We start from the raw sequence: 95,534 nt of genomic DNA, 5'->3' as shown, positions 1-95,534 counted from the left end.
GGACCCGCCCCCACAGCGGGTCCCGGCCACACCCACGGAGAAGCAGATGCCTACGAACACCACCGCCATCGCATTCGATGACGCACACGCCATAGAGCAGTACGGCCACCCGCTCGCCGAACTCGTCAGCGAGCGGTACGCAGTTCGGGAAGTCCTCAAGGACCGCCACCGCAGGGCGCCGAACGCACACCGGCCGCCGGCCCGCGAACCGCAGCCCGACCCGCACGCCGCCGAGCACTACGCAGTCCTGGAAGCGGCCATCTCGACCTGGACCTACCGGCCCGGCAAGTGATGAACGAGGAGCAGTTCCGCCGCCACGTACGGCAGCTCGCCCAGCTCCGCGGCTGGACCCTCGCCTACCACACGCACAACTCCAGGCGCAGTGACGCGGGATGGCCCGACGAGGTCTACGGCCACCCTGCCGCTGGGCGCACGGTCTTCATCGAGCTGAAGACCGACACCGGCCTCATACGCCCCGCACAGAAGCAGTGGCTTCGCCACCTGGCCGGGTGCGGCCTCGAGGTCGCCTTGTGGAGGCTCCGAGACCTCGCCCTTATCGTCGCCACCCTCGCCCCTGGCGGCCCGCGCGCCACCCTCCCCGACACGCTCTGAACAGGAACACCGTCATGTCCCACACCCCCGACAAGCCCCCCATGCCGGGAGCGGTCTGGTGCACCTCGTGCGACAGCTGGTTCAACCCGATCACCAACACCTGCCGCTGCAATAACCGCTGAAGACCCGCCATGACCGCCACAGCCCCGGCCGGCCGCTGCAACTCAACCTCAACGCCTACGGCCAAGGAAGCTCTCGCCGAAATCGCGAAACTCTCCAATGCGCTCTGTGAAGACCTCACCGACCGCCAGTGGCAGCTCGCCGCCCGAATCCGCCGCCTCGCAGAGACGCCACACGCGAACGGAGTCACCCTCTGATGCACGCCCGCTTCGAGCCCGTCCCCTCCCGCAGCTCGGACGCCGACACCACCGCGCGCGCCCTTCGCGAGAGGCCCGGCGACTGGGCCCTCATTTCGGAGCACCCCGTGATCGGTCAGGCCTCGAACCTGGCGTACCGCATCCGAACCGGCCGCCACTCATCCTTCCGCCCCGCCGGAGCCTACGAGGCGAAGTCCCGCAGCACCGCTGACACCGGCGCCGGGGTCTGGGCGCGGTACGTCGGCGACGCGGCAGTACCGGCGTAGACCTTCGTCTCCCTACACGCCCACCTGACCCGATGGCAGAGGTGCGCGGTACCGGCCCGTCCAGGGATATCGGCCGCAGAGTTCCAGGTTCGACCCCCAGGGTGGGCACTCACCCCATCACGTAGTCCTCCGCGGAGGGCGACCCAAGCTAGCCGCCCTCCGCCGCGCTTCACTCCACATCCGCCTGAACAGTGACCTGGACGCCGTCCTCCCCCGGGATCCTCCGGGGCGGAGTCGAGCTAAGACCTCGCCAATCCGCACCACCGCCACAGTGACTACGTCGCTCCTCCGCCGAAGCGTCGAGTGCCGTCAAGTGGGGTTAATGTCCATCTGATGATCCTGTCCACGAAGAGGGCAAGCCAACCACTGTATGGCACTACTCAGCTACTTTATAGGCCTAAGGCACATCGACACCCATTCGCCGTTGTTTGCCTGGAATCCGGTTACCTGCACATCAGTGATCGACGTCCAGTCTGCCACCACAGCAGGGCAGCCGCCGGGGCTGAAATAGGCCTTCGTTGCATACAGAACAAGATAGTTTTTGCCCCAAGGTGACGGCATGGAGCAAGACGCGTCGTAGCTCCAATCCCCGCCGAAGTAATTGACGCAGTCTCCCTGCGCGGCGAAGGTGACTGAGCGCAACCAAAGGGCCGTAACTCCGACTAGCAACAAAAACCCTGTGATGAGCGCACCAATCCCGACACCCTTGATCAGACGACTTGAGCGGGCCTTTGGTCGCCTGTCCCGCGTCGCAGGCAAGCCGGAGGGGGGCGCGGGATCGGCCGGGAATTCCTTGGTATTGGCGGGTGGCAGGGGCGAAGTAGCAGTCGTGTCACCTGCCCAGAACGCAGTCTTGTCTCGATGGTCCCAGGCCGTCGCCAGTATGCTCAGAGCCGTGTCGATGCTAGGCCGATCGGCCGGATCCTTGGCGGTCAGTGCCTTGATTAGCGGCGCCAGATGGCCGGCCTTCTGCATTATCGGAAGCGGCTCATTGACCACTGCCATCATCGAGTCCATCGGGTCGTCGCGCTGGAACGGCGAGTAGCCCTCCACTGCCTCGAATAAAACCACCCCGAGAGAGAATAGGTCCCCCGGGGGAAGGTTGCCGATAGCTGATTTTCTCCTCTCGGGGGCAGCGTAAGCCCAGGAGCCGAAGACCTCACCAGATCTAGTTAAGGCCGGCACGTCGGAGACGAAGCTCTTAGCGAGGCCAAAGTCTGCCAGTACGCTCCGGATGAACCTTCCCTGGCCGTCGGCCATGATCATAATGTTCTGTGGTTTGACGTCCCGGTGAACCAGCCCGACGGCGTGCGCGGCTTTCAAGGCCAGGAGCATATGCTCGGCTATTTGTGCGGCCAACTGCTCCGTCAACCCGGCGGGGTGTTCTCTGAGGACACCAGCCAAAGAGGCACCCCGTATCAGCTGCATCACGATCCAGGGGACACCGTTCTCGTTGACTAGGTCGTACACGGAGACGATGTTGGGGTGGTCGGACAAGGCAGCAGAGTTGGACGCTTCGCGATGGGCACGCTTGATGAAGCCGGCAAGGTCGGCAGCCGGGATCCGGTCGGTGAACACCTCCTTGATTGCCACGGTGCGGTCGAGGTGGGTGTCCTGGGCCATCCATACCCGGCCAAAGCCGCCGGAACCGAGCTCCCGCACAAGACCGTACCGCCCACCGCCGATCCACTTGGCGACTGGTAGTTCCGACACGAAGCCCCCCGGATCGCCGGATTGAGAACAGACGGTAGGGCATACAGCCTAAGTCGGACTGCCAGAGTTGGGCAGGTAGATGTAAGCCACCAGACCGGAGGCCCCTTTCCACCCTTAGTCGTCACGTCAACGGTGCCCGGTAAGCCTCCTGCCCTGGTACCCGAATGAAGCAGAACCCCTGCGTTGTGGATCAGCGAGCTCCGTCAGACCGTGCACGCCTGCGTCCATGCGGTCGAGCGAGTCCATACCCGCGACCCAGACCACCATCTGATGCTTCAGCTGCGGCCACTGGCAACATGATGCACCCGCCCCTGCTGATACAGCTGGGCAATCGGCTCGACCCTAAGGGCTTGCAGGACAATAAGTTACGTGCCTCAGCTCTTGACACCGCAGCTCAGGCAAGGTGTTCGCAAGCAAGTTAATTCCCTGCAAGCCCTTAGGGTGCGTATCCGGTTGTGATCAATCTGCGGGATTCGGGCCTCGCGGCGAGTCTGGACTGGTAGTTCCTCGTGTGTGACTCGAGTGCAACTCACTGATGTCGGCTGGGAGTTCGTCCGGCCGTACCTGTCGGCCGGCGAGTACGGCCCGTACCCTGAGCGGCTGCGGCAGCACTTCGAAGGGGTGATCTGGCTTCGCGCGCCGCCACGACGCCGCCGGAGTACACCTGGGCCAGGACGTCAGCACCGCTTTGGAGAAGGCCATGCTGAGGGCGCCCCACCTTCACAGGCGCGCCGGGATAGCCGACCCCGGCGGATGGCCGACCTGCCCAGACGAAGCCGTCGTACGCGAGAGGGCAACCGCACTCCTCTCCCGTGGACTTCGGGTCGAACGGCGGCTGCGTCGCAGAGCCCGACAGCATAGAACTCGGCCACAGAGCGCGGGGCTACGCCTGCCGAACCGCTACGGCGTGAGCTTGGCGCGCCGCCGGGTGGCGACCTCGCGGTAAACGTAAGTCGAGAGTGCTACGGGGAACATCGTCCACTCGTACCACCCCTCGCCATCCGTGTAAGCCCACCCCAAGGAGGAGGTCATAGTGTGGAAAGCCGTAGCGGTGATGACGGCCACGAATGCTCCGACCACGTAACCCACCGCGCGGAGCACGATTCCAGAACGTGGCGTGAGGGCCGCTGCGCATCCCAGAAGGGCCGTCAACGGGATGAAGACGCTGGCGAAAGAGTCGCTCGCACTGAGCAAGGTGAATCCGTCACTGCCGGAAGTGAACGTCAGCAGGAGCACGACCGCCGGGAGACCGAACCGCATCGGCGCATCGCGCCAGGCTGCGGGGACGGGCGGGGCCGGATCCGGATCCGCGACCGTGAGCGGGGCAGTGAGGACCGGGACCGGAGGGGCGGGCGCCGCGTGCGCGGGAGGGAGGTCCAGCTGCCGCAGGGCGCATGCGAGGGCGCCGGCGTCCGGGTAGCGCCGGGCGGGTTCCTTGCGCAGCAGGGTCAGGACGATCTCGTCCCAGGCCGCAGGGATGTCAGAAGAGACGGAGCTGGGTGGCGGGGGTTGTTCGGTGAGGTGCGCCGAGAGGTAGCCGACCGTGTCGGGGGCCTGGAACGGCAGGCGGCCCGTGAGCAGTTCGAAGATCAGGCAGCCGAGCGCGTACAGGTCACTGCTGGGCTCCGGGAAGCCGCGCGCCTGTTCGGGGGCCATATAGGCGGGCGTGCCGACGATGAAGCCGGTCTGGGTCAGACGGTCGCCGGTCACCGCGGGGTCGGCGGCCCGGGCGATGCCTAAGTCGAGGACCTTGACGGTGCCGGACGGGGTGAGGAGGACATTGGACGGCTTGATGTCCCGATGCATGATCCCGGCGTCGTGCGCGGCGGCCAACGCGTCGCATATCTGGACGCTCCAGCGAGCCACCAGGGGTGGAGAAACGGGTCCGCGGCGCAGTACCTCGTCCAGGCCTTCGCCGCGGACCAGCTCCATGACCAGGAACGGGGCCTTGCCCTCGGCTTCGCCCAGTTCGCCGAGGTCGTGAATCGTCACGACGTTGGCGTGCTGGAGGCGGGCCGTAATGCGTGCCTCGCGCAGGAACCTGGCGCGCACGTCCTGCCCGCGGGTGCCGCCGCCGGCGAGCAGGGAGATGACCTTGACCGCAACGGGCCGATCCAGGCTCTCATCGACGGCCTCCCACACCTGACCCATGCCACCCTCGCCGAGCTGGCGCCCCAGCCGGTACCGGCCGCCGAGAAATTGACCCTCCATCACTGCGTCTCCCCCTGCCCCGCCCAGACCTGCCCAGCCCCACGCCCGAACCCGTCCAGGGAGGATCATCACCCGAAGGGCGCCACCAGCGCATCCCCCCAGCCCCATCTCCGGCCTGTCCCGGCCACAGGCAGATAGCTTTCCCCAGGGCCACTCCGTAAGGCACGCCCCACCCGTCATACGGTCGTTCCCAAAAGTGCTGGGCTGGCGCCCGCACGACCGAGTCGCGAGCTAGAGAGCGGATTCAACGGGTGGTTCGGGTGAGGTCCTTGGGCCAGATCATCGAGGCGCTTAGGTAAAGTCCGGCGAGGTAGCTGTCCGGGGTCTTGTCGTACCGGGTGCGATGCCTCGCCAGGCTTTCAGCTTGTTGATCAGGCGCTCGACGATGTTCCGCCTCTTTGTAGAGGTCCGGGTCGTGGCTGACGGGCCGACCGCCCCTGGAGGCCTTTCTCTTCCGGTTCTTCTGCTGACCCAGATCCGAGTGATCCAGACCTACGCGGCTCTCGCCCAGCAGCCTTCGACCTGCGGCACCGCCGCGCTCCGGTGCCAGCTCATCCAGGGGCTCCGCGACCTGTACGCCCACCCCTACTGGACCGCTCCAGGCCACTCCCTACGCTGCCCTCGTCGAGCTACGACGGGAGGCCCGCGCCCTGGCATGGGTGGTCACGGCGTGAGCGGCGGCGCCTACACACAGACCCGCCTCCTCGCCCCCAGCTGAAATCCCTGATCCACAACCTCGAAGAGCTACTGTCTCAACAGGACCCCGCCGACTCCCCCCTCGGCGGGGTCCCACTGCACACGTGAACCGACCGCCCGGCGGAGTTCGCAGGGCCGCATGCTCTCCGCCCCCTCGGCCCGTCGATTCTGGTGCCCATGCCCGCTCTCGCCGCAACCGCTCCCAAGCGGCACCACCGCTGAGACCGGACTCTCGGCTCGCCGACGAATCCCCGCAGCGTGCGGCCTCGTGCCGCGGGTCAGCGGAACGCCCCATATGGAGGGCTTCCGGCTGGCAAACTCGGAACCGGCAGCGAGCATCATCTAGGGAGAGCCCATGGCCACGACCGTGGTCGGATTCCGACTCGGCAGCGACAAGCGCGGCCGCCAGGTGACGCTGCTCCTGACTGGCGCCGGCGTTCTACATCGCGGCAACGGCCTCTATGGAATGACCCCCCAGTTGAGTAAGCCTGCCGTGCCCGTTGCCGGCGTCGATCCGCATCCCGTCCCGCGGCAGGCCGCGCGGCTACGAGAAGTCCACGCCCAGCTCATCAAGGACGGGTACACCCGCGTACTCATCGCACCGGCCTGTATTCAGCTCAAAGAAGACGAGCACCCCCTCCACCCCCAGCCATACGGCGAGAACGCACCGCCACGGCACCCCGAACTCCTCAGTGAGTTCGTCGGTCGAGCTCCTGCCTCATGTGGCCAACTGGAAGACGCGATCCGCTCCTTCTACACGACGATCGGCCTGCCCGTCCGACCTGCCCATTCCATCCCACGCGCCAGATCGATATCACCGATGTCTCCTCGCGTAGAGGCCGCTTTGCACACCCTCGCGCACAATCAAATCCTCACCTCGCCCCGGGCCCGCGCGGTCGGGTGGAGGGTCACCCATGACTCCGTACGTCTGCACGTCGGGTCAGCAGGCGACAACCTCTCACACGCGGAAGTCCTCGATCTCCAGGCCGCTCTCACCGCGTGGCTCCGGCTACACCCCCGGGGCTCAGCGGGCTGAGCCCCGGCGACCGCCGGACCGCCCTTCTGCTCCGCCTCGAAGGTGTCTCCTCGGCCAGTTTCCTTACTGCGCCTGTGCGTTAAGGGCACGGGGAGCAACACTGTTTCCGGTGCCGGCGTACGGCGCCCTTCCCATGACGCCGCGACCCTGCTGGGGGCCTGATGACCGGCATCGTTCCATCCGACTCGGCACTCAGGCGTGCCCGGATCGCCCGGAACCTCACGTTGGAGGAGGCCGCGGACGAGCTCAACGACATCACCGGAGGCGCCACCGACGCGAGCCTCCTGAGTGCCTGGGAGTCTGGACGCAAACGGACCGGCGCGAAGAATCGGCGTGGCCTGTGCACGCTGTACGCCAAACGCTCCGAAGTCCTGTTCGCCCACCAGGACGGGCAGCGTTCGGCGAGCGTACTGGAGGCGACCGGCACCGATGTGGTGGTGCGGCTGCTCACCCGGTACGCCGACCTGGTCGAGGCCATGGTGAACGTGGCGGCCGACGCAACCGAGCAGTTGGTGGTGACCGGCTCTCGGAGCCGGGAGAAGGCATACCTGGGAGCCATCGAGTCCACCGTCGCCCAGAACCCCGACCTGGTGCACTACCGCATCCTCTACGGGCCGCCCCGTCATCCGCAGCTCACGGAACACCTGGTACGGCTACTTGAGTTACGCGACCCGTCCGAGCGGCGCAACGGGGTCAAGACGCTGCACGTCGGGCTCGTGCAACCGGATGCCGCCATGGAGCGATTCTTCGTGGCCTCCGAGCGGGCGGCCGTGGTACCGCTTCCGTCGTTCCACGGTGCCGAGGGCTTCGACTGCGGGGTCCTGCTCAGCCAGGAGGCCGCTGTGGGCCTCCTCCAGCATGGGCGAGAAGCGTGCGCTTCTGCCCGCCCTGTGGAGACGATAGAGGCTGTTCGTGCCCTGCCGGTCCGGCACGGGGGAGCTCTGTGGCAAGGAGAAGCGTGAGCAACGACCTGGTGGAAGCCGCCACCCAGCAGTCCGAGTCCGTCATCCAGCTGGCTCAGGACCTGATCCGGCAACCCTCACGCGGTGGGATTGACGACTACGCGCCCGTCCTCGACGTCCTCGAGACATGGCTGGCCGGGCGATCACTTCCGCACCGGCGCCTGCACGACGATGAAGGCCAACTTGTCGGCCTGCTCGTGGAGATCGCGGGCACCAGGTCCGGCATGTGGTGGACGCTGGACGCCTGCCTCGATACAGCCCCCTTCGGGGACGAGGCATCCTGGGACTTCCCTCCCACGATCGGCGACATCCACGAAGGCTGGCTGCGCGGCCGGGGCGCCGCCGACTCCAAACTCGCCGCTTCCGTCTTCTGTCACATCGCCGCTGATCTCCACGGCCACCGGGGCGACTTCGCCGGCGGGCTGGCCGTGCTCCTGGACGTCGACGAGCACACCGGCGGGTTCGGTGGGGCGCTCGCCTACCTGGCCGACGACCGGGCCGCCCGCCCGGCTGGGGTGATGATCGGCTACCCGGGCATGGACGAAGTGGTCGTCGGCGGGCGCGGGCTGTGGCGCGCCACGATCTCCGTACACGCACCCTCGGGCCACTCCGGCTCCAGCCGGACGACCGTCAGCGCGATCAGCCGTGCCGCCCGCCTGGTGCAGCTACTCGACGCGGCCGAGCTCCCCGACGTCGGCGACGGCTCAGGGTTTCCGCTCCCGCCGAAGCTGACCGTCACCGCCATCACCGGGGGGCAAGGCTTTTCCGTGACGCCGGGCTTGTGCTCGGTGAACGTCGACCTCCGCCTGACTCCGTCCTTCGACGCCGGGGACGCGGAGACGCTCGTCCGCAAGGCGACTGCCGAACTGGACGCCGAGATGCCCGGGCCGCTCCCCACCCAGGTCGATACCGTCGCCGTGTGGCCGCCGTTCCGGCTCCAGCCGGACGAGCAGCCCGCAGCCGCCCTCATCGACGCCGCGACCTCCTTCGGGCTCTCGGTACGGCCGAAGGTCGCGGGCCCGTCCAACATCGGCAATCTCCTCGCCAAGCACGACATCGCCGCCACCGCCGGCTTCGGCGTGCCGTACAAGGGGCTGCACGGCTTGAACGAGCGTGCGGACCTGGCCTCGCTGCCGACGGTGTACGCGGTCTATCAGCAGGCCGTACTGGAACTGCTGCACCGCAGCTGACCATTCGGGATCCCAACTCGCTACCAGATCCCTCCCAGACCGCATCCAAGAAAGGCCCCAACTTCGTCTCTGTCGAACGCAGTTGCTGCGCGGTGTCATAGAGGAGTCCAAGGGGTCGGGCGGAGGAAGCGCCGCCCGGCCCGCGGGGGGACCCACACATCGACTCCTCAAGGAGACAGTCATGGACTTCATCGCCACCGAGATCGTCGCCAAGCCCGCCGAGTACGTCACGCCGGCGCTGACCGAGCTCGGCACCGTCACCGCCGTCACCCTCGGTTCGGCTGGCGCCAACAACGCGGACGACACCCAGTACTGGGAGTAATCCGCTGGCTCGCAGGGCGTGAGTAGCTGAGCGGGCGCCCAGAGCCCCGGCGATGGCCGGTGGCTCTGGGCGCTCGCCCATGACCGGCACTACAGGCGGCAGTCAGGGGAGGATCGGGATGAGGTACGTCGTCGGGGCGTTCGACACAGGGCGCGGCGGGTCGGCCCGGGCAGGTGGCTGGCGCCCCCGGAACAGTGAGGAACGGAACTTCGAGGGCCTGTGCCGGATCTGGACAGTGGGCCACCACGGCGCCGACATCCGCAGCGGGCCCGCACTGGGCGGCAGTGCCGAGGTCCTGACCGCCGGCTGCTGCCTGGGTACGCAGCGGGAACTGAACGAGGCGCGGGACTCGGCGGAGCGAGGACGCTGGGCGCACGCCACACAGCTGCCCGGCTCCTACCTCGCGGTGGTGCGCTCGGGAAGCACCGTACGGGTGGCCGGAGACCGGGCCGGGACGATCGCCGTGCACTGGGTGGTGGACGGCGACGAGGTCCTGTGGTCCACCTCCGCCCTGGTCCTGGCCGCGTACACCGGCGGCTGCATCGACGAGGTCCGGCTGCTGGCCGCGCTGTGCCTGCGCGGCGTCGACCACCTCGGCCCGCACAGCTACTTCGAAGGCGTCCACCGGGTGCGCCCCGGGCACGCCCTCGTCCTGGAGCCCGGCGCGCAGCCCCGAACCGAGCACGTCCCCCGAGGCGACGACCGGCTGACCTTCGTGGAGGGAGCCGAAGCGTTGGCCGAGCAACTGTCGACCGCCGTGGTACGCCGGACCACCCTGAACCGCAGCATCTCCTCCGACCTATCCGGCGGCATGGACAGCGGCACCATCACCAGTCTGGCCGCCGCCCACAGGCCCCTGCTCGCCATCACCTATACCGACGATCACATGTCCGAGGAAGACGACGGGATCTATGCCCGCCGGGTGGCCGCCGACTTCCCCACGACGATCACCCACGCCCAGGTCAACGGTGTCACAGAGCTGGTCCAGCACTTCGACCAGCTCGATGACCTGTCCATGCTGCCCGTCACGGACAGTCCTTCCCTCACCCTCGGCCTGCTGGGGATCAAGCGGGCGCACTTGGCGCCTGCCCTCGGCTACGGCTCGGGCACCCACCTGACCGGACGCGGCGGCGATGACGTCCTGAGCGCCGTCCCGGCCATGAGTATCGACCTGTACCGCTCCGGACGCCGGCGGGAGGCACTCCGGCGTCTGGCCGCATTCGCCCGGGAGCGCCGGTGCTCCGTGCACTCCGTAGTGACCGCGGCCCGACGAACAGAGCGGACCACGTACGAGCAGGCCTTGGCCTCACTCTCCAACCACATCAAGGGCGCGGCCCCGGAGCCCCAGCCCGCGCCCGCAGGCTCTCTCGCCTGGTGTGGCACTCTGCCCTCCGCGGCGTGGCTGACCGGCGACGGCGGCACCGCGCTGGCCCTCCTCCTCGCGGGGCAGGCGGTCACTTCCGGTCCGGAGCCGCTGCCGGGCGGGCTGCACGAGCGGCTGTACCTGGAGCGGATGGGTGAGGAACACGGCACCTACGATCAGATCTCCCGGCAGCTATGGGGCCTGCCGATCCATGCCCCGTACCTGGACAACGCCGTCGTAGACGTCTGCCACGCGGTGCCGGGGTGGGAGAGGTCCGTCCCGGGCGACTTCAAGCCCCTCGCCCGCGCCGCCCTGACTGGGACCGCCCCCGCCTACCTCCTGGAGCGTCGCACCAAGACGTCGCAGACCGGCAGTGTCTACGCCGGGCTGCGCGCAAACGCGACCGCCCTGCAGCACATCCTGGCCAGCTCTCACCTCGCCGAGACCGGACTGATCGACGCGCAGCTGGCGCGGCGCACGCTGAAAGACGCGGTGCGCGGAGCACAAGCGCCCCTGGGGGCGCTGCACGCCCTGGTCGCGGCCGAGCTGTGGCTGTCCACCACGCCCACCAGCCGCGAGCAGTGGTGGGAGCAGGCCCCGATCGCGCAGAGGAGCTCGGTGTGAGGAAGCAGACCGGTGTGCACGTGGGGGTCAGTGCCGACGGCATCGCCCTCGTCGATACCCGCCCGCTGCGTGGCAGGTGGTTCTTCCTCGACCCGGTGGGCGCCCAGTTGTGGGCCAAGGCCACGACGGGCACCCGCACACCGGAAGCGGTCGAGGAGGTGGTGGGCTACTGGCAGCTGCGAGGCGTTGACCCCGCCCGGGTGCGGGCCGATCTGACGCAGGTAGCCGACAGCCTGGAACGGGCCCGCCTGCTGGTCCCCGCCCAGCGGCCGACGGGTCGCCCGGCCCGGAGGCAGGTCCGATTCGCCGTCCCTGTCCCTGGATGTCTCCGGGACCAGGTAGCCGGACAGGTGGGGCTGGCCTTGGCGCTGGTCTTGCTGCGATGCACGCCGCTACGGATCACCCTCGCCGTCGCCCGGGCAGCCACCCGGCTCCCCGGCCGAGCCGCAACCGTTGCGGAAGCGGAAACGGCACACGCCGCCGTGCGCCGCGGGATCCGCGCCTGGCCCGGCCGAGCCGCCTGCCTGGAAGAGTCCCTGGCCACGTTCCTCGCCGCCGCGCTCACCGGCCGGCGGCTGCGCTGGGTTCTCGGGGCACGGCTCATCCCTCACGGCGCGCACGCCTGGGTGGAGGCCGAAGAGGCCGTGATCGGGCAGGCCGAAACGGACCGAGTATGGCCATACATCGACGCTCTACAGGTGGAACGCTCGAACTGAAATTCGCCACCCCGCGCCACCGTTTCCACCCGTACGGGTGAAGCGTTGCTCTCGTCGTGACAGACACACAACCGCACACCGTCAGCACGGCCAAGCCTTCAACCCCCACTCCGGCTGGACCTCTTCGCCGCCTCCTAAGCCCCCTGGGGCGGAAAGCAGCCGACGATGTTCTGCCTCAGTTCCGGGTGAGCGCCGAGCGACACGAGGATGCGGGCGCCGACAGCTTCCTGACCATGGTCCGGCGCCTGCCCTCGCTCGCCGCGACCGCCGTACGCCTCGCCTGGGCGGCCGACCCGCGCGCCGTGTTGTGGCTGGTCCTCCTGCAGCTCACCACCGGAGCCCTCACCGGCCTGACCCTCTACGCGACCCGCGGCGCGTTCGTCGCCCTGTTCGCAGCAGGGCCGCCCGCCGAACACCTGCGGGATGCGCTGCCGTCCCTCGCCGTGATCTCCGGGGCCGCGACCGTCCGTTCCATCACCGCGGCGGCAGCCATCACCCTCACCGCGCGAATCGGGCCGCGCGTCGACGGCCTGGCCGAGCTCCGCTACCTGGAGGCCGCCACCCGCGTCCCTCTCGCCTCGTACGACGACCCCAAGTGGTGTGACCACAGCGAGGCCGCGAACCGGGGTTCGAAAGACACCCACCTCATGGTCGACGCCCTCGCGTCGATCACCGCGTCCCTGCTGGGCATCCTCGCCGCCGCCTCCATCCTCGCCACCCTCCACATCACGCTCGTCCCGCTGCTGCTCCTCGCCGTCGTCCCCCGCGGGGCAGCCGCGATCTATGCCGCCCGCGCCGCTCACCATGCGGAGCGCCACACTCTGGCGGACCGGCGGCTACGGCACACGCTGATGTACCACACGGCCGGACGGAGCACCGCTCTCGACGTCCGCGCGAACACCATGAGGGGCTGGCTGCTGGACCAGTTCGCTGCCGTGGCGGGCCGGCTCGAAGCCCACGCTGAACGCGTGGGCCGTGCGACCGCCCGCTACCAGCTCCTCGGGGATGCCCTCGCGGGCACCGCGATGCTCCTCGTATACGGCGCCCTGCTGTGGCTGGTGACCAGCGGGCATGTTCCGCTCGCCGCCGCTGGAACCGCGGTCATCGCCGTGCAGACCAGCCGTCTCCTCCTCGGCTCCCTCGTCACTGGCATGCACACCAGCTACCGCGTCGGCCTCTACCTCGCCGACTGGGCGAGCTTCCTCGAGGACGCGGCCCATCGAACCCCGGACCGCTCGTCCGTCATCCTGCCCGAGCACCCCGAGGTCATCCGCGCCGAAGGCATCACCTTCACCTACCCGGGCAGTGAACTGCCCGCTCTCGACAAGGTGTCCGTCACCGTGCGACGCGGCGAGATCCTGGCGATCGTCGGCGCGAACGGGTCCGGCAAGTCCACCCTCGCCAAAATCGTGGCCGGGCTGCTGACCCCTTCCTCGGGCAGCGTGACCTGGGACAGCATCGACCTCGCCCAGGCCGACCCAGATCAAGTGTGGGGCCGCCTCGCCATGCTCCCTCAGGACATCGCCCGCTGGCAGACCAACGCCCGCGAGAACATCACCCTCGGCCAAGGGTGCGGCAGCGACGAAGCCGTACTCGCGGCAGCAGCAGCCGCCGGCGCCGACGAGGTACTCGACCGGCTCCCCGACGGCCTCGACACCAACCTGGCTGCCTCCCTGTGGGGCGGCCGGGACCTGTCCGGCGGCCAGTGGCAACGACTCGCCGCCGCCCGGGCCTTCTACCGCAGCACTGCGCCCGTCCTGATCTGCGACGAGCCAACCTCCGCGCTCGACCCCCGCGCCGAGGAAGCGATGTACGACCGGATCCGCCGACTCGGCGCCGGGCGAACCGTCATCCTCATCACCCACCGCCTCGGCTCAACCCGTAACGCAGACCGCATCCTCGTCCTCGACGCCGGGCGAGTCCTCGAAGAGGGGACCCACGAATCCCTCCTCGCCCAGCACGGTTCCGAGTACGCGGCCATGTGGGAGAAGCAGGCCAAGACGTACAGCGATCAACCTGCGTAGGCTCCCCTGTCGATCTTGGCCATCCCTATCCGACACGAGGGCGCTTGCGCCTGCTGCCGGCTCGGTATCGGTCGAGATTCGCAGGAGGCGAGCTGCTGCACCGTCGATCGCCGAAGCGGAGCACTCCGAAGATCCTTTGGCCGGTACATTCCCTGTTGGGCCGCGACGACAGCGACGGACCGCGGCTGTTTTGACGGGACCACATCAGCGATTACACGGAGACACCATGTACTGGACTCTGGAACTGGCCAGCTACCTCGACGATGCGCCGTGGGCTGCGACGAAGGATGAACTCGTCGACTACGCCATCCGAACGGGCGCGCCGGTCGAGGTCATAGAGAACCTCCAGGCGCTTGAGGATGACGGTGACCCCTACGAGTCGATGGAGGAGATATGGCCCGACTACCCCACGAAGGACGATGTTTTCCACAATCGTGATGAACACTGACAGCACATCGACCAAGAGGCGGGTCGCATAAGCGACCGATTTACGGCAGAGCTAGGTCGAGGGCGCGCCGCCCTCGATCACCTACGCTCGAAGGTGGGCGCGGGGCCGGAGAGTCCCCGTGTCCACCAATACCCGTATCCCCGTCTCGCTCGCGGATCTTGCCGTCCCGCTCGCGGACCTGGTCCCGTACCACCGCAACCCTCGCACCGGTGACCTCGACGCCATCGTGGAATCACTGGCCACCCACGGGCAGTACAAGCCGATCGTCGTCAACAAGGGCACGCTGACGGGCCGGACGAACGAAATCCTGGCCGGCAACCACACAGCGAAGGCCGCCCGAAAGCTCGGGTGGGACGAGATCGCCGTGACGTGGCTCGACGTTGACGAGGACACGGCCGCGAAGATCGTCATCGTCGACAACCGCACCAGCGACCTCGCCGGGTACGACACCGCTCTCCTCGCGGACATCCTCACCGACCTTCCCGATCTTGAGGGCACCGGCTACGACCAGGAGCAGCTGGACGAGCTGCTCGACGACACGTCACTTCCCGCGCCGATCGAGCTGCCGAGCGACGGCGCCGGAACAGGGGCCGCTGCCACGGTGGACTACCTCCAGTGGGGCTACCTCCAGTGGTCATCGATCCGAGTCCGAATCACGCAGGACGAAGTCGAGTTCCTGAACTCCCTCTACAAGCGGTTCGTCGACGCCACTGACTCCGACATGGGGTTCGGCTGGCACGTCCTGAATGAGGAGCACCATGCCTCCGAGGAGGACGCGGCGTGAACCCACTGGACGTACGGTTCGATCCCGCATATCCGCTGGAGAAGCTCCGGCCGGCGGACTACAACCCGCGCCGCCTGTCGGAGTCGTCGTTTGTGCGGCTCCAGGCGTCACTGCGCCGCCACGGCGTCGTCAAACCAGTCATCTTGAACGCGGACGGAACCCTGGTCGCGGGTCACCAGCGAACCAAGGGGCTGAAAGCCATCGGGCAGGACACCGTACCCGCGATGATCCTGCCGCAGAAGATCCGCCTTCAAGACGAGATCAAGTTCAACCTCCTGCACAACCGCGTCGAGACCGAATCCTCCGTGGTGTACGCGGAGGCCGGGCCTATCGGTCAGTGGTGCTGGATTCCGTGGCAGACCATCGAGGTTGTCGCCTCGAAGAACCTGCCCTTCCAACAGGCCATCGGCTTCATGAGCGCAGCGCACGGCCCTTGGGGGTCGGTCGTCATCGACGACCAGGGCCGCGTGGTCCTGAACGCCGAATACGCGGCCGTAGCGAAGGCGCAGCGGTTCGACGTCCTGGCCTGGACCGTCGCCTCCTTCGACGCCGGCCAGCTCGTGGAGGACCTAACAGGCGAGTACGGCGTGTACGACTGGACCGGGCTGGAGGAGCAGGCCCCGGTGTGGAATCAGCACATCGTCCAGCCGAACCGGCTCCGCGAGCACTCCTCGAAGGCGAAGGCCGACAAGGTCCGCTACAAGTCGGAGGTCTGGGAGCGCCTGGTGCTGCCCTGGCTGACCACGTCGCACCGTGTGGTCGACTTCGGCGCCGGCCACGGCGACTACGCCCGGCACCTACGCGGCCAGGGCTACCAAGTCCAGGACTACGAGCCGTACCGCACCCTGAAGGGCAAGTACTCCCTGGACATCCGCGGCATCGTCGGCATGATCCGCGGCATCGAACGCGAGCTTCGCGAGCGGGGCCTGTACGAAGTCGTCGTGCTGGACTCGGTCATCAACGCCACGACATCGCTGGAGTACCAGCACTGGGTCCTGCTCACGGTGAACGCGCTGTGCGCCGCTGACGGCCAGGTGTGCATCGGCACGCGGAACCTGGAGCGCGAGAAGGCGTACGAGAACTCGGAGCACTCCATCAGCCGCGACTCCACGCGCCTCGCGTTCCTGGACGAGCACAGCGTGGACATGCGGTTCGTGCGGGGGAAGTGGCAGCGCATTCGATACCACACCCCGGAGTCCCTGCGGGGCCTGCTGTCCCGGTACTTCGAGGAAGTCGAGCTCAGCGACACCACGAGGGCCACCGTCAAGTCGGTCTGCCGCAAGCCCCGGGCGTTCCCCATCGAGGAATACGAGGAGGCTTTCCGGAATGAATTCAATATGCCATACCCCAACGATTACCGCCACGAGAAACATTTCGGAATTGTGGAAATCTTGATAGAATTGATCAAGGATAGGAATCGCGATTTGGAGGGGTAATAACATGGAATCGGGGGCGAACCATGAACCGGTTCGCATTGAAATACAGAGCCGTGAGAAGTACGGCATCATGTGGCTCGCCGGCATCCGGCACCTCAACCTCGCCGAGCACTGCCTGAAGACCTTCGGGGACTGCGACAGGCCCCGAATCGACCGGAACCTGAGGAAGCAAACGGTGCTGCTGCCGGCGGGATCACCACCGGTTGCCTGGTACCTGTGCGCGCTGCCGCTCCCGTGGGCCTGGGAGCGGAACGCGCACCTCGCGTTCGAGCACGCGCCCGGCGAGACGTGGGAAGGGAACGCTCACGTGCCAGGACCCGGGGTACGCCTGGCCAACGCCCGGCCGATCGAGGGCTGGGGCGAGAACTCCATCCCGGCAGACGCTCCACTCCGGCAAGCCCGGCTGTACCGGACCTGCCGGAACTGGCAGTTCGGATGGTGGCTCCGGCAGAACCGGGACGTGCCAGACGCTCCGAGGCCAGCAGCACACGAGCCCTCTGCTGCGAGCTCCGAACAGCTGACATTTGAGTAGTCGGGGGGGGGGGGGGGGCCCCGCCCCCCCCCCCCCCCCCCCCAAACCCCCCACCCCCCCCCCCCCCCCCGCCGCGCAAACCCCCCCAAAAAAACCCCCCGCCACCCGGCCACCCCGCCCCGATCACATCTCCAGGAGCAGCCGCACGACCTGGATCACCGAACCCACTACCTGTACCCCTCGCACGATCCACCGCGCCACATCGAAGGCGTGCCACCTGGATTCGCTCCAACGGGTCTCTTCACGACGGTGCTTCCCCACAACTACCCCTCTCATCGACAGCCCCAAGCCGGTTGGCCCAAGGCCTTCCTCATTGGCTCTGTTCGGGGTTGCGTTCGGGGTAGGCAGCGATCCGGCGAACAGGGGAACGCGCAGGTGGGTGCGGGTGTAGAAAGTGTTCGGCAATCGTTCGGGCCGAACACAAGGACACGCAATGGCAGAACTGCACGAACAGCTCCAACAGCTGTGGAGCACAGCCAACAAGTCGTTCCGCAACGTCGCCGCGTACGGCAAACGAAACGGGGTCAAACTCTCCCCGTCCACCGTCAAGGGCTGGCTTGGCGGCGTCGTGCCGGACAGCACGACGGCCTTGACGGCATTGGTGGAGTACTTGGAGACGGCGGCCGAGAGGGAGTCCGGCTGGCAGAGGCTGCCCGGCGGAGAGTGGGCGGCGCTCTACCGGGCAGCGCACGAGGCCAAGGTGAAGGCTCGGCAGAAAACCTCTGCCCCAGCCACAACGCCCCAGCGAGCGTCCTCCGCCCCGACCCTCCAGAACTCAACAAGCCCCGCCCAGCCGGGGGACATAGAGAAGGCTCGTCGCATCCTGAAGGCCTTTCCGCTTGATGCGTCGTGGTTCACGTCCTTCGAGCACCAAGCCTCCTTCCACAGGATTCACGACTCCGTCCAAGACCCGCTGTACGACGGACAAAACGTCCTAGCCCGTAACTACAAGGTCCGGTTCCTGGACCCGGACCTTCAGCGCCAGAGCGAGAAATTCCATGACACTGTCAACGCGTTTCTCCACTCCTTGGACCACATGGATGCCGACGGTAAGAGCGGGTACTCGCAGATACCCACCGAGTGGCGGCGCTCCTTTCGTGACCAATACGAGAGCCTCCTCCGTAAGCTCTCGGGGCAACGCGACGAACTGATGACGGAGTACGGAGCACTCATCAATCTGTTCAACGAGAGAGGCATACCCCTTTTGCCGAACGGCAGCTAACGGCCGCGCCTCCGCTACGGGATCATGGACGGTGGGTGCGGGGCCCAGGGAGACGTTCATGGGCCGCCCCACCCGGGCTGTACGAGCCGCCATCACTCAGCGCCGCACAGATGCCATCGACCTGAAGTTGGCCGGTATCGACTGGCTGACGATCGGCCGGAAGCTCGCTGCCGATCCGTCAATCAACTCCGACGGCGTGGCCTACCCGCAGGGGTACGGCGTCGACACCTACCGGAAGGGGCTGGAGCCGCCGAGCGACAGTCGCCTGATCGAGCTCGCCTGCAAGGACGTCTCCAAGGCTCTCGCCGAGCGCAGCACCGCCCTGGACGGCAGCACCGATGAACTGCGCAAGCTCATGGCGGAGCGGCTGGAGCGGCTCTTCTTCGGCGTGTACCGCGCCGCGATCCGTACCGGTGATCTCCAGGCCGTTGACCGGGCTGTCCGGATCATCGAGCGCAGCAGTCACCTTCTCGGGCTGAACCGCCCCGTACGCACGGAGGTGTCCGGCCCGGACGGCGGTGCCGTCCAGGTGGAAACCGCCGGGCTCGAGGAGCTGCAGCGGCTCATTACTCTGGCCGGCGACGCAGGCGAGGGTGGTGAGGCCTGACGAGGCTGCGGTCCTCCAGCTGTACCGCACGCTTCCCGCGTCGCGGCGCCGCGAGATAGCCGCAGCTTCCACACCGCAACTCCGTGCCCGGCTGGCTCAGATCGAGCGCGGGTTGGCGATGGACCGCTCGCCGGGGGCGATGGCGGCGGTCCTCACCGAGGGTCGGGAGATGCAGGCCCCGCACCTGGGGCTGATCGACGCTGCCTTCGAGAGGGTCGCGGCCGGGGTGCCGACAAAGCTGCTGCTGACGATGCCGCCGCGTCACGGGAAGAGCAGGCGGGCCGCCCGGTGGGCGCCTTTGTGGTATCTGCGGCGGCGCCCGGAGCACCGGGTGATGATCGCTTCGTATTCCTCGGATCTGGCCGACGACCACGGCCGGTGGATCCGCGACGCTATCCTCGCCTACGGGCCCCAGGTCGGCATCGCTCTCCGCCCAGGCTCGTCGGCGGCGAACCGCTTCGATCTGCTGGGGACCGAGGGCGGCGCCGTCATGGCCGGTGTCGGCGGCGGCCTCACCGGTAAGGGCGCGCACCTGGCGGTGGTGGACGACCCGATCAAGGACGCCGCCGAAGCCTCCTCCCCCACCATGCGCAAACGCCTGTGGGAATGGTGGCAGGCCGTCCTCCTGACCCGCATCGAGCCGGGTGGCTCCGTCATCCTCATCCAGACCCGGTGGGACGAGGACGACCTGGCCGGCCGCATCCTGGCCGACGAGGGCAGCCGGTGGACCCACATCGACTTGCCCGCGCTCGCCCTCTCCGAGGACGATGCGCTTGGCCGCCCGATCGGCGGCCCGCTCTGGCCCGAACGGTACAACGAAGCGGCCCTCGCCGAGATCCGCCGGTCGGTCGGCGAGCGCGTCTGGTGGAGCCTCTACCAACAGCAGCCGCGGCCCCAGGACGGCGGAGTCTGGGACTGGGCGTGGATCACCAACAACCGGATCGGCGCCGCGCAGCTTCGCGGCGTCGACCTCAGCAGAATCGTTATCGCAGTGGACCCTGCTGGCGGCGAGTCAGCAGTAGGCGACGAGACCGGCATCGTCGCGGCGGCCCGCGATACCGAGGGCCACCTGTACGTCCTGGACGACCGCTCGGGCAACCGTGGCGCGGATGCCTGGGGCCGGGAGGCCTGCCTGCTCGCGATCGAGCTGCGCGCGGACGCCATCGTGGTGGAGGCGAACTACGGCGGCGACATGAGCCGCCAGATCCTCCACCAGGCTTGGCAGGAGCTCCAGCGCGACCAACGCACGGAGAGCATGCTGATGCCCGCAGTTCTCCCAGTCACGGCGAAGCACGGCAAGAGGTTGCGGGCGGAGCCGATCGCCCAGCTGTACGAGCAGGGCAGGGTGCACCACGTTGGGCAGTGGCCGACGCTGGAGCAGCAGATGGTGACCTGGGTGGCGGGCATGGACTCCCCGGACCGGATGGACGCCGCCGTCCACGCACTGACGGAGCTGGCCAGCCCGCAACACAGCGGAGCCACGATCGGCGAGTACAGCGACGACCGACTAAGCGGCCGCCGATAGCCACTAGCGTCCCGAATTTCCAGGGCGGGCACAGCAAGGTAGGCGAGGGCGAGGGCCTCGCTGGTGAGTTCCGGGGTGGTCTCGGTAGCGGAGCCTGTCAACGTGAGTTCGCACTGAAGACAGACGCGACTGTGCCCGACGCCTCCGGGGAGGCGCGGGGCACACCGGTCCGATAGGCACAGCAGCCAGCTCTGACTAGTGAAAGATCTTCGCGCTACGGCAGTGGCGAGATATTTCGGGTGCTTGAGGAGCACCCCCAGTTCCTCGCGCTCCCTTCAGCCTCGAAGCAATCGCTGGCGCCTGGCGTCCTCGTCCGGGTCAGTCGGCACCGATGTGCTGACGGGCGCAGGAGTGCTCACTTCAGGGGCAGGGCGAAGGGTGATCTGGTACTCCTCTGCGGATTCGAGGAGGGAAGCATCAGGGTTCTCTCGGCGGCCTCGGGCTTTGACCTCCAGCTGGTACCACCCTGGACCAGAGGTGGACAGGACTGGAAGTTCCAGCCTTGGCCCATCGACGACCGATTCGATGCGTAGGTTGCCCGTTGGCGACCAGACCCGTGCCCTAGCTTCCTCCTCCCATACCCCTGTTGCGTTCATCGGGGCACCGGTGCACACCTCCACGTGAACATTGCCGGTGTTGATGCCGGTTCGCACCATGGCCCCTGCAGACATGGGAGCGATCAAGCCCCCGGACCAGTCCACGCTTTCGATGGGTACTTCACCATGGTCGAGAATCCCGAAAATGCCCTCGTTGATGAACACTTGAGACTGGTTGCGCGTCATCACCACTCCTCGTGTCGTGGCGGGCGGGGCCGCCGCCACTTGGCGAGGCAATCATCCGCTGGGCCAGCTCGCAACGGTGACGGCGGCTGCCAACTGCCGCCGCCTACTGAACGACAACATTGAAGGGGTCGTTCTGCAGGACACGTTCCCGGCGGAAGAACTGCGTATTGGTCCCGCCCTGCGAGCTGTTGTCGGCCTGGGCGATCATGCACACGCTGACTCCCGTTGGTCCTGTCGCGGTCGGGACGCCGGCGAACCCGCAGCCAGGGTGGGACCGCCGTGCCCCTCCGGCGCTAAGCCCTTGCTGCGAAGAGGCGATCGGATACTCGTCGCAGGATTTGTCCGGGACACTCGGAGCAGATCCACAGGCCTGAGTCCGGTTGGAGTCGATGACGGCTTGGTCCTCGGTCCGCGTAAGCCGCGACGGCAGGCCTGACGCCTGGGCCTTGGCTACGTGGTCGGCGAGCTCGGGAGTGGCGGCGCGGGTGTAGACGAGGTTCGAGGCGGCCCACGGGATAACGCATCCGATGCCCGGACGTCCGGCGGTGGCGTTGTCGCAGCGCACTTCGTTCATCGAGTAGTCGGTAACGGCGGGCTTGTAGCCCGCGTTGTTGAAGGTGAGGTACCAGATCGTCTTGCATTTGCCGGTGGCGGCCGGACCGGTGATCGCGGTGTCCCAGAAGGACTCGCCGGTGTTCCAGCTGTTGAGCGGCAAGAGGGGTTTGGCGGGGAAGGTGGCGCTGTTGCGAGTGCAGGGACCCGTGAGAGTCGCCTGCCCGTCGATGGTCGCCTTCGTCGCGTCTCCCCAGCCGCTGTACATGGATGTGTCGATCTGGTGTGCGTAGCGGCCCAGTCCGGTGTCGGTGTAGTTGTATTGCATCACCGTGACGTTGGCTTGCCCTGTCGTCGTTCGCTGCCCGTTGGTGTCAACGTAGGTGGTGTAGGTGACGGTCGACCAGATGCAGGCTTGGGTACGGGTGCCCCATACCTGGTTGTAAGCCTGGTCGCACCACTGCGGGGGCGTGACTCCGACTGCGAGGCTGGGCGTCCGCCGTGGGGCGTTGCTGGGCGGCGTGTCCGTTGTGGTGATCTCGAGGCAGCTGTAGCGGCCGTCAGGAGTTCGCTCCGAGCACTTGCCATGGCCGCTGGCGGCCAGCGATGCGGGGCCACCGGCGGGCTTAGGCTCCGGTGTGCGGTCCGGGTTCTGGTCGGGTGTGAGTCGCCCGGCGATCGAGGCGGGCGGGGCATCAGCGGTCGGCTGGGCGGGGGCCACGCCAGTGGCTCCGGCGACAGCGGCGAGTGTGGCCGCGAGGGCGGTTGCAACCCGTAACACTGCTGGTTTCACAGCGAGTTGACGCATGGATGTTGCCCCTTCTGTGGGTTGGAGGGGGCGACAGTAGCCCGACGATGCGGACTTGCGTGCGATTAATTTCGTGCATGAGACGTCAAGAGGGCCATTTCGGCTCAGCGTGTCCCAACCCTCGGATGCCGTTTGCCGGTGACAATCAGGAGTTTGCGGATCCTCCGCTTCCGCAGGGGGATAGCCAGCTTCGGCTTCCTCCGTGCAGGCCATCAGTCGGTGCCGTCATCGGCTCTGAACTCCGCCTATGCCTGGAGCCGTAGAGCAGCCGTGTAGTCGACGTGACGTCGGCGTGGCACAGGATGTCCGATCGTCGCGGTCGCGGGAAGCGTGATCTTCCCCCACTCCCGGTGGGAGAGAGAGCCGCAATGCTGGTGCTCGGCGCAGACGCGAAGTAGCGCAAGGCTCACTGGCCTAGGCTGAACTCGGCGCGGGGCCGTTGAGGAGCAGCTGTCTTGGGTCTGCGCACTTACGTTTCCGACGCTTGGTCGTGGCTGAACTACAAGCCGATGATGGCCTCGAGCGCCGATGGGCGCCCGCATCGTGGACTCGTCGCTGAGGCCACCTGGCTGCCGCGGGACTCCGCCCGGCGGTTGGCCGCCTACAAGGTCCTCGCCGCGTACGACGTGAATCAGGCGGGTGAGCTGGCCGCGCTCACGGGCAACGACGCCGGCGCCGAACGGCGGGAGTTCGGGGACGCCGCCGCGTTCGTGGATACCACGCTCGCGCATTTGCTCGGCAAGGCTCAGCAGATCGTCGTTTCCGGTGCCGAGCGCGCCGGGGACGAGGGCGCGAGCCCGGAGGCACTGTCTGCGGCCGAAGTTCAGCAGCGGCTGCGCTCCTGGGCGGAGGCAGAGCTGTTCGCTCTGCGGATGCAGGCAGCCGAGCGGAAGGCCGTCCTGCTCGGCGATGCTGTGTACCTGCTGGCATGGGACCCGGCCAAGGACCGGGTCCGGCTCCGTACGTTCGATCCCGGCTTCTACTTCCCCGTCCTGGATGAGGACGCCGATCCGGGCGATTACCCGCAGCGGGTGCATCTCGCATGGGAGATACCGGAGGACCCCGAGCGGGGTGTGAAGGCCCGCGTCCGACGCATCACCTACGAGCTGGGCCCGATCACGGCCGCAACCCGCAGCATGCTGAAAAGCCGGCCGTCCGGCCGGGGCCCGATCGCTGACGGTGCCGGCGGGTGGCTCATGGAGCCGGGCGACTGGTACCGCGAGGACAGCAACACCATAGAGCGGACCTACCCGTGGGCTCCTGACCGGCCATCCTCGACCACCTGCTTCCTCACGGATGCCGAGTGGCTCCTCGATGAACTGCGGCACGGACAGAGCCTTGACGACCTTCCACTGGAGCGAGCCCGGTTCCGTACCCGTTCGGACGGCGAGGTCCTGAACCGGCTGGATCTGCGGATCGACTTCATCCCCCTGGTGCACGTCTCCAACACCGTGGCCGACGGGGAGCACTTCGGGCAGTCCTCGCTGGCCTCGGTGATGCAGGTTCTCGACGAGCTCGCGGAGACGGACACGGACTCGGCTCGGGCGTCGGCGACCACCGGTGCGCCGATCATCGGGCTCGCGGGCGCACGCGCCGAAGTCGACCGCGTCACGGGGCGGCCCCGCCCGCTGTCGGTGGCGCCGGGTACGATCTTCCAACTCGCGGACGGCGGACGGATGGACGTCCTCGATACCTCCGGCCAGCTGGCGGAGCTGCGGGCCCGCGTGGAGGAGATCCGGGAGCGGGCAGCAGTCAACGCTCGTCTGCCCGCGGTGAGCCTGGGCACGGTGGACCCCTCGGACGTGCCGTCCGGCTACGCCCTCCAGTTGTCCCTGGGGCCGCTGGACTCCCTGGTCGACGCCATGCGCCTGGCCCGGGCGCACAAGTACGCGCTGCTGTTCAAGCTGGTGCAGCGCCTCCATCAGGCAGGTCAGGCCGAAGGCTGGCCTACGGGTCCGACGCCGGCCGTCCAGCTCGTGTTCGGGCCGCATACCCCGACCGACCGGAGCGCGGTCCTGGACGAGGTGGTGCGCGGCGTCGGTGCCGGTGTGCTGAGCCTGGAGACCGGGGTGGGCATGTTGCAGGACGCCGGATATCCGATCGAAGATGCGCGCGAGGAGGTCGAGAGGATCGCCGCGCGACAGCCGAAGAAGGCATCGGCGGACGCCCGCTCGGCACCGCCCGGCGACGGGGAAGAACTCACCTCTCCGGAGGGGCCGAGAAATCCCGCTTCCGCTTCGTCTTGAACCGCTCCCTCTGCCGTTCCACGGGCTCGCGCATATCCTCTTCGGACAGCTCGTGCCTGGTGCCGCCGCCCCACTCGGTGAGGTACGTGCCCCTCCCGCCGGGGACGTTGTCGATGTGCGAGATGAACAGGCAGTCGCCTGCGAAGTCGCCGAACTCGGGGCCCAGCACCTCGCCTTCCTTCGGGTCCCGTCCGGCCGCGAGCCGCTTACCGTCCTCGTCGTAGATGACGCGCTCTTCCTCGGACGCCGCCGTCCGTACGCACGTCCCGGGCGATGATCCGCGAACTGTGTACTGGGCCTCTTGAAGGCTGACCGTGTACGCGGTGAACGGCGTGCGGTCCACCCAGGGCTGCCATAGCCACAGCCCGCCGCCCACCGCGAGCGCGGCCAGGGCGCCTACAACGAACCGCGTTCTCTTCAGTCGCGGGTCGGCCGGTGCCTTCTCCAGCGATACCCGGTCGATCTCTTCCACGATGCCCCCCACCTGGATAGTCGCTGACGATCATGCCAGGCGAGGGGGTGTGCAGGGCCGCGCTGGGCGTCACGCTGGCGTACGTAGACTCGATCTCGGCGCGGGGACGTCGAGGAGAGTCACGTCCTGATGTCCCGCACCCTGCTGTCTCCGGCCGCTGTACTCGGCTACCGCAGCGACGGCCGCCCGATCCACCCGATCCTGGGCGCGTCCCCCGAGGACCCGTCCAACACCACTGATCCGCAGGTCACTTTCGGGCAGCAGCAGCTTCAGCAGCTGATGGCTCGTGAGAAGGACCAGGGTGCCCGTGCTGGTGCCCGCGCTCTCGTGGACCGGCTCGGCTTCACCTCCGCCTCCGAGCTGGAGCAGTTCGTCACCAAGCAGCGTGAGGCCGAGGAGCAGCAGCTCACTGAGGTGCAGCGCCGGGAGCAGGAGCTGAACGCCCGCGAGGCCGCCGCCGGCCAGCGCGAGGCGCAGGCCATCGCCCGGGAGCGCGAGGCAGCCAAGCGGGCCACTCTCGCCGGGCTGGGTGCAACCGGCACCGGCCTGGACGACGCCGTCGTACTGCTGCGTGTGTCCGAGGACTCCGACGACGCGGCACTGGCGCAGGCCGCTCAGGATCTGCGGGAGCGCAGGCCCGAGCTGTTCGCCCCCGGCCAGATCACCCTCGCCCCGATTCCTCCGGCCCCGGGCGGTGCACCGGCCTCCGTGCCCCCGTCCCGTCCGAACAATCCGCCTGCAAAGCCCGGCTCCGCCGGACTCGAGATGGCCCGCCGCCGCGGCCTCGTCCCGCCGACCAGCTAGCCGGCGGCCGCTGCGGCTGCCCGTGCTCGGGGACCACGCCCCGGATCCCTTCCTCGTGGACCGCTCCACCAATACGGGTGGCTGCGTGTCGCCTCCAGCGCATAGGAGACAGCGGCTTGATACAGCCGTTCACGACGTCTGTGACCGTAACCGCCGACCGGGACTGGCTTGCCTCCCGTCACGGCACCGACGCCACCGAGACGATCACTCTCGACCTGACCAAGCTCACCAAGGCCACCCACTACGTCGAACCGTCGGCCGCCGGCCCCCACGGATACGTGCGCTCCGGTGTCCCCGTGGGCCGCATCACCGCCTCCGGCCTGTACGGTGTGTACGACCCGGCGGCCACCGATGGCCGCCAGGTCCTCGCCGGCCTCGTTTACGCTGAGGCCGCCTTCACCCCCGGCACCACGAAGGTCCCGGCCGCCCTGTTCTGGCATGGCACGGTGAAGACCGCGAAGATCCCCGGCGGCATTGATCCGTCGAAGATCGCTGCGAACCCGGCGGGCGCGCAGCTCCGCTTCCTGGCGGTGAGCTGATGAGCGTCTCCGACCTCCTGAAGAACGTCAGCGTCGCGGACCTGACCGTCTACGCTCGTTCCATCCCCAACCCGGGCGACTTCCTTCTTACCCAGACCGTCTTCGCGGAGACCCAGGTCCAGGACGTGAAGTGGCGCATCCGCAACTCCAAGCGGCGCGTCAACACCGCCTCCTACCGCGCGTACGACGCCAGCGTGCCGTTCGCGAAGCGGCAGGCGGAGTCCACGCAGACAGAGGGCACCCTGCCCGCGCTCGGCCAGAAGCTCCTGGTGGGCGAGATGGAACAGCTGCTCCTCGATGCGGCGCGCGGCGCGGACGAGGACCGGCTGATCGAGCTGCTCTACGACGATGTGGAGCGGCACGTCGAAGCGATCCGCTCCCGTCTGGAGCTGGCGGCCGGTGACGTCCTGATCGACGGGAAGTTCACCCTCGCCGGCGAGAACAACCTGACCGTCGAAGTGGACTACGGCGTCCCGGCGGCCAACATGCCGACCGCTCCGAAGCTGTGGAGTGATCCGACCTCGGACCCGCTCTCGGACGAACTGCGGTGGATCGACCACCTCGACTCGATCGGCGCCCCAGCCCCCGAGCTGGTCCTCACCTCGCGCAAGGCGTGGTCTCACCTCGCGGGGAACAGCTCCTACCGGGCCGCCTACTACGGCACCCCGGCTGGCACTCAAACGCCGACCTCGGCCCTCACCCCCGAGCAGGTCAACTCGGTGCGCGGCACGTACGGGCTTCCGCCGATCACGCTCTATAAGGCGCAGGTCTGGCAGGACGACGTGTCCAAGCGGGTACTGCCCGAGGACAAGTGGATTCTCCTGCCGCCGGACCGGGCCAAGTGGGGCCAGACCCAGTACGGCACCACCGCGGAATCCCTGGCGCTGTCCCGCGGTACCGACCCGCAGATCGAGCGCGAGGAGGCTCCGGGCATCGTCATCACCCGCGACGCCACCGACGACCCGGTTCAGATCTGGACCAAGGGCGCCGCTGTCGCCATGCCAGTCCTCGCCGCACCGGACTGCCACATCACCGCAACGGTCCTGTGAGCGCCGCCATCCGCGCTCTGGGCGTCCTCGCGGCAACCGTCCACGTCCTCGACCCCGTAGAGCGCATTCCGATCATCCTGACCTTCGGCACGGAGGTCACGGACCCAGCGATCGCCGGGCAGATCACCAACCCGAATTGCTGGGAGATCGAACCAGCACCGAAGGCGAAGCCCGTCCGTAAGGCAACGGACTGACCCCCGGCGGGGAGGAGCACACGCTCCTCCCCGCCCCTTCGTGACGAGGAGCATCATGGACAGCGGTGTACTGCGGTGGCTTGCCGCACAGCTCGGCCCCGACACCGACCCCGCCAACCTGGCCCAGCGGTACGACCGGCTCGGCAGCGCCCGAGCTGTCGCCGATGAAGTCCTACATGAGCGGATCGCCGCCCTGCTCTCGGAACCTCTGCGGATCAGCGTCAACGGTGTCGCCACCATCGACCACTCGGCGAACGTGGCCGCTCTTGAACGCCGTCTGACCCAACTCAACACCCAGATGGCCCCGGACGATCCGGCCCCGGGTACACCGGAAACCCTGGTGGCGGTGCCGCTTCTTAGCCGGCCGCGCCGGTAGGCGGGGCCTTCCCGACCCGCTGTCTGCATGGGCACCGCTCCCCCGCTCCTAGCCTGGAGAACCTCCATTCCGACGAAGGAGCTGGTGGGCGTGAAGAGGTATGTGGTGGGCTCACGGGCGAGCACTCTGGCCAGGGCCCAGGTGAGCGGTTACCTCGCCCTCCTGCGCAACCGTTCCCCGGACGTCGAGTTCGTCCGACGCGAGATCCGCGAGGGCGGCGACGAGGACAGGATCTCTCCCCTGAAGCAGGTTTCCGAGCGGACGGGCAGCTCGGCGTTCAGCTCCAGCCAGGAGGAGGCCCTTGTCCTGCTCGACGTGGACTTCGTCGTCCACTCCTTGAAGGACGTCCCCACCGGCCTCGCGCCCGGCACCCTCCTCGTTCCGCCTCCGGGACGTGAGGATGTCCGGGATGCACTGTGTGGCTCGACTCTCGCCGCTCTCCAATCGGGCGCCCGGGTCGGTACGGGATCCGCCCGCCGCCGGGGTCAACTCCGGGCGCTGCGACCGGATGTAGAGATCGTCCCTATCCGGGGCAACGTTCCCCCGCGGTTGCGGCTCCGGAGCTCGATGAAGCTCGACGCGGTGGTGCTGGCCGGCGCCGGCCTGCACCGGCTCGGTCTGGAGCATGAAATCACCGAGCTGCTCCCGCCGAAGACGTGTCCGCCGAGCCCAGGACAGGGCGCCTTGGGCATCCAGGTACGCGAGGACGACATGGAACTTCGGGACCTACTGGAGGCTGTTGGTGATTCGGTCGTGGACGCGCAGGTGCGGGCGGAACGCGCGATGCTCGCGGAGCTCCATGGAGGGTGCACCGTCCCGATCGGCGCTATGTCCGAGGTCCTGCCCGACGGGTCTCTGACCCTGCTCGGGCAGGTCACATCCCTGGACGGCAAGCAGCAGCTCACCCGTCAGTGCGCAGGCCCAGCAGCCGACCCCGAGGCCTTAGGCAAGGCTCTCGCGGCGGAGCTCCTGAGCGCGGGCGCCGGGGAGATCCTGAGGGCGGTCCGGGCCCAGTCCGCGGCTCTGTAACGGGCAGAAGAGGAAACGTTCAGCACGGGGCCGCCATGGCCGCAAACGGCGGTGTCCCGCTCCTCCGAGGAGGGCGGGACACCAGGGTCCGATAAGCACAGCAGCCAGCTTTGATTAATGGACGTGGCTCACGCTACGGCAGCGAACGTGACGGTCCAGGGGCGGCGTGAACTGGTGGCTACGGCGCAGAGGTGGGAGTGCGCCTGAGACGGGTCCGCACGTAAGTGACCGTGGCAGTGCATCGCGCCCGTACCGAGCGGGCTGCGCGGCGCCAGGCCGAGGGAGTCGGTGTTGCTGCTGTCCGCACGGCGTTGCGGAAGGCGCGGAGTCGGTTGTCCAGGACGGGCTGGCTGCAGTGATGGAGCACTGCGTCGAGTACGGCGTCGGTCGTTGAGGCAATGTCCGGGTGCTGGTGGCGAGCGAGGGGCATGGAGCAGTGGATCGCGTGCTTGAGGGCGGTAGCTACTTCGGTGGCGGCCTGGTTGCGGTTCCCATCGATGAAGGCGATCAGGGCGCTGGCCCGGGCGGCGCCTTCGGAGATCGCGGCGGCTCCGGTTCGGGTCGGCGTGAGCATTCCGGCGGCGTACTGCGTGCCAGCCATGAGGATCGTCTTGAGGACTGCCTTCCGACCGTTCCACAGGAAGTCGCTGGTGTGGCCAGTGATCCGGATCGCGAGGACGGCGTTTGCGAACTCGTCTGCCAGTCGTTCGAGTTCCTCGCGGGCTATCTGCTCGTCTCTGCGCCTGACGGCGCGGGCGGTGAGCCCGGCGCCGAGGACAGTGCCGAGAACAGTGCCAGCTACCCCTGCAGGGATGGCCCAGAGTGCGATGAGGTGTTCCGTCTTCACGCCGCCAGGATGCCGGGGTGACCGCTGCCAGGTTGGTGGATTGGCCAGGTTGGGCGCCTGCCTCGCACACCTAGGCTCCGAATCATGAACGTTTTCGATGAGCCCCGACGTGTCCGTGTAGCTGCCCGTCCGAGCGGACCGGCCGTGATCGAGATCGATGGACGGGACGTGGCAGCGGCCGTGGAGGCGTACCGGATCACGCAGACCGTTGACGAGGATCCCGAGATCACCCTCTACCTGTCGCCTGGCTGGGAAGGCTTCGGCTTCGACGGTCTGGCCGACGTCATGGCCGAACCGGCGGACCTCCGGCATGTGGTGATCGACTTCCTCAACGCGGTCGATGCCCAGAAGTTGGATGAGGCCGTGTTCGCCCGCAACGACCTTGATGGTCGGCCCGGTGAGCTGACCCGCGGGCTGCTCGCACAGCTCAAGGACTGGGCGGCCCGTGCTTAACCAGCTGGGCATCAGTCGGGTCTTGGAGCGGCACATGATGCCGGACTGGGTGAAGGTGACCCGGCTTGCCGGTGATGAGGTGCTCGACCCGGCGACGGGGGTGCTCACGGCGGCGGCGCCTCTGGTCGTGTACGAGGGACGGGCAGGCCTTTACCCGCAGCAGGAGAAGATCCGCGCGCGCGGCCAGGACGGGGCGTGGGTGGAGGAGGTTCGGGCCGGGTACAAACTGATCTTGCCGTTGCCGGCGCCCGAGCTCGAAGACCACGACACCGTTCAGGTGATCAAGTCTCTGGACCAGCAGGCGCACGGCCGTACCTACGAGGTGACGACGCTGGGAGAGGTCTCCTCCTTCCCGGTCATCCGTACGGTGTGGCTGGAGCAGCACAACCGGAGGGCTGATGGGTAAGAAGGCCGCCTCGTTCAACCACCCGGCCGCGCTGGCCGCTGTCCTCGACCGTGGCGGGCTCGTGCTGCGCTCGGAGTCCGAGGCCGCGGTACGGGTCAGCGCCGCCCTCCTGGTCGCGCAGATCCGGCAGCGGGCGTCCGGCCGGCCAGGCCCCCGGGTGATCACCGGCCGGTACCGGGCATCGTGGCAGTCCGAAGTCCACGCGGCCGGCCCGGTGTTCGTAGCCGAGGTCGGCTCGAACGCGCTGCAGGCCCGCCGTCTTGAGTACGGGTTCGTCGGTACGGACAGCCTCGGCCGGCGGTACGCGCAGCCTCCGTTCCCTCATGTCGGTCCGGCGATGCGCGAGGCCGGGCCGGTCGTGACTCGTCTGCTCGGTGCTGCGGTGGAGCGTGCCCTGTGAACGAGCTCGCCGCCGACGTGGAGACCGTGCTGACCGAGGTCCTCGGCGGGCACGAGCGGGGCATCCTGTCCCGGGCCGTGGTCGTCGCCGAGGTCCTGGACGTGGACGGCGACCGCTCCCTCTCGGTCATCACCACCCCCGGCCTCAGCGAATGGGACGCCCTCGGGCTGTGCCGGTACGGCGTCCTCAGCATCGAAGGACCGGCCGCCGCCTACTTCACCCGGGACACCGAGTGATCGACCGCGCCCCCATGACGGCCGCCGTCCGCACGATGCTGGCTGCGGCGACCGATCGGCCCTGCGGCGTCGGGGTGCTTCCGTTGGTGGACGGCAAACCGGCACTGCTGCCGTACAGCGTCCTCTACCCGCTGGGCGGTCTCGTGGACGGTGCGCCGTTCTCCGACGCCTCCGAGGACGCTCACCTCACCTACCAAGTGACAATCGTCGCCGCCCGCACCGACCAGGCCGAGTGGCTGGCCGACAGGGTACGCCGAGCGTTCCTCGGCCGTACCCCGGCCGGCGGATGGAAGCAGCCACTGAGCGTGCCCGGCCTGACCGTGTGGGCGCGCGAACTTGTCGTGGACGAAGGCGCCGACCTCACGGGCACCGGGGACGTCGTAACGTACGTGCAGCGGCACACGCTGAGCACGACAGTCTCGACCTGAGGAGTGGCCCCATGGCCGAGCCGGACATCACCCGCAGCGCAAAGGGGTCCGTCAAGGCTGCCCGGGCCGCAGACAGTGCCGCCGAGAGCGCGCTCATCCCCGACGACGTCACCACCGAGCCCGCGATCCTGCGGCGCCTGATCGTCCTGGCGCTCCGCGACAACCTCGGCATCAGCGAGGAAGCCGCCGAACGGGTACCTCGCCGCCTACGAACGTCATGTCCTTGACGGCGACGAGCCCAGCACGGCCGTGTAGTTCACCGAGGTCAACTGTCGGCCGTACAGCGCCCACGTGCCGACAGGTCCCCTTCGGACCTGTCGGCAGGAGCTTCGGTCAGACCCTGTCGCGGATCTGGACGACCTCCTCGCGACGGGTTTCGACCGGTGGCGCGGACTCCTTCGGGGCGACCCGCCGCGCAATCCGCGCACGCGCGGTGGTGACCTTCGGCGCCCAGTAGGCGACGACTTCGCGGCGCACCGCCTTCGTCAGCGGCGGCACGAGGACCACGAGGCCGATGATGACGAGACCTGCGGCGAGGCCGTTCTCCCGCACCAGTTCCATCAGGGTGTGGATCTGCATCTGTTCTCCATGGTGCTGGCCTCGGCCAGACCCATGGAGGATCTATGCGGCCAAGGCGAAGCGGACGGGGACGTGGAGGAATCCGTCTACCGTCGGAGGGCGGGGAACAATGGGAGCCCGGAGGCGGGCCACACCGCACGGGCTGGTCTCAAGAATGGGAGGCTCGATGGCGTCCCGAAAGTGCAGGACCCCCAGCTCGCGCAGAACGTTGGCCATGGAAATCTTGGCCTGGGACTCGTAGGCTCGCGCCTGCTGCTTCAGCTTCTCCGAAAGGCGCGGACCGAGGGGAGTCAGCTCTTCGACGAGGCCGAAGGTAGACTGGCGACCTTGGCGCGAGCGACCGAATTCGAAGACGTCGCGAAGGTCACGCACACGGTGGCGGCCTGCGGAGGGCAAGGTGTGCCAAGGAGCGGCCGACAGCGGTGGCACGAACTTCAGCTGCGCTACTAGCCCGTGAAGCCTGCCTGCGTGGTAGCTGCGAAGCTTGGCGTCAGCCAAGTGCGCACCGGCGCGCGTCTTGTCGAAGTACTCACCATCGAGGTCGATGATGAAGACTTCATCCGGGTCGATAGGCGTTACCGGCGTGGCACCTGCATAGCTCCCCCGGAGCGGCGGCTCGGCAAGCAGGTCATACCGCGAGAAGGCCGCTTGGACCCGCTCCCGCCAGTCTGACTCCCCGTCGCAGTTCACAGTCAGATCGTAGCGGGATGCTTCCATGATCACTTGCCCCTGCCTCACCTCCACGTCGGCGACGGTATGTTGAGCTACGTGATGGGGTCTTGGTTCCTGGTTTCGACTGAGCTCGTCCCTCTCCCTCACCGCGGAGGCCCCACGCGGACGCCCACCCCCTTCTCGGGGCGGGCCGGTTCCCCGGCAGTCGTCGAGGGACGGGGCCTCCCTCATCTCCGGCTGCCGTCCCGGAATCGGACAGCAGACCTTGCAGATCCAGAAGTATTCGCGGCGCGGCATCACGCGCATCCTGTGGCTTAAGGCAGTCAAAGACGTTGGCCACCTGCCTACTCGGGCGGAGCTGACTGCCGGCACCGACCTGACGAACGCCATCGCGGCGATCGACGGCTGGTCACTGTCGAACCAGGCCATCGAGACCCCAGACTTGGGCTCAACGTTCGAGTCGAAGATCCCCGGCACCGACCAGGCGGACGACTCGTCCCTCGGCTTCTACGAAGACAAGGTCGCCGACGAGATCGAGCAGCTACTCACTAAGGACTCCACGGGCTGGGTGGTGATCCTCCGGAAGGGCGATGTCCCGGGGAGCCGGTCGATGGACGTGTTCCCGGTGCGGATCGGCTCCCGCTCCCCGCAGTACTCGGTGGACAACGAAGCCGCCAAGTTCGTCGTGAGCTTCTCGATCACGGAGAAGCCCCTCCAGGACGCCGTGGTGCCGCCCGCCGCCCCGAAGGCGCCTTAACCCCCTCGGTCTTTTCCCCTCGAACTCCCAGCCGGGCCTGCTGGCCCCCTGCGCCCCATCCCTTGTTGGCGTGCGCTCGACGTAGGCCCGGCCGGGTCCCTTCCCTCCCCCTTGGAGACACCCCTCATGCCCGGCACCACCCCCACCACCGACATCCCGCCCCAGCAGGCGGTTGCCCGCGATGCGCACTGGGCGACCAAGCTCGCGCGTCTTCGTGCCCGGCAGCTCCCGGAGCAGGTCCTCCAGCTGTGCGACGACCTCGCCGCGAAGCAGCGCCTGGACCAGGCAAAGCTGAACCTGGCCCGCCTGAGGATGGCTGATGTGGAGACCGGCGGCGAGCAGGCCGAGCTGGTCGCCGCCCAGGCCGCTTTCGATGAGGTGTCGGTGCAGCTCACGTTCAAGGCGCTGCCGCGGCCGGTCCTCGACGGGCTGATCCGGCAGAACCCTCCGACGGAGGAGCAGGCGGAGACCGGCGATGCCTGGAACCCCGAGTCCTTCCCGCCCGCGCTGGTGGCGGCCGCGCACATCGAGCGTGACGAGAAGGGGAACGTTGTGGAGGGCATGACCGTGCAGGACGCGCAGGACCTCCTCGACAGCTGGCCGATCGCGGAGTCGAACAGCCTGTTCACGGCGGCCTGGCAGGCGCAGCAGATCAACCGGTCGACGGTCAGGGAGCTGGGAAAAGACTGATCGCCGACGGGCAGCTTCGGGCCGAGCTGGAGGTCTGCGACCGGTACCGGATTCCGCACTCCTTCTTCCTCGGCGCCGGGGAAGGCCGCTGGTCCGAGGGCGACCGGGCGAAGGCCCTCGCCTACGAGGCGTACCGGCGCAGCGTGTGCGAGCAGTGCGGCACCCGCGGCCCGGAGTGGGACGAGGAAGCCGGCGGCGACCGGTACGCGTACGTGACAACGACGGTGCGGTGTGTGGGCTGCGAGCTGATCGCCACCGAGCAACAGCAGGTACCTGACGGGCCGGATGGGTACGGCGTACGGATCGGACTCATCCCGCGGCCCTCCGCATAAGGGCGCGTCGCCAGTCTGTTGAAAGCAATGTGCCCGGCCGAGAATTTCCCGGCCGGGCACGTCTCCAAAAATGCGCACGCTAGGTGCTCAGGGTGTCGAACTCACCAATCCAGCTGCGGGCGATGAGGTGCTTCGGAAGGTACTCCGACTCGACGGTCAACGGGAATCCCGCGTCATGGGCCAGGCAGGCGATGGCCAAGGGGCCAAGAGCAACGAAGCTGTTGCTGTCACCGGCGCCCGCACCCTCGTCGAGACGCGTCCAGAACTCCTTGTGCCACTGGAGCGCCTCAGCCAAGGCTTCGTTGAAGCCAGCGTGATCGCCGGTGACGTACTGAAGGAAGAGGTTCATCGGAGGGTAGAGGATCCGCAGCATGAGAGCCCGGTCGTCGCCCTGGAGCCCCTCCGGGTCGGTACCCGCGATCGCTGCGTCCAGTGACACACTCAGGTCGCCACCGCGGAGCCACCACTTCTGGAGGGTCTCCACCCAGGGGTACACGTATTCGTCGTACTCGGCACCCGATGCCCGGAGTACATCCATGGGGACTTGCGCCAGGGCCGTCAGTCGCTCTGGCTCCCGGCAGACGATCGCCAGCCAGAAGGCACTGATCCAGTTCCCCGGATTGCTCGCGTACTGCGGACCGGTCGCCTGGAGGGTGCGGACCTCGTCCGCGATACGGCAGTCCACCGTTCCGGCCGTCGCTGTCGAGGTGGCGAAGAGGGCCGATCCGACCTGTGCGGCCGTCACCCACGCCTCCCAGGTCGGCAGGTTGGCCGCACGGGGGTCCTCGCCGCAGTGCGTGAGGGCCGCCAGGAGTGACGTCCCGAAGGCCAGCGTGAAGCTCCCAGGTGACGACTCCAGCTGCGCGATGCGCTGTGCCGCGCTCTTGTCGAGCGCCTCGGCACGGCTTCCCAGTCCAGCAGGCAGTTCGTGCCGAGGGACAGGAGCAGTCACATTGATCACCCTCTACCAATATTGAAGAACCTCTTGAAATAGCCATTATAGCTATCGCCAACGGGATTTGCTTTTACTTCTATGTAGTCGAGCTTCAAATCACTGCGAGCCGTGACCAGCTTCTGCGCCAGACCATCTTCCCCCCTGGCCTGCATCTGGAGAATTATTTCATCGAAATATTCTGGCGTGCCCTGCTTCGCGTTCAGTCGCCCACCGGGGAGTCTCCTCTTCCCGAGTTCTGTGCTGGGCGACGCCTTGGCCTCGATGACGACGTAACGTCCGTCGGTCGTTTGCCAGATCTGGTCGAACCGGTGGGGCCCACGAGCCCCATCGTCCAACCGGACAGCATTTGGGTCAATATCGCGAATCGCATGAAACTCGGCAGCATCCTCACCGAGGTGTTCTCCAGCATTACCCATCGCCGTATGCGTACTCTTGTACTCATAGACCGCCTCTTTGGCGATGAGTTCATTCTCCGGAGTGGGAAACTTTTCAAATTCATCTATGCGGGCATCCTTGACTTTTTCAGCCGCGTTGTCGTAGATGACGGCCGTGCTGCGATCGGCGGCCCGCTGGTGCAGCCTTTCGAGGTAGTCGGGGTGAAGCGTGGACACGCCCTTGGGGATCTTCGGGGTCAGGTAGGTGGGGCTCAGCGTCTGGACGGGCTCCGCGGTGTAGGGGCGCGCGGGATCGCCTGTCTCACGCAGCTGGGACAGGGGGTTGCCCAGCTCGTCCGTGCCTTCGACGCTCAGGCGGCGACCGTTGGACCTGTAATGCTGCCGACGCCACTCGGGGTTGTTGTTCGCCAAGTCGACATGCCGTTGGACCACCGGGTCCGGATGCGTGGACGGGCCCTGTTGAGCCGCGGCATCGTCGTCGGCGCCCGAGCCACTGCCGTTGGAACCGTCGCGCCCGCTGGGGCCCTCGCCCTGGTGCGGGATATCACCACCGTCGCCTTGGTGGGGAACGGTTGGGCTGTCGTGACCGCCACCTCCCGTGCCCGGGCCGTCTCCGTGACCGCCGCCCGTAGGCGGGGCGTCTGTGCCGTGGGTGCCGCCCCCCGTCGGAGCAGTGTCGGTGTTGCCCCGGCCGGGCATGCCTCCACCGCCGCCCGGCTCGGTGTGACTGTTGTGAATGGTGTTGTCCGCGACCCCGCCCGGGGCGTGCTCGGCCGCCCCGCCTGGGGCGTGGGTGGCGGTGCCGCCCGGGGTGTGGGATGCAACGTCCGCCGTGTGGGCACCCGCGGCGACGGTGACCGGCTCGCGCTTAGGGACCTCCGACAGGGGGTGATCCGAGCCCTTCGGGACCTCCGTGAGGGACTGCTTGGGGGCGCCCGTGTGGTCCAGGAGCTGGTTCGTGGTTTTGTCGTAGTACTGGGGGCGGCCCAGCGCGTCGTCGGGCAGCCGGACCGTGTCCTGCGGGTGCGGAAACGTGATCCCGGGAGCGTCAGCCTTCGGGAGGTCCTTCCAGACCACGTCGTCGATCTTTGGGAACGCCCCGTCGACCTTGCCAAGGTTCGCAAACAGCTCCCCGACCTTCAGCTTCGCCAGGGAGCCGGCCTTGACGATGTAGGTGATCGGGTCGATCAACCGGCCAGCCTTACCGGCCGCGCTGATCACCTTGGCCACCGTGCCCGTCTTCGCCGCGGTGCCGGCGCCGCCCGTGAAGATTGTGGTCAGCACGTTGAAGGTCACTGCCCCGGCGGCACGCGCGGGGTTCTTACCCCACTCGTCCCAGGCCACGAGGGCCTTGCCGGTATCCTTCATCGCGTTGCGCGAATCGCGTAGCCACGAGGGGAGTTCCTTGTCGTCGGCCATCCAGAACGCGGTGCCGACGCCCGGGTAGGTGGTCAGTGCCAGGCCCGTAGCGAGCTTGGCCAGGCCCGTCCAGGCCTGGCCCGCCTTGTCCCAGCCGTCCACACCGACGAGGGTGCCGAGGCCGCGGATCGTGCCCCAGATGCCGTCGACGATCAGGCCGTCCCACACGAAGGACTTCGTCCAGTAGCCGATCTCCCAGGCCCGGTGGGTCTCCTCCAGCTGCGAACCCCACGGCAGGTCCTGGACTTTGTTCAGGTCGGATGCCTTGTAGCCGTGCATGTTCGCGCCATGCGAGCCGTCGTCGACCGTCAGCGGCGGATCACCGTACAGCGCGCGGATCTTGCTGGCGCAAGCCCGCTCGGCCGCCCAGAACGCCTCGGCTGCCTCGTTGACGTCACGGAGTAGACCGTTGTTCTCGTCGACCTTGTCCTTGTCGTCCTTCCAGTGGTCATCCCCGGTGATCTTGTTGCTGAAGGTTGTGGCCTTCGACTGGAGTTCCTTCAGCCGCGCCACGATCGGGCGTGCCTCGGTGATGTACTCGCCCAGCGCCTTCGCCGCCGACTCCAGCTGGTCGGCGAAGAAGTCACTGTCCGTCTTGACGGGCTTGGTCGTCGCGAACAGCTGCGCCGCCTCGGGCGCCGAGTAGAACGCGGACAGGCCCTGGAACTCGGAGTCGACGTTCGAACCCGCGTCGCGGAAGGTGCCCGCCGCGGTCGTGATCGCCGTGTGGTCCTGCTCCAAGGCGTCCAGGTCACCGGTGAACTGCGGGATCAGGCATGGATTGATCGGTACGTGGTCCGTCACTTCTGCCCCGCCCCCTGAAGGTTCGACATCCCTCACGCCGCCTCGCGCAGGAATCATGTAACTGGTCCGTCTGTCTACCCAAAGTGCATGGCGAACACAAATCCCGCTCAAGCACAGCATGTTCGACCACGCTCGATGAGGCCCTGGTACGGCCATTTCGGGCCCTCACTACATGGCGGAAAGCGAACGCCCGGCCTGGAGAGAGTCCCTGGCCGGGCGTTCGGAGGCGTGGCGGTGCGCTGGCTGTTATCCGATGGTGCGGGCGGTGTTCCAATCGTCTTCCTCGACGCGCCACCCGTTGCCGATGGCGGTGCGGCCTCCGTAGTAGAGGTGGAGGGTGCCGTCGTTGCGGGTGAGGTAGAGGTCGGGGATGCCGTCGTTGTTGACGTCGGGGGTGCCGCGCAGGAGAGGCCAGGTGGTGCTGTCCCAGCCGGTGGTGCCGTAGGTGAGGTCCTTGCCGTCGGCGGAGTTGACGGCGAGGGCGAGGGAGTTGATGTCGGCGCCGCCGTTGGTGCCGGGCTTGCCTCTGCGTAGGGCGAGGCCTCGGTTGGGGTCGGCGTCGTCGCGGAAGAGGAGGTCGGGGACTCCGTCGCCGGTGACATCTCGGACGTCGATGATGTCGCGCTTGGCCCAGCTGGTGGCGGAGAGCTGGCGGGCTTCGGTGATGCTGGCGCCGCTGTATCCGGTGAGGGTCCAGAAGGTATCGCCGGCGGTGGCGAAGATGTCCTCGGCGTGGTCGCCGTTCATGTCGGGGACGACGACGATCTGGCTGAACGTGGCCGGGTCGGGTGCGCCGGTGGGGAGGAGGATTTCGGTGCGGCGGCTGATGTCGAAGCGGCCGTTGCCGTCGCCCTGGTAGACGTAGAGCTTGCCGTCGGGCATGCGGGTGATGAGGTCGGTGATGCCGTCGCCGGGGTACCAGTCGGTGGAGTGGGCGATCAGCGCGGACTTGCCGCTGGCGTCCTTCCAGTAGCCGGGGGGTGCGGGTTTGCCGTTGTCGGTGGCGGCGGGCATCCAGGCGTCGACGTCGCCGGTGGCGTCGGCGGGGTAGACGCGCAGGTCGCCGGCCCCGTCGATGGCGAGGAGGTCGGCCTTGCCGTCGCCGGTGACGTCGCCGGGACCGTCGAGGCCGGGGCGGGGGCGGACGTAGAAGGTGTAGATGAGCGGGTCGGAGAGGTTCCCGGCCTTGTTGACGATGCGGACGTAGAAGAGGTTCGGTCCGGCGTTGTCGGGGTTCACGTCGACGGTGACGGTGTCCTGCCCGGCGGCGGGGACGGCCTTCTGGTCGTAGACGGGGTGGTTCAGCGACCACTGGAACTCGCGGATGTCGGCCGGGTTGGTGCCGCCCGCGATGACAGTGATCTTGCCGGGGCCGAGCGTGTTCTTGCTCCACTCCGCGCCGTCGGGGCCGGGGGCGGGGAAGTCGTCGGAGCGGATGGTCGGCTTGGTCGGCTGGGTGTGGTCGACGGTGAACGAGCACGGCTTGTCGGTACCGGCCGGCCCTTCGGGTGAGCGTGCGCCGTCGCCGTCGATGGTGACCGCCGCCCAGGAATAGGTGTCGCTCGGGGTGAACAGCTCCCACTTCAGGGTGGTGCGGGCCACTCCGTAACTGTCGGGGGTGACTTCCTGGTCGAAGAGGACCTTGCCGTCGCGTACGCGCCAGATCCGCATCTGGATGGCACGCAGGTTCCCATCCCCGTCACGGCCCTGGACCTCGAACATGACGTCCGACTTGCCGACCTTGGTGAACGGCGCGTCCGTCACGCACAGGCCGCCGGGGACGGTGTCCATGCCGGCCAGGGTGGGCTCGTCGGGGGCCTTGTTGTACTCGACCTCGATGTACGGGGCGCTCTCACCGTTCGCCTGGAACTTCTTCCAGAAGTTCGCATCGCTCTCGTTCGGGGAGCGAAGGCCCAGGGTGAGGTTCTGCCAGGCGCCGCGGGCGCCTTCCTCGACGGTGGGCTTGATGTCGATGCCGACCCAGGCGTCGGGGCAGGAACTGTTGTATCCGTACCCGGTGGAGGCTCCGGCGATCCGCTTGCCCCAGAACGTGCCGTTGTTGGTGTTGTCCCAGGTACTGGAGCTGTTGATCAGCGGGGTGTGGTAGACGTCGAACGCCCGAGCGGTGCAGCCCCACGAATAGGTCTGCAGGAGCCGCAGGTTCGCGGTACGGATCTGCGAGCCGTAGAGCTGGCTGCCGAAGTCGAAGATGAACGCCGCCCGGGACGTACCGCCCGTCGTCGACTCGTAGCCGACACGGGCCTCAGGGGTGCCGGAGCCGCTGTTGTAGTTCTGGCCGTTCCAGAAACTCGAGCCGCCCTCCGTCTTGTAGAAGGTGGACCAGTTCTGCTTGTGGCCCTTGAAGGAGGGGTCGATGAAGACGGGGTAGACGGTGTCCGCATCCTCCAGCAGCTTGCCGTTGGGAGTCACCGTCAGGACGTTCTCTGCGCTGAGTGCGGCGGAGGCGGCCTTCGCATGGTTGCCTTCCGCACCGTTCAGACCCGGCAGGGCAAGCGTCGGGTGGTCCTTGGCCTCCGGCGCTGGTGCGGCTACCGGCTCGCCCTCGGTGACGGCCACCTTCCCGGCGGAGTCCCACATGTAGGGGGTCGGCGAGCCGGCGATCTCCTCGCCCTGAGAGTCCTGGGCGCTCACCGAGCGCGAGGCCTCATCGAGATGGAAGGTCAGGTCCGGGGAGGAGAGGCGGTAGTTCAGCTGGCCCAGCAGGGGATCCTGCGCGGCCTGCTTGTCCTTCACGACCAGCACATGGGTGTAGCCGCCGTCCTGGGCAGTCATCACGAGGTCGATACCCGGGCGGACATTCTCATACAAGGCGCGGGGCCCGGAGATGACGGGCTCGGGCAACGGTCCGGGCCAGTCGACGCTCAGGTCATGGCCGTCCGTGTTCAGGCGGACCAGGTTGGTCCAGGCCGGCTGGGGGGTGCCGTCGGTCTTCGCCACAGCGGGCTGTACGAGGGCGACACGTGACACGCCGCGTGATGCCCGGCTCCCGTCACCGGCAGCCGGCGTCTTGCTGCCGGCGCTGAAGACGACCCGGCCGTTGACGGTCTTCGGGGCGAAGCCGCCGTCCACGCGCTCGAGGGTGGTGTCGATGGGCTTCCACTCGTTGCCGACCTTGGCCCGGGTCGCGAGGCTGGACACTCTCAGCTTGAACGTCCCACCCGGCTGCGCCCAGGTACTGCTGTGCGCAGAGGCCTCAGCCGTGACCTCGACCTCCTTGCCGCTCTCCTTGGCCAGTCGACGGGCCTCGGGCGCGGCAATCGGACCCGAGGGTCCGTTGGACGCGGAGGTGGGCCCCGGCTCGTCTCCGCCGATGGTCAGGTGCACACCCATGGGCACGGCGACGGCCACGGCGAGCAGGGCGGCCAGACCACCCTGGACTAGGCGCCGCCGGTACCAGCGACGGCTCGGCAGTGCGGCCACAACATCGTTTTCCGTCACGGCTGTTGGCGGACTCTCATCCACGGAATCGCTGACAGGCATGGCTCTATTTCTCCCCCCTCGGGCACGCCAAAGCACGGCCCTCGGCACTCAGAAACTGCTTCGACCCAGGGCTCGAAGCGTGAAAGGTCCGCCCCCCAGCAGCCTTTCGCGTGCGGGTTGCGCGAGCTGAGCATGAAGCATCACGCCGACAAGGTCACCCCTCCAGGGTGGTCAAAACCTTTCCGATTTAACACTTTTTACCATCTTTAGTTCCAAGTATTCAGGGCCTAAAGTGATAAAGGCCACACCGGATATTGACTTATGGCTTTTATGAGGCGTCAGGCCACAGAATCAGCTGGCTAATTGCCAGTTTCCTGCCACACGTGTGTCTTACATAGTGGGCAGATCGTGGGGGGTCCAGATGTCGCCGTTCTCGGCGCACCATTTCCGCCTGCCCGGAAACAAGAGAGCCCGCGCAAGACGCGCGCGCCTCGCCGGGCGCACCGGCATCACCGTCTCGGTGGCGCTGCTCGCAACACTCCTGCCCATCCAGGCCTGGGCAGCGCCACCAGGAGACCGCAGCGGTGTCCAGCTGCCCGGCCTTCAGCAGGACATCAAGGCCAAGCTCGACAAGGTCGAGGCGGCCAAACTCGAAGGCTGGGCGGGAGCACCCGTCCAGCCACCGCCCGGATATGAACCGTCGAAGGTGGCACCACCAGCCGGCGGCACGGAACCCGTCACCCTGACCGGTGAACAGCTGGTGCAGGCGGGCACTCTCCCGGTGAGCATCGGCAAGGCCTCCCCCACTCCGGAGAACCCGGCTCCGCCGACGCCCTCCGGCACCTGGTCCGTGGCGGTCGAGACGCGCACCGCCACCGAGGCTGCGCACGTCGACGGCGCGCTCATCAAGGTGACCCCGCCTGTCGACGCGGCGACGCCCGTGGACGTCCAGCTCGACTACAAGAAGTTCAAAGACCTCTACGGCACGGAGTGGGCCACCCGCCTGGAGCTCAAGCAACTCCCCGCGTGCTTCCTGGACACCCCCGACCTTCCCGAGTGCTCCGCCGCGAAGGACGTCCCGAGCACCAACGACCCCGCCACCGGCACCGTCCGCGCCACCGTCGACCCGGACACCGCACCCGGCCAGGGCATGCGCACCATGGCTGGCGGCGGTGGCGGACCGATGGTCCTGGCCGCCTCCGACTCGGCGTCCGGGGCAGGCGGGACCTACAAGGCGACTTCCCTGTCGCCCAGCGGCTCCTGGAGCGCGGGCGGAAGCGGTGGTGGCTTCTCTTGGTCCTACCCGCTCTCAGTGCCGGCCTCGCCTGCTGGGCCCACCCCGAAAATCGGGTTCTCCTACTCCTCGCAGGCTGTCGATGGAAGAACGTCCGTAGCCAACGGTCAGGCCTCTTGGATCGGCGACGGCTGGGGCTACGAGCCAGGATTCATCGAACGCCGGTACCGTTCCTGCTCGGACGACCTCAAAGCAAGCCCGAGTCGACCGAATAACGACAATGCCACGGACAAGAAGAAGGGCGACCTGTGCTGGACCGGTGACAGTATGGTCATGTCGCTGGGCGGCTCTACGACCGAGCTGCTTCACGACACCACCACAGGTGCCTGGATCCCTGCCAACGACGACGGCTCCAGGGTCGAACGCAAGACCGACCCGAGCGTCGCCAACGGCGCCAAGGACGGCGAGTACTGGGTTGTCACCACTCGCGACGGCACCCGGTACTTCTTCGGCCGCCACGACGTCGACGGCGCGGGCAGCCGCCCAGTCACGAACTCTGTCCTCACTGTGCCGGTCTTCGGCAACCACCCCGGCGAGCCCTGCTACCAGACCTCGTTCGACGCTTCCAGCTGCGTCCAGGCTTGGCGCTGGAACGCGGACTACGTCGAAGACGTCCACGGCAACGCCATGATCATCGACTGGGCCAAGGAAACCAACCGCTACGCCAAGAACTCCAAGTACAAGGAGCCCATCGCGTACGACCGGGCCGGCTACCCGACACAGATCACCTACGGCCTGCGCAACAACAACCTCTCCGGCCCGCCCGCCGCCAAGGTTGCCTTCGAAGTCGCCGAACGATGCATCAAGGAGGGCACCACACAGTGCTCCAACGCAGAGTTTGAGGGCAACAACTACGGCGACAAGCAGCCATGGTGGGACACACCTTCTACGCTCTACTGCAAGGAGGGCGCCAAGGACTGCTACGTCACCTCGCCGTCCTTCTGGACGCGCAAGCGCCTGACCGCCGTCACCACCTCCGCTCAGCGCACTGAAGGCTCTCCCGCTCTGTCACTCGTGGATCGCTGGACGCTTGCCCAGTCCTTCCCCCGGCAGCGCACCGACACTCACCCGCCGCTCTGGCTGGAGTCGATCACCCGCACCGGCTACGGCACCACCAAGGATGCTGCCGGAAACCAAGAATCCGCCACACTTCCCCCGGTCTCCTTTGTCGCCAACGTCCAGGACATGCCCAACCGCGTCGCAACCAGCATCACCGACGCAACGCCCGATTTCGACCGTCTGCGTGTGGAGACCATCCGCACCGAGACGGGCGGCGAGATTTCCGTCGACTACTCCGCTCCCTGCCCCGTTGGCGGCGCGCACCCGAAGCCGGAGGAGAACACCACCCGCTGCTTCCCCGTCAACTGGTCCCCAGACGGCGAGCTTGAGAAGCCCCCGCTGGAATGGTTCAACAAGTACGTCGTCGACAAGGTCACCGAAAAGGACCGTGTCGCCCGCCAGCCCGACGTCACCACCAGCTACACCTACGAAGGCGACGCAGCCTGGGCCAAGGACACCAACGAGTTCGCCAAACCCGAGCTGCGCACCTACAGCGAATGGCGCGGCTACGGCAGCGTCGTTGTGAACAGGGGTGTGACTGCAAACGCGGGCAAGCCCGACGCCACCGAACAGTCCCAGACCCGCACCCGCTACTTCCGCGGCATGTCGGGCGACGCCAGCCGCGCCAAGATCACTGTCAAGGACTCTACCGGGGCCGAAGACCTCGGCGAGGACCTTCTCCAGCTGCAGGGACGAGAAGCCGAGACGATCACCTACACAAAGGCTGGAGGGGAGATCTCCTCGCGGGTGTTGACCTGGCCCTGGATGCAGAAAACAGCCTCCAAGCCCAGGGATGGGACCACACCCCTGGAAGCGTTCCGCACGGGTACCGCTCGGACCGACGCGATGCAGGCGATCAGCGGCGGCCGCACACAGATGCTGCGCACCCGCAACACCTTCGAGACTACGTACGGTCTGCCTCAGACGATCGAGGCCGAAGTCCTTGTGCCGAACGGGACTGGATGGACGTCTTCGAACCAGCAGTGCGTGACGGCCACCTACGTTCACAACACTGCCAAGCACCTCATCGGCCTGGCCCAGCGCACGCGCACCACCGCGGGCGACTGCACTAAGGCCGCAGCCGGCCAGGTCCTGGCTGACCGACGGATCTCGTACGACGCTCCGAACAACTTCGGCGCAACGCCGGACAAGGGACTCCAAGTCCAGACAGACTCCCTTGACGGTGCGGGTACCGGCTGGACTACCGAGTTCCGGACGGACTTCGACGCGCTCGGCCGCCCTATCAAGAACTACGACGCGGCCGGGAACGCCACCGCGACCAGCTACAGCCCTGCGACCGGCGCGGTCTTCACCACCACGATCACCAACGCCCTCGGCCACACCGTGACGGCCAAGTCCGAACCGGGCCGCGGCAGCGTCCTGGAAACCCTGGACACCAACGGCCGCAAGGTGAGCACGGCCTACGACGCCCTCGGGCGCACCACTGGGGTCTGGACACCTTCGCGGAAGCAGGGCATTGACAAGGCCGCCCTCACTTACAGCTACCAGATCACGGAGCACGAGCCCCCAGTCGTCACCACCAACACCCTCCAGGACGACGGCACCTATAAGCAGGCCATCACGATCTACGACGGTCTGCTGCGCCCACGTCAGACCCAGGGCGAGGCCGTCGGCGGTGGCCGCATCATCACCGACACGCTGTACAACGCAAACGGCGCTGTCCGCCAGACCAACAACGCCTACTACGCCGAAGGGGCGCCCTCGAAGACGTTCTTCGTCCCTGAGAATGTCTTCCACGTACCGAACTCAACCAAGGCAGCCTACGACGGTCTCGGCCGAACCGTCAGTGTGACCACTCTGTACGCGGACGTCCCGCAGTACTCCGCAACCACGCAGTACGGGGGTGACTTCACCCTCACTCGCTCCGCCATGTCCGTCGACGGCACGACCTCCCTCACGGGTAGCCGGGCCGCGAAGACCTGGAAGGACCCGCTCGGGCGCACCACGGCCGTCGAGCACGCCACCTCTACCGACCTAACCACCTGGAACCGGACCTCCTACGCCTATGACCTGCGCAGCCAGCTGTCGCAGGTCACCGACGCAGCCGGCAACAAGTGGACCTACGGCTACGACGCCCGCAACCGGAAGACATACTCGGAAGACCCGGACACCGGACGGTCGGAGTTCGGCTACAACAACCTCGACCAGCAGATCTGGACGAAGGACTCGACCGGGCGCACCCAGTACAACATCATCGACGCGCTCGGCCGTATGACCGAGCTGCGTGACAACGCAGCCGACGGCCCACTGGTCGCGTCCTGGACCTTCGATACTCTGCCGGGAGCGAAGGGCAAGCCCGTCGCCTCCACTCACTACGAGGGCGGGGTGGCATACACGAGCGAGGTCACCGGCTACGACAGCGAGTACCGGCCGACTGCATCGAAGATCACGATCCCGGACGTGCCCGCTACGAGGGGCCTGGCTGGCACCTACGCCTACGCCACCACCTACACGCCGACCGGCAAGGTTCAGTCGACCACCCTCCCGGCTACCCCGGGCGGCCTGGCGGCGGAGAAGCTGGTCACCCGCTACAACACCGACGCCATGCCACAGACCCTCTCGGGCCTGAACTGGTACACCGCCGACATCAAGTACAGCCCCTTCGGCGAGGTCCTGCGCACCGCATCCGGCAACGCCCCGAACCGCGTGTGGACGACCACCCTCTACAACCAGAACACCCGGCAGATCTCCAACCAGATCAGCGATCGCGAGACCGGCCCGAACCGCATCAGCGACGTCTCCTACAACTACGACATCGCGGGCAACATCACCTCGGTCACCGACACACAGCCCGCCGGTCGGGTCGACCGAACCTGCTACGTGTACGACCCGATGGGCCAGCTCAGCAAAGCCTGGACGGGCAAGACGGCGGCCTGCACTGGCCCCTCCCTGGCAGACGTCACCTCGGGTCCGGAAGGTGACGGCTTCTGGCAGGAATACCAGTTCGACGCGATCGGCAACCGCACCAAGCTCATCAACCGTGACCTGACCAATGGCGCGCTGGATGATGAAACCACCTACACCTACGGCGTCACCATCGCCGGCGGCGCCCAGCCACCGCTGAAGACCCAGCCCCACGCCCTGTCCAAAGCCGAGAAGACCACCCGCAGTCAGGGCTCCACGGTCACCTCGCTCACTGACTACACCTACGACGCCTCCGGCAACACCAAGAGCCGACGGATCGACGGCGACACCCAGACCCTGAACTGGGACCGCCGGAACAAGCTCACCTCGGCCAGCAGCCCCGGCATCGGAGCCGTCTCCGTCATCGGCTCTTCAGGCAAGTGCGTCGATGTCGAGAGCAGCGGTACGGCCGACGGCACCCCGGTGCAGATCTACCCCTGCAACGAAACCAAGGCACAACAGTGGCGTCTCACCGGCGACACCGTCCGCGCCCTGGACAAGTGCCTCACGACCAACGGCAGCAAGCTGGTCCTGTCGTCTTGTGACGGCAGCGACAGGCAGAAGTTCGTCTACCGTGCCGGCGACAAGTCGTTGAACAACCCAGCGACCAACCAGTGCGTCGATGTTCCCAACAACGCGGCCGACGGCGGCGACCTCCAGCTATGGTCCTGCAACGCCACCGCCCCCCAGCAGTTCAGCTTCGACAACACCACCACCTACATCTATGACGCCGGTGGCAACCGCCTCATCGAGGAAACTGGCAGCTCCCGCACCCTCTACCTCGGCGACGCCGAGATCACCGTCAACAAGGCCGGCCAGGCCCTTGACGCCTTCCGCTATTACAGCGGCGCCGGCGCCACCACCGTCCGCCACACCAGCGGCAAGGCCACCAACCACCAGCTCAGCGTCCAACTATCCGACCACCACGGAACCGCCACCACCACGATCGACCTCGGGGCTGGCCAGAACGTCACCCGCCGCAAGTCCGACCCCTACGGCAACCCCCGCGGAACCCAGCCCGGCAACTGGCCCGGCAACCGCGGCTTCCTCGGTACCGGCGTCGACGACACCAACACCGGCCTCACCCACATCGGCGCCCGCGAATACGAACCCACCACCGGCCGCTTCATCTCCGTCGACCCCATCATCGACATCACCAACCCGCTGCAGATGAACGGGTACACCTACGCCAACGGCAACCCCGTCGGTGGATCCGACCCGTCCGGCCTCTTCTGCGACGGCTGCAGCGTCGGAAACCCAGACAGCGTCTGGAACCCCGACCCTCCCCGCCTCGACCACTACTGCGACGGCTGCAACATCGGAAACACCGACAGCGTCTGGAACCGCGATCGCAGTAGCGCAACCAGCGGCAGCGGATTCCACGGCGGCTACATCGGCGGCAACACCGGCGGTAAAGGCACCGGGAACACCGACGGACGAAGCGGCGGAAACAAGCACGGTGCCGGCACCGTCAGAATAACCATCGCAGGGCAGGATCTACCGACACAAGAAGAACTAAACGCACGGAATATCATTGTATATCCCAAGCACCGGAGCTACGAAGACAACATTCACACCTGGGCCTATGGCCTCTGCGGCCCGGACTCCATCACGAATAAGAAATTCTGTGATGTAGCCAACGGAATCGGACTGTCGACCCCCACCACAGGCGACTGGATGGCATTCCTCGGCATTCGCAGCCTCTATGAATGCATCACCGGCCCGAACTCAAATGGCGAATGCTATCAGGCGGGCAACGATGCCATCGCAGGGGCAGCATCTATAGGCTTCGGCATGGCCGTCGGCGAAGCTGCCTCAACCGCCCGCGCCACGAAAAAGATCAGCATTTGCCCCAATAGTTTTATCGCAGGCACTCTCATCCTGATGGCCGACGGCACTACAAAGAAGATCGAGGACGTACGCACAGGGGACGAGGTAGTCGCAACAGACCCAGACACGGGTGAGACCGCCTCGAAGACGGTCACTGCGGAGATATTCACAGAAGATGACAAGAACTTCGCAGACCTAACGATCTTGACAGAAGACGGGCCTCAGCCCGTGACCACAACTGAGCATCACCCGTTCTGGTCCAAGTCTGCATCCGCCTGGGTCGACGCCGGCCAGTTGGAGCCCGGAACAATATTTGAGGCGACCAGTGGGAAGACAGCACGGCTGGCGGGCTCAAGGCTGTACGAGGCAAGGAATGGAACCTACAACCTCACCATTGCCGAACTTCACACGTACTATGTACTCGCCGGAAACACGCCGGTGCTCGTCCACAACAGCAGTACGGGCTGTCCAATCGATTTGGGTAACGGCCTGTTCCAGCATTCCGATGGATCAATTCGAGATGCGAAGGGTCATTTCGCAAGCTCGACTGGCGCCCGTGTTGGAGCCTCAGCCGAAGCGAATGCATGGGATCACCTTGAGACTGAAGGGCACACGGTAGTCAGGCGCACGGTCGCGGTGAAGGGCAACGGCGGCCAGACTAGGTACTACGACGGAGCAATCGATCTCGGCGGTGGTAACTACATCGGGGTTGAGGTAAAGTCGGGCGGCGCGTCCCGCACCCCCGAGCAGCGCGAGTTTGACGACTGGGTCGGTCTAGGAAACTCTGCAACCGGCATTGGGCAGTCAAAGGGATTCAATATAGTCGGCGTTTTCGACGCCATTACCCCATAATCGAGGTGTAGCGACAGTGAAGCCCCCGTCGAAGTCGGACTATTTGCGCCTTATTCGGCCTGTCATTCAAGGCAGTCCAGCTGCCACACTAAAGAGTGAGGGATTCGCCGGGGGCTCCCTATCGTTCGTTCGCTCAATCGGTGACGTGAAGCAGGAGGTGGAGTTTGGGCTGTTCGTTCGCCCTAAGCATGCGAGGGACAGCGCCCAGCTCGTTCTCAACACCCACATCTCGCCAGCGAGCGCAATTGAGATCTACCAGGAGATGCTTCCGAACGATCCGAACCCGCTGGAATCGTGCCGCATCTCTTCCCCCATTGAGTCAATTGCCCGTGAGCGGGTGGGTATGTGGCTGTTCAAGGATGAGGTGTCGGCAGCATCGCTGGAGGATAGTGTGCTGCGAGCTGTTTCCAGCTCTGTCCTACCCTATCTGGAGGAAGCATCATCGACGGAGGCGCTGTTCGCGATTTGCCGGGACGGCGTAGAGAAGGCCGCCTCCTTTCTGGGCTATAGCGCAGGCAATCGCGCCACACTTGGGGCGGCTCTGGCTGTTTCGATCGGAAAACCATCTGAGGCTCTCGACCTGGCCAGACTGGCATATTCCGATAATTCGAATCTGCGCGCACAGTACGGATCCGTTTTCTCGTACCTGGAGAACACGAATAGGGATTGATTTACGTTCTCAGCGAGCCCTCTGCTAGCGAAAGAGATCCCGCTTGAAAACAGAAAGAGCCCCACCGGGATAGCTCCGGTGGGGCTCTTTTTCTGACTTAACGCTGCAGTTGAAAGATGTTCCTCACCAGCGGCGCAAGGCCTTCGATGGGTTCGGGATGCCAGTTTGGCCAGCGAATCCTTCAAGTGTTCCCAGGCACTTTCGACTGGGATGTCGGATGCGTAGGCGGGATCCAGAAAATGGCGAGCGAGTCGAAGCTATGGTCGCAGAACTTCCACAAACGCGGTATTGGTGGGTGGCGGGTTGTCCCAGACCACGACATCAGGGGCCGCTGCCGGCAAGCTGAGGCGAGCAGGGCGGCGAACTCGCGGGCTCTGAACCCCTTGCTGTCGACCGTCCGCCCGCCGGGCTGGGTCCGGTAGATCAACCGGGTCTCACGTTCGGGAGTCGCGGACGCCAGCGGCGGCGTTGTCGAAGTCGAGGTCTTTCCCAGTGGAGGCCGAGTAGTTCCCCCTTGCAGAGGCCGGTACGGAGAGTGGGTGCGAGTGCGAACAGAGTGCGAACAGAGTTTGCAGCCAACTTGCGCAGGTTGCGAAGAACTGGAAGGCCTTGTTCGCAGTGAAGAGTTCTGACCGCATCACCCCGACGACCCCATACGAGCTCGTAGGAATCCTTGAACCCTCTACTAAACGGCCGTGCAGAAAGGCATCCCGTCGACGGCACTAGGGTTTGGATTGAAGCGCAAACTGATGCACGGTCTGCGTGGATCGGGGGCGGTGGGGCGCATGAGGTAGGCGCGCGGGGAGTATGGACTCCGAAAGTTGTCGAGTTACACGCTCAGCGTGCAGATGCGCGCCGACGCGGCGCAACTGCTGTCCAGCGTCCGCGGGGTGTCTGGTGCGCTTCGTGCTCTCGGCCGCGATGTCGACGCCATTCACCGGCAGCTGGGCCGCGTCGGGTCCGGAGGCGCGTCGGGGCTACGGGACATCGCCCGGGATTCGGACGGTGCGCGCCGGGCCCTTCGCCAAGCCGGAGCCGACGGTAACGCCTCGATGGGTCAGCTGCGGCGCGGCCTGCTGGGCGCCCGCCAGGAGGCTCACCAACTTCAGGGTCTCCTCGTGGGTGGCGGCATGGTCGCCGGGCTCGCAGAGATTGCCCGTGAGGGCAATGAGTACCAGCGCGCCGTACAGAAGTGGGGCGCGGTCACGGGCGCCTCTGGCCAGGAGATGGTCATGGCGGCCGCTACGGCTCGTGAGCTTGGCGCCGACCTCAGGATCCCGGGTACGTCGGCCGCGAAAGCGGCGGACGCGATGCTGGAGCTTGCCAAGGCGGGCCAGACCTCCACCTCGTCGATCGCGAACGCGCGGGCGGCGATGCAGCTCGCGGCTGCTGACAACCTTTCGGCTGCCGACGCCGCCCGGTATCTCGGCGACGTCATGGACCAGTTCGGGCTCAGCTCGAACCACGCGGGCCGGGCCGCCGACGTCCTCGCGGCCGGCGCGAACGCGGCCTCCGGTGGGCTCCAGGACATCTACTACGCGATGTCGTACACCGGCCCGGTCGCCGCGCAGTTGGGGATCTCGCTGGAGGACACGGCATCGGCGGTCGCGATGCTGGCCCGGTCCGGCATCCTCGGCTCCAAGGCGGGGACGTCCCTGCGCGGCATCTTCACGAACCTTGCCGCGCCGACCAAGCGGATGAAGGAAGGCCTGTCCGAGCTCGGAATCGAAGCCTGGGACGCGCAAGGGAACTTCAAGGGCCTGAGGACCGTCGTCGAGGGGTTCGAGAAGGCCCAGCATCGGCTGAGCCAGAAGGACTTCGCCGCCTCCCTGTCGAAGGTCGTCGGCAAGCCCGCGCTGGCGGGCGCGATGGCGCTCGCGCACCAGGGTGTCGAGTCCTTCGACCAGATGCGAACCGCGATCGGCCGCACCGGTGCGGCCGGAGAAATCGCCGCCTCGCAGACCAAGGGCCTGGCCGGTGCGCTCACCCAGTTGAAAAGCCAGGCCAAGAACAGCGGCCAGGTCCTCTACACCGCTGCCGCGCCCGCGCTCGAGAAGGTCGCCCGGCTCACCACGAAGGCGCTCGGTGCGGGCACCCCGGCCGTTGCCGGGGCCCTTGACTACCTCCACGACCTGTACACGCTGGCGAAGCCGTCGATGTCGAAGGCGGCCGCGAGCGGCCTGGCCGAGGTCCGCGACGTCCTGGGGAGCCTTGGCGCCCCGGTAAAGGGCATGGCGTTCGATGCTCTGGCTTCCGCGATCAACGTGGTGGTCAACGCCAGCCGGGCCGGTATCGACATCCTCGGGAACCTGGGAGATGCCCTCTCCCCGGTCGCGGAAGCCCTCTCTGAGGTGACCAGCGAGAGCGGGGCGGGTGCGACTGCTCTGGACATCATCGTCACCGCCCTGAACCTGACGAGCAGCGCGGCGTCGACCGTGTCCGGGGCGCTCATCCCGATCGGTGAGGCTGTGGCCTGGCTGGTGCGCGGATTCTCCGCCCTGCCGGGCCCGGTGCAGACCGCGATCGTGGCGATGATGCTGGCCAACCGGGTCGCGCCGACGATGTCGCGGCTCGCTGGAACCGTGTCCGGACCGGTGGTCGGGGCGTACCGGTCGTGGGGCGAGCAGATGCGCGTACAAGCCTCCCTCGCCTCCGCGCAGGGCCAGTCCGTGGGCCGCATCGGTCAGGCCCTCGCCGTGCTCCAGACCCGTATCCCCATCGTCGGGCAGATGAGTGCCGCCTTCCGTTCCGCAGAAGGGCCGGCTTCCGGGCTGGCCAGGTCGATCGGCGTCGGTCTGGGCGGGGCGGCGCGCGGGCTGATGGGTGCTCTCGGCGGCCCATGGGGCGTCGCGATCGCTGCCGCCGGCGTCGGGCTGTCCATGCTGGCCTCGCACCAGCAGAAGGCCGCGCAGGCCGCCGCCGATCACCAGCAGCGCATCAGCAGCCTCTCCCAGGCGCTGCGGGAGTCGAACGGTGCGATAACCGACAGCGTCCGCGGGGCGGCCGCCCAGGCCGTCATGGACACCAAGGTCAAGGACGGCAAGGCCCGCCTGATCGACGTTATGGCGAAGGCCGGCGTCAACGCACGTCAGCTCACCGACGCCTACCTCGGACAGGACGGCGGCCTCAACGCCCTCCAGAGGAGTTTGCAGGAGACCGCCGACGCCAACCGCGAGCTCCTCGTCACCTCGGGTGGTGGCGCGCTCGTCTACACAGAGCAGGGCCTCGCCTATGCGAACGCGGCGAAGGCCCTCGGTTCGGTCAAGGGCGAGATGTCCCAGGCCGTGGAGGATGCCAAGAACCTCGCGGACGCCACCGGTTCCGGCGCCAAGTCGGCCGCCGACTCGGTCGGGCCGTTCGGCAAGTTCTCCGACGCGATGCGCCGCCTGTCGGACACGACCGCCGACGCCGACACCCGGGCCCGCGCCCTGCACGACGCCCTGAACATCCTTGCTGGCGGGTCGGTGAACCTGTCGGCGGCCGAGGCCCGCCTGAACCGTTCGGTGTCCGACGCCTCCGAGGCGCTGAAGGGCGGCATCGACCACGCCGAGGGGTACGGCAACGTCCTGTTGAACATGGACGGCTCCCTGTCCACGGTCACCCGCAACGGGCAGCGGCTCTTCGACGTCCTCCAAGGGCTGTCGACGAACTCGGCGGATGCTGCGCTGGCTGCGTACCAGTTCGCGGAGGCCAACGGGAAGTCAGTGCCGGAGGCCCTCCAGGCTGCACAGAAGCAGATGCAGACGGCTCGGGACGCCGCGATCTCCACCGCTCAGGGGTTCGGGCTGTCCGCGGAGCAGGCGGGCAAGCTCGCTGACGCCGCGAGTCTGCTGCCCGAACAGGTCTCGATTCTCCTCCAGACCGCCGGCATGGATGTGTCGATGTCTGAGCTGATCGCGGTGCAGCAGGCCCTGAAGGCGACACCCGACCACAAGACGGTGACCATCGCGACGCTGTCCAACGAGGCACGCGAGGATCTGAAGAAGCTCGGGTTCTCGATCACCGATCTCAAGGACCGGCGGGTGCAGGTGACCGCGCCGACCGACATGGCGCGCACCGACCTGGATGCGCTGATCACCAAAATCAGCGAGACGCCCGGGGCGAAGCACGTCGCAGTGTCCTCGTCGACGGCGGCGACGATCGCGAGCTTGGAGAGCGTCAAGGCGGCGATCGCGGGCGTTCCGGGCGGCAAGTCCGTCGTCGTGAGCGCGCCGACCGATGTCGCTAGGCAGGAGCTCCTGAACCTCGGGTTCTCCATCGAAGCGGTGCCGGGCAGCAAGAACGTGTCGGTGACCGTGCCGACGGGGTCTGCGACGAGCGGGGCCGCCACCATCCAGGGCGCCATCAACTCGATCGTCGGGCGCACGGTGACCGTCACCACCGTCCACAACGACATCTGGCGGACTTCGTCCGAGCGCGGGCCGGGCCCGTGGGCGGACGGACCTGTCTTTCACGCCGACGGTGCGATCGTCACCTACGCCTCCGGCGGTGTCCGGGAGAACCACGTCGCGCAGATCGCGCGCGGCGGCGAGTGGCGGGTGTGGGCGGAAGACGAAACCCAGGGCGAGGCGTACATTCCGTTCGCGTCCAGCAAGCGGGCCCGGTCGAAGGCGATCCTCGACCAGGTGGCGCGCCGCTTCGGCGGTGAGGTGACCTACAACGCATCCGGTGGCCTGTCCGACTGGTCGTATCAGCCGCTCGGCGGGTCCGTGTTCTCAATCAGCGACGTCGTGTCCAAGTCGCAGAAGAAGAGCGGCGACAAGGAAGTCTTCGACCTCGGCCTGTTCGAGTCGAACCTACGCAAGTCCGTGTCCACGGCGCAGTCCTGGCGCTCCAATCTGACCACGGTCGCACAGCGCGCCGGCACTGATGTGGCCAAGGCGTTGGAGGACATGGGTGACGACGGTGTTGAGCTGACGCGGAAGATGGCCACCGGCTCCACCCGTTACGTGCAGGACATGGCGGACCAGCTGAAAAAGCTGTCCGCGACCGCGCGCGCGAGCCTGGCCGACTACACGGCTCAGCTCCAGAACGCTGTAAAGGACAACGCCGCCTTCCAGAGCGCGCTGACGCAGCTGGCGACGAGCGGGCTCGGCGCGCTCGCGGAACGGCTGGCCAAGCAGAACGATGCGAGCGCGGAGGCTCTGGCACAGGAGGCGGTTCGCGACCGCGGCAAGGCGGATAAGGCGAACGCCGCTGCGGAGGCCGCGGGCAAGTCCCTCGACGGAGAGCAGCTGACCGACCTGGTGAAGCTGATCGGGTCGCTCGGAGCCGGTCGTGGAATCCACGACGTCGCGGACCAGACGGGGCTCGGCGAGGACAGGCTGATCGAGGTCGCCAACCTCGCTGCCGGGCAGCTCCGGGCTACCGGTTCGCGCGGGGAACGGTTCCTTGCGGACCTGGTGAAGGCGAACCGTGGTCTGGCCTACGCAAACGGCGGTATCTGGGAGCCGGGCGTGTACGGCGGCGGGGGTGCCCCGAGGGGGTTGATCAAGTTCGCGGAGCCTGAGACCCAGGGCGAGTCGTACATCCCACACGCGGCGGCGAAGCGGGGCAGGGCGACGGCTGTGCTGTCGGAGACCGCCGGCCGGTTCGGGTACGGGCTGGTGCCTCGCAAGCTGGTAGATGCCGGGGCCGGGCGCGCTCAGGTCGTCGTGGTGCAGCAGTCGCCCGCCATCGGCAGTCAGACCATCAACGTGGCGAACAGCCCGGCGTCCGCGAGCGACATCGCCGCGTCGATGGCCTACCAGCTGCGCCGGGCGAAGCGCGGGGGCCTGCGGTGAGCGTTGTACTGAAGGACTTCCAGTTGGAACTGGGCGGCGTCGTCATCGGGCACGGGACACGGGTGCCGATCGCGGAGATCGAGGGCCTGGGCCGGGCCCCGGTGCGCGGTGACGTTGTGGCTCGGCCGGGCGCGGATGGGGCGTGGGCGGGCACCGACTGGTACGAGGCCCGGACGATCCGTATCGACTGCGGGATCCGGACACCCGGTGATCCGGCGGCCGGTGTGGGGATCCTCGCGGATCTGCAAGAGCTCGCGGACGCTCCCGAGGCACGTACGGCGCCGGGTGCGGTGATGCCGCTGCGAATCAAGTGGCCCGGCCGCGAGGCCCGGGTTCTGTTCGGCCGGCTGCGGCGGGTGGATCCGTCGTGGGAGAAGGCTGCCGTCGGCTGGATACCCCTGGACATCGAGTTCGTCGCCGTCGACCCCCGGTTCTACGTGGACGCCACGTCGGCGCTGACGTTGTCGCTGTCCACGAAGGGGCTTGGCGGGCTGAAGGCCCCGCTGGTCGCCCCGTTGAACACGGGCGTGTCCGTCCCGGACGAGCGGCGCGGCTGGGTACGCAACGACGGCACTCTGCCGGCCTGGCCGTCCCTGCGGATCAGCGGGCCCTGCATCGACCCCCGCATCTACATGCCGAAGACGAGCCAGCTGCTCCAGCTGTCCGTAGCCCTGACCACCGGCGAGTTCATCGACATCGAGACCCGGCCAGGGACGCGGTGGGCTCTGCGCAACGGAGTCGAGAACGTCGCCGTGGGCTTGTCGACGGACTCACGGCTGGACCGCTTCCAGATCCCGGTGGGTTCCACCGAGCTGTGGTGGACCGCGCGCGGCTACTCCTCGGCGTCACGCCTGTCGGTGACGTGGCGGGCCCCCTTCAAATCCCTGTAACCCCTTCTCAAGGACTCCCTGTTCATGACGCTGATCAACCCTCCTCTTCTCGTACACGGCGGCACCCACGCGGCCAGGGCCTTCCGCATGATGGTCCGGGACCTGAGCCACGGCGCCCAGGGCATCACGGAATCCGACGACCTCAAGGTCACCCAGCTTGCGACGCCGGGCACCGGTGTACGTGTCGGTGACGGCTCCGCGGTGATCCGCGGAGCCATGGCGTGGGGGCAGGGCAGCTACACCCAGTACAACGTGGGCTTCCACAGCGTGCCGATCGCCCCGACCGGCGTCTCGGCCCGTTCGGACCTGCTCGTGCTGCGCGTCGAGGATCCCGAGTACGAAGGCGTCCGGAACCCGGAGCGGGATGACATCGGCTACTTCCACGTGATCCCCAACGTGTCCACGAACGCCGTCTCGCCGCCTGCCGGCATGACGGCGGTCGCGCTCGCCAGGATCGACCTCCCGGCGAACACCCGCGTCGTCACCGACTCGATGATCAAGGACGTACGGACCATCGCGAACCCGCGGCGTGAACGGCAGCTGCACACCGCATCGCCGGGTGAGGATCAGAACTGGGCGGGAAACTCGGGCAGCTGGGCTGACTGGCCGCCGGCCGCCCGCTTTGACATACGCGTGCCGACGTGGGCCCGCCGTGCCCGGATCGTCATGACGGTCTCGGGTCTCCAGGTCCTGGGCAGCATCTGGGGTTCCACCGCCTTCCGGCTCGGCGGAGTTCAAGGGCAGTCGATCCAGATCGATGACGGCAGCGCCTCCGGGGACCGGTCTGTGCGAATCAACGCGATCTCCGCGGACACGATCGACGTCCCGGCCGACATGCGTGGCACCACCCAGAGCCTCCAAGGCATGGTGTTCCTGACCAAGGACAACGCGGGCTCCCTGCAGGCGGACATCGTCACGACGGTCATCGCCGACATCGAGTTCGAGGAGGGCATCTGACCATGCCCTCATACCGCTACCGCGTCCACGACGCCCTGACCGGCCGCGTCCTCGTTCATGATCTCCCACTGTCCGGCGTTGAGTTCGGGCCCGGCCTCTCGGAGCCCGGCGACCTGTCGGGTGAAGTCCCCGTGCCGTTCCGGAACCTGGTGGGCTCGGACATCAGCCCGGCGAACACCGTGCTGGTGGTCGAGCGGGACGACACCGTTCTGTGGGGCGGCCTGATCTGGCGGGCCGAGCCGGAGGGCGACAAGTTCCCGATCGAAGCTAGCGGCTGGGGCTCCTACCTGCACCGGCGTCACGACCTGCACGGGGAGCTAGACGGGCGCGGCCCGTACGTCCACGCGGACGCCTGCCAGGTGATCCGCGATGTGTGGGCGTATGCGCAGAGCCAGCCCGACGGCAATCTCAACGTGGCGGTCGACCCGTCGACCAGCCGTACGAAGGTGGGCATGCCTGCCGAGCCGTACAAGGTCGAGTGGTGGGAGTCCCCCGTCCTCGGCGACGTCGTGGACGACATGACAAAGGTCGACGGTGGCCCTGAGTGGACGGAAAGCACCACCTACTCGGACGGTCGACCGTCCGGGCAGATCCGTCTTGGGTGGCCGCGTCTGGGGACCCGGCGCACCGACATCATGTTCGCCTCCGGCGTCAACATCACGGATGTCGCCTCGGTGATGTACGACGGGGACGAGTACGCGCAGGTGGTCATCGCGCTCGGCGCCGGTGAGGGGCGCGGGCGTCGCCGGGCCGTCGATGCCGTGCGCAACGGCCGCCTACGTATGGAACGCGTCCTTGAGGTTCCGGGCGAGAAGGGCAATGACCGGCTGGCGACGCGGGCGCGCCGTGAGCGCATCGCCCGGCAGACGCTCGGAGAGGTGAGCGAGATCCAGGTCGTCGATCATCCGTCGGCGCCCATCGGGTCGTGGCAGGTCGGCGACGACGTCCGGGTCCGTATCCACGACCAGTGGACGGATTGGGATGGCTGGTGCCGGATCACCGGCTGGCGGATACGCCCTCCGCAGGGCGATGACGGAGAACGGGTCACGCTGTCGCTGGCCCGCGCTGACGGCTTCGTCTACGGGGGTTGATGTGGCGAGCAACCTGACGCAGATCGCGGCCCGCCTCGCGGATGTCGAGCGGAGGCTGACCGGGCAGGCCCGCACCGCGAGCCTGGCGTACTCCTCGGTGGAGGCGGGCGCGATCGAGGTGTATGACGAGGACGGCGTCCTGACGGGCGCCGTCGGAGTCCAGTTCGACGGAACCACCGGGGTCGCCACGTTCAACGGTCCGCCACCGCCCACACCCAGTGCCCCACAGGTCGTGCCGGTACTGGGTGGCCTGCGCGTCGGCTGGGATGGCGCCTTCACGGACGCGGCCACCCCGCCCCTGAACCTCGGTCGGGTCCAGGTGCACCTGCTGCTCGCCGCAGACGAGCAGGTCGATATCCGCACCCCGGCGGCAACGATCGAGGGCGGGTCCGGGGCCACGGTGACGATCGCGGTCAGCGACTACGTGCCCCGGCATGTCCGGCTGGTCGCGCTCAGCACCGCGGGCATAGCCGGGCTGGTGTCCGCTCCGGTGATCGCGGCAGCGCGCCAGGCCGTCGGGCAAGACCTCCTCGACGGGATCGTGTCGGAGGTCAAGCTCGCGGAGAAGGCCGTCACCGACACGAAGATCGCCGTGGGTGCGGTCGGCACGGCTGCACTCGCGGACGGAGCGGTGCTCGCGGAGAAGCTCGCGCAGGCGTCGGTGACGAGCGGCAAGATCGGCTCGGGCGCTGTCACGCTGAACACGCTCGGCGGCACGCTCGCGGACGGCATCACCCAGCACTACCTCGACGCCCTCGGGGACCCGACCGCCTGGACGGAGGTCACGCTAGGCGCCGGGGCCAAGTGGGAGCACCTGACGGACATCGCCGACGCGCCAACCGGGCGTACCGTCGGCCAGGCATCGGGCTTTGCCGCCGTACGCGGCACGACTCCGATCCCCTACGATCCAGACACTCTCTACCGGGTGTCGGCGCGAGTGCGGACCAGCGCGCCTTCCGATTCCGGCACCGACAGCGTGTACGTGGGCGTGATGGGTCTCGGTGCGAACGGCACCACGCTGGTGAACCGGGAGGGCGCCGACTCGACCGCGTCCCACTTCTATTGCGCGGCGTCCCGGACGCCTCTGCCGGCCAGGGCGGGCTGGCAGGTGTTCACCGGCTACCTCCGGGGCCGCGCCCTGCCGGGAGTCTCGGGCAGCGCGGGGGTGTGCCCCGATCCGCGGGCCCCGGGGAAGCTCCACGACCAGGTGCGATTCGTGGTCCCCTGCCTCTTCCTCAACTACGATTCCGCCCCGACGGGGGACACAAGCGGTACCGGCGCAATGCAGGTGGACGCGGTCACGGTCGAGATCCTCAAGACCGGCATCGTGGACAGCAGCAACCTCGTTGCGGGCTCGGTGACCGCGGGCGCGCTCGCGACGGACTCGGTGACGGCCGGCAAGGTTGCCGCGGACACCATCAGCGGCCGGGAGCTCCAGGCCTCCTCCGTGTCAGCCGGACACGTGATCGCGGGCGCGATCACGACGGACAAGATGACCGTGGTCGGCACCGCGAACGTGCTGGCAGACCCCAGCTTCGAGGGCTCCCCCACGGTCGCGTTGACCGCGTCCCTTCCGTGGGCAACGCAGGACAAGACCCGCGGAAACGGCTCTGCGTCGTCGCTGCGGATCGACGCTGTCTCTGCGACGCCGGTCTATCGGGCGGTCGACCTCACACTCCTTCCCACAACCCCTGGGGATCAGCTGTACCTCGCTGCCGACTACTACGCCTCCGAGGACTGGGTGGGCGCGGAGCTGAGCTTCCACATCCGGTGGGAGGGAGCCGACAGCAAGATCCTCGGCTACGCGAAGGCGCGCACAACCAGCCCGGTACGCGGCCAGTGGGATCGTGTGTCCGGTACGTTCACCACGCCGGACGGGGCGGTACGTGCCCGCGTCCGAGCCGAATCCGGCAACAGCACCGCGGGCACCCTTTGGTGGGACAACGCCTGTGTCAGGCCGATCGTGGCCGGGGTGCAGATTGCCGACGGGGCGGTCACGGCCCCGAAGGTGTCCGCTGGTGCGATCACCACCGACAAGCTCGCGGCGCTGACGGTAACGGCGGAGAAGATCGCCGCGTCAGCGATCACTGCGGACAAGGTAGCCGCGCTGTCGATCACTGCGGAGAAGCTGGCTGCGAATTCGGTGACGGCGTCGGCAGTCGCGGCGGGCGCCATCGAGGCCATCCACATCAAGGCGGGCTCGATCTCGGCCGACAAGATCTCTCTGGGCTTCGACGGCAACTTGGTGGCCGACGGCAGCTTCGAGGGTGAGGTCGCCCTGAAGCGCATCGCCGCGACCGGCGGCTGGAGCATCGTTAGCCCCGGCCGGGACACCCCGAAGGGGGTGCGGGCCGACTGCTCGGCGCCAACGCCCACCGATCGCACGCACACGCTCGGCGTGTTCTCCGCGACGCCTGGCATGCGTGTATGGATGGCCGCCTACTACCAGGTCAGTGGGGACTGGGTCGGCCGGAACGCGACGGTGTACGTGCGGTGGGAGGACACAGCTGGCGCGGTGCTGGGCTACAGCACGCTGACGAGTGTGAACGGCGCCGCGGGCAAGGGCTGGCTCTTCATGTCGGCGATCGGCGACGCGGCGCCGGCCCAGACGGTCACGGGACGGATGCGGGTCGGCGTCAACGGCGCCACCGCCGGAACCGTCACCTTCGACAACGTGGTGATCCGACAGGTGCTGTCCGCCACGAACTCGGGCGCGCGCGCCGAGGTCAGCCCTGAGGGTCTGCGTCTTTACGATCAGGACGGTGAGGAGTCGATCTCGCTCGTCACCGGCCGCCCGCAGTACCTGACAATCACGAACGACGGGGTACCCGTCGCCACGATCAACCAGGACGGGCACGGCGCTTTCAACGATCTGTCGGTGGCCGGGCAGCTCACGATTAAGGGTGAGCCGCTCGACCGTCGCATCGCTCAAGCGCCCAGAGGCGTGATCGTCGCGCACACCGTCACGCAGGGCGTCACCACTGCTGGGGGCACGGAGTCGGGGTTCGTGGAGTTGGCCGTGCGTATTGAAGCGGACCGGCAGTACAGGATCGTGCTGGACACCCAGTCCGAGCGGTCGCAGGCGGGCGGCGCACTGATCCTGATCTTGCGTGATGGAGGCACCGCGGCCCCCACCCTGTCTTCACGGCAGCTCCAGAGCGCCGGGCACGTGATGGGCAGCGGCTGGCAGCGGGTCCGTCTTGAGCTGGTGTGCCGCGGATCCGCGCTCGGAGCGGGAACCCACCGCCTCCTGACGTCCTTCATATGGGACGGCCCGACCAGTGCGAAGGCCACTCTCCTCGGCGGCGCCGAGTACCCCGCCGTGATGTACGTCGAGGATGTCGGGCCCGCGCTGCCCGCCACGGGCCAGCTCAACAACGGACGGACCCCTGGCACAACTCCGCCAGCGGCTCAGCGGTTCGAGCGCACCTACGCCGCGGCCTGGTCTGGCACGTACACCAGCCGCGGGGCATACAGCTCGTATCACGGCAACCAGATGCTCCAGGGCTTCTACTCATCCACCAACGGCCTCACCGCGTCCCTCGTCGGCTTTCCCACGTCGTTGGGCACGGACCTGAGCGGGGCGACTATCGAGAAAGCAGAGCTATTCCTCCACTTCGAGCACTGGTATTCCTCGTCTGGTGGACAGGCTGCAATCCGGACACACGGACACGACGCCCGGCCCGGATCGTTCAGCGCGGACGGAGAAGCCATGACGGTCGACTGGCGCCGCAACGAAGGCAAGTGGGTCGACGTCACCAACCTCGTACGTAGCGTCCGGCCGCGTGGCTTCGCTCTGGACCCGAACAGCACATCGAGTAACTACTACGGCCGTGCACACGGTGTTGGCCAGGCATTCCCGCCGCAGCTGAAGGTGACCTACGTGAAGTAGATCACGACCGGGCTGCCTGCTTATCCACCGGCTGACGGAGCTCTGCGGGTCCTGTCCAACCTCTCCGCCACCCGCTACGTCCTGTCGGCCCACCCGGACAAGAAGAGCGGCTCCATCGCCCCCAAAAAAGTGTCGGGGAGGTTGCGGGCGGCCTGCGCTGCTTCCGTGGGCTGAGGCGGCCTCAGCAGCCGAAGCCCAGCTCACTGCCTACTGACCCCGAGTGCCGATGCCAGCACCCGGGGGATGGCGGTGCGCTGCCTGGCTCAAGTGCGTTTCTGGCTGCCGTTGTTCCAGGAGGAAGGTAATGGCTGGTTCTGGCGCCTGGGGAGCCGACCGACCGTATCGTGCGCCGCGTACATGTGGCCTAGGAAAGGACGCGGGATGGCCGGAAGGGCTTCTACACGATGGAGACGCGGCGTCATCTCCATCGTGGTCGTCTGCATGGTTGGCGGAAGTGCCGTCGCCGTGAAAGAGGGCTGGCTGCCGTGGCAGTCCGAGGGGCAGCTTCAAGTGCGTGTCGGGAGCCTGCCCGACGGCAAGATCGGCGACGTGACGGTGCGGGGGCCGGAGGGCATGACGGAGCATGTCACCCGAACCAGCACCCTCACAGGTGTGAAGCCGGGCCGATACACCATCACGGCAGGCAAAGTGCAGGGCACAGACCATGACCTGTACCCGCCAAAATTGGAGCAGTCCGTCACGGTGCCTGCCGGCGGTGCCGCGTCGACCACGGTCGACTACAACACGGTCGTCCTTCACACGACGAAGCCTGTCGAGGCTGCCGACATCCGCGGGGTCGACGGTGAATCGGTCACCTTGTCACCCGGCAGCGCCACCGCAAGGAAGCTTGCCGTGGGTGACGTGCTGGTGGCCGGGGTCGGTCCGCACACTCCGGAAGGGCTGCTGCGGAGGGTCATCGAGGTCCACACGAGCGGCGGTGCTGTGACCGCTGTCACCAAGTCAGCAACGCTGCGTGAGGCTGTGCCTCAGGGGCGCATCAACGTGGTGGACGAGCCCATTGTGTCGCCGCAGGAGGCGATGCGTCGGGAGGGCACGGCCAAACATGCCGCTTTCACGAGGACGGGAGTCACGTCGCCTGGTCTTCTCACGGCCGAGGTGGCCACCGGAGAGGACCCTGAGATGGAGGCGGACGGCGAGGGAGGGTTCACCTTCCTGTACAAGTTCACCGATCCCCAGGACAAGAAAAACAGCACCGATTTCGGGGCCGACCCGAAAGACCCGAACCGCGGGAAGGGCAGTCGGGAATGCGCTGGGGCAGGTTCGTTGCCGATTCTGCAGGAGGCAGCGTTCACGGCAACCACACCGAGGATGACTCTGGACACCAGTTGGGATCACGGCAGGCAGAAGGGACTGCGGTGGTCGTTGAAGGCATCCCAAACGGCCGGCTTTGGCGCGAAATCGAACGCCGTGGAAGCCAAATGCGAAGTGCGCTGGCTCTACCCGGACGACCCGATGCGCCTCGGCGTCATCACGGTGCCATTGGGGCCCTTCATGGTGGTGATCGCAGTGCACGGTGCCCTGACCGGCGTGTCCGGCTTCGGCGGCAAGGTTGCAGTGAAGGCCAGCCAGGAGTCGCATTTCGAGGCGGGCATCGAGGTCCCGGACGGCGGTGAAGCGAAGGGGATCGCCAAGTTCGACAACAAGTTCAGCCTTGCTGAACCGCCCTCCTTTGAGCTGGAAGGGAATGTCAAGGTCGGTGCCCGGCTCTCGTTCTACCTGTACGGCACAGTAGGCCCCTATCTGGACATCACCCCCGGCCTGAAGCTTGCCTACAAGGAGGATTTCGGGCAGGAAGGAACCATAAAGACCGAACTCCGCGGCGGCTTGTACACGTCTGCGGGAATCGACCTCGAATGGCTCGGATACGACCGGAGCGCCGTCGAAATCGCGGACCTCTACCACATCGACAAGGTGCTCTGGGACAAGACCTGGCGCGAGTCACCGGCCGACAAGGCGGCCAGGGAGGACCCGACGCCCTGTCCCGACGCCGCCGCCACGACGGCGGCGGTAGCCAGCCTGAAGGAGGTAGCCAACCCCGAGGCCATGCACGTAACCGGCCGGAAATGTTGGAGGGACTGGGCGGTCGTCGACTGGGTGCCTGACCTCTACGCGGGCCGGGTGTCCGCGACCCTGTTCAAACGCAAGGGCGGCAGCTTGACGCCGACCGTCACGATGCTGGGCGCCGACGGCCCTGCGGGCGGCAGCAGCCACGACGCGACGTGCGCCAAGGTGAAGGACATGAAGGCGCCACCCGGCCTGCTGGACTACCTGTGCCCGACCAGCACCGGCACCTCCGCAACCACCGCGTTCAACCCTGCTTCCGCGGACGTGTTCGCGTCCAACGGGTACGTTCCGACACGACGAGCGGACCTGAAGGAGCTCCGCGGCCCCCTGCGAGCTGTGCAGGCGTGCGGGAACTGCGGCCCCGAGGGTGGTGACGGGTCCGCCCAGATCATCATGCTGTTCTACGGGAACCGATACGTCGGCATGGTGCAGGAAGGCACGGCATACAGCTTCCGCGAAGTGACCGCGCAGAACGGCGCCCAGATCACCTCGCGCGTGCGGTGGGCAACCCCTGACGACCCGGTGTGCTGCCCCAGCGGTAAGGAAGTCACCTACCGGCACACGTGGCAGAACCACCAGTTGCAGTACACAGAGTCCTTGACGCGCGGGCAATAGCCGCACAATCACGTACCTGGCCGCCCCGCCACCAGCGCACGTCTGGTTGCGGGGCGGTACCCGCTGCGGTCCCGGCCAGGTCGCCCGTTGATAACGGGCGGCTAGAGGGGCCCTCCTCAGGGCAACGAACCCAACGGGCAAGGTGGGGTGGTGTGCCCAGGCGTAATACCCCTCAGGTTCGTCGCGAGAGTGCTCCAGGAATCTGTGAGCCCGTCAGTTTCGGTTAGCAGTAGCCCATAGTCTGCACGAGCGTCTGCGACGCCAGCTCCGTCCGGGTCCCGCACTAGATTGCCGTTCTGATGCCCGGACCGTCTGGCGTGCACACGTACGATCGGTTCAGGCGCGGGGCTGCTGGGAGTGATCAGAGGTGTCTGTGCCGCCGAGCGCCGAGCCCACCCTGTGGGAGCTGCACCGAGCGGTGTCGCAGCTCCGCGAAGATCTTCGCGGCGACCTCGCGCACCTTGCCGCCCGCCTCGACCAGGTCGTCACGCAGGACGTCTACCGGGCGGACCAGCGGGCAACGGAGCAGCGCATCGGTCAGGTTGAGGCCGCTCTCGCCGGCCTGCGCGGGGAGCATGACCAGATCACCGAGCGCAGCGAGCAGCAGCGCCGGGAGGATCAGGTACAGGCGGCGGCGACCAGGCGCCTGGTGGTCAGTTCTTTCGTCGCGCCGCTTCTGCTGATGGCCGTCCAGCTGTGGCTGGTGTCGCGCGGCACTTCGTAACAGCTGCCGCTCCACCTTTTGATCTTGGGCGCGGGGAGAATCCGAGATTCGAACATGGCAACACCCCTGAGTGCTGACGCACTCGTGGCGGCGCTGCGCGCTGAAGGCGTGCGGGTCGTCGAACGCCCGGGCTGGCGCACCCACAACAGAAACGCCAAGGGGGCCTGGGGCCCTGTACACGGTGTGATGATCCACCACACCGTCACCTCGGGTACCGCGAACACCGTAAGTATCTGCGAGAACGGCTACTCGGGTCTGCCGGGCCCGCTGTGCCACGGCGTGATCGCGAAGGACGGGACGGTTCATCTCGTCGGGTACGGACGCGCGAATCACGCGGGGGCCGGTGACTCCGATGTCCTGGAAGCGGTGATCGCCGAACGGGCGCTTCCTACGGCCAACGAAGCCGACAAGGACGGTAATCCGCACTTCTACGGCTGGGAGTGCGAGAACCTGGGCGACGGTGAAGATCCGTGGCCAGCGGTGCAGCTGGAAGCAATTGAGAGGGTGTCGGCCGCGCTCTGCAGGGCTCACCGCTGGAGCTCGGCGAGCGTCATCGGCCATCTTGAGTGGCAGCCCGGGAAGATCGACCCTAAGGGCTTCACCATGTCCGGGCTGCGTCAGCGTGTCGCCGGACGCCTGAATGGCGATCCCGGCGGCGGTGCCGAGTCCACCTATACCGTGCAGGCCGGGGACACCCTGTCTCGGATCGGCGAGCGCCTCGAGGTGAGCTGGCTGGTCCTGGCCCGCGAGAACGGCATCGGCGCGCCCTACCTTATTCACCCGGGCCAGACCCTGAAGGTGTCGAAGTGACATACAAGAGCGCGCTCGACGCGAACCAGCGCACCGTACGAACGATCTTCCAGACTCTCCTGGGATTGGCTGCGGGCCTGCCGCTGATCATCGATGCGAGCGACATCCCGCAGACCACGGCGGGCGTCGCAGTTGCTCTCGCGGTCGCTGGAGCCGTAACCCGGCTAATGGCGCTGCCTGTGGTGCACAATCTGCTGCCGAACTGGCTGTACCGCAGCGATCCGCCCGCGGACACCAGTCAGGTCAGCGGACAGCTGGCCGTGGTGGAGGCCTGATCGTGGCAGGGCCCTCGGTAATCCGGGGGCCTCGCCGCTTTCCTCAGGCGAGGGCTGGAATCGAGATGTGGCGGCCGGCGGTGTAGGCGAGTGCTGCGGTAGGGAGGGCCGACTCGCGGCCGCTAAGCAGCACGGTCAGGCGGCCGTCTCCGGTGGTAGCCGCAGCCGGGGTGCCGTTCAGACGGCGCAAGGCCTGGGCGGCGACCGCGTCGGCGGAGCCGCGCAGGACTGGGGTGATGAGCGACGGGCGGCGCAGGGCTGCACGGATCTGGCTGGCGACGAGTTCGTAGTGGGTGCAGCCGAGGACAACGTCGGTGACGCCGGCCGGGGTTCGCCGGGCGGCCTCGGCGACGGTCTCGCGGATTGCAGACGGATCAGCGTGCTGGACTGCGTGCGCAAGTCCTGGACAGGCGATCTCGGTGACCTGGACTCCTGCTGCGTACCGATGGATCAGGCCGGTCTGGTAGCTGCTGCCGGTCGTCGCCGGGGTAGCCCAGATGGCGACGGGCCCCCCGGTCGCGACGGCAGTCTTCACTGCGGGAACAGTTCCGATGATGGGGATCATCGGTTCGAGAGCTGCCTTCACGACAGGCAGCGCGTGCACCGTAGCGGTGTTGCAGGCGATGATCAGGGCATCGGGCCGGTGGGCAGCGGCGGCTTGGGCGGCGGTCAGGACTCTCCGTCGAAGGTCTGGTGCGGTTCGCGGCCCCCAGGGCATCCCGTCGGGGTCGGAGGAGAGGATCAGGTCGGCGTCTGGCCGTAAGCGCCGTATGGCTGCCGCTGCTGCGAGGAGGCCGATCCCAGAGTCGATGAGTGCAATCTTCATGAGTCACCTCGGGCTTTCTCCGGCTTGATGCTTGGCCGCACCCTCATGAACAGTTCCTCGGTCCTGCCGTCGGGATTGAGCTCTCGAATCCAATGCATAGGCGGGGGCACTGCCGTCACTGCTGCGCGACTCGGCGCCCGAGACAGACCAGCGGCGGGGAGTCCGGCGAAGGCTGCTGGCTGCCAATCGCCGAATATCCCCAGCCCTCGTAGAGCCTCTTCACCTTGCCGTCTCCGGCAGCAGGGTTGACGAGGAGGGACACATATCCTTCGTCGCGGCTTCGGAGGAGTTCGTCGTGTATGGCCTGGGCTAGTCCTTGGCCGCGCCAGGGCTTGATGACACCGATCTCTTTGATCGCGAGGGATGGTGAGCTCGTGTATTCAGCAGGAGCCGGGGCGTCCATCCGGGTCCACCAGCGATTGCCGGGTTCCACCGTGTTGGCATAGGCGTAGCCGATGGGTTCACCGTCGGGCGCGTGGGCCATGACGACCTCCCAGCCGGAATCGTCACCGTGCCGGCCGAGTCGTTCGGTGAACGCCTCGACCTTGTAGTTCGGCAGATGAAGCAGGTCCGCTCGGACGCTGGCGTAGACCTTGATCAGGTCCTCTCGCACTTCGCTGAGGTCGGTGTGGTGCTTCAGGGTTGCGTGCTCCGTCACTTCGCGGTTCCTCTCAGCGACCTGGCGTACTCGGTCCAAAGGCGGGCCTGCGGGCTCGTCGGCGCCTTGTTGCGCAGTTCGCTTCCGACGTTCGCCAGCATTTCAACGACGCGGGGGTGGGATGTGGCCGCGTCCCGGGGGACGCGCATCGCAGAGGCGACCGCCGGCTCGAGATCGCCTTGGCCCAGCTGGGCGAGGGCGAGGCGCGATGTGGTGATGGCCCGCGACCTCTGCATGTGGGGGCGTAGACCCGCCAGGCACCGGTGAGCGTGCGCCTCTGCGGCGTCGTACTGAGCCAGGGACATGTATGCGGAGAGAGCGAGGCTGTCGAGTTCGGCTTGGTCGTAGAAGGCCCGCATCCACACGGGCCGGTCCGCGTCGGGATCCGCGCGCTGCATCGCTTCCTGCGCCGTGTCGAGTGCTCGGCGGGTGGCCCTGCTGTCGCCCGCCGTGGCGTGGATGGCGGCGTGCCGAGCATGACCCAGGGAGGCGAACATCGGATCGCGCCGGGTGATCGAGAGCGTGCGGGCGACGTCATTGGCCGCTGCGGCGTCGGCGGGCCGCTTCATGTGGCGGTACATGGTCCCGGCGTGGGACCAGATACGGAACTGGATCGCCTGGTCGCCGGACATCGCGGCGAGTTGCTGGGCCTGGCGCATGTGCTCGATGGCCTGGTTGTACCGGCGGCCGTCGATGGCAGCCCACATGGCGGAGGAGCGGAACGCGGCCGCGCTGGCGTAGAGGTATCCACGCACCCGCTGACTGGCGGCCCCGCTGGCTTGAAGTTGAAGGGCCTCCTCACTCAGGGCTGCGGCCTGCTGCTCAATGGTCTGCTGGCCACCGTGACGGTGATCGCTGGCGATGACATCGGCGAAGCGTTGCTGGAGGCGTTCTACGTCGGAGACACCGATTCGGCGCGGGGCCACGTAACTGGGCGTGGCGGCGGTAGCCGCGAGGGCGGCCGCGCCTTGCATGAGATGACGGCGGAGCACTGGCGATTCCTCCTGCGCTGGTGCGGTTGCCGGAGCACGAGTACGGCGTTCGAACCCTAAGTCGGTTGCCGACTTTCCGCTGACGAGTTCCAGGGCTCGCAGTTGCACGCTGTTGGGGCAGCGGACACGCCCCGAGCGCCAGGCGCGGATGTTGCTGTCATCCAGTCCACCGGATCGGCCGGTGAGTTGGGCGACAGCCTGGTTGACCAGCTCAGCAAGTTCGCGGGAGCCCAGTCTCTGGTCGTGCATCCACTCGACGAGTACGTGGTTCGGCAGCGCGCTCATCGCTCCACAGTAGGATCGATCGCGACTCAAGGACGGGTCAAGTATTCGTCAAATCACCCTAGGGCGTTCGGAGATGGGGACATCACATCGCCCTACTCGCGGCGTGGTGGAGGGCGGTTATCTGAGCGTGCTGACGACGGATCCGCCGCCGAAAGGACCGATCATGACCAGTCCCAGGGTGCCAACCACTGCGTGTGTCGGCGAGTACCTGGCACCGGCCGGTGTTGCACCTTTGCCAGGTTCTGCCTTCCGGTTCTTGGATCAGGTGCCGCTGCCTGCGCGGTTCCGCGATGCGGCGGAGGCCGTTGTCTGGTGCGCGCGGCCGTTCGGTCCCGGCTCGTTCCGCCCGGATGATGCCCGCTACGTGCAGGACATCCGCCGCTTCACGACGTCGCACATGCGTCGCTGGGGCATCGAGGAAGACGTAGTGTCGGCTGCCGAGCTGGTGGCGAGCGAGCTGATCACCAACGAACTCCGTCACGGCGCCAGCACCTCGATCCCTGTCCGGTTGATCGTCGGCTACGGCACGTTCACGCTGACGGTGACGGGTGGCGGTTCGTACGTGCCCAGGATCAAGGTGGCGGACCCCGATGACGTCAGCAGGCGAGGCCTCTTCCTGGTGGATCACCTCGCACGTGATCACCGGGGGTACTGGGGCGTCTCCACCGACGGCAGCACCTGGTGTGTCCTGGGCTCCGCCACCCTCCGGGAGTCGGCATGAGCCTCCCTGCCGCCGTCTTAGCCATGCCCCCGTGCGCACCGGCCCCCGATACCGCCGGCCTCGCCAGTGCGGTCCGCCGGCTCCTGCACCAGGAGGCCAGCGGTGAAGTGGAACTCCTTTTAGGTGCAGGGACTTTCGAGCTGGTCGTCACCGCTCGGGATCACCGCTCGGGTCACGCATTGGCTCTCATGGACATCTGGCAACCAGGCGGATGCGGACCCGTCGTCGACGATCCCGGGCGCCCATTTTGGTACTGGCTCGTCCCTCCCGGCACGGCGGCGCGTTGGGAGAGCGGCTTCAGCCGCTGCGTCGCCCGCGGTCGTGTGGCAATGCCACCGCTCGACCGAGTCCGGCCGCCCGGGCCGTTCTGGGTACGGCCCTGGGACCGTCATCGGCTGGTCGGGGCGGGGCTGCTCAGATCAGCGTTCGAGGCAGCCAACGCAGGCAAACCGGACCCTACGCGGCCCGGCAGGTGACTTCTGGCGGGCCGCGCAGGACCAGACGGGATTGCCCGTTGGTTCCCACTGTCCTTGCCCATCTGCCATCCATGCACCCGTGCTCCGTCCGGGCCAACGCGAACAACATCCCCAACAGACTGCCGCCCCCCTTCGGAGCGGGTTCAGCCAGAGAGGCATTCCTGTGGACCAAACCCCGGCCCCCGCCTGTCCTCACTCCCCCACGTGCCCGCAAGCCCAGGATGAATGTCGCGGGGAGGCTCGGATCATGGGTGCACACCCCGAGCAGGGCTGGAACCTGCTCTGCAACGGTGTCCTGGAATTCGAGGACACCGGACAGCTACTGCCCGACGGAACCATCGTCGCTCCGCACCGGCCGACCGGTGGGGAGAGGGTCGCAGCATGAGCGGCCGAGTACGACCCGCAGGTCAGGCTCTGTTGACCGATCGCGAGGTCCAGACCGTGGCACTGGCCGCCGAGGGCCTGAAGGCTCATTCGATCGCTCGCCGTCTGTTTGTCAGCAATGGAGCGGTGGTGTCGAGGCTGAAGTACGCCCGGCTGAAGACCGGCTCGGCGAGAACCACTGCTCTGATACACAACGCGTACGCCACGGGTCAGCTGCCCATACCGACCCCCGAACGGCCGGTGCCCCTGACCGAGGACCAGATACGGGTACTCGGCTACCTCTCGGAGGGGCTCACCGTCATCGACATGCAGGACCAGGTGCGGTGGCCCGAGGGGCGGCTGCGCGACGCCTACGCCGACCTACTGGCTGCCCTCAGCGCCACGGACAGGCCGGCGTACGCCATCAAGCGCGCTTGGGCCATGGGCCACCTGGGACCCGATGAACAGACCGTCTAGCACGGCAACGGCGTCCCAGCGCGGGTAAGCGGCCCGCTCAGCCTTCCACCGCGTACACGGGCACGGCACACCGGGTCGGACGCCTCCGATCGGACGAGCACCCCAATCACGAGGAGCGTACATGTCCAACCACCACGACTACCCGGGCCGGATCGGCGTCCTCTACGGCGGCGATTCCCCGGAGCGTCCCGGTTCCATCGCGAGCGCCGAGGCGGTCTTCAAGGCGCTGTCGGGTGCCGGCATGCGGGCGGAGATGATCGACTTGGGCGACCTGGGCGAGCTCGGCGCGACCTTGCGGGCGCGCATCGATGTCGCCCTGCTCGCCTGCCACGGCCTCGGCGGCGAGGACGGCAAGGTGCAGGGCCATCTGGAACAGCTCGGCATCCCGTACACCGGTTCGGGAGTCCTGGCCTCCGCGCTCGGCATGCACAAGCCGACGTTCAAGACCCTGCTCGCCGCTCTGAACATCGACACCCCGAAGTCCATCACCGTGCTGGCGGAGCACTCCGTGGAGAGCACCCTGACGACAGTCGAGCTGAACCTTGGGTACCCGGTGTTCGTCAAGCCGGCGGCTGGCGGCGGCAGCCTCGGAGCGGGAATCGCCCACAACGTCGAGGAGCTGGCCGGTCTGCTGCGGGCTCGGCGGGATCAGCCGTACGCCGAGTACATGGTCGAGGAGTACCTCGACGGAATCCCATGCACGGTGGGCATCCTTGACCAGGGTGGCCCCGTCGTATTGCCGCTGCTGACCTTCGAGACGGACCGCATGTTCTTCGACTACGAGGCGAAGCACGACCGGGGCCTTCGCCGCGAGACCTGCCCGGCCGCCTTGCCGGAGGACGTGGAGCAGCGGGTGACGGAAATCGCGCTGCGAGTGCACCGGCTGATCGGCGCCCACGGGGTGAGCCGGGTGGACTTCCTGATCTGTACGGACGGCCGGAGCCCTGTGCTGGAAGTGAACACGGTGCCAGGCCTGTCCGAGCAGGGGAATCTCGCGACGATGGCAGCAGCGGCAGGGGTGTCGTACATCGAGCTGATCAAGCGGATCCTGGACACGGCGTTCACCAAGGTCTCATATGTGCCGTGACGGCGGCAGAGTGGGTGCATGACCGTTGCCACGACCCATAATGTCCCCTACTTCTCACAGTGGGAGTCCGCCGCACTGGTGCCCGAGTTCGTCTCGGGGACTGCTTCGGCGGCCGCCGATCCTCTGTGGGAGTCCTCCGGTGCCGAGACGGCCGAGGAGTACGCCTTCTGGGCGCCCCGTATGTGCGGCATGGCGTGCCTGCGGATGGCGCTCGGCTACTTCGGGCAGCCTGTGCCCGCGTCGGTACCGCTGGTCCGTGAGGCGCTGGCCGCCGGAGCGTACGTCCGCGACGGCGACCAGGTCCAAGGGCTGATCTACGCCCCGTTCGCCGCCTGGGTGGCCTCCCAGTGGGGTCTGTTCGCCGAAGCCCGCCCGGAGCTCTCCGTTGAGGAGGTCGACGCCGAGATTTCGCGGGGGCGGCTCGTGCTGATGTCCGTACACAAAACCATCCGCACCCTCGACCCCCGGCCGGCACAGCGCGGCGGGCATCTGGTCCTCGCCGTGGGTTCCGGACCCGATCACATCACCGTCCACAACCCCTCCGGCTTCCCGGAGAAGTCACAGCAGTTCCACCAGATCCCCAGGGTGGACCTCGCCCGGTTCTTCGCCGGTCGGGGGGTCGTTCTGGGCCATACACAGTAGGAGCAACGTGATCCCCCTCCCCCTGCGTGAAGCGGCGCTCGTGACCGGCGGACAGCTCACCGGGACCGACGATCCCAACCCCTTGATCACCGGGCCGCTGGTCTTCGACTCGCGTGAGGTCACCCCCGGCAGCCTGTTCTGCTGTCTGCAGGGTAGGTCGACCGACGGGCACGACTTCGCCGCACGGGCGGTTGCGGCCGGTGCGGTCGCCGTACTCGCGAGCCAGCCCGTCGACGCGCCCGCCCTCGTGGTCCCAGACGTCCTCGACTCGATGGGCCGCATCGCCGCGCGGGTCGCCTCCGAGTTCACTGGCACGGTGATCGGGCTTACCGGGTCAGCGGGCAAGACCAGCACCAAGGACCTGCTGAAGTCCATTCTGGACCTGGACGGCCCGACCGTGGCGACCCCCAGGTCGTTCAACAACGAGATCGGTTTCCCCGTCACCGTCAGCCGGGTCGAGACGGGCAGCCGCTACCTTTTGTTGGAGATGGGCGCCCGGGGCCTCGGGCACATTGCCAGCCTGTGCGACATCGCCCGTCCCCGGATCGCGACCGTGTTGGGGGTAGGCTCGGCGCACATCGGCGAGTTCGGGTCCCGCGGGACTATCGCCCGGGCGAAGGCCGAGATCGTCCACGCCCTTCCCGTGCACGGCACCGCCGTCCTTAACGGCGACGACCCCCTGGTGGCGGCCATGGCTGGTGACACCGACGCCACCGTGGTCACCTTCGGCCTCGGCAAGGACTGCGATGTCCGGGCGGAAGAGGTGGTTATCCAGCACGACGGGCGCCCCCACTTCGTCCTCGCCCACGGCTCCGCCCGCAGGCATATCGAACTACGCGTCCACGGCCGCCACAATGTCCTCAACGCGCTGGCCGCAGCTGCCACGGCCATCGCCGCTGGCGTCCCCACAGACCGCATCGCCCAAGGCCTGCGCGAGGCCGAGATCTACAGCGGAGGACGCATGGAGGTCACCACCCGCGCGGACGGCGTCACCGTCATCAACGACGCGTTCAACGCCAGCCCCGAATCCGTGCTTGCGGCGCTCACCGCGCTCAGCGACATCGCCGGACCGACCCGCCGGAAGATCGCGGTGCTCGGCGAGATGGCCGAGCTGGGCAATGAGGCAGGTACCTGGCACGACCAGGTGGCCGAGCAGGTCGTCCGCCTCGGACCGGCCGAGGTGATCGGGATCGGAAGCGGGCACATGGACCGCATGCTGACGACCATCACGGCCGCCGGCCTCACCGCCGCCATGGCATCGGAGGGTGTCCCCCTCATCGAGGAGATCACGCGCGTGCTGAGGCCCGGCGACGTGGTCCTGGTCAAGGGCGCTAACGCCCTCGGGCTCGAAGCGGTCGCCCGCGAGCTGGCCGGCATGCCCACCCCGTAGGGCCCGAAGAAGTACGTGGCAAGCCCCGCTCGCCCCACCGGCAGCGGGGCTCAGCCATGTCCGGCATTGGCCCGAATGTCGGTCGGGGTCGGAAAGGAGTTGGGGGAGGCCGTCCAGGCCATGATGGGTGTGCACGGCAAGGAACCCGTGCGAAGGCACCTCGCACTCCTGGGACGACTCACAGAATGAGGCCGCGAGCCCTGCGATCACCGCACTCGTCGCGCTTGCCTGGATACGCCCCAACGACGCGGACTTATTCGTCGGCGTGTGCTGGCCGACACGTCGAGCCCGTTTCTCGTCCTGGTGCGGCCTGCCCTGTACGACGCCAAGGTGGTGGAGCTGCTCTGCACCCGCGGGCAGAAATGGGCAGAAGAGGAAACGTGCAGTGGACTGTCTGCTTCGGGACCTACAACGTGGTTCACGGGGACAGCGGATCCCCAGAAGGCTGGGGCCATCCCCAAGGACGACCACCACTCGAAGTCGTTCTACCGGCCGCCAACGCCCCGGACATGTTGAGGTCGTCCCCGGGCGACGGCCACGAACTCGTCGCCAACCGCAACGCCGTCGACCTGACATTGCGATCCTCGGCCGTCGCGAAGTCCGACCGCCGCACCCAGCGCAGGACCGGAATCCGACGCCCCCGAACAGTTGCGATCCTCGGTCGTCCCGAAGGGCGACCGCCACCGTCATCCACGCCGACGTCACCGACCTCACCCCGGAGTTGCGATCCTCGGTCATCCCGAGGGCCGACCGCAATCGCCGCGGGAGCGAGAGCGCGCAACGCGAAGCCGAAGAGTTGCGATCCTGGTCGCCCCGAAAGGCGACGGCCACAGCCTCGGTGCTGGCGCTCCCGACCCAACGAGAGGTTGCGAACCTGCCCCGAAGGGGCGACTTGCCACCACCACACCTTCCGACCTCAGCTCCTGGCAGGCTCGTGGGGTGCTCACGTAGCAGACGACAGTGGATGGTCCAAAGCCGCGCGGGCACACGCCTCGAACTCGCGAATCCGCTGCCAAGTTACGTCGGACAGACCGACTATGTCGGTCGGGCCGTTGCAGAGCACAGATTGTACGGAACGAGAGATCGCCAGAGGGTGACTTGGCGGATACACGCCGACCGCACAGGCCCAGGCGGTCATCGCACGCACCGCTTGGTGAGCGGCACGGGCCACGTCCTCAGGGCCCTCCACCAAGACCAGCGCCAGCGCCTTGCTCGTGGCCGGCCGCATCTCATCGACTCGCCGACACAGCTCCGCTGCTTCCGGCCCGACGTGGTCGTTAGGGACTGCGGCGAACGCTTGAACGGTGCCAATAGCCTCACCGTAGTCCACAGCGGCCTCCACGAAGGCTGCGTACGCCTGACGTCGACCGTCCCGGCGCCAGTGTTCGTGCTGTGAGCGGCGTTGCATGGTGCCATTCAGTCGCGCGGCTCCAAGAGCGCCCACCATGCCTGAGCAGGTGCCGACGATTGCCGCGAGAGCAGCCATGGTCCCTGGTTCCACAGTCTTTCCCCCCTTGAAAACGCCCTCTGTCACTGTGCGACGTAGGCAGCAACCCTTCCAGTTGCAGGAGACGGCGCGGATGCCGCGCTCCTGAGCGTTTCAGTTGGCACAGCCAGCCAACTGAAACGCTTGTTAACAACTAGGCCAGCCTCGCCATCGCGACTCCCGGGTGCGGGTCGCGATCCTCGACCGTCCCGAAAGACAACCGCCACCGCCGGCCGTCGGGTTTTCCAGGGCGAGGACTAAGCTGCGCCCCTCGGTCACCCCGAAGGATGACCGCCACAAGGACCTCATCCCAATTCCGCCAGACGCCCTCGTTGTTGCGGCCCTCGGCCGTCCCGAAGAACGACCGCCCACCCGGCCCCCCAGCGGTCTCGGTCCTGGACGCGGTGCTGTGAACCTCGGTCGCCCGGGGAGAGACCGCCACCCTGCCGTGTCCCCGAGGCCCTTCAACCCCCGGATGTTGCGATCCTCGATCGCCCCAGAGGGCGACCGCCACGCGCAGGTACGGCCGTCGTGATTGAGGTGCCGGACTGGTTGCGATCCTCGGTCGTCCCAAAGAGCGACTGCCACGGATAGAGGGTTGCCGTCCCCGCGCTGGCTCCGCAGGGTGTGATCCTTGGTCACCCCAGAGGGCGATCCACGCTCGGTCGCGATGTGCGCCTCTTGCCGCGTCTCGTTGCCATCCTCGGTCGTCCGACAGCGCGACCGCCACGACGTTGATGTTCGCCTGGTGCGTGTTGGCCCAGGTATTGGGACCCTCGGTCTTCCCGAAGGACGACCGACACTACAGTCCAGGTGGTGTCCGTCGTGTGGGCGTAGCGGTTGCGATCCTCGGTTGCCCCGGAGGGCGACCGCCACCGTGGACGCGTACTACGCCGGGGAGCTGGCCCTCCCATTGCAATTCTCGGTCACCCCGGAGAGCGACCGCCACTCGTCCTGCTGGCCACCGCCCTCGTTGTCGCGTACAAGTTGCGATCCTCAGTCGCCCCACGGAGCGCGATCGCCACTGCCATCACCCGGATCGGTCCAGGTGGCGGTGATGTCCTTGCGATCCTCGACCGCCCCAAAGGGACCGCCACCTCTGCTCGGCCGGATGGTTTTCGTCAGCGTGCTCCCCGTTGCGGTCCTCGACCGCCCCGAAGGGCGGCCCCCGCCCTTCTCGTCCGCGACGCCGGCCCCGATGTCCTTGACGTTGCAATCCGCGGTCGCCCCCGGGCAGCGACCGCCACTCGGTCGAGGCTGTATGCGACGCGCCGCAGCCCGCCGTTGCGAACCTCGGCCGCCCCCGGAAGCGACTGCCACGAAGCGCCCAGGGGAGGCCTGAGCATCGATCCAGATGTTGCGGTCCTCGGGTATCACCCTTGGCCTCTTGGTTGCAACCCTCGGCCGCCACGGGGAGCGACCGCCACCCTGGCGCCACCAGTGGAAAAGACGCCAGTCCGTGGGGTTGCGACCCTCGGCCGTCCCAAGGAACGACCGCCACGCCCCGGAGGAAGCCGACCGGGTTGATGTTGTGGGTATTTCTATCCTCAGTCGCCCCGGGGAGCGACCGCCGCTGCCACCACCGGGGCCGGTCCAGGTGGCGGTGGTGTCGTTACGATCCTCGGCCATCCCGAAGGGCGACCGCCACGTCGACAGGTGACGATAACCGCGATCCGGTCCGGCTCGTTGCGATCCTCGCTCGCCTCGGGGGACGACCGCCACCTGGTGCACCCCCGACGACATCGCCCTGGCATACGAGTTGCGATCCTCGGTCACCCCAGGGATCGACCGCCAGGTGTCGGCCACTCTGTCACTCGGAGCGGGGAGTGAGAGTGGTCAGGGTGACGCCGAGCGGGAGGTCGGTGTCGCAAATGTCGACGGTGCCGTAGTCGGAGAAGCTGCGTGCGCTGACGTCGTCGCGGGCTTTGACCGTGATCCGTTCGAACAGTTCGTGGGACGGTGCGCGGCCGAAGGCGTCGTCGTGGGTGAAGACGTAGAGGCCGCGGAGGGCGAGGTTGGCGCGTGCAGCGGCGCGGTCGTGTTCGAGCATGATCTGGAAGGCGCGCCAGAAGAGGGCGAGGTCGTCGGAGGTGACGCCGGTGCGGCGGGCGAGGGGTGCGCTGAAGTGTCCGGTGCCGCGGTACAGGGCGTAGGGCACGACGTGCTTGGAGCCCATTTCGGTTTCCTTGCCCTTGTTCTTGCTTTCGGTGTTCTCGGCGCGTTCGTGCCAGGCTTTGAGGTCTTCCTCCTTGGTGGGGGTGACGCGGGTGATGCCGATGTCGAGGGGGGTGATGCGGTCGATGGAGCGGGAGAATCCGATCTGTACGGGGCCTTGGACGCGTCCGGCCTGCTTGTCGCGTTTGCCGGTGGTCATGACGGCGCCGAACATGCGTACGTCGAAGAAGTTGCGGCACATCCATTCTTGTGCGGACTTCTGGTCGTGTGCGGAGCCGGTGGTGTAGGCGCGTTCGTGCTGGCTGTTGAGGGCGGTGCCGGCCTCGACGTAGATCTCGTATCCCTCGCGCGGTTCCATGGTGTTGATGAGGGCGACGGTGTTGCGGATCTTCCGCTTGATCGCGACGTCGGTGATGAGGCCGTGGCCGCTGACGGGGTCGGTGCGGGGCAGGCCGCCGTTGTCGGGGTCTCCGTTGGCGTTGGAGTCGACGGCTTCGATGAGGAAGACGAAGTCGTGCTTGCGGGCTGGGTCCAGGTGGGCGGCAGTCATGCGAGCGGCTCCTTGAACGTAATCTGGTTGGGGTCGGCGGGTGTCGCCGGTTCAGACGGAGGCGGGGTCCGGCACGGGTGCACCTTGGGCGGGGACGGCGGCTTGCTTGCGTTCCTTGGCGGCCTGCCTTTGTGTCATGTCGTCGTGGCGTTGGTGGGCGTAGCCGATGATGAAGCGGCCTTGCTGGACGTCGTTGAGGTGGCCGGGCAGGTCGTCGCCGACCTTGCTGTAGATCTCCAGGAGCCGCTTCTCCAGGGCGTATCCGGCGGCGGGCTTGTCGCGGCGCAGTCGCTTGAAGTGGGCTCCGGAGTCGGTGAACAGCCGGCGCAGGGTGATGCTGGGGGAGGCTACGGCGGCGCTGAAGTACTTGTCGCGCAGAGTGGTGTTGATGTCCGGGAGTGCCTGGTCCTGCACGGCTTCCAGGACGGCGAAGAGCCTGCCGCAGAGGTAGGCGGGATCGGTGCTGTCCTTGTCGAGTTGCGGCATCAGATGGTCCTGGGGGTCTGGTGAACGGTTGAGGAGCAGGCGCAGCAGTGCCAGGCGTGGTGAGTCGACGCGCTGGTCGGCGTGGACACGTTGCAGGAGGAGTGGCAGGGCTCGAGCCGGTGGTCGCTGGTGGTGCAGGGCGCTGTGCAGGAGCTCGGCTTCCAGGCCGTGTGGGGCACTGTCAGGGGCGTAACGTTCTCCTTGCCAGCGGCCGCAGCACAGTGCCAGTTGCCACAGGGGGTGGTAGCGGGTTCGTCCGGTCCATCCGTCCTGGACGCCGTGGTCGGCGTACCAGGCAGCCAGGTTCTTCTTCGCGTCGTGCAGGGGGACGTCGATCCAGTCGCGAACGACGAGGCGGGCGTTGTTCAGGCCGAGGGACAGCCCGTAGAAGGCGTCCGGTTGCGTCCGTTGCGCGGGGGTGGGGCTGGGTGTTGTGTTCATCGAGTTGATGAGGTTTTCGATGTCGGTGGGTTCCGGCCAGTCGTCGAAGAACATGGCGAGCGCGGAGTCGGGCTCGGCTTGCTTGGTCCACCACAGCAGGACCCCGTCGTCGCGGAAGCGACGCCTGTGACGGTCCGAGGCGAGGAGATGGTTCAGGACCGCCATCGCACGGCCGCCGCACAGGTGGCATACCGGGGTGTTCACCAACTGGGTCTGGCCTTCGCGTCCCTGGGCGGGGGCGTTGATGCTGATGAGCTGCCCTTCATTACTGCCGCCCCTGGTAGGGATGGCGCCCTTCTTGACGGGTTCCGGGATCGTGGCCAGCAGGGCCCGATGTTGCCCGCACACCAGGCACAGGCCCCTGCGCTCGGCGGTGCCGCCCTTACGGGCCCGTACCTCCTCGGCCCACAGGTGCTGCGCGGATCCGATCTGATGGAGCCAGCGGGTGCCGACCATGACCGCGACAGTGTCCTTCGCCTCGAGCTCGTCCGGCAGTTCGAGCTTGACTCGGCCAGCAGCGAAGAACGTCTTGGCGGCCTGGGCCCCGGGATCGTCGGTCGCGGAGGATGCCCAGCGCAGAGCGAGATCACGGTAGGCGTCGTGCCGGCGCAACACCTCATCCCTCTCCTTGTCCGTGACGTCGGCGTCCTTGGTCTTCTTCGGGACGCCAAGCACGAACTCGGCCGTGTCCACCAAGAGGTAGGGAGGCACCTTCGTCCCGGACCGCTGCACGTACGGCACCGGCATGGACAGCACCTGATCGCGCTGGCGCCCCGACACCTTGCGGTTGAGGACCTGCGCGCTTCCGCCATCCGCAGCGATGTCCAGGACCCAGTGGATCTGCTTCTCGCGGTAGAACTCGGCCGGCAGCTCACCGGCGATCCGGTCCCCGTACTCGGTCAATCGTTGCAGGAGCACCGATCAGCCCTCCAAGGCGTCGGCACGCCAGGCGGCCGACGGCATGGCGACTGCCTCGTCCGGCAGCGGTTCCTCGGGAATCTCCAGGACGCCGTCGATGACCGATGCGCGAAACCACCGGTACCGCTCCCCTTGCGGGCCGTATTCGATCGAGTGCAGCATCACCCCGAGTTCCTCGGTGAATCGCACCACCGACTCCTGGGTATCGGGTTTCCCGAACGAGGCTGCGAACTCCCTGCACCCCAGGAACGGCTGCGAGAAGCACGCACCCCGCTCGACCCGGCGACGCAACTGCTCGCGGAACTTCTCCTCCGATGCCGGCAGATGCTTCTGCGAACCGGCCAGACCTTCCCGCGTCACCACCATCTGCGCGTGGATGCGGTAGCGCACGTCCCGCAAAGCCAGCGTGCTGCGCTGGTCTCGGTCCTTCTCCACGTCATAGTGGTGACGCCGGTCCGCCTGGAGTTTTCGCACCTCCTGGGCGCTGATCACCGACTTCACCTCGTTGCGGCGCACCCGCAGCCAGCTCACCGGGCGTAACACCTCGATCTTCCGTACCACGTAACCAAACTGCGGCTTCCAGAAGATCGCCTCCAGCACGCCCCGGGCCGCGGAGGGGGTCATGACCTGATAGCTGACGCGTTCGGTCTTCAGCTCCGGCCGCGTAAAGCACGCCGTGTCCCCCCACACCTCCACCACGAGATCGGGGAAGGCCCAACCCTCGTTACCGCGCTTCGCCCTGCCGGACGCGGACACCGTCGCTCTCATCCGTCGCATCCCATCCCTGCCAGTCCACCCCGACCGGGCCCGTCCAACGACGAGCCCGAGAAGGGCACACGAAACCAACGGGGCATCAGATCACTGTCTGTCCCCTATTGATCCCGCACTGTAGGCGCCGCCACTGACACCGGACCGCTGAACGGGAATACCCGCTGATCGAGGGGGCTTTGGCTTTCCATCCGCCGAGCCGGAACCTGAAGTCGACCGGGCGGAAGGAGACAGCTGGAGGATCAACAACACCCCCTGGTCAAAAGGCATAGCCACCACGGTCCTCAGGAGTGTCCGCGTCCAGGCCGCGCACCGGGTCGTAGTGGCCGCGCCACACTACGAGGTCGCCAATCACCGGTTCGGCCAGGCCCGCGTTCAACGCCTTGGCGACTTCGTGGCGTGGGAGTGTCGCCGTGTGTGGCTGAAGTCGGCGCAGCAGCTCGGGGCCCGATGGGGAGGGGGCACGCAGAGAGGCGATGTCCGACTCGATGCGGTTCCCTTCCTCAGACGAGGTGTTCGGACGGATGACGATGACGGACTGCGCGTACTTGTTGTCAATCATCTGAAACTCGGCCGCGACCGTGGGAAAGTCCCACCGCTGGCGCGCTTCCTGAATCCTTACCCCCATGGTCCGTCCATCGGTGCCCTGTAGAGCCCAGCGTTTCTCGTAGTAGTGGTGCAGGACCTTCAGATCGTCCGGGTCCGCCTCGTCCGGTCCGAAGAACTCCGTGCTCGCCTCCATGGCCGCTCTGTACGACAAGTCCTTCGGCATCCCGCCGTCGGCCGGCCGGAACACCACGACGGTGCCTCCGTCCGGAAGTCGACCATCTCGATTGCAGCGGCCCGCCGCCTGCTGCAACGCCTCCGCCGGTGCCCACGCCCGGTACACCCGCGGGAAGTCCACGTCCACGCCCGCTTCGATCAACGACGTGGACACCACGTGCACCGGCCGCCCGGCCTCGAGCTCACCGCGCACATGCCGGATCACCTCCCGACGGTGCTCGGCCGTCATCCTCGTTGACAAGTGCCACACCGGTCCCGACACTCCTACGCCCCCATCCGCCCCGGACAGAAGACGGTGCAGCCGCGCCGAGTCCCGCGTCGTGTTCACGATCGTCAAGACCTGCTCCCCACCGTCACAGACGATGTCCCGCGCGATCGATTCCCATGTGACGTCCGGCCCCATGCGCCATTCGTAGTTGACCCGCCGCAGCACCTCAAACAGGCCGGTCACGTCCGCGACCATGCTGCGGCGCGGAAGCCCATCCAACTGCGCCAAAGACCAGAAGGAGGGTTGCGTCGCGGACGCCAGCACCACCGACGCCCCAAAGTGCTCCACCAGGTCCCGCAACGCACACAAGATCGGGATCAGCAGCCGGTCGGGAAGCGCCTGAACCTCGTCCAGCACGATGACCGACCCGGCCAGCCGATGCAGTTTGCGCATCACCGAGGGCTTCCGGGCGAACAACGACTCGAACAGCTGGACCGTCGTCGTAATCACCACTGGCGCGTCCCAGTTCTCGGCGGCCAAACGCGCCCAGGCACCCGCCTGGTCCTCCTCGTCCAGCGCCACCGAACTGTGGTGCTCGAGCACCACCGGCCCGCCGTCGTCACCGTCCGAGGGATCAAGCAGGCCCCGGTACACATCGGCGTTCTGCTGCGTGATGCTGATGTACGGAACGGCGAACACCACCCGTCCCAGCCCGTGCTCGGCCGCATGCCGCAACGCGAACCCGCCCGCAGCGATCGTCTTCGCACCGCCCGTCGGAACGTGCAGTACATACATGCCGGGCGCTCCCGAAGCCGCCGCCAACGCCTCCTCGTACACCCGTTGCCGCACACCGTCCACCGGCGAGGCCACCCGCCCGGTCAGCATCCGCGCCCGGCGCAGTTCGAATCGCTCCAGCAGCATCCGCATGTCCGCGGGCACGGCAACCCGAGGCTTTCCGCCCGCGAAATGCGCCGCGGTGTCGAGGTAGTCCGCATCGACCACGCAGCTGAACACCATCCGCGTGAACAGGTCCAGGGCCAGCGCGCGCCGACGCGGTGATTCAAGCCCAGCAAGCCAAGCCGGGGGCAGAATCCTGTCCTCCCGCACGATCTGCGGCACCAGTCGGACCACAGCTTCGGTCGCCTCCCGGGCACGCTCCGCATCCAGTCCAGCTCCCCCGAGTTCCGCCAGGACATTCTTCACAGCGTCCTGGTCCGGGAGTCCGCCGTGATGCCCCTGCACCACAGCGGCAAGCTGACGCCCCGCTGTTTGGGCGGCAAGAACCGTGCCCGCCTCCTTGTGTGGAATCCCGACCGGCTTCCCCAGCGGCTCGGCATGAGAGATCAAACGGTCCTGCCACGCACGACAGCCCTTCCCGACGTCATGAACCAACGCCAAGTAGCCGGCAACCTCCCCAGCCCCGAAGACGTCGGCGAAAGCCTCCGCCAGGGTGGCAGACCCACGCAGATGGTCCTCCAACCGGTGTCGGCACCCCGACAACACGCTGAGGCTGTGGGCGAGCAACTCACGCTCCGACAACGACCCCCCAAAGGCTCGAACCGTCGGCTTCCTCCGAAGCCGCCCCCTTAAGATGAACCACCAACCCACGCACCGTCTCCAAAAGACTCACGCAGCCTCAAGCAAGGCTCCATCCCGGCAAAAACGCGACGGCTTCGGAACCTCAAGCACACACGCGACACCCCCACCACACCGAGGGAAAATGTCCATCGTGGGCACATTTCGACTCCCGTACCCTCATCAAGAAGCCTTCTCTTGCAGTGACCCCGCAGCTCATACAGGGTGGCGGTCGTCCTTCGGGACGGCCGAGGATCGCAACTTCGGGGCTTCCAAGCGGAGGACCAGCCCGGTCTTGTGGCGGTCGTCCTTCGGGACGGCCGAGGATCGCAACACCGCATTCGGTGACCCGCAGGCAGCAATCGGGAAGGGTGGCGGTCGTCCTTCGGGACGGCCGAGGATCGCAACGTAGATGCCGGCCGCGTGACCTATGGCCTGGGCCGCCGTGGCGGTCGTCCTTCGGGACGGCCGAGGATCGCAACGTCGAGATCGACCTGACCGCGTAAGGAGGGCATGTCGTGGCGGTCGCCCTTCGGGACTGCCGAGGATCGCAACGTATCGACGGGGCTGTCCGTGTACTGGTGGAAGAGCCGTGGCGGTCGTCCTTCGGGACGGCCGAGGATCGCAACAACGTCTTGCGAGCGGGATGCGCCTGACGGTGCCTGTGGCGGTCGTCCTTCGGGACGGCCGAGGATCGCAACCATCGGCCAGTACGCGAGCGGCCCCAGCGTCGGCATGTGGCGGTCGTCCTTCGGGACGGTCGAGGATCGCAACGTCGTCATCCTGCCCTAGGCGGTGGCGGCATGACTCCGTGGCGGTCGTCACCCGGGACGGCCGAGGATCGCAACCCGTCCTGCACCTTGGTTAGGTACTCGATCAAGGCCGTGGCGGTCTTCTCCGGGAAGGCCGAGAATCGCAACTGGTGGGCGGTGGGCATGACCCTGCACAACCTGTGGTGGCGGTCGTCCTCTGAGACGGCCGAGGACCGCAACCGCTTCGGCGCGGGTCCGAATGGCGTTCGCCTTGGCGGGCGACGCTGCTCTGAGACTGCGGGCCGAAATGGGCAGAGGAGGAAACGTTCAATACGCCTCAGGGCTTTGGGGTACAGCGAAACCCCCGAGCATCGGCCGGACGGCGGGGGTTTCGTGCACACCTCTTGGAAAGTGTGATCCCAGTTTAACGGGGCGGGCGTGGCGGTCGCCGGGCGGCGGCGAGACGTCCCACTCGTACCCGTATTCTGCTATGGCAGACGAAGGAGAGAAAGGGGGCTGTCGTGGCGAAGCCGCTGGTGATGGGCCGCAAAGAGATTGCGAAGGTCTATCGGATCGCGGAGACGGCCGTCAGCGACCGCTGGGTTCCTGGTGGGGTGATCTCCTACGCGGATGCGGTAGTCGTGTCGGGGAAGCCGTACTGGCCCGGCGGCCTGGTCGTGGACTTGGCGTTGGCTCCGGGCAGTCGTGGCCGACAGCTGGATATGGGCCTGCTGGAGGAGCTGGAGCAGGAGCAGGGCGCGACGGTGCGTCCCATGAAGGCGGGCGAGCTTCCTGCGCTGGTCGGGCTGCAGGAGTACGCGGCGCTGTTCGGCGTCGACCAGGTCAAGGTGTCGCAGGCGCTGAAGAGCGCGAAGCAGCAGCTTCCGCCGCCGGACTACTCCTTGTCCGGGTCGCCGCTGTGGCTACTGGAGACGGTGTTGGTCGGCGCGGAGCACACGATGAGCGTGTCGGCGGAGGCGCGGCGGAACCCAGGCGAGTGGAAGCTGGACGAGGATCTCGCGCAGCAGTTGCGGGATGGGGTGTACGCGGGGCCGGGGTCGGCGTTCAAACCGCGGGGGAAGAAGGCTGCCGCGGAGAAGCCGAAGGCGTAGACGGTGCCGGTCGCCGATGGGTGTCTACCGGGCACGGCGCCTGGGGCGAACTCGCCCCGACTCGTTGGTACTTGAGAAGTGAGCGGCCATAGGCCCAGGTTGCGTCACCCCAAGCCTGTGGCCGTGATTGTTGGTTGACACCCCCACCATCAATAGTAGAATTTAGATATGAACGAGGGGGTGCAGTTGAACCACTGCGCTCGCGTGACGTAGAAATAGGCCGCTACCCAAACTTGGAGGGAATTATGACTCCCATGCAGCTAGAACTGCCGATGGCGCCACTGCGCCACCCGGACCGGGCCGGCGCGCCGCTTAGCATCCAGGACCGCTTCGAGGCGTTCCATCAGCTCAACCCCTGGATCCTCGGGAAGCTGGAGGGCATGACAGCAGACTGTGTCGACCGGGGGCTCAGGCGCGTGGGCATTGGAATGCTCTTCGAAGTCCTCCGCTACGAGTATGGACGCGCCACTCGGGGTGACACCTGGAAGCTGAACAACGACTACCGGTCGCGTTACGTGAGGCGCCTGGTCGAGCTGCACCCCGAATGGTCTTCGGTCTTCGAGACCCGGGGTCTCCGCAGTGCCTGAAATAGGCCACCACACATTCTCGCCATCTCCTGGAGTAGCCATGTCCACCGCACCCATCAAGCTCCGCACCCGGAAGCCGACCGGCATCACGCCCTGGCCGGTCGTCCTGCTCGAAGGCGAGCCGAAGGCGGGGAAGTCGCACACCGCCGCCGAGTTCACCGGCTCGGACAAGACCGGTCAGGCCTACTGGCTGGAGCTCGGCGAGGACACTGCCGACGAGTACGCGAACGTCCCCGGAGCGGACTACCTGCTCATTGACCACAACGGATCGTTCCGCGACATCCTCGGCCAGATCGAAGCTGTCCACGCCGAGGCCAAGCGGGCCGCGGCCGCCAAGGAGAAGCCCGTCGTTCTCGTCATCGACTCGGTGTCGATGCTCTGGCGCATGCTCGTGAACTGGACGAACGACCGGGCCCGGCGCTCGAACGCCGGGCAGAAGAAGCTGCGGCAGGACCCGGACGCCGAGGTCAAGCCGTCGATGAACCTGTGGAACGAGGCCTCGGAGCGGTGGAACCGGGTCATGTACCTGGTCCGCACGATGCCGGGCATCGTCGTGCTGCTGGCTCAGGGCAAGGAAGTCACGGCGGTGGACGGCAACGGCGATCCGATTCCGCGCACTACGGACTGGCGGGTCGAGGGGCACAAGTCTCTGGCGTTCGATGCGACCGTGTGGGTCCGCCTTCGCCGTGATGCTCAGCCGCAGATCGTCGGGGCCCGTTCGCTGAAATTCCAGGTGCCTCGTGACGGGAAGCCCCGGTATGCGCCGGGCCTGACCATCGAGCAGCTGGTATTCGGGCTGATGGGCTGCGAGATCCACAACCAGCCGAAGGCCACCCCGGAGCTGACGGGCGACCTCGCACAGGCGTGGCTGCCGAAGGTCGACAAGGCGGCCGCCGGCGGCGTGGAGGAGCTGAAGAAGCTGTGGAAGCAGGTCGAGGCAGACGAGGGCCTCAGCCGCGAAGAAGTCCTGGTGGTGCGCGCATCCATCGAGCACAGGGCCGTCGAGCTGCAGAACCCGAAGCCACTCGTGGATCCGACGAGCGACGCCGCCCGCCTGCGAGCCGCCGCCGCCGAGGACGGCAAGGAGCCGCCGGGCACGACCTTCGACGAAGCCGCCTGACCCTCCGCCACTTCTTCTCGCCGGGCTCGCCGCGACGGGCAGGCCCGGCGCACCTCTTGGAGCTTGTTCAATGACCACAACAGCAACACGGCCACGGCCCCGCACACCGATTTCCATATGGGAGGCCGCGCACGCCGCCGACGCTCGCCGGCCCCGATCCGTTCAGACCCAGCTCGGAGCTTCGGACACCATCTGCATGCGCCGCGCCGGATACATCCTGACGGGCACCGAGCGAACCAACACCCCGGACAAGAAGACCGCCATCCTCGGCACGTACATCCATACCGGGCTACTGGAGGACGCGCGGCGCGAGTATGGGTGGCTTGTCGAGCGGACCGTCCAGGACGACACGATCCGCGGACACATCGACGTCGTGCAGCTGGACGCGGCGACGGCCGCGCGGCTGCCGAAGCGGCACCGACCCAAGGTCGCGGCGCCAGTGCTGACGGTAGAGGACGTGAAGACGAAGTCGGGGCGGATCTGGGATCGGGTGGTGCGGTTCGGTCCGACTGCTGCCGAGATGCGCCAGGTCCTGCTGTACGCGAGCCTGCTGTGCACGGTCGGGTTCGCGGACATCCCCGGTCAGCGGTACCTGCACCGGCTCGGACCGGTCGAGGTGGGCTTGATCCGGTTCCGATTCGTCAACCGCGACACAGGCGAGGAGCACGTCCAGGAGTTCCCGTACGACCCGTGGCTGGCCGCCGAGGCGCGCTGGTGGGTGGACCGGGTCATCGAGGCAGAGAGTCCGGAGGAGCTTCGCCGTGACCACGATGGTCCGGAACTGTCCGCGATCTGCGACAACTGCGCTTTCCTCACGGCGTGCTGGCCCAATGCGGCACCGGGGACGCCCGCCCAGACCGCCCTCATCCACGACGACGAGGACCGGGCGAAGGCCCTGGCCCGCTACGTCCGCGCCCGCGAGCGCGGCAGGGAGGCGGACCAGGTGAAGAAGCTGGTCCGCGCCATGGTCGATGCCTCGCCGGAGGGCAACTACGGCCCCAACCATCTCGGGTGGGAGGGCGGCAAGGACAAGGAAGAGGCCGACGTCGAGGCCATGGTCGGCGCGTTCGAAGACGCCGACCTCGCCGTCCCGATGGTTCCTGACCAGGAGGCGATGATCCGCATCATGCGCCGCGCCGGCATGACTGTGCCGATGCGCAAGGCGCCGGGGAAGAAGTCGCCCCGTTCGATCAAGGTCTCGAAGGCCCATCCGGCCGCCTGATGGCACCGCTGGCAGCCCCGCACGTACCGCGCGGCCAAGCAAAACCCCAACGCGCCTAGTTTCACCGCTCATACGCCCTTGGAGGCTTCCCGTGACCATTCTTCGCCGCCACCTCAGCACCGGGTACACCGTGCTGCCGACGGCCACGCTCGAGGATGCGCGGTTGAGTTTCCGGGCGCGGGGCATTCTGGCGTACCTGCTGGCCAAGCCCGACACGTGGAAGGTCGCGGCTGACCGGATCTCCAAGGCGGGCAAGGAGGGCGTCGAGGCGGTGAGGACGGCGCTGCGGGAGCTGCGGGACGCTGGGTACTACCGGGTGGTGACTGAGCGGCGGGAGGACGGGACGTTCTTCAAGATCACGGAGGTGTACGACCAGGCGCAGGACTGGGCGGCGGCCGAGTTCCGGGAGTCGGAGGAGCGGCGGGTGGCCCGGCGGGCGAAGGCCGGGGGTGGGAATCCGGCCGGAACGAACTCTGGCGGTGAGACGGACTCCGAAACCGGGTTTTCGGGGTTCGGTTCTCCGGGGGCTGGATCTCCGGACCTTGGGTCTCCGGCCGTTGGTTCTCCGGGGCTTATAGGTAGTAACCAGAGCAAGTACTCAGAGAAGAACCCCCCAACCCCCGCAGCTGGCGCTACTGGGGAGACCGCTGCCGCAGCAGAGGAGACCCCGGCTGCGCCGGAGTCGGGGCGGTGCTTCGCCCACCCCGATGGTGGTGGACGCTCTTGCCGTGGCTGCGGGACGAGTCCTCGCCAGCAGAGGGCGGAGGAGGAGCAGGCGAGGAAGGAGGCAGCTCGGGCACGGGAGCGTGCCCGGGACGAGAGGGTGCTGAGCGAAGTCCGGTCCGATGGGGCGCCGTTGTCGTCGGTGGCCAGGGATGCGATCGCGGAGATGCGTGTGCGAACGCGGGCCGTCAAGGACGGCTGCCGTCGAGGCGAGGCCCCAGAGAAAAAAATAGGCCACGATCTTTCTGTATCCTGACGCGGTCACTTGCGTGACAGGTCAGCTTCGCGCTGACCGCCGTCCTGGAGCAAGTCCAGGGACAGGAGTTCACCGACTTCCGCATGCTCCAGCACAGCTGACCCTTCGACCGCCCGTAGCGGCCTAAAAATAGGCCGCTACGTATCTACGGAGTAGTTCATGAAGCATCCTGCCGCCCGGGCAGTCGGCACGGCGTTCACTGGCGACGGCATACGGATGACGGTCCGGGACTTCTTCACTCCGGCGCAGCTCGCCGAGTTCGTGGACCGGCCATACAACTACCAGCGCGCCCGGTGGGACGAACAGGCACTTCTGGACCCCGAGCGGCGGCTCCAGATGCGCCGCCTGCCCGGCGAGCCAGGGGTGGGCGCCCTGTGCACATGGGCCCCGGCGCTGCGCGGTTTCACCTACGAGGTCGAGGCGGCCACCGGGACCAGGTCCGGGCTTGCGGCCTGGGTGGACGCCTCGGACCTGATCGACCAGCGCCTGACGCCCGTGCGGTACGGGGCGCTTCGCCAGGCCGTGGACGCCGAGGCGGCGCACGAGCGGGCCTACCACCGCAGCCCCGCCCCCTTCCGCGATCCGGAGATGTGGCTCACCCACGCCTACCGGCTATGGGCACAAACAGCCGCCGGCCTGGCCCTGCGGGTGTCGGCGGCCAAGGAGGCCATCTTGCCCACACCCCACCCCCAGCCCGCCCTGTTCTGACCCGCCCGCCGAGGAGGCACCAGCCGTGATCAATTCGACCGCCACGACGACCTGGATGGAACTGGCGCCGTGCGTCGGCGTCGAGGACTTCGTCTTCAACCCGCCCCTTGCCCGCAAGTCGGCCAAGGAGCTCCGCGAGCTCAGCGAGCCCCTGGTGCGGACCTGCCTGGGCTGCCCGGTGCTCGCCGAGTGCTACGACCGCGTCCGCCCGCAGGGTTCTCAGTTCGACGGCGTGTGCTCCGCGCGGGTGTGGATCAACGGAAGGGTGGTCGCCTCGGCGGCAGCGGCGCCGGCCCTCCCGAAGGGGCTGCCCTCGCGGGCCGGCGTATGCGGGGAGAGCAGCGGCGTGAAGGGGCACCGACGCAACGGCGAACCGCTGTGCGGGCAGTGCCGCGTCACGGCGCAGCGCGCAGAGTCCCGCGCCGCCGGGGCTGCCACAATCCGCAAGCGCGGCGCGCTCAGCTCCCGCAAGGCCACGGCGGCCGCGGCCTAGATACGACCCACCGAGCCTGTGACCTGCGGGTTTACATTGACACCCCCTCTATTCATAGTAGAATCTCGATATAAGGAAGGGGGAAGCCCCATCCGAACAGCAGCCGGAAGGAAGCCCGTGAACAACATCCCGATCCCCGCCCCGATCACCGTCCTGCACGTCGCCCGGAATTACGCCATCACCGAGCAGCAGGCGGAGGTGGCACTCACCTGGGCTGCGGTCGACATGTCCGTCCAGTGGGCGGAGTTCGCCGTGGCCGCTGGCCTGGACGAGGCCGACGGTGCGGCGATGGACCGCTGGAGCCAGCAGTTCCCCGGCGTCCGCGGCGACGCGCTCGACGAGGCGGTCGCGAACGTCACGGCGGCCCCCACCCCCGTCCTTGATCCGGTCGACAGGCTGCTGGCCGAGGTTCGCCGCGCTCCCGCGCCCGCCCTATTCCGACCGGCGAGCCCGATGCGCACCAACCGCCGCCGAGTCCGCATCCACTGAGCGCAAGCCGTCCTGGTCCGCCCCGCCACCGGGGCGGCCCGCGCCATGCCGCCACCCGAAACACCACCTGGAGGACCTGATGGGCGCCACCACCTTCTTCGAAGTTGCCACCGGAGACAACGTCGGCAAAGCCTTCGAGGAGATCCGCAGCCAAGCCCTGCACGAGCACGGACACCGAGAAGGCACCGGCAGCATCGCCGAGAAGGGCGAATACGCCGTCATCGACGAACCTCGCCGATCCGAGGCCGCCGCCATCCGCCGGGCGAATGAGCTGATCTCCGCCTACGACCCCCGGATCGACGACAAATGGGGACCGGCGGGCGCCCTTCCGATCACTACATCCCAAGCCGAGAACGGCTGGCTGTTCTTCGGCTGGGCCAACGACTGAGCCACCCGGCGCGCCCGCTCGGGCGTCCGCCCACACCTCTTGGACTCGGAAGAACCACATGTCTTTCAAGCACCTGCCGCTCCTCGGAACGGCGGAGATCATCGCAACCCTGAACCTGAGCAACGCGCAGACCCAGAACGCCGCCGCCCTGGCACACACGGTCGCCCGCCGCGCATGGTCGCGCCGGCCGGGCCACAAGCACAGCCAGGACTACGCCGAGTTCGCCGCCGCGATACCGGCCTGCAGTTGGCTGACGATGTTCGAGGTCGGCGCGCTCCTCCAGCTCGGCCGCCGCCGCGAAGCCGACAACCTGATGATCGCGGCCCGCCTTGTACACCAGGCCCGCGCTCACGGCAGCGCCCACCAGTGATCGTCACACCGCGCAGTATCGCCTCCCTTGGCCTCCACGGCCTCTACGCACACGAGGAGTTCTACAACTCCCGCAGTACCAGGCAGGGGCGCCGGGCGCTGAAGAAGCGCGAGCGCCGTCGCCTACGCCAAGCCATCGATGAGCAGCTCACCAACACCACACCCGCCACCCCCGAAATCGAGCAGCCCATGACCTCCGGCCGCACAGGCCGCCGCCTCCTACTACCCCGAATGGAGTCAGATGTGCTCGACCTGTACATGACCCACACCGCCCTGATCACGGCAGCCAAGCTCCTGCGCGTACCGTCCGAGCGCCGCACCCCTCTCGAACTCGCCAAGGACGGCGGACTGCTGGAGCTGTGGGAGCAGACCGGGCCGGAGACGCGCCGGACTCTGCTCCTCCAGGCCGCGTGGGAGGCGCGCGGCACGTTCCTCGGCGAGGCCGATGGCGATGCCCTCCGCTACGCCGCATTCCTGGCGGAAGCCGCGGACTCCGCCGCTCGGGGCGGCATGACCCAGCGGGGCGACTTCGCGCACCTCATCAGCCCGCACTTCCTAGTCGCCCAGTCCCTGGCCTTCGACCGGGAGGACCTGGAGACGTCTCTCGTCGCCACGCTGACCCTCGCGGTCCACATGACCTCCGGGTGGCCGGCATGAACGCCGGATCCCGCGTGTGGCTGCGCCAGGAGGACGGCGAGAACGTCCGCGACCAGGACGGGGACACCGTGTCCTTCCTCGTGACCGAGGTCCAGGCCCACCGCTGGGGAACGCTCTGCGAGCTCGCCGCCGACGACCCCGTCATCCACATCCTCTACGCCGGCTGGCACCCCGTCGGCCGACTCATCCAGATCTGACAGAAGGGCACGACCATGACCATCAAGATCACCCACACCCGTCGCGAAGGGACCCTCATCGAGGGCACTGCCCGCGGCGACGGCTCCGCCGACATCCTCAAGCAGCGCCGATGGGGCGCAACCCTCCGGCAGCCCGCCAAGTGGTCGCGGACGCTGGGATGCTGGTACCTGCCGTTCTCGCGAGACAAGGCCACCTACCGGCCGAACCTGGAGCAGCTCGCCGCGCTCCTCCGTGAGAAGGGCTTCGAGGTGACGCTGACGGTCGACGAGTCCGACCGGCGCACTTTCGCGGAGCAGGAAGAGGACCGCAGCGAGCGGGCCGCCGACCGCTCCGAGCGGTTCTCCGGGTATGCCGACAATGCAGCCTCCCGCTCTGACGCGGCCTATGCCGGTGCGCACCGGATCGCGGATGGCATCCCGATGGGGCAGCCGATCCTGCTCGGGCACCACTCCCAGAGGAGCGCCGAGCAGGACCGCGACCGCATCGACAACGGGATGCGCAAGTCGATACGCGAGGGAGAGAAGGCGTCGTACTGGTCGAGCAGGGCTGCGGCCGCCGAGGGGTACGAGAAGTTCAGGAAGAACCCCGGGGTGACTCTGCGCCGGATCGCGAAACTGGAGGCCGACCTCCGCGCCGTGGAGAAGTGGCAGCAGGGCAAGAGCGCGAAGGGATTCACGCGCAACCCCGATGACCCGGAGCTGGCCCGCATGCATGCGGAGCTGGCGGAGGAGATCGCCTACTGGCAGGGCGTGATCAAGGAGGCCGAGGCGAAGGGCTTCAAGGTGTGGTCGAAGAAGGACTTCACCAAGGGGGACTTCGTCCTGCACCGAGGCCGGTACTTCGAAGTGCTGCGGGTCAACGCCAAGTCCGTAACCATCCCGCACATCCACAACGGCATCGGAGAGCGCGTCGTACGAGCCGAGGGCAACAGGCTCGACTGGACGTGGACGGTGCCGTACGACGACGTCAGCGGACGGAAATCCCCGCAGGGGATGGCGGAATACCTGAACCAGTCGGCCGCGTAGGAGGGGGGCCGTGGGGTTGAGTTGGCTTGACCCGACCCTCATGCATAGTAGAATTTAGATATGAGGTGAGGGGGGTGGCCTTCCGACACCACCCTCACCGCCTCC

At 67.5% G+C, this 95,534-nt stretch carries 80 protein-coding genes, 1 pseudogene and 1 CRISPR repeat array; of the genes and pseudogenes, 62 read left to right on the top strand and 19 right to left on the bottom strand.

Going from position 1 to position 95,534, the window contains the following annotated elements:
- The 3 genes from ACFV0Q_RS02280 to ACFV0Q_RS02270 form a co-directional block, all read left to right on the top strand.
- A partial coding sequence (locus tag ACFV0Q_RS02280; protein ID WP_384999143.1) for a hypothetical protein occupies nt 1-292 on the top strand: 292 nt, incomplete at its 5' end.
- Complete coding sequence (locus ACFV0Q_RS02275; RefSeq protein WP_384999140.1) at nt 292-612, top strand: VRR-NUC domain-containing protein; 321 nt, start codon at nt 292-294, stop codon at nt 610-612. The genes ACFV0Q_RS02280 and ACFV0Q_RS02275, both read left to right, overlap by 1 nt.
- A 316-nt stretch (nt 613-928) precedes the next feature.
- Nucleotides 929-1,195 carry a hypothetical protein gene (locus ACFV0Q_RS02270; protein ID WP_384999137.1) on the top strand — a complete coding sequence of 89 codons (267 nt, stop codon included), beginning with the start codon at nt 929-931 and terminating at the stop codon, nt 1,193-1,195.
- A 384-nt stretch (nt 1,196-1,579) separates the two neighbouring features.
- On the opposite strand, the gene ACFV0Q_RS02265 is transcribed toward ACFV0Q_RS02270, so the two are convergent.
- From ACFV0Q_RS02265 to ACFV0Q_RS02255, 3 genes and pseudogenes are all read right to left on the bottom strand, one after another.
- On the bottom strand, nt 1,580-2,908 hold the full coding sequence (locus ACFV0Q_RS02265) for a serine/threonine-protein kinase (protein WP_384999134.1): 1,329 nt from the start codon (nt 2,906-2,908) through the stop codon (nt 1,580-1,582).
- Between the two features lie 900 nt (nt 2,909-3,808).
- Complete coding sequence (locus ACFV0Q_RS02260) at nt 3,809-5,119, bottom strand: serine/threonine-protein kinase (protein ID WP_384999131.1); 1,311 nt, start codon at nt 5,117-5,119, stop codon at nt 3,809-3,811.
- 244 nt (nt 5,120-5,363) lie between these two features.
- Nucleotides 5,364-5,588, bottom strand: a pseudogene (locus tag ACFV0Q_RS02255) (IS5/IS1182 family transposase); the annotation flags it as partial.
- 582 nt (nt 5,589-6,170) lie between these two features.
- Here ACFV0Q_RS02255 and ACFV0Q_RS02250 point away from each other — a divergent pair.
- The 14 genes from ACFV0Q_RS02250 (at nt 6,171) to ACFV0Q_RS02185 (ending at nt 20,606) form a co-directional block, all read left to right on the top strand.
- On the top strand, nt 6,171-6,851 hold the full coding sequence (locus tag ACFV0Q_RS02250; protein ID WP_384999128.1) for a hypothetical protein: 681 nt from the start codon (nt 6,171-6,173) through the stop codon (nt 6,849-6,851).
- A 161-nt stretch (nt 6,852-7,012) separates the two neighbouring features.
- A complete protein-coding gene (locus ACFV0Q_RS02245; protein WP_384999125.1) occupies nt 7,013-7,813 on the top strand; it encodes a multiprotein-bridging factor 1 family protein in 801 nt (266 codons plus the stop codon).
- Nucleotides 7,810-9,003 (top strand): M20 family metallopeptidase, encoded by a 1,194-nt coding sequence (locus tag ACFV0Q_RS02240; RefSeq protein WP_384999122.1) that lies wholly within the window; start codon nt 7,810-7,812, stop codon nt 9,001-9,003. The genes ACFV0Q_RS02245 and ACFV0Q_RS02240 overlap by 4 nt, the downstream gene beginning before the upstream one ends.
- A 181-nt stretch (nt 9,004-9,184) precedes the next feature.
- A complete protein-coding gene (locus ACFV0Q_RS02235) occupies nt 9,185-9,325 on the top strand; it encodes a lasso RiPP family leader peptide-containing protein (RefSeq protein WP_384999119.1) in 141 nt (46 codons plus the stop codon).
- Nucleotides 9,326-9,443: 118 nt separating this feature from the next.
- Nucleotides 9,444-11,312, top strand: a complete 1,869-nt coding sequence (locus ACFV0Q_RS02230) for an asparagine synthase-related protein (RefSeq protein WP_384999116.1) — start codon at nt 9,444-9,446, stop codon at nt 11,310-11,312.
- Nucleotides 11,309-12,028 carry a lasso peptide biosynthesis B2 protein gene (locus ACFV0Q_RS02225; protein ID WP_384999113.1) on the top strand — a complete coding sequence of 240 codons (720 nt, stop codon included), beginning with the start codon at nt 11,309-11,311 and terminating at the stop codon, nt 12,026-12,028. The genes ACFV0Q_RS02230 and ACFV0Q_RS02225 overlap by 4 nt, the downstream gene beginning before the upstream one ends.
- A gap of 185 nt (nt 12,029-12,213) precedes the next feature.
- Complete coding sequence (locus ACFV0Q_RS02220) at nt 12,214-14,052, top strand: ABC transporter ATP-binding protein (RefSeq protein WP_384999110.1); 1,839 nt, start codon at nt 12,214-12,216, stop codon at nt 14,050-14,052.
- A gap of 226 nt (nt 14,053-14,278) precedes the next feature.
- Nucleotides 14,279-14,500, top strand: coding sequence for a DUF2795 domain-containing protein (locus tag ACFV0Q_RS02215; protein WP_384999107.1), 222 nt, complete (start codon nt 14,279-14,281; stop codon nt 14,498-14,500).
- Nucleotides 14,501-14,618: 118 nt separating this feature from the next.
- Complete coding sequence (locus ACFV0Q_RS02210; protein WP_384999104.1) at nt 14,619-15,284, top strand: ParB/RepB/Spo0J family partition protein; 666 nt, start codon at nt 14,619-14,621, stop codon at nt 15,282-15,284.
- The gene (locus ACFV0Q_RS02205) at nt 15,281-16,720 is read left to right on the top strand and encodes a ParB N-terminal domain-containing protein (RefSeq protein WP_384999101.1); all 1,440 of its coding nucleotides are present in this window, start codon (nt 15,281-15,283) and stop codon (nt 16,718-16,720) included. The genes ACFV0Q_RS02210 and ACFV0Q_RS02205 overlap by 4 nt, the downstream gene beginning before the upstream one ends.
- Before the next feature lie 4 nt (nt 16,721-16,724).
- The gene (locus ACFV0Q_RS02200) at nt 16,725-17,252 is read left to right on the top strand and encodes a hypothetical protein (RefSeq protein ID WP_384999098.1); all 528 of its coding nucleotides are present in this window, start codon (nt 16,725-16,727) and stop codon (nt 17,250-17,252) included.
- Nucleotides 17,253-17,685: 433 nt separating this feature from the next.
- Nucleotides 17,686-18,474, top strand: a complete 789-nt coding sequence (locus ACFV0Q_RS02195) for a hypothetical protein (protein WP_384999095.1) — start codon at nt 17,686-17,688, stop codon at nt 18,472-18,474.
- A gap of 58 nt (nt 18,475-18,532) precedes the next feature.
- Entirely contained in the window at nt 18,533-19,081 is a 549-nt protein-coding gene (locus tag ACFV0Q_RS02190; RefSeq protein ID WP_384999092.1) for a hypothetical protein, read from the top strand.
- A complete protein-coding gene (locus ACFV0Q_RS02185; RefSeq protein WP_384999089.1) occupies nt 19,071-20,606 on the top strand; it encodes a terminase large subunit domain-containing protein in 1,536 nt (511 codons plus the stop codon). The genes ACFV0Q_RS02190 and ACFV0Q_RS02185 overlap by 11 nt, the downstream gene beginning before the upstream one ends.
- Nucleotides 20,607-20,881: 275 nt before the next feature.
- Here the strand turns inward: ACFV0Q_RS02185 and ACFV0Q_RS02180 are convergent, their stop codons facing one another.
- Complete coding sequence (locus tag ACFV0Q_RS02180; RefSeq protein WP_384999086.1) at nt 20,882-21,388, bottom strand: hypothetical protein; 507 nt, start codon at nt 21,386-21,388, stop codon at nt 20,882-20,884.
- 103 nt (nt 21,389-21,491) lie between these two features.
- Nucleotides 21,492-22,661 (bottom strand): hypothetical protein, encoded by a 1,170-nt coding sequence (locus tag ACFV0Q_RS02175; RefSeq protein ID WP_384999083.1) that lies wholly within the window; start codon nt 22,659-22,661, stop codon nt 21,492-21,494.
- Between the two features lie 542 nt (nt 22,662-23,203).
- Here ACFV0Q_RS02175 and ACFV0Q_RS02170 point away from each other — a divergent pair.
- Nucleotides 23,204-24,994, top strand: a complete 1,791-nt coding sequence (locus ACFV0Q_RS02170; RefSeq protein ID WP_384999080.1) for a hypothetical protein — start codon at nt 23,204-23,206, stop codon at nt 24,992-24,994.
- Here ACFV0Q_RS02170 and ACFV0Q_RS02165 read toward each other — a convergent pair.
- Nucleotides 24,948-25,466 (bottom strand): hypothetical protein, encoded by a 519-nt coding sequence (locus ACFV0Q_RS02165; protein ID WP_384999078.1) that lies wholly within the window; start codon nt 25,464-25,466, stop codon nt 24,948-24,950. The genes ACFV0Q_RS02170 and ACFV0Q_RS02165 overlap by 47 nt on opposite strands.
- A gap of 129 nt (nt 25,467-25,595) precedes the next feature.
- On the opposite strand from ACFV0Q_RS02165, the gene ACFV0Q_RS02160 reads away from it, so the two are divergent.
- The 6 genes from ACFV0Q_RS02160 (at nt 25,596) to hemC (ending at nt 29,457) form a co-directional block, all read left to right on the top strand.
- On the top strand, nt 25,596-26,270 hold the full coding sequence (locus ACFV0Q_RS02160; RefSeq protein WP_384999075.1) for a hypothetical protein: 675 nt from the start codon (nt 25,596-25,598) through the stop codon (nt 26,268-26,270).
- 140 nt (nt 26,271-26,410) lie between these two features.
- The gene (locus ACFV0Q_RS02155; RefSeq protein WP_384999073.1) at nt 26,411-26,809 is read left to right on the top strand and encodes a head decoration protein; all 399 of its coding nucleotides are present in this window, start codon (nt 26,411-26,413) and stop codon (nt 26,807-26,809) included.
- Entirely contained in the window at nt 26,809-27,858 is a 1,050-nt protein-coding gene (locus ACFV0Q_RS02150; protein WP_384999070.1) for a major capsid protein, read from the top strand. Before ACFV0Q_RS02155 ends, ACFV0Q_RS02150 begins: the two co-directional genes overlap by 1 nt.
- On the top strand, nt 27,855-28,052 hold the full coding sequence (locus ACFV0Q_RS02145) for a hypothetical protein (RefSeq protein ID WP_384999067.1): 198 nt from the start codon (nt 27,855-27,857) through the stop codon (nt 28,050-28,052). The genes ACFV0Q_RS02150 and ACFV0Q_RS02145 overlap by 4 nt, the downstream gene beginning before the upstream one ends.
- 55 nt (nt 28,053-28,107) lie before the next feature.
- Nucleotides 28,108-28,428, top strand: a complete 321-nt coding sequence (locus tag ACFV0Q_RS02140; protein WP_384999064.1) for a hypothetical protein — start codon at nt 28,108-28,110, stop codon at nt 28,426-28,428.
- Nucleotides 28,429-28,455: 27 nt separating this feature from the next.
- A complete protein-coding gene (hemC, locus tag ACFV0Q_RS02135) occupies nt 28,456-29,457 on the top strand; it encodes a hydroxymethylbilane synthase (protein ID WP_384999061.1) in 1,002 nt (333 codons plus the stop codon).
- A gap of 178 nt (nt 29,458-29,635) precedes the next feature.
- Here hemC and ACFV0Q_RS02130 read toward each other — a convergent pair whose 3' ends face one another.
- On the bottom strand, nt 29,636-30,304 hold the full coding sequence (locus ACFV0Q_RS02130) for a hypothetical protein (protein ID WP_384999058.1): 669 nt from the start codon (nt 30,302-30,304) through the stop codon (nt 29,636-29,638).
- 84 nt (nt 30,305-30,388) lie between these two features.
- Here ACFV0Q_RS02130 and ACFV0Q_RS02125 point away from each other — a divergent pair, with 84 nt between their 5' ends.
- The 6 genes from ACFV0Q_RS02125 to ACFV0Q_RS02100 are packed head-to-tail and all read left to right on the top strand — an operon-like array spanning nt 30,389 to nt 32,454.
- The gene (locus ACFV0Q_RS02125; RefSeq protein WP_384999055.1) at nt 30,389-30,757 is read left to right on the top strand and encodes a hypothetical protein; all 369 of its coding nucleotides are present in this window, start codon (nt 30,389-30,391) and stop codon (nt 30,755-30,757) included.
- Entirely contained in the window at nt 30,750-31,163 is a 414-nt protein-coding gene (locus ACFV0Q_RS02120) for a DUF6093 family protein (RefSeq protein WP_384999052.1), read from the top strand. The genes ACFV0Q_RS02125 and ACFV0Q_RS02120 overlap by 8 nt, the downstream gene beginning before the upstream one ends.
- A complete protein-coding gene (locus tag ACFV0Q_RS02115) occupies nt 31,156-31,563 on the top strand; it encodes an HK97 gp10 family phage protein (RefSeq protein ID WP_384999049.1) in 408 nt (135 codons plus the stop codon). Before ACFV0Q_RS02120 ends, ACFV0Q_RS02115 begins: the two co-directional genes overlap by 8 nt.
- A complete protein-coding gene (locus tag ACFV0Q_RS02110) occupies nt 31,560-31,799 on the top strand; it encodes a hypothetical protein (protein WP_384999047.1) in 240 nt (79 codons plus the stop codon). Before ACFV0Q_RS02115 ends, ACFV0Q_RS02110 begins: the two co-directional genes overlap by 4 nt.
- Nucleotides 31,800-31,813: 14 nt before the next feature.
- Nucleotides 31,814-32,227 carry a hypothetical protein gene (locus ACFV0Q_RS02105; RefSeq protein WP_384999044.1) on the top strand — a complete coding sequence of 138 codons (414 nt, stop codon included), beginning with the start codon at nt 31,814-31,816 and terminating at the stop codon, nt 32,225-32,227.
- An 11-nt stretch (nt 32,228-32,238) separates the two neighbouring features.
- A complete protein-coding gene (locus ACFV0Q_RS02100; RefSeq protein ID WP_384999042.1) occupies nt 32,239-32,454 on the top strand; it encodes a hypothetical protein in 216 nt (71 codons plus the stop codon).
- Nucleotides 32,455-32,560: 106 nt separating this feature from the next.
- On the opposite strand, the gene ACFV0Q_RS02095 is transcribed toward ACFV0Q_RS02100, so the two are convergent.
- Both ACFV0Q_RS02095 and ACFV0Q_RS02090 read right to left on the bottom strand, forming a co-directional pair.
- The gene (locus ACFV0Q_RS02095; RefSeq protein WP_384999039.1) at nt 32,561-32,806 is read right to left on the bottom strand and encodes a hypothetical protein; all 246 of its coding nucleotides are present in this window, start codon (nt 32,804-32,806) and stop codon (nt 32,561-32,563) included.
- A 42-nt stretch (nt 32,807-32,848) separates the two neighbouring features.
- Nucleotides 32,849-33,550 carry a hypothetical protein gene (locus ACFV0Q_RS02090; protein ID WP_384999036.1) on the bottom strand — a complete coding sequence of 234 codons (702 nt, stop codon included), beginning with the start codon at nt 33,548-33,550 and terminating at the stop codon, nt 32,849-32,851.
- Nucleotides 33,551-33,743: 193 nt separating this feature from the next.
- Here ACFV0Q_RS02090 and ACFV0Q_RS02085 point away from each other — a divergent pair, with 193 nt between their 5' ends.
- Nucleotides 33,744-34,235, top strand: a complete 492-nt coding sequence (locus ACFV0Q_RS02085) for a hypothetical protein (protein WP_384999033.1) — start codon at nt 33,744-33,746, stop codon at nt 34,233-34,235.
- 126 nt (nt 34,236-34,361) lie between these two features.
- Nucleotides 34,362-34,925, top strand: coding sequence for a hypothetical protein (locus tag ACFV0Q_RS02080; protein WP_384999031.1), 564 nt, complete (start codon nt 34,362-34,364; stop codon nt 34,923-34,925).
- Nucleotides 34,926-35,336: 411 nt separating this feature from the next.
- On the opposite strand, the gene ACFV0Q_RS02075 is transcribed toward ACFV0Q_RS02080, so the two are convergent.
- The 3 genes from ACFV0Q_RS02075 to ACFV0Q_RS02065 form a co-directional block, all read right to left on the bottom strand.
- Nucleotides 35,337-36,209, bottom strand: a complete 873-nt coding sequence (locus ACFV0Q_RS02075) for an immunity 49 family protein (RefSeq protein ID WP_384999028.1) — start codon at nt 36,207-36,209, stop codon at nt 35,337-35,339.
- 5 nt (nt 36,210-36,214) lie between these two features.
- Nucleotides 36,215-38,830, bottom strand: a complete 2,616-nt coding sequence (locus ACFV0Q_RS02070) for a hypothetical protein (RefSeq protein WP_384999025.1) — start codon at nt 38,828-38,830, stop codon at nt 36,215-36,217.
- 246 nt (nt 38,831-39,076) lie between these two features.
- Nucleotides 39,077-42,271: a DNRLRE domain-containing protein gene (locus ACFV0Q_RS02065; RefSeq protein ID WP_384999022.1), complete on the bottom strand. Its 3,195-nt coding sequence runs from the start codon at nt 42,269-42,271 to the stop codon at nt 39,077-39,079.
- Between the two features lie 421 nt (nt 42,272-42,692).
- On the opposite strand from ACFV0Q_RS02065, the gene ACFV0Q_RS02060 reads away from it, so the two are divergent.
- The 11 genes from ACFV0Q_RS02060 to ACFV0Q_RS02010 all read left to right on the top strand — a co-directional run bounded on the left by ACFV0Q_RS02060 (nt 42,693) and on the right by ACFV0Q_RS02010 (nt 68,023).
- Entirely contained in the window at nt 42,693-50,231 is a 7,539-nt protein-coding gene (locus ACFV0Q_RS02060) for a ricin-type beta-trefoil lectin domain protein (RefSeq protein WP_384999019.1), read from the top strand.
- Between the two features lie 145 nt (nt 50,232-50,376).
- Nucleotides 50,377-50,901 (top strand): hypothetical protein, encoded by a 525-nt coding sequence (locus tag ACFV0Q_RS02055; protein ID WP_384999016.1) that lies wholly within the window; start codon nt 50,377-50,379, stop codon nt 50,899-50,901.
- Between the two features lie 848 nt (nt 50,902-51,749).
- Nucleotides 51,750-56,684: a phage tail tape measure protein gene (locus ACFV0Q_RS02050; RefSeq protein ID WP_384999146.1), complete on the top strand. Its 4,935-nt coding sequence runs from the start codon at nt 51,750-51,752 to the stop codon at nt 56,682-56,684.
- The gene (locus tag ACFV0Q_RS02045) at nt 56,681-57,574 is read left to right on the top strand and encodes a hypothetical protein (RefSeq protein ID WP_384999014.1); all 894 of its coding nucleotides are present in this window, start codon (nt 56,681-56,683) and stop codon (nt 57,572-57,574) included. Before ACFV0Q_RS02050 ends, ACFV0Q_RS02045 begins: the two co-directional genes overlap by 4 nt.
- A 24-nt stretch (nt 57,575-57,598) precedes the next feature.
- Nucleotides 57,599-58,531, top strand: a complete 933-nt coding sequence (locus ACFV0Q_RS02040) for a hypothetical protein (protein WP_384999011.1) — start codon at nt 57,599-57,601, stop codon at nt 58,529-58,531.
- Nucleotides 58,532-58,662: 131 nt separating this feature from the next.
- Nucleotides 58,663-59,622, top strand: coding sequence for a hypothetical protein (locus tag ACFV0Q_RS02035; protein ID WP_384999009.1), 960 nt, complete (start codon nt 58,663-58,665; stop codon nt 59,620-59,622).
- A 1-nt stretch (nt 59,623) separates the two neighbouring features.
- Complete coding sequence (locus ACFV0Q_RS02030; protein WP_384999006.1) at nt 59,624-63,514, top strand: hypothetical protein; 3,891 nt, start codon at nt 59,624-59,626, stop codon at nt 63,512-63,514.
- A 381-nt stretch (nt 63,515-63,895) separates the two neighbouring features.
- Complete coding sequence (locus ACFV0Q_RS02025; RefSeq protein ID WP_384999003.1) at nt 63,896-66,214, top strand: LppP/LprE family lipoprotein; 2,319 nt, start codon at nt 63,896-63,898, stop codon at nt 66,212-66,214.
- Between the two features lie 367 nt (nt 66,215-66,581).
- Nucleotides 66,582-66,938 (top strand): hypothetical protein, encoded by a 357-nt coding sequence (locus ACFV0Q_RS02020; protein WP_384999000.1) that lies wholly within the window; start codon nt 66,582-66,584, stop codon nt 66,936-66,938.
- Between the two features lie 54 nt (nt 66,939-66,992).
- Nucleotides 66,993-67,748 (top strand): N-acetylmuramoyl-L-alanine amidase, encoded by a 756-nt coding sequence (locus ACFV0Q_RS02015; protein ID WP_384998997.1) that lies wholly within the window; start codon nt 66,993-66,995, stop codon nt 67,746-67,748.
- Nucleotides 67,745-68,023, top strand: coding sequence for a hypothetical protein (locus tag ACFV0Q_RS02010; protein ID WP_384998994.1), 279 nt, complete (start codon nt 67,745-67,747; stop codon nt 68,021-68,023). Before ACFV0Q_RS02015 ends, ACFV0Q_RS02010 begins: the two co-directional genes overlap by 4 nt.
- 43 nt (nt 68,024-68,066) lie before the next feature.
- Here the strand turns inward: ACFV0Q_RS02010 and ACFV0Q_RS02005 are convergent, their stop codons facing one another.
- From ACFV0Q_RS02005 to ACFV0Q_RS01995, 3 genes are all read right to left on the bottom strand, one after another.
- Nucleotides 68,067-68,849: a glutamate racemase gene (locus ACFV0Q_RS02005; RefSeq protein ID WP_384998991.1), complete on the bottom strand. Its 783-nt coding sequence runs from the start codon at nt 68,847-68,849 to the stop codon at nt 68,067-68,069.
- Between the two features lie 115 nt (nt 68,850-68,964).
- Nucleotides 68,965-69,507 (bottom strand): GNAT family N-acetyltransferase, encoded by a 543-nt coding sequence (locus ACFV0Q_RS02000; protein WP_384998988.1) that lies wholly within the window; start codon nt 69,505-69,507, stop codon nt 68,965-68,967.
- A complete protein-coding gene (locus ACFV0Q_RS01995; RefSeq protein WP_384998985.1) occupies nt 69,504-70,784 on the bottom strand; it encodes an XRE family transcriptional regulator in 1,281 nt (426 codons plus the stop codon). The genes ACFV0Q_RS02000 and ACFV0Q_RS01995 overlap by 4 nt, the downstream gene beginning before the upstream one ends.
- Nucleotides 70,785-70,887: 103 nt before the next feature.
- Between ACFV0Q_RS01995 and ACFV0Q_RS01990 the strand changes: the two genes are divergently transcribed.
- From ACFV0Q_RS01990 to murF, 6 genes are all read left to right on the top strand, one after another.
- A complete protein-coding gene (locus tag ACFV0Q_RS01990; protein WP_384998982.1) occupies nt 70,888-71,505 on the top strand; it encodes an ATP-binding protein in 618 nt (205 codons plus the stop codon).
- Nucleotides 71,506-72,144: 639 nt separating this feature from the next.
- The gene (locus tag ACFV0Q_RS01985) at nt 72,145-72,366 is read left to right on the top strand and encodes a DUF5999 family protein (RefSeq protein ID WP_384998980.1); all 222 of its coding nucleotides are present in this window, start codon (nt 72,145-72,147) and stop codon (nt 72,364-72,366) included.
- 128 nt (nt 72,367-72,494) lie between these two features.
- On the top strand, nt 72,495-72,821 hold the full coding sequence (locus ACFV0Q_RS01980) for a hypothetical protein (RefSeq protein WP_384998977.1): 327 nt from the start codon (nt 72,495-72,497) through the stop codon (nt 72,819-72,821).
- A gap of 121 nt (nt 72,822-72,942) precedes the next feature.
- Nucleotides 72,943-73,908, top strand: a complete 966-nt coding sequence (locus ACFV0Q_RS01975; RefSeq protein WP_384998974.1) for a D-alanine--D-alanine ligase — start codon at nt 72,943-72,945, stop codon at nt 73,906-73,908.
- An 18-nt stretch (nt 73,909-73,926) separates the two neighbouring features.
- Nucleotides 73,927-74,550: a C39 family peptidase gene (locus ACFV0Q_RS01970; RefSeq protein ID WP_384998971.1), complete on the top strand. Its 624-nt coding sequence runs from the start codon at nt 73,927-73,929 to the stop codon at nt 74,548-74,550.
- 7 nt (nt 74,551-74,557) lie between these two features.
- Nucleotides 74,558-75,940: a UDP-N-acetylmuramoyl-tripeptide--D-alanyl-D-alanine ligase gene (gene murF, locus ACFV0Q_RS01965; RefSeq protein WP_384998968.1), complete on the top strand. Its 1,383-nt coding sequence runs from the start codon at nt 74,558-74,560 to the stop codon at nt 75,938-75,940.
- A 3,296-nt stretch (nt 75,941-79,236) separates the two neighbouring features.
- Here murF and cas7c read toward each other — a convergent pair.
- From cas7c to ACFV0Q_RS01945, 4 genes are all read right to left on the bottom strand, one after another.
- Nucleotides 79,237-80,151, bottom strand: a complete 915-nt coding sequence (gene cas7c / locus ACFV0Q_RS01960) for a type I-C CRISPR-associated protein Cas7/Csd2 (RefSeq protein WP_384998965.1) — start codon at nt 80,149-80,151, stop codon at nt 79,237-79,239.
- A gap of 51 nt (nt 80,152-80,202) precedes the next feature.
- Nucleotides 80,203-81,996, bottom strand: a complete 1,794-nt coding sequence (gene cas8c, locus ACFV0Q_RS01955; RefSeq protein WP_384998962.1) for a type I-C CRISPR-associated protein Cas8c/Csd1 — start codon at nt 81,994-81,996, stop codon at nt 80,203-80,205.
- Nucleotides 81,997-81,999: 3 nt separating this feature from the next.
- Entirely contained in the window at nt 82,000-82,752 is a 753-nt protein-coding gene (gene cas5c, locus ACFV0Q_RS01950) for a type I-C CRISPR-associated protein Cas5c (RefSeq protein WP_384998959.1), read from the bottom strand.
- Between the two features lie 271 nt (nt 82,753-83,023).
- On the bottom strand, nt 83,024-85,363 hold the full coding sequence (locus tag ACFV0Q_RS01945; protein WP_384998957.1) for a CRISPR-associated endonuclease Cas3'': 2,340 nt from the start codon (nt 85,361-85,363) through the stop codon (nt 83,024-83,026).
- Nucleotides 85,364-85,555: 192 nt separating this feature from the next.
- A CRISPR array of direct repeats spans nt 85,556-86,322; the repeat unit is 37 nt; unit sequence GTGGCGGTCGTCCTTCGGGACGGCCGAGGATCGCAAC.
- Between the two features lie 281 nt (nt 86,323-86,603).
- On the opposite strand from ACFV0Q_RS01945, the gene ACFV0Q_RS01940 reads away from it, so the two are divergent.
- From ACFV0Q_RS01940 to ACFV0Q_RS01880, 13 genes are all read left to right on the top strand, one after another.
- Nucleotides 86,604-87,194, top strand: a complete 591-nt coding sequence (locus ACFV0Q_RS01940) for a hypothetical protein (RefSeq protein ID WP_384998954.1) — start codon at nt 86,604-86,606, stop codon at nt 87,192-87,194.
- Between the two features lie 254 nt (nt 87,195-87,448).
- Nucleotides 87,449-87,781, top strand: a complete 333-nt coding sequence (locus tag ACFV0Q_RS01935; protein WP_384998951.1) for a hypothetical protein — start codon at nt 87,449-87,451, stop codon at nt 87,779-87,781.
- 40 nt (nt 87,782-87,821) lie between these two features.
- Nucleotides 87,822-88,901: an AAA family ATPase gene (locus ACFV0Q_RS01930; RefSeq protein WP_384998948.1), complete on the top strand. Its 1,080-nt coding sequence runs from the start codon at nt 87,822-87,824 to the stop codon at nt 88,899-88,901.
- A 196-nt stretch (nt 88,902-89,097) separates the two neighbouring features.
- A complete protein-coding gene (locus tag ACFV0Q_RS01925) occupies nt 89,098-90,123 on the top strand; it encodes a hypothetical protein (RefSeq protein WP_384998945.1) in 1,026 nt (341 codons plus the stop codon).
- A gap of 91 nt (nt 90,124-90,214) precedes the next feature.
- A complete protein-coding gene (locus tag ACFV0Q_RS01920) occupies nt 90,215-91,102 on the top strand; it encodes a hypothetical protein (RefSeq protein ID WP_384998942.1) in 888 nt (295 codons plus the stop codon).
- A 159-nt stretch (nt 91,103-91,261) separates the two neighbouring features.
- The gene (locus tag ACFV0Q_RS01915) at nt 91,262-91,810 is read left to right on the top strand and encodes a hypothetical protein (RefSeq protein ID WP_384998939.1); all 549 of its coding nucleotides are present in this window, start codon (nt 91,262-91,264) and stop codon (nt 91,808-91,810) included.
- A gap of 25 nt (nt 91,811-91,835) precedes the next feature.
- A complete protein-coding gene (locus tag ACFV0Q_RS01910) occupies nt 91,836-92,303 on the top strand; it encodes a hypothetical protein (RefSeq protein WP_384998936.1) in 468 nt (155 codons plus the stop codon).
- A gap of 117 nt (nt 92,304-92,420) precedes the next feature.
- A complete protein-coding gene (locus ACFV0Q_RS01905) occupies nt 92,421-92,792 on the top strand; it encodes a hypothetical protein (RefSeq protein WP_384998933.1) in 372 nt (123 codons plus the stop codon).
- Between the two features lie 79 nt (nt 92,793-92,871).
- Nucleotides 92,872-93,180 (top strand): hypothetical protein, encoded by a 309-nt coding sequence (locus tag ACFV0Q_RS01900; RefSeq protein WP_384998930.1) that lies wholly within the window; start codon nt 92,872-92,874, stop codon nt 93,178-93,180.
- 58 nt (nt 93,181-93,238) lie between these two features.
- Nucleotides 93,239-93,550 carry a hypothetical protein gene (locus ACFV0Q_RS01895; RefSeq protein ID WP_384998927.1) on the top strand — a complete coding sequence of 104 codons (312 nt, stop codon included), beginning with the start codon at nt 93,239-93,241 and terminating at the stop codon, nt 93,548-93,550.
- Between the two features lie 230 nt (nt 93,551-93,780).
- On the top strand, nt 93,781-94,206 hold the full coding sequence (locus ACFV0Q_RS01890) for a hypothetical protein (RefSeq protein WP_384998924.1): 426 nt from the start codon (nt 93,781-93,783) through the stop codon (nt 94,204-94,206).
- The gene (locus ACFV0Q_RS01885) at nt 94,203-94,403 is read left to right on the top strand and encodes a hypothetical protein (RefSeq protein WP_384998921.1); all 201 of its coding nucleotides are present in this window, start codon (nt 94,203-94,205) and stop codon (nt 94,401-94,403) included. Before ACFV0Q_RS01890 ends, ACFV0Q_RS01885 begins: the two co-directional genes overlap by 4 nt.
- Nucleotides 94,404-94,418: 15 nt before the next feature.
- Entirely contained in the window at nt 94,419-95,429 is a 1,011-nt protein-coding gene (locus ACFV0Q_RS01880) for a DUF3560 domain-containing protein (RefSeq protein ID WP_384998918.1), read from the top strand.
- Nucleotides 95,430-95,534: the final 105 nt, after the last annotated feature.

The organism is Streptomyces sp. NPDC059564, assembly GCF_042735575.1.
Classification (GTDB): domain Bacteria; phylum Actinomycetota; class Actinomycetes; order Streptomycetales; family Streptomycetaceae; genus Streptomyces.
This window is presented reverse-complemented; position numbering and strand designations above follow the sequence as displayed.

What these genes read in the sequence shown, in the direction of transcription:
- ACFV0Q_RS02275 (WP_384999140.1), top strand. Translation starts at nt 292, where the DNA reads ATGAACGAGGAGCAGTTCCGCCGCCACGTACGGCAGCTCGCCCAGCTC.
- ACFV0Q_RS02270 (WP_384999137.1), top strand. Translation starts at nt 929, where the DNA reads ATGCACGCCCGCTTCGAGCCCGTCCCCTCCCGCAGCTCGGACGCCGAC.
- ACFV0Q_RS02260 (WP_384999131.1), bottom strand. Translation starts at nt 5,119, where the DNA reads ATGGAGGGTCAATTTCTCGGCGGCCGGTACCGGCTGGGGCGCCAGCTC.
- ACFV0Q_RS02250 (WP_384999128.1), top strand. Translation starts at nt 6,171, where the DNA reads ATGGCCACGACCGTGGTCGGATTCCGACTCGGCAGCGACAAGCGCGGC.
- ACFV0Q_RS02245 (WP_384999125.1), top strand. Translation starts at nt 7,013, where the DNA reads ATGACCGGCATCGTTCCATCCGACTCGGCACTCAGGCGTGCCCGGATC.
- ACFV0Q_RS02235 (WP_384999119.1), top strand. Translation starts at nt 9,185, where the DNA reads ATGGACTTCATCGCCACCGAGATCGTCGCCAAGCCCGCCGAGTACGTC.
- ACFV0Q_RS02230 (WP_384999116.1), top strand. Translation starts at nt 9,444, where the DNA reads ATGAGGTACGTCGTCGGGGCGTTCGACACAGGGCGCGGCGGGTCGGCC.
- ACFV0Q_RS02215 (WP_384999107.1), top strand. Translation starts at nt 14,279, where the DNA reads ATGTACTGGACTCTGGAACTGGCCAGCTACCTCGACGATGCGCCGTGG.
- ACFV0Q_RS02200 (WP_384999098.1), top strand. Translation starts at nt 16,725, where the DNA reads ATGGAATCGGGGGCGAACCATGAACCGGTTCGCATTGAAATACAGAGC.
- ACFV0Q_RS02195 (WP_384999095.1), top strand. Translation starts at nt 17,686, where the DNA reads ATGGCAGAACTGCACGAACAGCTCCAACAGCTGTGGAGCACAGCCAAC.
- ACFV0Q_RS02190 (WP_384999092.1), top strand. Translation starts at nt 18,533, where the DNA reads ATGGGCCGCCCCACCCGGGCTGTACGAGCCGCCATCACTCAGCGCCGC.
- ACFV0Q_RS02180 (WP_384999086.1), bottom strand. Translation starts at nt 21,388, where the DNA reads ATGACGCGCAACCAGTCTCAAGTGTTCATCAACGAGGGCATTTTCGGG.
- ACFV0Q_RS02160 (WP_384999075.1), top strand. Translation starts at nt 25,596, where the DNA reads ATGTCCCGCACCCTGCTGTCTCCGGCCGCTGTACTCGGCTACCGCAGC.
- ACFV0Q_RS02150 (WP_384999070.1), top strand. Translation starts at nt 26,809, where the DNA reads ATGAGCGTCTCCGACCTCCTGAAGAACGTCAGCGTCGCGGACCTGACC.
- ACFV0Q_RS02140 (WP_384999064.1), top strand. Translation starts at nt 28,108, where the DNA reads ATGGACAGCGGTGTACTGCGGTGGCTTGCCGCACAGCTCGGCCCCGAC.
- hemC (WP_384999061.1), top strand. Translation starts at nt 28,456, where the DNA reads ATGGGCACCGCTCCCCCGCTCCTAGCCTGGAGAACCTCCATTCCGACG.
- ACFV0Q_RS02125 (WP_384999055.1), top strand. Translation starts at nt 30,389, where the DNA reads ATGAACGTTTTCGATGAGCCCCGACGTGTCCGTGTAGCTGCCCGTCCG.
- ACFV0Q_RS02115 (WP_384999049.1), top strand. Translation starts at nt 31,156, where the DNA reads ATGGGTAAGAAGGCCGCCTCGTTCAACCACCCGGCCGCGCTGGCCGCT.
- ACFV0Q_RS02105 (WP_384999044.1), top strand. Translation starts at nt 31,814, where the DNA reads ATGACGGCCGCCGTCCGCACGATGCTGGCTGCGGCGACCGATCGGCCC.
- ACFV0Q_RS02100 (WP_384999042.1), top strand. Translation starts at nt 32,239, where the DNA reads ATGGCCGAGCCGGACATCACCCGCAGCGCAAAGGGGTCCGTCAAGGCT.
- ACFV0Q_RS02095 (WP_384999039.1), bottom strand. Translation starts at nt 32,806, where the DNA reads ATGCAGATCCACACCCTGATGGAACTGGTGCGGGAGAACGGCCTCGCC.
- ACFV0Q_RS02080 (WP_384999031.1), top strand. Translation starts at nt 34,362, where the DNA reads ATGCCCGGCACCACCCCCACCACCGACATCCCGCCCCAGCAGGCGGTT.
- ACFV0Q_RS02060 (WP_384999019.1), top strand. Translation starts at nt 42,693, where the DNA reads ATGTCGCCGTTCTCGGCGCACCATTTCCGCCTGCCCGGAAACAAGAGA.
- ACFV0Q_RS02050 (WP_384999146.1), top strand. Translation starts at nt 51,750, where the DNA reads ATGCGCGCCGACGCGGCGCAACTGCTGTCCAGCGTCCGCGGGGTGTCT.
- ACFV0Q_RS02040 (WP_384999011.1), top strand. Translation starts at nt 57,599, where the DNA reads ATGACGCTGATCAACCCTCCTCTTCTCGTACACGGCGGCACCCACGCG.
- ACFV0Q_RS02025 (WP_384999003.1), top strand. Translation starts at nt 63,896, where the DNA reads ATGGCCGGAAGGGCTTCTACACGATGGAGACGCGGCGTCATCTCCATC.
- ACFV0Q_RS02015 (WP_384998997.1), top strand. Translation starts at nt 66,993, where the DNA reads ATGGCAACACCCCTGAGTGCTGACGCACTCGTGGCGGCGCTGCGCGCT.
- ACFV0Q_RS02005 (WP_384998991.1), bottom strand. Translation starts at nt 68,849, where the DNA reads ATGAAGATTGCACTCATCGACTCTGGGATCGGCCTCCTCGCAGCAGCG.
- ACFV0Q_RS01995 (WP_384998985.1), bottom strand. Translation starts at nt 70,784, where the DNA reads ATGAGCGCGCTGCCGAACCACGTACTCGTCGAGTGGATGCACGACCAG.
- ACFV0Q_RS01975 (WP_384998974.1), top strand. Translation starts at nt 72,943, where the DNA reads ATGTCCAACCACCACGACTACCCGGGCCGGATCGGCGTCCTCTACGGC.
- ACFV0Q_RS01970 (WP_384998971.1), top strand. Translation starts at nt 73,927, where the DNA reads ATGACCGTTGCCACGACCCATAATGTCCCCTACTTCTCACAGTGGGAG.
- cas7c (WP_384998965.1), bottom strand. Translation starts at nt 80,151, where the DNA reads ATGACTGCCGCCCACCTGGACCCAGCCCGCAAGCACGACTTCGTCTTC.
- ACFV0Q_RS01935 (WP_384998951.1), top strand. Translation starts at nt 87,449, where the DNA reads ATGCAGCTAGAACTGCCGATGGCGCCACTGCGCCACCCGGACCGGGCC.
- ACFV0Q_RS01930 (WP_384998948.1), top strand. Translation starts at nt 87,822, where the DNA reads ATGTCCACCGCACCCATCAAGCTCCGCACCCGGAAGCCGACCGGCATC.
- ACFV0Q_RS01925 (WP_384998945.1), top strand. Translation starts at nt 89,098, where the DNA reads ATGCGCCGCGCCGGATACATCCTGACGGGCACCGAGCGAACCAACACC.
- ACFV0Q_RS01915 (WP_384998939.1), top strand. Translation starts at nt 91,262, where the DNA reads ATGAAGCATCCTGCCGCCCGGGCAGTCGGCACGGCGTTCACTGGCGAC.
- ACFV0Q_RS01900 (WP_384998930.1), top strand. Translation starts at nt 92,872, where the DNA reads ATGGGCGCCACCACCTTCTTCGAAGTTGCCACCGGAGACAACGTCGGC.
- ACFV0Q_RS01895 (WP_384998927.1), top strand. Translation starts at nt 93,239, where the DNA reads ATGTCTTTCAAGCACCTGCCGCTCCTCGGAACGGCGGAGATCATCGCA.
- ACFV0Q_RS01890 (WP_384998924.1), top strand. Translation starts at nt 93,781, where the DNA reads ATGGAGTCAGATGTGCTCGACCTGTACATGACCCACACCGCCCTGATC.
- ACFV0Q_RS01885 (WP_384998921.1), top strand. Translation starts at nt 94,203, where the DNA reads ATGAACGCCGGATCCCGCGTGTGGCTGCGCCAGGAGGACGGCGAGAAC.
- ACFV0Q_RS01880 (WP_384998918.1), top strand. Translation starts at nt 94,419, where the DNA reads ATGACCATCAAGATCACCCACACCCGTCGCGAAGGGACCCTCATCGAG.